We start from the raw sequence: 110866 nt of genomic DNA, 5'->3' as shown, positions 1-110866 counted from the left end.
CGCGCGCTCGAGAACTCGACCACGTAGCCGCGTCCGCGCATCGAGCGCACCTCGTCCATGGCGCAGGTCAGGGCCACCCGCCCCACGCGGATGAACGCCACGCGATCGCACGCACGCCCGACCTCCTCGAAGATGTGCGAGGAGAGCAGGACGGTGGCACCCCGCGCACGCTCCTCCGCCACGAGGTCGAGGAAGCGCTCCTGCATGAGCGGGTCGAGACCACTCGTCGGCTCGTCGAGCAGGAGCGCGTCAGGGCGCGCCATGAACGCCGCCACAATCGCGACCTTCTGCCGATTGCCCTTGGACATCCCGCCGATCCGCGCTCCGAGGTCAAGCCCAAAGGCGTCAGCGAGCTCCAGCATGCGTGAGCGGTCGCGCATGCCCCGCATTCCCGCCATGAGGTCGAGGAAGGACCGCGCGGACATCTCCTGCATACATGCGTTCTCCCCGGGCAGGTAGCCCAGGCGAGCCTGCACCCATGGGCGCTCCCGGAAGCAGTCGTGCCCGAGAATCTCCACCTTTCCTTTCTGAGGTTTGATAAACCCCATGAGATGGCGCATCGTCACCGTCTTCCCAGCCCCGTTAGGGCCGAGAAACCCGAGCACTTCTCCAGCGGCCACCTCAAGGCAGACGTCAAAGACGCCGCGGCCTCTCCCGTAGTCCTTCGTGAGCCCACGCACGCAGATCGCGGTCTCCACCCCGCTCGCAGTCATAGGTACTCCCCCCTGTACGTGGCCCTCTTGAGCCAGTCGAGCCAAACGAGAAACTCAGAGAGCATCTCCCCCATGTCGAATGTCTCCCCGCCGCGCAGCCGTTCGTGGAGATAGCCGTCCCCGCACCATACGAGCATGCGCACCACCCGCATGGGGTCGACGTCCTCCCGGAAGCGCTCCCAGCGCACATGGCCCAGGTACGTTCGCACCATGATTGGCACGGAATCCGTCATGAAGGCGTCGAGCACCCCGGAGACGTCTCTGTGGCCGGGATAGAACGCGCGAACGAAGAAGTCCAAGATGTGCGGGTTCAGCTTGACGAGGACGGCCTTCCGAGTCGCGGCGTAGCGCATGATCTCGAAGAAGTCGTCGATCTGGTACCAGCGCTCGTCGACCACCGCATCCGCCACGCACCTGGTGACCGCCGTAAGAACGTAGAGGTAGAGGTCCCTCTTGTTTCTGAAGTAGAAGAAGAGCTGACTTTTTGACACGCCCGCGCGCCTCGCTATGTCCGCCGTGGACGCACGGGCGTAGTCCTCGTCTCCGAACACCTCGACCGCTGCGTCAACGACGGCGCGCCTGCGATCCTCGGAAAGATTCTCGAAGCGCTCGAACCTGCCTGACATGGAGCCTCGCTTTCCCTTGGCTTTCGAGAACAAGGCTACCCCGTTGACCCAGATATGGAAGGGTGCCTGAGCAGGTGAAAGCACGTGCGGTCTCATGAGCAACAATGGCCGCTCGATCGATACGATGCGCTGCGCGATTATGGATGGCACGATACTTCCAGTTTGTTGGATAGATTTACCAATTTGCAGATATTCGTCTAGATAAATGGATACAATTAGGATGTTTCCTTAGCTTATCCATTTGGTTGGACAGATTGGACTCGCTCATGACAAACCAGCCAATCATCGTCCCACGCCCCCAGGCAACCGAATGGCTTCTCCGCTGGAAGGACCGTGACGTCATCAAAGTGGTGACCGGCCTGAGGCGCTGCGGTAAGTCAACCGCGCTCAAGCTGGCCCAGCGAGCCCTTGTCGAATCCGGCGTGAACGAGGAGTCAATCGTCTCGGTTGATCTTGAGCGCCTGGGCTTTGCCGCCCCCACCACGCCGCAGGAGCTCTACGATTACGTCGTCGCCCGCATCAGCTCCCCGAGTTGCTACGTGTTTATCGACGAGCCCCAGCGCGTCAAGGGCTTTGAGCGAGCAGTCGACGCGCTGTACGCACGCGAAGACTGCGACGTCTACGTCACCGGATCGAACTCCGATCTGCTCTCGAGCGAGCTTGCCACGCTGCTTACCGGACGTTATGTTGAGTTCCGACTCCTGCCGCTCTCGTTCGCGGAGTATCGTGGCGCCCGCGCCGCCTTTGCGGACGGCGCGGACGATGCCGAGCTGCTCAACCGCTATCTCTCGCTGGGGGGCATGCCGTACGCCTCCCTACTGCCCACCGAGGACGTGTCCGAGTACCTTGACGGCGTGCTCAACACCGTCCTCGTCAAAGACGTGGCGACGCGGCACCCCCGCATCAGCATGCCCGTCCTGCGCGCGCTTCTCGCCTTTCTCGCCGATAACGTGGGAAATCGCTTCTCGCTCAAAACGGTCGCGGACACGCTGACGGCCAACGGCTCAAAAGTCTCCCCAACCACCGTCAGCGAGTACCTCAACGCGCTCATGGAGTGCTACCTCATCTTCAAGGCCGACCCCTATGATGCCAAGGGTCGGCGCCTGCTGCAGCAGGGGGGCAAGTACTACCTCGGCGACCTTGGCTTCAGACATCTGCTGCTCGGACGCGACGGCAGCGACCTCGGACATCGTGTGGAAAACGTCGTGTACCTAGAGCTGCTGCGGCGCTACCACACGGTGCGCGTAGGGCGTGTGGGAGATTTGGAGATCGACTTCGTTGCCGAGCGCGAGGGCAAGCCGCACTACTATCAGGTCGCGCTGTCCGTACTGGACGAGGCAACGCTGCGGCGCGAGCTGCGCCCGCTCGAGCTGCTGGGAGACTCCTACCCCAAGACGTTGCTCACCCTGGACCGCATCGGCACGACGGACCATAACGGCATTGAGCAGCGCAACCTCGTTGATTGGCTGCTGAAATAGGTTGGGAGGGCGCTCCTCGGCAGCAGCGCCTCAGCGTTCGTACGAGACGTGTACCAGCGCAGACCCGTGAAACATGAGACGTGAGCGAGAGCCTCCCCTAGATTCCGGGATTACTTCCCAAACTTGCGTGTCCGCCATCCGATGCGACCAGCTCCGTTTGCGCCACCACCGCTGTCCGCGAATCCCCCTCGTGCGCAAGGGTATACGAAGAGAAACGACCACCGGGAGGGCACATGTCAAGCCAGCTCACCAAGCGCGCGCTCGAGGAGTCGCTCAAGCGCCTCCTGCTCGTAAAGCCCCTGGGCAAGATCACCATCGCAGACATCACCGACGACTGCGGCATCAGCCGCATGACGTTCTACTATCACTTCCAGGACATCTACGACCTGGTCGAGTGGTCGTGCGAGGAGGACGCCGCACGGGCCATAGCCGGCAACAAGACCGCCGGCACCTGGCAGACCGGCCTCCTCGATACGTTTCTCTCCCTGCGCGAGAACAAGCCCTTCATCACGAGCATCTACCACGACATGAGCCGCGAGCAGGTGGAGCGGTTTCTCGTCCCCGTGGTAAGCGACCTGGTGAAGGACGTGGTTGACGAGCACGCGGCGCGCAGGCACGTGCACGACCAGGACAGGGACTTCATCGCACGCTTCTTCGCGCACGCCCTCATCGGGACGGTCCTGGACTGGATCGCCCGAGACATGCGCGACGACCCGCAGCAGCTGGTGCAGAGGGTCGCCACCATCTCGGATGGCGCCATCGAGACCGCGCTCGACCGGCTCGAGGTTCCCGGCGGCTACGTCGCCGGGAGCGAGGGCAGCGTGCCGGAGGGGCCCGCCGCGTCGTAGGGGACGCGGCGCGGGCATCGCCCGTCCCTCTCGCCCGTTCTTCTCGCCCGTCTGTACAATCCGGTCACATTGATAAGAATCCTTACAGAAGCGCCGCCCTGCTCATGGTATGCCCCCCTCCGAGGCCCCACCATGGAACCAGACGCATCGGACACGCCCGGTGCGCACGTAGGAAAGGTGCGGCCATGTACTACTCAAGCGGCAACTACGAAGCGTTCGCTCGCCCGAGGAAGCCCGCGGGCATCGAGCACAAGAGCGCCTACATCGTGGGCACGGGCCTGGCGGCGCTCTCCGCCGCGTGCTATCTCGTACGCGACGCCCAGATGCCAGGCAAGAACATTCACATCTTCGAGAAGGACGACGTACCCGGCGGCGCGTGCGACGGCCTCGAGATCCCCGGCCTTGGCTACGTCATGCGCGGCGGCCGCGAGATGGACAACCACTTCGAGGTGATGTGGGACCTGTTCCGCTCCATCCCCTCCATCGAGACGCCTGGGGTCTCCGTCCTGGACGAGTACTACTGGCTCAACAAGGAGGACCCCAACTACTCGCTCTGCCGTGCGACGAAGAACCGCGGGCAGGACGCAGGGTGCGCCGGGAAGTTCGGCCTCTCGGACAAGGCGGCCATGGAGATCATGGAGCTCTTCTTCACGCCCGACGAGAAGCTCTATGACCGTCCCATCACCGACTTCTTTGACGACGAGGTGCTCTCCTCCAACTTCTGGATGTACTGGCGCACCATGTTCGCGTTCGAGAACTGGCACTCCGCGCTCGAGATGAAGCTCTACATCAAGCGCTACATCCACCACATCGCCGGGCTGCCGGACTTCTCGGCCCTGCGCTTCACCAGGTACAACCAGTACGAGTCGATGATTTTGCCCCTCGTCGAGTACCTCAAGGCCGCGGGCGTTCAGTTCCACTTCAACACGAAGGTCGAGGACATCAGGTTCTCCATCGGAGGCGGCGCGGGCCCGGTGCGTCCGCGCACCGGCACCGGCCAGGACACCATCCAGCGCATCCAGCAGGCGGCCCTTCCGCGCAACCCCCACAGCTCTCCCGCGAAGAAGGTCGCGACGCGCATCGTGCTGAGCCGGACGGCGGCAGGAGACGGAGCCGAGGCCGGCGCGACCACGGTCATCGACCTCACCGAGGACGACCTCGTCTTCATCACCAACGGCGGCTGCGTCGAGAACTCCACCATGGGGGCGCAGGACAGGCCCGCCGCATGGAGGCCCGAACTCGCCCCCGGCGGGGGCTGGGACATGTGGCGCCGCATCGCCGCGCAGGACCCCAGCTTCGGCCATCCCGACACCTTCTGCGGCGACCCCGAGAAGACCAAGTGGATGAGCGCCACGGTCACGACCTTCGACGGGGAGATACCACCCTACATCCAGGCAATCTGCAAGCGCGACCCCTTCACCGGCCACGTGGTCACCGGCGGCATCGTGACCTGCACCGACTCCAACTGGCTCATGAGCTGGACGCTCAACCGCCAGCAGCAGTTCCGCGACCAGCCCAAGAACGAGCTCTGCGTCTGGGTGTACGGCCTCTTCCCTGACGAGCCCGGCAACTACGTGAAAAAGCCCATGCGCGACTGCACCGGCGAGGAGATCTGCCAGGAGTGGCTCTACCATATGGGCGTTCCCGAGGACCGCATCGCCGAGCTCGCCGCGAACCACGCCAACACGGTACCCGTCATGATGCCTTACATCACGGCGTTCTTCATGCCGCGGGCGGCGGGCGACCGCCCCGACGTGGTGCCCGACGGCGCGGTCAACTTTGCCTTCATCGGCCAGTTTGCCGAGACGCCGCGCGACACCATCTTCACCACGGAGTACTCCATGCGCACGGGCATGGAGGCTGTCTACACGCTCTGCGACGTTGACCGCGGCGTGCCCGAGGTGTGGGGCAGCGTCTTTGACGTGCGCGACCTGCTCATGGCAAGCGTGAAGCTGCGTGACGGCAAGCCGATCACCGACATGAAGCTCGGGCTGGTCGAGCGCTTTGCGCTCAAGGAGGCGCTCAAGAAGATCAAGGGGACGGACATCGAAAAGATCCTCAGGGAGTTCAAGGCAATCTAGCGTGCAAAGGGGACAGGCACTTTTGCACGCTCCCAGACACGGCCTTGTTTTCGCATCAATTGGCGAAAACAAGGCCGTTGTTTAGCCATTTTTGGAGAAAAACAGGCGGAACTCCACCCCTGCCTCGCAAGCGGAAAATGGACCCCACGCGCCCTCGTCTACGTGGCACGAGACCGCAAGCACGGCTTCCTTTTTATCGCTCTCACTACGAACGCGTCATGCCCATGGCGCGATAGAGATCCTCGAAGCCAAGCCCCTTGCGATCACGGCGGCGATACCACGTCGCATAGGTATCCCAGTCAGGTGCGAGAACATGGTTGCAGAGCAGAATCCACAGGGGAATGAACGGAATGAAGAGCAGCCCGGCAAACGAGAGCCAAACGATAACCCTAAGCTCCGCATCCATGGAAAGCGGAAGCGCCAGAACAACAGCTAGGGCCAGCGCGGCAACCACCGCATAGGCGATCATTCCGCGAATCTGCAGCCTCTTCGCCTTTTCATAACCAGAGAGAATGCGTCCGAGCAGCTGGGCGTGGCCACGTCCGAAGGTCTGAAGCGCATAGGCCAGTATCTCGTTTCGCTCCGCGACCGAGGCAGCAACCCCTGCCGCAGTCGCAGCCTCCGAAAAGCCGTCGGGCGCACGGAGCGGGGCATCGGACGCCCACTCGTAGAAATCGTGGTCCATGCGCGCCCTCCAAACTCGAGGCGTTGACGCTTGCCGGCGGCGATCAGACGAATCCATTTTATCATCTGCCCAGCTCTGCCTTCTGCCGCAGGAACGGGGCCGAAGGAGCGCCCGAGGAAGCGCCTCGCCCCGCGGCGCCCCCAGCATCGAGCCCCATGATTGCCTGCATGAGGCACGACGTGCCGCACCGGCAAATACCGGCGGACGCATCGATCGCGACGCCATAGTGGCCGAGGGAGCAAACCCGCTCAAGCTAGTCCCGCCGCCCAAACAAACGCATGCCGGCCCCAGCCTCTCGACTGGGACCGGCAAAGCAAATATCGCGTTTATCGGGGCATTTTTGTCAAAAATGGCGGTTTATACCCCCATAGCTTCCTGAAAATTAACTCCCACTCGACAATGCCATCATGCCGAGAGCTGGAACTCATACCTCGTTCCATGCGATAACAGCACACCATCCGTCAGCTCCACGCATAGGATTATCGTGTTCTCATCATCAAAGTCATTGTGGCCGTTGTCGATCCACTCGGAAAACGCTCTCCGCAGCCTCTCGGCAATTCGACGATTGCCCTCCTTCCCGAAATAGCCCAGATTGACGCCTCTTCCATGCGCCGTAAACCACTCGCCGGCTATTCCGACGACAGGGCTACGCTCCGCCTGCCTCACCTTATTTGAGAGCGCATGCGTGATGATGTAAAACGCGCCGTCTTCGTAATAGGCGTTTACCCAGCGCACGTAAGGCACCCCATCCTCCACTGTTGCCAACGCGATGATGGAGTCTTTTCCAAATCGCTCCGCCATAATCTTTTCGGCGTCCTCGCCCATTCTCTCCATCGGTCCGTTCCCTTCTCGAACGACGAGATTGTTATGGCTCCTTCTTCATTTTATATAGTGAGTACAATACTTATCTCGTTGCTATCGACAGACGAGCGAGTTGTCCACTCTCGTGCACTCTCAGCCGCGCGCCATGCGGTCGCCCCCATCGTCGGAGTGACCCAGATTATGGATGCCTGCGTTGAACTCAAAACGAACCCAACGCCACCGCTCGCTTCCTCTATCCCAGAGAGGCAGTCCTTGTCGAGCAGGAAGTCGAACACGCTCGCCGTAACCACGCCGTACTCTCCGCGGAGAGCTGCGTTCTCCTCGACATCAAGCGCGGCCTCAATGATGTGGTCGTCGTCGACGCCCTCCGAGCGCAGGTAGTCGCCAAAGAGGCTGAAAGGCGGGCATGTCTTCCCGCAGCGCCAGATGCCTGAGACCATCTTAACCATGCCATTGTGCATGCGGCCGATGGGCCCGTTGAGGTATCGGTCCCGCCTGATTTCCCTTTGTACGTCACCTTGGTTCCCGAGCGATTTCTATTGAGCATTTTTGCCGTATGCGGCATTTTTTTCAATTAGTTTTTCTAATCATAACGACTTATTCCATAGCCCGACTCGCCAACCGTGCCGCGGGCTCTGGCAGCCACTCGATCTTATCGCCAAAGTTCGCCATATCCTCATCGTATACGTGCATGAAGTCGAGAATTGTCCCCAGGCGCTTGGGAAACATACTCTCGCAGTACGCGGGGATGACGTCGTGGGGAACCACGCCGATAAGGTCCTCTCCCTTGAACCGCGCAAGAACCGCACGAGCATCGCAAAGAACTGCGGGCAGCCCAGCACACTTGAGGGCAACATAGAAGCCCACCGCCTCAACCGATCTGCTCCACGCTTTGCCCGCGACGGCGTAGTAGTACCCCCAGAGTTTCTTCGATTCTTGGAACTCGGCGTCGCTGAGCTCTCCGAGGCGATGCCGGAATTCCGTCTCCGGCCCGTCGTGACAGACGAACAGGCTCACGTGGGTAGAATTCCCGCCACGGCATACCTCCCACGGGTGCCCGCCGATTCGGTTCCGATTGAAATACCATTCTTCCCATGCATCAGAACTCGAAAGGTCAACGCCCGGTCCGGAATGGAGGCCCATCCCCTTACCGGTAAGCCCTTCGTCGCGTCCGTCTGCATAGCACAGATACAGATCGTCAAGCGGTAGGCGTTTACCGCCTTTTCCACACAAGTTATATCCGCACGCCTCGTAGCCAAGCGCGCATGCGGCCAAGAAATCGTTGCCCGTCATGGAGGGCAGGCGATTGATCTTGCTCGCATCCTCAGCATCCGATGACGCATATGAGCAGAACGCTTCGAACGTATCGCTATCCATCCCGTCGAAGTGGGCCGCCCTGGATTCCGGCTCGCATGCCCAGACGTCGCCTCGCGAAACAACGCCGATGCGATGGAAGTACGGGAGCTCGTTGGCAACGGTCTCGTTATACGTACCACTCCTCAAGGCATCCATGCTTTCGCTCGCAGCTCGTACAAGCATCTCGAGAAGCGCAAGCAGATGCTCCTCATGCCAGTCGCCCTCAGCGGGCTCCCGGCCGAGATCGGCGCAGACAACGGACACCCTGCCGACCGATACCGCCCGGCAGCGCTCGCTCTTCATGATGACGAGCTCGTACCACTTATAGGAATCCGGATATTCGCTCTCCCACAGCGCAATGAATTCCTCGCGTGAGCCCACCTCCCCCTCGCCCAGTGGGTCCTCGTAGCTGTCGAAATCGTCCAAGCTCCCACGCGGAACCTTGAGCCAAATGGACTTCGCCTCGTTGCTGGTCGCGAGCGGCGCGAGATCAGCCAGCTCCTCGATGAGGTGGTCGAGCGCGCCGAGCACCTTGCGCGTCTGGGCGGCGGGATTTTTGTATCCCCCGTTAAAGCATCCGAGAAGCCTGTCGATATCCGGTGCAACGAGCTTCCACTCCATGTGGCCCCCTTCTTGGTTATTTGACCTTTCCTCAATTTCGAGCAATCATCCCAGCGAGATAGCGCGCCGGGCCAAGCTTGTGCGCCTCGATATCCGGGCAAAAACGCGGTCCGCGTCGTTCACGGCGGCACCACCCCTTCTTTGTCCTGCCGTCACGTAGAGATAGTTCCATCGCACACAACATAGGCGTTCGCGCGGACATAAATGAGCAGTCAGCAGAGGGCGCGTGTACCGCGAGCTCAGGCGCATCCGTTCCGCCAACGAGGTCGACGAGGAGCTCGCCTGGACGGTCGACTTCCTCGCGCGGGAGTTCTCCGCCATGCGCGGCGAGGCGGAGCCCTCGGACGTCGAGCGCGAGGACGCCCTCATCTTCGGGATGTCGCGGAGGTGAGAGGCGAGCCTACCCCCGCCCCGTCGGCGCCAGCGCGATCGTCGTGCGCGCAGACCCCTCTATGTCGAGGGTATGGAACTCCTCTGATGGATGGCCCGCACTTCCCGAGCGCTTCCCCCGTTCGCCTCAATCGGGTATACTTCAGTCATTGTGAAAAGCCCTAGGGCTTTTAGCGGCTGCGGGTACCTGTACCTTCAGCCGCATTTTTCTTACCTTTTGGAGCCGATATGGGAGATCCCGGCACCGCGACAACGAGGGAACGGCCGCTCATCGACGCCGCCCAGCAGGTCCGCCACCTCAAGGACCGAGGGGTCCGCTTCGAGCTGACGGACGAGCGGGAGGCCGAGCGATTCCTGCGGGAGAGCAACTTCTTCTTCAAGGTGAAGGTGTTCGCGAAGTGCTTCTCCCGCTACACCAACCCCGGCTCGGAGCACTTCGGCTCCTACATCAACCTCGACTTCGCCTACCTCGCCGAGCTCACGAAGCTCGACCACCACCTCCGCGAGTCAGTCCTCTCGCTCACCCTCGACATCGAGCACTACATGAAGGTCGAGCTCAATAGGATGATCATGGACGCGGGGGACGACCCCTACGAACTCATGGCCTCCTTCTTCGAATCCGAGCACGAAAGGAAGATAAAGGTACTCGAGAAGAGGGCCGACCTTGACTCCGCCCGGTCGAAGGCCCCTGTAGTCAGAGCCCTATCCGAAGACCTGACTTCCTCGGACGTCAGGACCGTCATCTACGCCCTCGCGGGCCTGCTGCACCTATCGTCGGACTCGCTCGGCGGGATAGACCCCGACCATACCGAGAGGAGCCTTGCCGGGCTGGGCGGGTCCTCCTACACCCGTGGGCTCGTCGAGAAGTACGGGGACCCCGGGCACATGGCGGTCTGGAGCTACCTCGAGCTCGCGTCCTTCGGGGGCGTCATCTCGCTCTACAAGTACTACGTCTTCGAGCGGCGAGCGATGAAGGACGAGGAGGCTGTGAAGGGCCTACTCTTCCCGACGAAGGCACTGAGGAACGCGGCGGCCCACAACGGGAACATGCTCAGCACGCTCGGCTCGAAGCTGAGGAAGCCCGTCGGCTCCATCTCGAGGATGGCGGTCGAGGAGCTGGGAATCGACCGCGAGCTCGTGTCGCTCACCAAGAGGGCGCCCATCGTCCACGACTTCACCGCCCTCGCCCTCTGCTACATGCACCTGGTCAAGAGCGAGGACGCGAGAGGGGACGCCGCAGAGAGGCTCCAAGCCCTGCGCAGGCGATTCATGGCGCACAGGGGCTACTTCTCCTAGCAGGGCGAGCTGAAGAACGGCCTGGCGATGCTCAGCGAGGTCATGGACAGAGCGGCCGGCCGCCTCTCACGGCCATAGTCAACGCCATCGTCGCCTTTCGACTTCCTCCGGGGAGGGCTTGTTGACGCCTAAGTTCCGAATCAGGCAGAATAACGACAGATGTAAAAACCCATCAAGGTTTTGTAAGAGCGGGGCCGCCTGGCGGAACCGCTCTAGTTTTTTAGATCGACTCTTGAAAGCCCACTGGTGACTGCGACCATCCGCTGAAATCCGTAATCCTCGCTCGGACAGAGCGGGTTCGAGTAAGTCCGAGTAGGTCCGAGCAGCCCAGTAGCAACCCTCCTGCCCACAGCATAAATCCGCAGCTCAGGCGCATGACATGCCGTCACATGAAGCGGCCAGTTCGGGTAAGAGTAAGTCCGAGTGGTCAGAGTAGGGCCCGTCTTTCCCCCTCTCGGCCGGGTGCAGAGCCGATAAGACGAACTCCAGAGACAACCCAATAGCGACGAGCCAAGGCCGGCGGATGCCGGTTATTCCTTGTGCGCGCAGCCTGTCACGGAACCCGCTTTTCCCGCAAGGACCGCGATGCATTCCCGGCTTCTTTCGGAATCGGCGGTCCCGCCCAGAGCGTTGCCGGCGAAACTCACCCGTGATTTCTATTGAGCAATTTCGCCGTATGCGGCATTTTTTCTCAGCAAGAAGAAGGTGAGCCCCGGCCTATTCAGGACATTTTTCTGGTCATGTCCGCATCGTTGTCCAGATTAATGTCCAGAATCAATCCACCTGTCCCGCAGCGGCTCGGCCTGAGAGGAAATCTCCGCCCGGACGGCGGTTGCAAGCTCCTCGCAGCGCTTCATCTCCTCGATCAGATTCCGGTGCGCATCCCAATACGCCCTCCACAGACCCCCGTCGACCACCGCCTCGAAGTCGATTCTCACCGGAGGAAACCTCCGCTCGTAGTCGGCGATTCTTTCGGCCCTCTCCTCGATGTCCCCCACTCCTCGCGATGCGGGCGACAGCGGTGATGGCCCGAACATCCAACTCCTCCAGGGCTTGTTGCCCTTCGACTGATTGCACTTCCCACATGCGGGGACGAGGTTGTGGATCTCCGAGATGTAGCCAGTCGGGCGCTTATCCCGCACGATGGCGTTGAGATGGTCCCACTCCGTCGCAAGGTTGCCGCAGTATGCACAGCGCATATCAGAGGCGTTCATGCCGAGAACTTCGAGCGTGAGGGCGATTATCTCGTCACTCGACATGATTGCGGGAATGGCCTCGCTCACGAACGAGCTCGTAATACTCGACGTTCAGCCGATTATCTTTACCGAAGCCGGCACCCCAAACGCGTTTGACAGCGCGCTCATCGACATCAACTCCCTCAAAATGCGGGAGCCCAGAAATACTGCAGTCCTACCTTCGCGCCATGCTGGCGCAAATTAGAATAATAATTCGCTGTTCCCACTCTGTAGAAGCCTTCCTTTATCTGATGGCTTCTGGTGTCATTTGGTGATGCGTGCGTAGCCGATTTTGACACCAAGCTTTGGAGTTTTGAAGCCATTTAGGAGCCGGCTATTTCCTTTCAGAGAGGCAATACCTGTCTTTGACTGACTTGAATACGGATGCTCTTATCAGGTATACGTCTCCACGGCTTCTCGTCAGAGCAACATACAGCTTATTAATCGTCTGCCTCGATATGCCTTGCGGCGAGAAGTCTTCTTCCGCCAACCTCTCAAATCCATCCGTAAGCACAACGCACGTTGAGTCCATGGTATCGCCTTTTGAATACGACCAGTTCACAGAGCGGAAGGCATAGCCATCGGAATTGTTGTAAACGAGCTTGATTACTTCGTCATTCAAAAGGATTGCGTCAGGGTCCTCTTCGACCCAAATTACTTTGCCTTCGCCGTCTCCCGAAGAGATTATTTGAATGCCCAGTTTTTCTCTAATAAACGAACAGACAGCAGGAGCACATCTTCGAGATTCGCGTAACGATGTTTCATCTATCTCGAATCCTTCCTTTTTAAGTTTTCCCAGAAACTCCTGGTATCCAATCTCAACCTTACCTTTAGCAAAGGGCTTACCGCTGTTATTTTGCGCAGAAACCGAATGCTGATAATAATCCCCAACCAGGGTCACATTATCAAGCGCCTTTGAAACCTTTACGATTAGGTCGTAATTATGCTCTCGAAAATCCTGAAATTCATCGATATAGACATCATCGTAGAAGAGGCTTAGGCGCTTTGCAGCCCTGCCAACAAGCGTGCCGTCACCGTATTTGACCTGTAGAGCAAGCTCGGATAATGTCGCGCAGTAATACCTTAAGCTGCCATCAATGTAATGAAGTAGCCTATCTTTAGCGACATATCTTCTGTTCGGAATCATTTTTCCGCCACTTGACTTAACGCGCCGAGGCGGTGGATCAATCATGGTAATCCCTTTGCTGGCAAATTGCGCACAACCGAAATGGGCACCGATGCTCGGCTCATAAGGAAGAATGAAGTTGTGATAGACGAACGAATCGAATGTTGAAATAGCTGTCAGCTCGGGTATTGTGCCGAACGCATCAATCAGCTCTCTCTGAATGTTGGCCACGTTCTCACGCGTAAAAGCAAGTATAAGATTTCTCTTTTCAGGATCGATGGCATGGCAAATATGGTAGGTTTTGCCAGCACCGGCAACTGCAAGGATTATTCGTTTAGCCATGCGATCGCATCTTTCACGTATTTTGGCGCAGTAAACTTGATTCCCGAGATCAACATCTGGTACGCAACATCTGCTTTGTTGTTTAGCATCTTGCCGAGAACAGGACCGTAGTCCTTCTTGTTAAACAGATATTTTGCCTTTGGAGCGACCTTAATAAGCCCATCGAGGGTTTCTTTATTCTCCTTGTAAAAACATACCTCCCATGTCCACCCTTCGATTGTCTGATCCATGAAAACGTGTTGACAATCATGCAGGCTGTTGTATTTGTTAGCTTCAGAGATTCCGTCAGAATCCCCGTCATTGTCCGTGATAACGGCTACCTTCTTATTAGCGCACTCCGCTATTGCAAGGTATCTCTTATACGAAACGCCTCCACAAGGAATGACCGTAACCTCATCATCCTCAACGGTTCTTCCGGTAAGTTGCTCATAGAGCTTGGGCAGCAAGATATATTCGGTAGCCCCTTCAACCAGAATGGCTCTCTTGGATAAGAGCAGCTGCAGGAATGCGTTGTTGTCTGCTTTTGTGAAGAATTCTGCAACATCGCCAGGAACATCTCTCAAGGATTGCGTGCAGCCCTCGGTAACCCAAAGAACATTGCTTAAGTTGAGGGTACAGGCAATCATATTGCTATGGGTCGTAATGATTATCTGAGAGCCTTTCCCGTTGGCAGAAATCTCGTTTAGCATTTTCCTCATCGTTGTGAAGCACAGGTGATTTTCAGGCTCCTCCATCAATACCACATCAAGTGCGCTCGCCTTGCTGAAAGCAATCTGAGTTTTAATTAGGCTCTCCATTCCGCTGCCGCGATTCTCGAGCGGGATAGAGTCCTCGAACACCGAAATGATATTTTCTAGTTGCACCTTCTTGCCGTCGATTCCAAACCTCCTTTTCTTGTCGATGGGGTCAAGGCCAACAGAATCAAAGGCGCTATCAAGCTTAGCTCGGAATTCGTTCTTCGCCCTTGCTTGAGTCTCGTTGTCGTATTTACTGTTAAACAATGATTTGTTGTAGTAGTTAAACGAAGGCCCCGCTGCACTTGTCGCCGCGTTGATAAACAAGAAGTTGAGGGGGCGTTTAATTGTCCTATATGGGTTCTTTGCGAAAGTCGTCCATGTTAGCGAGTAATACTCAAGCGGCAAGTTACCCTCGCTGATAAAGCCTTCTAGACCAGAGCCGAGCTCGGCATCAAATATACACTCAAATCGGATTCCATATTTCTCGTCTTTCCGGCCTCTACCGCCATAGACTTCTCCATAATAATAGGGAGCATCCTTTTTATGGGTGTCCAGTTCAAGAAATAGCTCGATCACGATTTTTGGGAGCGTTTTGACGCTCGGATTGGCCTTGAAGGCTGCAACGTTTTCAGCGTTAAATAAATCAGACAAAACTGATTTATCAGCATTACGATACTGTTGGTTGAGGACAATCCTTATTGCTTCAAGAATAGTGCTCTTTCCTGCCTCGTTTTCCCCAACGATAATGTTCATGTGTGGGTTAAGCGAAACATCAACGAATTTGAATTTCTTGAAGCCCTCAATATGAATTGACTTAATATAGCTCATTGGTTCCTTCGTTTTTCCCAATGGTATCGCCTTCCCCGTTTTTGTGTGCAATAGTACCGCCAGCACTTTTCCGCCCCATCCAGAATAGCCTTCTCAACTAACCATTTGACCTTTTAGAAAGCTCTTCTTTCCTGCATAAACTCGGGGATGTTGGCGTGGGCAATGCCGTCTCTTCGCTGAATGGGATCGTTCCGCGTCAGTAAATGCTTGGGGTAGTTATCTTTGATTTGGACGAGCGGGCGGTACTCGCGGTCCTCGGTCTTCCGGTCGCTCATGATGGTCATCGCCACCTGCACGTAGGCGTACTCCATCTCGGGCGAGCGCATGACGAAGTCGCATTCGAGCTTGCCGATGCGCCCCACGCTCACCTCGTAGCCCAGGCTCCTCGCGTAGCAGTAGACGATGTTCTCCAGCACCGGCCCGTAGTTGATGCGGTTGTCCGTGTTGAGCGCGAAGTAGAAGCCCAGGTCGGCGAGGTAGTACTTCTGCTCGCCCTTGAGCGACTTGCGCGACTTCATGTCGAAGCGCGTGCACTTGCTAATGATCTTGGCGTCCTCGAGTATCTGGAGGTAGCGGTTGAGCGTCTCGCGCTTGATGCGAACGCCCTGCCGCTCGAGATCGGATTGGATGTTCGTGAGCGAGGTCGTCGCGCCGAAGTTGTTGATGACGTAGTCGCGCACCTGGTTGAAGACCGAGACGTTCTTCACCTTCACGCGGCGGCGGATGTCCTTCTCGAAGATCTCCTTGATGACGGAGCACACGTAGGCGCGCTTGTCCGCCATCTTGGGGTAGTCGAGCGCCTTGGGGAAGCCGCCCTCGAGGATATAGCGGTCAAGCTCGGCCACAGGGTTGGGGTCGACCGCCTGCCCGAGGAAGCGCTTCATCTCGCGGTACTCCTTGAAGCTGAGCGTCTGCACCTCGAACTCGACGTAGCGCCCCGTCAGCTTGGTGGCGAGCTCACCGGAGAGCAGATAGGAGTTCGACCCGGTGATGAAGATGGAGAATCCGCCCTCGGAGCGGAACTCGTTCACCACCTCCTCGAACCCCTCGACGTTCTGGATCTCATCGATGAAGAGGTACTTCATGCCGCGGGTCTTGAGCGCGGGCTCGATCAGCGCCTCGAGCTGTTCCGGCGTCTTCACCGAGCGGAAGCCGTACCGGTCGAGGTCGAGGTAGATGATCTGGTCCTCCCGCACCCCCGCGGCCCTGAGCTCCTCGGCGATGGTCTGCATGAGACACGACTTGCCACACCGGCGGACCCCGGTGAGGACCTTGATCACGCCGTCGTCGTGGTAGAACCCGCGGATCTTCCCAAGGTAGTCCTCGCGCTCGAACAAACGCATACTGGCCCCAATCTCTCGACTGGAGCCAGTATAGCAAATATCTCTTTTATCGGGGTATTTCTAGCATGATTGACGATTTATACCCCCATAACTGCCGAATTTCCTACTCCCACTCAGTAATCAAATCGTGCACTTCCATAGCCTCTCGTCTACGTGGTGTATCGGTGTCCCCCTATTCGCCAGAATCTGGCAATTTTCGAGCACTTGAGTTGAACTCAATATGAACTCAACGCCGATGTTCGCTCGACAGCTTCCGAGCGGCTTGCATTCCCGCCGAGGAGGACGGACGCCTCTGGCAAGACCAAATCCTGCTAGATGCGCACAACATAGCCGTCCTTGCGCGGGGCGGCCGCGCCCTCGGGCCCCGCGGCGTATCCCAAGGCGATGGCGCCCACGCCGCGCAGCGTCTCGGGCAGGCCCCACTCCCTGAGGAGCGCCTTGCCCTCCGCGCTGTCGAAGACCTCACGCTCGCGGTGGATCCAGCAGCTGGCGAGCCCCAGGGCATGCGCCGCGAGCATGAGGTTCTCCAGCACGCAGGAACCGTCCTCAACGAAGGTGCCGCGTCCGCCGTCGGCGAGCACGACCACGATGACCGGGGCGCCATAGTACGGGTCGGTGTCCCTGCCCATGACGGCGGCGTTGAGCCGACGCAGGCGCTCGCGGGTCTCGGGGTTGGTCACCGCCACGATTACCGGAGACTGATGGCCGCCGCCGGTGGGCGCGAAGGTGCCCGCCTCGAGCACCTGATCGAGCAGCTCCTCCGGCACGGGCTCCGCCGTGTATGATCGCACGCTGCGACGCGTCCTGATGAGGTCGATAAGGTCGTTCGCCATGATGTCATGTCCTTTCTCCCGCTGGTGCTGTCTATATAGAAAGGCCGCCCGTCTGCCAGAGGCAGGCGAGCGGCGAAAAGATGACGGTATCCGGAAAAATCCGCTGCGATTTTCGAGACCCATTATGGCCTCAACGTCAGCGCTGTCAAGAGCCGAGGGCGATCCGACCATTCCTGCTTGACATTTTCGAAGAACCCTCGACAATTTAGTCCGTCTAAAAACGTGTGGACTTTTCTGGGCGCAAGCCACCTTTTTGCCACGCAACCGAGCTTCGGTCGCGTGGCCTTTTCTTTGTCGGCGGTCGCCAACCGCATGGTCTCTCTTCCGACAGCTCGAAACGTACGAAGCCATGCCCCGCGCGAGGCGGGGCGCGGGAGGGAGAGAACATGGGAAGCGCAATCAATTCGCAAACGCCATCTACGGACGCCTCGTCTTCGCAGCATCGCCAGGTTACGGCCGCCCTGCAGGTATTTGCCGGCGGGGCCTGTTATGGCGCGATGGCAACCACGTACAAGCTTGCTTACGCAGCAGGCTTTACCTCCGCGCAGGTGGTGGCGAGCCAGGCGTGGTTCGGCTGCCTGTTCTTCGTACTTGCAACGGCTGTGAAACTGGCGCGCGGCGGGCGCTTGGTTCGCCTTACGGGCACGCAGGCGCTCAAACTCATGGGGCTTGGCGCCCTAACCTGCACCACTTCGATCCTGTACTGCTACGCCATGAGCGTGCTCCCCGCACCCGTAGCGCTCACGCTGCTGTTCCAGTTCACCTGGATGGGACTCATCTGGCAGACCATCATAACGCGGCGGGCGCCCAAGCCCCTCGAAATCGCCTCGGCCGCGGTCATCGTGTTCGGCACCGTGTTCGCAAGCGGCGTCTACAAAACAGGGCTCGCCGGCTACGACCCCGTCGCCCTCGTCTGTGCCCTCGGAGCGGCTGTGACCTGCTCTCTGTTCGTCACGTTTTCTGGCAAGGTCAAGGCTAGCTGCTCCAACGAGCAGCGAGGCGTCATCGTGTGCCTCGGCGCGGGCATCATGTCGCTCACTGTGTGTCCCAACTACCTCGTCTCCGACGTCGTCTTCCAGGGCATCCTGCCCTTTGCCGCCGTAGCGGGATTCTTCGGCCTCATGTGCCCGGTGCTGCTCTTCGGCCTGGGCTCCCCGCACCTGCCCGCCGGCCTCTCCACCGTCATGGCGGCCGCCGAGCTCCCCGCCGGCCTTCTCATCGCCATGATCGTGCTTGGCGAGCCCCTCGGTGTCATCGAATGGCTGGGCGTGGTCGTTATCCTCGCCGGCGTGTGCCTCGCGCAAGTGCCCGCGCTGAGAGGGGCTCGTGCGCAGAGGCCGACGGCATAGCCGCGCCAATGAGGCAGCTGCGGCCTCCGAACGTTCGGTCGGATGCCGCAGCCGGCGGGGACAATGCGATTATCTAAGGGGAAAGGGCGGAATCGGAATGCAGGAGGGGCAGGCGCCATGAAGCCGAAGGAGCTCGATCGGGAGTTCTCCGTATGCAAGGTGGAGGACTACTCGCTGGTAGATCTGAGCGCAGAGTACAGCTTCATCGGCAAGACGGATGAAGAGAACTCCCTGGTATGCGCCACCGGCGATGTCCCGTCGAACGTTGTTGAGCGAGACGACAGGTGGAGGGGCTTCCGCATCCAAGGGATGCTGAACTTCCCTCTCATCGGGATACTGGCCGGCATCGCGGAGACACTGGCGGGGAACGGCATCTCGATCTTTGCCATCTCGACCTACAACACCGACTACGTTCTGGTGAAGAAGGAGAGCTACCAGAGGGCGCTGGACATTCTCGAGCGCGCGGGATACGAAATCGTCGAGTGACGGCACCGCCTTCTCCTGGGCAGCGTCTTTGTGGTGCGCCTGCCCCTCACGTAGGAGGACACGGGGGTGTCTCTATATCGTGATGCCCTTTTGATACGGGGCCACGCGAGCGAGCGGCATGCCTCCGCGCACCGCGTACTCGGCCCAGCCCTGGTAGCGGTCGCCGCCGGAGCCTTGCATGAACTCGGAGAAGGACAACGGCCGTATTCGAACCTCGTCCCCGCGGCCCCGGAACTCCGTCATGACGTCATGCGAGAGGAGCTTCGAGTTGCCCCCCCCGTCACGCACACGTCGACGTTTCTCATGCGCAGAAGCCCGTTGAGTCTGTTGAGGTATTGGTCATGCCCGATTTCCACGCGTACCTCATCTTGGTTTCCAAGTCGGTTCTATTGAGCAGTTTTGCCGTATGCGGCATTTCTTCTCAATAGAAGTGTCTTGTGCCACAGAGACGCCCGGCTCAAAATGCTGTCACGCTAAACACGTCCCGCTCAAATCACTGCATGTCCCATCTCCGGCCCTACGACCATTGCCGCCTCCCCGTAAACAGTCACGCAGACCATCACATTGCTCGGCCTATCCCCACAACCCCATGTTTGACATCGCGTGCAGCGGGACGTTCCTCATCCAGTCCTGCTCGCGGTAGCCCGACAGGCTGAAGCGGACGGACTTGATCTCCGGGTGGGCGCCCTTGAACGCCCGGAGGCTCTTGGCGCGCAGGTTCTCCTCCGCCTTCACCTCGATGGCGTAGACGCTATTCGGCCCCTGCGCCAGGAAGTCGATCTCTCCTGAAGAGTTCTCGGCCGACCAGTAGTACGGCGTGAGCCCGCAGTCGGAAACGAGCTGCTGGCAGACGTACTGCTCGGTGAGGGAGCCCTTGAACTCCTCGAAGATCTCGCTGCCCCCGACGACCGTCTCCTTGTCGAGCTCCGCCATCGCGCCCAACAGGCCGACGTCCACAAGGAAGAGCTTGAAGGCCGTATCGTCAGCATAGGGGGCCAAAGGGATGCCAGGCTTCGAGATCCTGCGGACGAGAGTCGTGATGCCGGCCTGCGTGAGCCACGTGATGCCCGCCTGGTAGTTCCGTGCCCGCGCACCCGAAGCAATGTGGCTGAACACGAACTTCTTGTTCTCCCTCCCGAGATGGGACGGGATCGACCGCCACGCGGCGAGCGCGTACTCGGTCTCGGTCCTGCTCAGGTGCTTCGAGATGTCGCGCTCGTAGCCGCGCAGGACCTCAAGCTGCACCTCACGCGCATCCTCCAAGAGACCTCGCTCAAGAAAGACGCTCACCGCCTCCGGCATCCCCCCGACGTAGTAATACTGGCGGAGGAGCGGAACGAACTTGCTTGAGAAGCCGTTGATGAGGCTCGTGTCTCCCGTGTCGATGAGGTCGCAGAGCGTCCGGTTCCCCGTTGCGACAAGAAACTCCCGAAAGCTAAGGGGATAAAGGTCAAGCGTATTCACCTTCCCGACGGGGTACCCGCTTCCCTCGTGCACGGTGATGCCCAGAAGCGAGCCGGCCGCAGCCACCACGTACCCGGGCGCGTCCTCGCAGAAGTACTTGAGGGAGGTGAGCGCCTTCGGGCACGCCTGGATCTCGTCAAGGACGATGAGGGTGCCGCCCTCGGACACGACCTCCCCCGTCTCGAACTGGATGGCCGAGACGATGCGCGGGATGTCGTAGCCCAGCTCGAACTGCTCGCGCATCCTTGGGTTGTCGTCGAGGTTCACGTACGCGACGTTCTCGAACTGCGTCCTGCCGAACTCCCGGAGAAGCCACGTCTTGCCCACCTGGCGCGCGCCGTTGAGGATGAGCGGCTTGCGACGGAGCCCGTCCTTCCAGGCAACGAGCCCATCCATGAGGAATCGTTCCATACAAGCTCCTCTCCTAAAATAGATACGGCCTTATTTTCGCACAGAATGGCGAAAATAAGGCCGTAATAAAGCAAGTTTTGGAGAAAATCAGGCGGAATTTATTCCCATTCGATCGTCGCGGGAGGCTTGGGCGTGACGTCATAGACCACGCGGTTCACGCCGGGCACCTCGGCCACGATGCGGCTCGAGATGCGGCCCAGCACGTCGTAGGGCAGCTTCGCCCAGTCCGCGGTCATCGCGTCGCTCGACTCCACCGCGCGCACGATCACCGGGCGCGCGTAGGTGCGCTCGTCGCCCATGACGCCCACGGAGCGGATGTCGGGCAGCACGGCAAAGTACTGCCAGCAGCTGTGCTCGGAGTTGCGCTCGCCCGTCTCCTCAAAGAGGCGCTCGTTGTAGGCGTCCAGCTCCTCGCGCACGATGGCGTCGGCGTTCTTGAGGATCTCGAGCTTCTCGGAGGTCACCTCGCCGATGATGCGGATGGCAAGGCCCGGTCCCGGGAACGGCTGACGGTAGACCATGCGGTCGGGCAGACCGAGCGCCACGCCCAGCTCGCGCACCTCGTCCTTGAAGAAGTGGTCGAGCGGCTCGATGAGGTCAAAGTGCACGCCCTCGGGGAAGGGGATCAGGTTGTGGTGGCTCTTGATCGTGGAGGCCTTGCCGCCCGTCTTGCGCGCGCCGGACTCGATGATGTCCGGATAGATGGTGCCCTGCGCGAGCATCTCCACGCCGCCGATGCGCTGGGCCTCGTCGAAGAAGACCTTCCAGAACTCGGAGCCAATGCGGCGGCGCTTCTCCTCCGGCTCGGTCACGCCGGCGAGCAGACGCTCGTAGCGGCGCTCTGCGTGGACGTGCACGAGCGGCACCTGGAACTGATCGCGGAAGACCTCCTCGACCATCTCCGGCTCGCCCTTGCGGAGCATGCCGTGGTTCACGAAGACGCAGGTCAGCTGGTCACCGATGGCGCGGTGCACGAGCGCGGCCACCACGGAGGAGTCCACGCCGCCAGAGAGGCCCAGGATGACCTTGCGGTCGCCCACCTGCGCGCGGATCTCCGCGACCTTCTCCTCAATGATGTTGTCCATGGTCCAGGTGGCGTCGAGTCCGCAGATGCCAAAGAGGAAGTTCTCCAGCAGCGCACGGCCGTGCTCGGTGTGGCGCACCTCCGGGTGGAACTGGGTCGAGAAGAGCCTGCGCTCGGGGCACTCCATGGAGGCCACCGGGCACACGTCCGTGGAGGACGTGACGACGAAGCCCTCGGGCACGCGGCTCACGGCGTCGCGGTGGCTCATCCACACGGTCTGCTCGTCGGGCGTGTCCGCGAACAGAGCGGACTCGCCGTCGCGCACGATCGTGGCCGGGCCATACTCGCCCACCTCAGAGTGCGCGACCTCGCCGCCCAGCGTCACCGCCATGATCTGGTGCCCGTAGCAGAAGCCGAGCACCGGCACGCCAAGCTCGAGGACACCCGGGTCGATCCTGGGCGCGTCCTCCGCGTAGACGGAGGCCGGGCCGCCGGAGAGGATGATGGCGGAGGGCCCCATGGCGGCGAGCTCGTCTGCGGGGATGTCGCACGGCACGATCTCCGAGTACACGTGCAGATCGCGCACGCGACGCGCGATCAGCTGGCCGTACTGGGCGCCAAAGTCCAGAACCGCGACGAACTGCTTGGGGGTGGCCTCGCTCATACATCCTCCGGTCTTCTCGACGCGCACGGAGAGCCGTGCGCCGGAACGTGATTCAGGAAATGCAACCTCAACATTATTGCCGGTTTTCTGGAAAACGCGCCCATTTTTGGGCCCTTCATGCGTCATTCACCCAACTTCTCTATCATTTATGCGTCTGAATCGAGCCGCCAGCGGGGCCACAGGCCTCCACAACAGAAGGGGCCGTTGTGGCCGACAAGAGAAAACACCGGCAGATGACCAGCGCCGAGCAGGCGCGCTACTCGGAGAGCCGCTACGGGCGCGGGGCCGCTGAGGCACAGCCCGCAGCCGCGGCGCGGCAGGCGGCCGAGCCGCGCCCCATGACCGAGCCGCGCACGAGCCGCCGCTCCTCCTCGGGGCGCCCTGCCGGCGCCCACATGGCGCCCTCCCGCGCCGAGGGCGTTGAGGCCTATCGCCAGCGCCGCAGGAAGAAGGGTGCGGGCCGCGTGCTCAAGGTCCTTCTCGTCACCGTCCTGGTGGTGCTCGCCGGGGCGGGCACGGCGGTGGGCCTGTGGCTCGCGGACCTCAACGGCCGCCTTGCGGACAAGGACGTGGTGAGCGACGACCTCCGCCAGCAGCTCGTGGCAGTGGAGCCCCAGGAGCCCTTCTACATGCTGCTCCTGGGCGTCGACAAGAGCGAGGGCCGAGCGGAGGAGTGGGGCGCCGACACCTCCAACTTCCGTGCCGACACCATCATCCTCACGCGCGTGGACGCGCCCGCACAAAAGGTGACCCTCGTCTCCATCCCGCGCGACACCCTCGTGGACATGGGCGAGAACGGCGAGCGAAAGATCAACGACGCCTACGCCATCGGCGGCGCGGCGTACATGACCGAGATCGTCTCCGATTTTGCAGACGTGGACATCTCGCACTACGCCGAGGTGGACTTCGAGCAGCTCACCTCCATCGTTGACACCATCGGCGGCATCGAGGTCACGCTGCCGGTGGCAATCCACGACGACTACGCCGTCATCGACCTGCCCGCCGGCACGCAGACCATCGACGGCGCCACCGCCCTTGGCCTGTGCCGCGCGCGCCACGCCTACGACGACTACGGCGGAGGCGACTTCTACCGCGCCGCCAACCAGCGCATGGTGATCGGCGCCATCGTGAAGAAGGTCCTCCAGCTCGGTGACATCGCCACCATGGCGACCACGGTCTCCGAGCTCGCGGACAGCGTGAGCACGGACTTCAGCGCGACGGACATCCTCAGCCTCGTGGCGCAGTTCCGCAGCTTTGACGTGGACAACAACATGTACTCCGGCCAGACCCCCACGGTCTCCGAGTACATCAACAGCGTGTGGTACGAGATTCCCAACCAGGCAGCCTGGGAGGAGATGATGGCGCGCGTGGAGGCCGGCGAGTCCCCCTACTCCGACGCCAGCCAGGACTTCACGGCAGGCGTTGCCGGTTCCATCGGCTCTGGCTCCAACATCACGGAGGGCGAGGTCGACACCACGTCCGAGGATTCGGAGGAGGACGAGGAAGCGGTCACCGAGCCCGAGGTCACGCCGGTCTACTCTGGCTCCGTCTTCGTGCTCAACGGCGCGGGCATCAGCGGCCTGGGCGCGAGCACGGCCGACACCCTCAACTACACCGGCTTCTACGCCAGCTCCGACAACGCGTCCTCGTTTGGCAACACCACGACCACGATCTACTACAACGGCAGCGCCGAGGGCGTGGCCGCGGGCGTGGCCGAGACGCTGGGGCTCAGCAGCTCCCACATCCGCGAGAACGACGGCACCTACAGCACCGAGTACGACGTCATCGTGCTCCTGGGCGAGGACATGGGCTAACCAGCCGTCGCATCAGACGCACGGCGAGAAGAACGCGGGCCCGCAACCCAAACAGGTTGCGGGCCCGCTCGTCCTTCTCGCCCTTTCCAGCTGCCCTTCTCGACCGCCCTTCAATCGCTGACGGCAGGCCGCCCGCCGACCTTCTAAGCAGTAGTTTTTGAGCGCGAAGCGCGAACACTCCTGCGTGAAGGTCGGCGGGCGGCCCCTCCTGACGTCACACGTTGAACCTGAAGTGCATCACGTCGCCGTCCTGGACGACGTAGTCCTTGCCCTCGATACGGAGCTTGCCGGCGTTCTTGCAGCCCGCCTCGCCGCCGAGGGTGACGTAGTCCTCGTAGCTGGCAACCTCGGCCTTGATGAAGCCGCGCTCGAAGTCCGAGTGGATGACTCCGGCAGCCTCGGGGGCCTTGGCGCCCACGCGCACGGTCCAGGCCTTGACCTCCATCTCGCCGGCGGTGAAGTAGCTCTGGAGGCCCAGCAGGCGATAGGCCGCCTGTGCCAGCGTCTCCAGGCCACTCTTCTCGAGGCCCAGGTCCGCGAGGTACTCGGCGGCCTCCTCGGGCTCGAGCTCGGAGAGCTCGGCCTCGACCTTGGCGCAGATGGGGATGGGGGTCACGCCGTCGATGGGCTCGAGCTCGGCGCCCAGCTCGTCCTCGTCCACGTTTGCCACGTAGAGGATGGGCTTCATGGTAAGCAGGAAGAGGCCGCGCGTCTCGGCGCGCTCCTCGTCGGTCATCTCCATCGTGGCGGCGCGGTTGCCCTCGTTCAGCCACGCGAGCAGGCGGCGCGCCACCTCGTACTTGGGCGCAAGCTCCTTGTCGCGCTTGGCGTCCTTCTCAAGGCGCGGGAGCTGCTTCTCGAGGGACTGGATGTCCGCGAGGATGAGCTCGGTCATGATGGTGTCGGCGTCCCCCGCCGGATCCACGAACTCGCCCACGCGCCCTACCTCGCGCATGACGTTGGGGTCCTTGAAGTAGCGGACGACCTCGCAGATGGCGTCGGTCTCGCGGATGTTGGCGAGGAACTGGTTGCCGAGGCCCTCGCCCTCGTTGGCGCCCTTCACAAGGCCGGCGATGTCCACGAACTCCACCGTCGCGGGCACGATGCGCCCGGGGTGCACGATCTCCGCGAGCTTGGCCAGGCGCTCGTCGGGCACGTCCACGATGCCCACGTTGGGGTCGATCGTGGCAAAGGGGTAGTTGGCCGCGAGGCCGCCCTTCTTGGTGAGGGCCGTGAACAGGGTCGACTTGCCCACGTTGGGCAGGCCCACGATGCCAATGGAAAGCGACACGTTCTTCTCCTTACCTACTTCTCGGACCCGGACTCGCCGGACCCGTCGTCGAGCTTCTCGAGGACGTCCGCCACGCGCCCCAGCTGCTGCTTGCCCTTCTCCATGTACTCGGACGCCTTGGCCTTGGCCTCAGCCTTCTTGCGCGCGAGCTCCTCGGCCGCCTTGTCGGGAATCACGAGCTCGTGCACGTCCATGGGCTCCATGGAGAGCGCGCCGTCCTCGCAGACCGTGACGCACGCGCCGCAGCCCACGCAGTACGCGTTCTTGACCGTGACGTTGCCCTGCCGGTCCAGGTCGAGCGCGTGCGTGGTGCAGACCTGCGCGCAGTCCCCGCACATGGTGCAGAGCGAGGAGTCGCAGACGGGCGCCTCGAGGCGGATGAAGTCCGCGAGGCCCTCGTCGTGCTGGAGGGCGCCCATCATGAGCTTGCGCCCCTGCGTGAGCACGCGCTGACGGTTGTTGGAGGCCTTGGCGCCCACCGCGGACTCGAGGTCGCGCTGGAGCTGGTCGAGGCGCTTGGCGTGGTCGGAGACCTTCTTTGCCACCGCCTTGGCGCCGGCGAGCGCCGGGTTGGTGCGAGAGACCAGGCGCTCCGCGGAGTGGATGGCCCCGCTCACGAACTGGCTGCGCTTGTAGGCGCGCGTGAACTCGTGGTTCATGGCGGATTCCTCCGCCTCGAGGCCCATGGCCGCGTCCGCCCACTCCTCGGCGGTGGCGATGGCGTCGGTGTAGACCTCCTCGCCCGTGGTGGTGCGACAGCGGTCGCAGATGCCCACCGGCAGGTAGACGTTGATGTTGTCGTAGTCCGCGAGCAGGGAGAACCAGAGGTCGCGCGGGACGGAGCCCACGCAGGCGAGCACGACCTCGTTGCCCTTGGGAACGCGCTTGAGGGCACGGGTGCAGGTGACGTAGCACTGCTCGTAGGCGGACGCCACGCGCGCAATCTGGTCGTAGACCTGGCGCGGGGCGTGCCTGCGGGTGGAGATGGTCTCCGTGGGGCACACCGCGGCGCACAGGCCGCACTTGCGACAGTCCTCGCCAATGAGGACGGACTTGTTGTGTATCCTCAGCGCGCCCTTCACCGGGCAGACGTCCAGGCAGCGAGAGCACACGTCCTCGCGCCCGGAGGCGACCCGCAGGCACTTGTTGGAGTTGGCGAAGGGCTTCTCCTTGTAGTCCGCGGGATTGAAGACCTGGCGGTCACCCTCCCCCACGAGGGAGTCGACCATGTTGCCCGGCAGGTCGGAAAGGGCCCGCCAGTCGCTCTGCAGGTCAATGAGCTCATCTAGGAAGTCGCGCTTCTCGGCCACAGGCCTTCCCCTCTCAAGGTCGTATCGGCAGCTCTTTATTGTACGCCTTGCGGCCCGCCGGGTCCCGGTGCGAGCGAGAAGGACAGGGGGTCCGGCCTAGCCCAGGGGCGGCATGGGCTCCCAGCCAGGGTCATGGAGAATCTTGCGCGCGTCACGGTGGCCGGCGACGAGGCGCGCCATGCCGCTTCTGAGGTGGCTGCGGTCCACGATCAGCAGGCGCACGAGCTCCTTGGCAAACGTGAGGAAGGTGCCCAGCGCAAAGCCGGGCGCGCTGTAGTCGCCGTGGAGCATGAAGTAGCGCGCCATGTAGCCGCGGTTGCGCGTGATGTAGTAGCGCGTCATGTCAGAGGTGGAGTTGAGCTGGCGGACCGAGCCGATCTCCTTGTTGGCAACCTCGCGGCGCCGCGAGAGCACGTAGTCCGGCACGTAGTAGACGTCGCAGACCTTGCTCGCAAGGTAGCCGTAGAGGGCGTCGTCGAGGTAGATGAAGAAGCGGGCGTCCGGCAGGCCGATCCGCTGGACCACGCGGCGCGAGAAGAACCCGCCCTCGAAGCACAGGGCGTTTGCGAGCTTGTAGCGCTCACCCGGTCGCCAGCCGTCGCGCGAGAGGGGGTTGTAGATGGCCAGCCGCGGCCAGAAGCGGTGCTGCCAGAAGAAGTGGCCGCCGTCGAAGTCCCTCCGCTGGCCCATGATGGCGTCGGCCTCCTCGGACCAGCGGGCGAGCACCTCGAGTCCCTCCGGCAGGACGGCGACGTCGTCGTCCATGACCCAGAACCACTCGGCGCCCAGCTCAAAGGCGCGGCGCACGCCCTCGGAGAAGCCCCCGGACCCGCCGGTGTTCTCCTCCATGGGCACGTAGACCGTGCGGTCAGTGCCGCCGAGCGCGTCCGGGTCGTCCGCCGTGGGACCCCAGAGCCCCTCTGCGCGCACGGCAAAGTCGCGGGCCACGCACTCGGTCTCCGGAGAGTTCTCGTTGTCCACGACCACCACGCGCCACGGCGCGATCGTGAGCCCCAGGATGGAGTCGAGCAGCTCCGCCAGCAGCCCCTGACGCTTGTAGGTCACTATGACGATGGCCGGACGCCTCATCCCACCCCTCCCGGGCTCGTTGCCAATCCGCGTATAGTATAGGGTACGTCCCCGAAAACGTCCCACACCCGAAGTCAGGGGGTCCCATGAGCAACTCCTCTGTGCCAACCGAGAAGAGCCTCGTCTCGATAGTCGTTCCCATCTACAACGTGGAGGGAACGCTCGACGAATGCCTCTCGAGCATCGAGGCCCAGACGCACCGCGAGCTCGAGATCATCTGCGTGAACGATGGGCCCACGGACGGATCGGCGGCCATCACCCGCGCCCACGCGAAAGACGACTCCCGCACCGTCATCATCGACAAGCGCAACGAGGGCTACGGCGCCTCCTGCAACCGCGGCATCTCCATCGCGCGCGGAACCTGGGTCGCCATCGTGGAGCCGGACGACGCGGTCGAGCCCACCTGGGTGGAAGACCTCCTCTCCTGCGCGTCGGAGCATGGCGGTGCGCAGGCCGTGGACGTGGTCAAGGCCCCCTACTGGCGCGAGCTGCCGGGGCGCGACGGGGGCACCGTCCGCGTTGCCTGCCCGTACCGCGGCCGCGTGAGGCCGCGCACGCAGCCCTTCTCCGTGGGGGACGGCATCGAGCTCATGCTGCACCACCCTGCCATCTGGTCCGCCCTCTATCGCAGGGGCTACCTTGCCGAGAAGAGCATCCGCTTCCTGGAGATTCCGGGCGCAGGCTGGGCGGACAACCCGTTTTTGGTGGAGACGCTCTGCCGCACGGACCGCATCGTCTACACCGAGGCCTGTGGCTACCGCTACCGTGAGCGCGACCTCAACGAGGCGGAGAGCTTCGCCGCGCGCTCCCCGCTCGTGCCGCTGGAGCGCTGGAACGACATGATGGACGCCGCCGCGCGCGCAAACGTGAGCGACCCGCGCGTGGTCGAGGCGCTCGCCGCGCGCGGCGTCAACTACGCCCTCATAACCGTGAACGCCGCGGGCGAGGACGCGCCGGACGCGCGGGGGCTTCTCGAGGCCTCGATGGAGCGCCTCGACGAGGGCGTCGTGCTGAGGAGCGGCCTCATCAGCCCCGCCGGCAAGCGGCTCTTCGCGCGCGTGCGCGGCATCCGCGCCGGCCGCGCGAGCTCGCTGCCCTACTACGCCCACCTCGGGCGCGAGGCGCTCTATCGCGTGCGCGAGAACGGCCTGGGCTTCGCCCTCGAGACGGCTCGCAAGAGGCTCGGGGGCGGGCGCGTCTAGCCAGCTGTGCAAAGCTGTGCAAAAGTGACAGGCACCTTTGCACGGTTTCGGGCTACTCGCCGTGGACGACGACCTCGAGACCCGCGGCCTCGCAGCGCGCCACCACGGCCTCCACGTCCTTCTCGGAGAGCTGGGGCACGTCGCGCATGGCGTACTCGCGACCGGTGGAGTCGTACTTGCCCTGGCCGAGCTGATGGAAGGGAAGGACGTCCGCCCGCGAGATTCCCAGCCCAACGATGCGCGTCACGTTTGCCGCCACGCAGGCCTCGTCATCCGTGAAGCCCGGGATGATGGGCATACGCGCCACCACGTGCCCGCCGGCGGCCACGACCGCGCGCACGTTGGCGTCGCGGAGGTCCGGGTCTATCCCCGTGACCTCAAGGCTGCGCGCGCGGTCTGCGATCTTGAAGTCAACGAGGAAGGTGTCGCAGGCGCTCACCAGGCCTGCCACGTCCTCGAGCGGCAGCGCCAGGGTGGTCTCCACCGCGGTGCCGAGCCCCTCGGCGTGACACGCCTCGAGAAACGCGCGCAGGAAGCCCTGGTGGAGCAGGCACTCCCCTCCCGAGACCGTGACCCCTCCCCCGCTCTCCTCAAAGAACGCGCGGTCGCGAGCGGCCTCTGCCATGAGGTCGGCGACGGTGCGCCGCCGGCCGAGCAGCTCCTTGGCGCCGGTGGGGCACTCCTCGGGGGGCGTCGCGCAGAGGCCCCCGTCCGGGCGCGGCGAGCAGTGGATGCACAGGCGCTCCTTGAAGGAGACCTCGGGCTCGCTCGAGAGGTTCTCCGGGTTGCAGCACCACGGACAGCGGAAGGGGCAGCCCTTGAGAAAGACGACCGTGCGGATGCCGCCGCCGTCGTGCAGCGAGAAGCGCTGGACGTTGGTGACCGTGGCGGACATGACAGTTTGACCTGAGCTAATTGTCAAGTTGACAGTTTGACCTGAGCTAATTGTCATGGCTACCCCAGCTCGTGCTCGGTGCGGTTGATGATGTCGTCCTGGATGGGGCGCGCGAGCTCCACGAACATGGCGGAGTAGCCCGCCACGCGCACCACGAGGTCGCGATGGCGCTCGGGATGGGCCTGCGCATCGAGCAGCGTGGCACGGTCCACCACGTTGAACTGGATGTGCTGGATGCCCAGGCGGCAGAAGCTGCGCAGGTAGGCCACGAGGCGCGCCAGGCCCGCCTCGCCCTCCAGGGTTGACGGGGAGAACTTCACGTTGAGGAGCGAGCCGTTGGTGTCGAGCACGTTCCTCAGCTTGGAGACGGAGAGCAGGCTCGCCGTGGGGCCGTTCTTGTCGCGCCCCACCATGGGCGAGAGGCCGCCGTCGGCGAGCTGCTCGCCCGCGCGGCGCCCGTCCGGCGTGGCGCCCACGGCGGCGCCGAGCGGGATGTGCGCCGAGACCGTGTAGCTGCCGGGCTGGAAGTGCCCGCCGCGCACGTTCTCGTACCCGGCGACCTCCTCGCCGTAGTGCTCGAGAAAGCGCCTGCCGATCTGGTCCACCTCGTTGACGTCGTTTCCGTACTTGGCGTAGCGGTTGATGAAGCGCTGGCGCCAGGCCTCGTCCCCCTCGCCCTGCCAGTCGCGCCCCAGCATCTCGAGCAGCTGCGCCCAGGTGAGCGCCCCCTCCTCGAAGACGGCCTTCTTCACCACGTAGAGCGAGTCCGCCAGGTTGGCCGTGCCCACGCCCTGCACGCCCGAGGGGTTGTAGCGAGCGCCGCCCGCCGTGATGTCCGCGCCGCGCTCCAGCGAGTCGTGCACGAGCACGGAGAGGAGGGGCGTGGGCGAGGTCTCGCGATGGGCCTCGTCGCAGACGTTGCAGCCGCGCACCATGAGGGCCACGTAGCGGTCTATCGTGCGCTCCACCTCCTGCTCCAGCGCCTCGAAGGTCTCGAAGCCCTCCGGGTGCGCGAGCATCGCGAGCTCGAGGCAGCGCATCATGTTGAACATGCAGATGTCGTGCAGGCCGTACATCCTGCCGGGGATGGAGAGCTCCACGCAGCCCACCACAGCGTAGTCGCGTGCGTCCGCCAGGCTCACGCCGCGCCGGACGAAGGACTCGACGTTGACCTCGTCGTTGAAGCACTGCGGCAGGCCGTCCCCCAGGCGGACGATCTCCGCCGCCTTGCGCAGAAGCGCCTCCGGGGAGCCGGCGTGCACGCGAACGCTCAGGTTGGGCTGGGGCAGGCGCGTGTCTCGCTGGAGGTCCAGGAGCAGCTCGGAGAGCTCGTTCGAGGCGTCGTTGCCCTCGGCGTCCACGCCGCCCACCACCAGGTTGTAGCCCGTGGGAAAGCCGGCGAAGAAGCGTGCGCTCTCCGTGGAGCGCACGAAGACAATGGTGTTGGTCTTGAGGTAGAAGCACTGCAGGAGCTCGCGGACCTCGGCCTCGGTCGCGCCCGCGGCCACGCTCGCGCGATAGTACGGCAGCAGGTACTGGTCCATGCGCCCCAGCGAGATGGAGCTGGCGTTGGACTCGTGCTGCAGCGCCACGCACAGAAGCCACGTCATCTGGAGCGCGTCGTAGAGGTCGCGACAGGGCTCCGTGGCAACGTGGGCGAGCACCCCCGCCATCCGGCGCAGCTCGGCCGCCCGCTCGGGACTCCATGCGGGCTCCACGCGCGCATGGGGGTCGGAGGGCTCGCGCCCGGCGGCCGCGTCCTCCACCGCGCGCTGGTAGCGGCGCACGTAGGCCACGAGCGCCCGCACGCAGAGCGCGCCCGCACGAAGGAAGTCGTTCTCCGGCGCCTCGGCGCTCAGGGCCTCGACCTCCGCGAGCACGTCGCCGAGGCCGCGCGAGAGCACCTCGGGGATGTCGGCGATGATGTGGCCCTGGCCCTTGTCCGTCTGCGCCACCGCGAACACGCGGTCCTTCTCGGCAGCCGCCACGTCCGCAGGGCGATGGGCGGTGTACCAGTCGTTGAGCGAGCGCCCCGCCCAGAAGGGGTAGAGCACCTCGCGATAGGTGCGCTTGTCCTCCTCGGAGACCTCGAAGGTGTCCTGGGGGCGCACGGGAAACTCGTCGAGCTCGTCCAGGATCCAGTAGGGGGACATCTCCGGGGAGACCACGCCGGCGCGCGGCGTGGGGGTGCGGTTGCCCGCGAGCAGGTCGTCCCCATCGAGCACGATCTCGTGCTTCTCGAGCACGCGCGCAAAGGCCTTGGCCCTCCTCATGACGGGAGGCTCGCCCTCGGTCTCCAGATAGCTCTCGCGATAGAGCAGCGCGCGCTCGAGCGAAATCTGCCTCGCGTTGGCAAACAGGGAGTCCTTGATGCGACGGGTGCGCGGGGTGAGCATGGTCCCTCCTGGCTCGAATTCTTGTTTTATCCGATATTATCCTATTTTGTATTGATTGCAAGCTAGAAACCGACAAAGGAGGCGACTGGCGAGAAGAACGCGGGGGCCGAAGGGCCGTCTAGACAAAGAAGTCGGGAGCCACGTCCGCGATGCCGGGACGGAGGAGCGACATGAGGCGCGTCTGCACGCAGACGAGAGAGGCGTTGTGCGAGCGGATGGGGGCGAGCATGGCGCGGGCCGCGTTTCCCCTGGGATGGGCCACGCTCGCCGCGAGCTGGGCACGGTCCGTGTCTATCATCTGGGAGACGATGCGCCGCTGGTCCGCGGAGGAAACGCGACTCCCGCGGCCGCACACCCGCTCTATGCAGTCCACGAGCTGCTCGATGTAGCGGTCCTGCAGCGCGGCCATGCTCGCGGCGTCGCCCTCGAGCCCCCAGTGGCGGAAGAGCTCCAGGATGGCGCCGTGCTCGCCCTCGACGTGGCGATGTGCCTCGAGGGCGCCGTCGGCACCCTGCCGGACGGCGCGGCGAACCATGTGGCAGCAGGTGCCGGGACAGACGACCACGCGCTCCACGTCCGCGAGAAAGCCGGTCACGAAGGAGTGGTCGGAGCCGCTGGAGGGCAGGAACCGCACGCCGCACCGCTTCGCAAACGCGCGCGAGAAGAGCTTGCCGCCCGCGGGGAGCAGCTGTCCGGAGGAGAGCAGCTTCCAGGCGGCCGCCCTGAACTCGTGCTGCGTGGGATAGGCAACGCCCTCGGACGAGACCTCGGCACGGGCCTCGCGGCCGCCCGACAGGCCGATCGAGAGCACGAACCCGCCGATGACGAGCTCGGCCCTCCCCCGCTCAGCGGCATCCACGAGGTCGGCGAACATGGTCTGGTCCGCCCAGCCGTCCGCGTCGGTCACGGTCAGGTACGTGCCCCGCGCGCGGTCGAGCGCCAGGTTGAGGGCGGTCTGACGGTCGCAGGCGTCCGCCTGGACCACGCGGATGCGCATGTCGCGCTCCGCGGCGGACTCGAGCAGGCGCAGCGTCGAGTCCTGGGACCCCGCGTCAACGACGACGAGCTCGAAGTTTTTGAGCGTCTGGTTCTGGAGGCTCTCGACGGCGCGCCGCACGGTCTTCTCGGCGTCATGGGTGACCATGAGGGCCGAGACCACCGGTGATGTAGGCGTGTAGTGCGACATGCCGCCGCGTCCTTCCACCCTGCCCAAGCGGGCGCGAGTCAAATCACGTCCTTTAGGGTATCAGTCGCGGCGTCCGCCCCGATTGGGCGCGGGCGACCTTGCAAAATGAGCACAGTGAGCGTGCCGGGGACCTATGCGCCCGGGACGAGAAGACCGAGCGTGATCGCAAGCTGCACCGCGTCGACGGCCTGAAGGCCCGTCTCCACGAGGTTGCCGTCCGCGTCCGTGGCGACGTCGGTCACCAGCGGCGCGTCGAAGGCGGTGATGTTCTCCACCCCAACCGAGGCGATGGAGCCCGCGAGCGAGAGCAGCTCGGTGGCGTCCATGTCCGTCCTGATCTTCTTGAGGAAGTCGGAGGCGGAGCGCAGGAGCGCGGAGCTGTCGAACCCTGCGAGGGAGGCCGCCTCGGCCACCACGTCCCCGCTGGAGACCACCACATGGTCGAAGGCTATCCCCGTTGCCGTCGCGAGCGGCTGCACGCAGGCCGCGTACCCGTCCGTGGCAAAGAGGCTCGAGAGCGAGACGCGGGTCTCGCCAAAGGTGACGGCAACGTCCGCGGGCAGGTTGATGTAGCCCGCGGCGCCGCGCGTGTGGTTGACGGAGAGCACGCGCACGGAGGAGAGGGCAGACCCCGCCGCGTCGACGTCGTCCGTGACGAGCAGCAGCGTGAGCTCGCGGTCATCCGTGGAGGCGGCGTAGCCCGAGGCCGCGACCGCCACGGAGCCCTGGGAGTCGACGGCCTCAGAGAGGCCCACGTCCCCCAGGCGGCTCTCCAGGCTCACCCGGTTCCAGACGGCGGAGACCACCACGGCCAGCGCCGCGAACACGACCACGCACACGACGACGCCGATCACGTTGCGGTACGGGTTCTCCCGCGGAACGTCCGTGCGCTCGAACCGCTCTCTGCGTCTGAACATCGTCGCCTCCCCTGTCGCGCGCCGCCCGTGCGCGGCACGTTTAGAACAGGATACCTAACATTCCCGCCACAAGGCCAACGGCAACCGAGACCGCGTAGACGAAGGCCGTGATGACGGCGTTCTGACCCGCGCTCGCGTTGGTGCGCCAGAGCACGAGAAGGCCCACACCGCCGGAGGAGAGCAGGCCGGCGAGCATGGGACCCGTGGTGAGGACGCCCTCGAGGTAGAGCTCGGTTATGGCCACGCTCGCGCCGCAGTTGGGCACGAGCCCCACGAGCGCGGAGACGAAGGTGGCCCTCACCGGATGGTTGACGAGAAGCGCGGCGAGGGCGTCCGTCCCCACGAGCTCTATGACGAGGCCAAAGGCAAAGGTTATCACGAGGATCCAGACGCCCACCTGCACCGTGTGCACGGCGGCGGAGCGCACGATCGCCCAGCGACCGTGCCCGTGCTCGTGACCGTGATCGTGGTCGTGGTCTGCCTCCTCGCAGTGGCAGTGGGCCCGCTCGCAGAGCTCGCTGATGTGCGGCCTCCCGTCGCCGGCGCGGTGCCACGCGCGCAGCGCCACGTCAACGAGAAGCCCCACCACGACGCCCATGAGGACCTTGACGGCCACGATCGCAAGAAGCCTCCCCAGCGGCTCCTGGTGCGCCAGGAACACGGGCACCATCTCGTCCGAGGTCGAGAGGATCACGGCCACGAGCGTGCCAGCTGTGACCACGCGACCCGCGTAGAGCGTGGCCGCCATGGCGGAGAAGCCGCACTGCGGGACGGCGCCCAGGAGCGCGCCCGCCACCGGGCCCGCCTTGCCGGAGCGCTCGACGACGGCCTGGACGCGCTCCGCGCTTGCGTGCTCGAGCGCCTCCATCGCGAGGTACGTGACAAACAGGAACGGCACGAGCCGCAGCGTGTCGAGGGCGCTGTGCTCGAGAACGTGAAGAAACAGGTCCAAGGTGCTTCCTTCTTTGCTGGGCGCCCGTCACTCCCAGGGCGCCAGAGAGTTTTCGGGATATTCTACCCCCACGAACGTGAGGCCTTTCGCGGGCGCGCAGGGCCCGGCGGCGGTGCGGTCGCGCGCCTCGAGCACGCGAGCGACCCATGCGGCGTCCCGGTGCCCGCGCCCCACCTCGACGAGCGTCCCTGCGATGGTGCGCACCATGTTGTGCAGGAAGGCGTTGCCCGTGACGTCTATGGCAACGAGCCCCTCCCCCGCCTCCTCCACGCGGCTGACGGCGAGGCGTCCCACGTAGCGGCACGTTGGCTTGCCCTCGGCCGAGCTCGCCTTGCAGAAGCTCTTGAAGTCGTGCTCCCCCACCAGAACCTGGGCCGCCTCGTTCATGGCATCGACGTCGAGCCTCCCTCGGTACCACCAGGCGTGGTCCCAGGAAAGGACGGGCCGCGCGTCGGACGCGGCGATCCGGTAGCGGTAGCTGCGGGCGAGGGCGTCAAAGCGCGCGGAGAAGTCCGCGGGGGCCCGGTAGAGCGCCTGGACGGAGAGGTCGTCGGGGGTGAGCGCCACGAGGCTGCGCATGAGGCGCGTCCCGGGCAGGGCCGCCTCCTCGTCCGTCACGGGAAGGCTCACGTACTGGGCGATGGCGTGCACCCCGGCGTCCGTGCGCCCGGCGCAGGTGAGCTCGCAGGGTCGTCGCAGCGCCGTCTCGAGCGCCCGTCGCAGCTCGCCCGCAACGGTGCGCGCGGCGGGCTGCTCGGCAAACCCGGCAAACTCCGCCCCGCGGTAGCCCAGCCGTATGACGAGCGTCGCGCCCTCTGACATCAGCTCTCCCTTCTCCGTGCCCCACAAAGGGGGCGTGCCCATTGTATGCGAGACGAGCCCGGAAGCCATGGCCCCGCACGGCGCGCACGCTTGGGTCTGACACCATGCGCCAGCTCGCGCTGACTCCGCCTAGAGCAGGACGGCAAGGGCCGCCCACGCGGCGGTCAGGATAAGCGCCAGCCAGTCTCGAGCAGCGAGCGGCCCCGCCAGCGAGGTCTGCTCCCCCGTGTAGCAGCGGTCCTCCATGGCGCGCCCAAGCTCGTCCGCCCGCCTGAAAAGCGAGACCACCAGGGGCACGAGCACCTGGCCCCAGGAGGTCACCCGACGCAGCACGCCGCCCTCGTCCGGCCGTGCGCCGCGCGCCCTCTGGGCGCTGCGAATCCGCAGCACCTCCTCGGCGGTGAGGGGGATGAACCTGAGGGCGATGGACGCCATCGTGGAGATGTCCCCCACCGGAACCCCCAGGCGCGCGAGGGGCCGCATGAGAGAGGCGAGGGCGTCGGCGATCGCGGGCGGCATGGTGGTGGCGGAGAACACGAGCACAAAGCCCACCACCAGCACGATGCGCACGATGGCCTGGGCGGTGCGCAGGAAGCCGTCGACGGAGACCCCCGGCTGGCCCACCAGCACCACGGTGTTTGCCAGCAGGGAGAAGCCCAGGACAAGAAGGGCGGGGCGCAGGGCGAGAAGAACGCGGAGCGGCGAGGTCCTGCTCGCCGCAAGCGCCGCCACGAGACCCGCCGCCGCGACGGCGAGCCCCGCCGGCGGGGCGGCGGCGAACGAGGCGATCGACGCGACGAGCAGGCACAGGACCTTGGTGCGGGCGTCAAGGCGGTGGGCGAGCGTGTCGCCCGGCACGAACGACCCGATGGCGCGGCGCTTACGCATCTCCCAACCCCCTCAGCGCGGCGTGCAGGCGCACGGAGAGCGGGGCCTCGAGCCCGGCCGCCTCGAAGAGCGCGGGGTCGCCCGCAGCTCGAGCCGGTTCCGCCACCGCGATGAGGCGTCCCTCGCTCAGGAACGCCACGGAGGTCGCGTCCTCGAGCCACTCCCCCGCGTCGTGCGTGATCACCACGACGGCGGCTCCGCCCTCGACGAGCCTCCTCACGACCTCCCGCAGCTCCTGCCGCGACTCGACGTCCAGGCCTGCCGTGGGCTCGTCCAGGACGAGGGCGCCCCGTCCGCAGGCGACTACGCCGGCAAGCGCCACGCGGCGCATCTGGCCGCCGGAGAGCTCGAAGGGGGAGCGTCCGAGCAGCTCCCCCCCAACGCCCAGAAGAGCGGCGGCGTCGCGGGCCGCAGCCAGGGCCGCCCCCTCCCCCAGGCCGCGCTGCCGCGGCCCGTAGGCGATGTCGTCGAGCACCGTGTCGCAGAAGAGCTGGTCCTCGGGGCGTTGGAAGGCAAGTCCCACGTCCCCGGCGCCCACCGGACGGCCGTCGAGCGCGGCGTGCCCCGAGTCGGGCGTCAGCACGCCGGCGAGCACGCCTCCCAGCGTGGTCTTGCCGGAGCCCGAGCGCCCCAGCACGAGGGTGAGGCCGCGCGCGGAGAGAGAGACGCCGTCAAGGGCCCTGAGGTCGTCATAGGACAGGCTCACGGAAGCACAGGAGAGCTCGTAGCCGCCCAGGGCGGGGGCATCCGCGACACGGACACTGGGAAGCCCGCCCATGTAGGGAGCGAGGCCCTTGGGGTCCGGCCAATCGGGAAGCCCATACCCAGCCGCCACCGCCCTCGAGAGAATGCGGGTCAGCGAGTCTGAGGCGAGCCCGGAGAGGTCGAGCGCGTCATCGTGCAGAAGGAAGTCCTCCGGCCGCCCCTGCCACACAAGGTGCCCCGAGGAAAGGACCGCAACGCGGTCGGCGCCGAAGAGCGCCTCGACGGAGTGGGCCACGTCCACGACTCCCACGCCCTCGCGCACGAGGTCGTTGACGAGGCGCGAAACCCTGCTCCGGGAGGCCTCGTCGAGCTGGGAGCCCACCTCGTCGAGCACGAGGTAGCGCGGACGCATGGCCACCACGCCCGCAATGGCAAGGAGCTGCTGCTGTCCGCCAGAGAGCTCACCTGTCATGCGGTCCCTGAGATGGGCGATGCCGCAGGTCGAGAGCGCCTCGCCTACACGAGCGAGCACCTCCTCACGAGGCAGGCCGAGGTTGCGCGGACCAAACGCGACCTCGTCGGAAACGAGCGAGCTCACGATCTGGTTGCGCGGGTCCTGACGAACGTAGCCAACCAAGCGGGCGAGGTCGCGCGTCTCCCCGTCGACGGACACCGAGCCCCCGCGGGGAACGAGCGAGCCGTTCATCAGACGGCCCAGCGTGGACTTGCCGGACCCGTTTCTGCCCAGGACGACGAGGCGCTCCCCAGGCCGCACGGCAAGCGAGACGCCGTCAACGGCCGTGCTATTGGCGGCATAGCCAAAGGAAACATGCTCAAGCTCGATCAACGACGTCTCACCTCCACACGGGCCTCCTCACAACAAAGGCCCCGGCGCATGGCCGGGGCCCTGACAGTCAGACTCTGTCCGCAGCGGACGCTACTCGGCGTCCTTCTCGGCCTCAGCGGTCTCCTCGGCCTTGGGCTCCTCCACGGGAGCGGCCTCGACCTTGGTGACCTTGGCCTTGGGGGCAGCCTTGGTCTTGACGGGCTCGGTCACGAGCTCCATGATCACGACCTCGGCGGCGTCGCCCTTGCGGGGACCGAGCTTCATGATGCGGGTGTAGCCGCCGTTGCGGTCGGCCCACATGCCCTGCGCGGCCTTCTCGAAGACCTCGCGGACGATCTCCTTGTCGCCGACCTTGGCGATGGCGAGACGACGGCTCGCGATGTCGCCCTTCTTGGCCCAGGTGATGACCTTGTCGACGTCAGGGCGGATGGCCTTGGCGCGCTGGTCGAGGGTCTTGATGCGGTCGTTCTCAAACAGGGCGCGGACAAGGCTCTTCTTCATGGCCTTGGTGTGGCTGGCGTCGGTGCCGAGCTTCATGCCCCTCTTCTTGTTGTGTCGCATTTCTTGCTTCTCCTAAATCCGGCGCGCCTAGGCCTTAAGAGACAGGCCCATGGTCTCGAGCTTGTCCTTGACTTCCTCGATGGACTTGACGCCAAAGTTTCTGATGTTGAGAAGGTCGTTCTCGGAGAACTCGACGAGCTGGCGCACGGAGTGGATGCCGGCGCGCTTGAGGCAGTTGTAGGAGCGGACGGAGAGGTCCAGGTCCTCGATCTGCTTGTCAAGCTCAACGTTGTCCTCGACGGTGCCCGTGGCGAAGATGGAGGCATCCTCGACGGGCTCGTCCTCGTCGGCCAGGCTCATGAACGCGGTCATGTGCTGGTTGATGATGTTGGCAGCCTCGACGATGGCGTCACGCGGGGTGATCGAGCCGTTGGTCTCGATCTCGAGCACAAGACGGTCGTAGTCGGTGTGGCGGCCAACGCGGCAGGCCTCGACGGCCTTGGCGCAGCGGCGCACGGGCGAGTAGAGCGAGTCGACGTGAATGATCCCGATGGGGTCACTCTCGCGCTCGTTGTCCTCGCCGGAGACGTAGCCACGGCCAACGCCGACGCGCATCCTCATGGTGAGGTGGGCGCCAGCGCCCAGGGTGCAGATGACGTGGTCGGGGTTCACGAGCTCGAACTCGGCGGGAACGTCGAAGTCGCCACCGGTGACGGTCATGGGGCCGTCAACCGAGATGGAGGCCTCCGCCTCGTCGCCCGTTCCCATGGAACGGAAGACGAGACCCTTCACGTTGAGAACGATGTCGGTGACGTCCTCGTAGACGCCCTCGACGGTCGTGAACTCGTGCTGAACGCCATCGATCTGGATGGCCTCGACGGCTGCCCCCGAAAGGGAGGACAGCAGCACGCGACGAAGGGAGTTGCCCAGCGTGTCGCCATAGCCGCGCTCGAGCGGCTCGGCGCTCACGCGCGCGAGGTTCTCGCTGATCTCCTCTACCGACACCTGCGGTCGGATGAACTCGGACATTCCTACCTCCAAATCGTGTCGGGCTTACTTACTTGGAGTAGAGCTCGACGATCAGCTGCGCGTCGATGTCAAGGTCGATCTGGTCGCGCGTGGGGAGCTGGAGGACGGTGCCCTTGAGCTTCTCGATGTCAACCTCGAGCCAGGCGGGAACGGCCATGTGCTCGGAGGAGATGAGGGCCTCCTTGATGGGCAGGAGGTCGCGGGCCTTCTCGGCAACGGCGACGACGTCGCCGGCCTTGACCTGGAAGGAGGGGATGTCCACGCGACGGCCGTTCACGGTGATGTGGCCGTGACGGACGGTCTGGCGGGCCTCCTTGCGGGTGCGGGCGAAGCCAAGACGGAAGACGACGTTGTCAAGGCGACGCTCGAGAAGGGCCATCAGGTTGTCACCGGTGATGCCCTCGAGCTTCAGTGCCTTCTCGTAGTAGCCGTGGAACTGCTTCTCGAGAACGCCGTAGATAAACTTGGCCTTCTGCTTCTCGCGGAGCTGGATGCCGTACTCGCTCTCCTGGCGACGACGACGCTTGGGCTCACGGTTGGAAGTCTTGTTGATCCCCATCACAACGGGGTCGATGCCGAGCTGGCGGCACCTCTTGAGGACCGGGGTCCTATCGATAGCCATTGATGCTCCTCCTAGCTACACGCGACGACGCTTGCTCAGACGGCAGCCGTTGTGCGCGATGGGGGTCTTGTCCTGAATGCCCGAAACCTCGAGGCCGGCGGCCTGGAGGGAACGGATGGCGGTCTCGCGGCCGGAGCCGGGACCCTTCACGAAGACGGCCACCTTGTGCAGGCCGTGCTCCATGGCCGCCTTGGCAGCCGCCTCGGCGGCGAGCTGAGCGGCGAAGGGCGTGGACTTACGGGAGCCCTTGAAGCCCACGGTGCCACCGGACTGCCAGGAGATGACGTTGCCCTGGGGGTCGGTGATGGAGACGATCGTGTTGTTGAACGTGCTCTTGATGTGGGCCTGGCCCACGGCGATGTTCTTGCGCTCGGAACGGCGGACGCGCGTGGTGCGAGCGTTCTTCTTCTGCGGCATTGTCTACTCCCTAGCCCCTCTTCTTGGCACCGATCTGACGCTTCTTGCCCTTGCGGGTGCGAGCGTTGGTGTGGGTGCGCTGACCGTGGACAGGAAGGCCCTTGCGGTGACGGAGGCCGCGGTAGCAGCCAATCTCCATCAGGCGGGCGGTGTTCTGCCTCACCTCGCGGCGAAGGTCGCCCTCGGTGGTGTAGTTGGCGTCAACGAAGTCACGAATCTTGGTGACCTCGTCCTCGGTGAGGTCCTTGACGCGGGTGTCCGGGTTAACACCGGTCTCAGCGCAGATCTTGGTCGCGCGGGTCTGACCGATGCCGTAGATGTAGGTGAGTCCAACCTCGACGCGCTTCTCGCGCGGCAGGTCGACGCCGTTAATACGGGCCAACTTGAAGCTCCTTCCCTAGCCCTGACGCTGCTTGTGGCGCGGGTTCTCGCAGATCACGTAGACCTTGCCGTGGCGACGAATGATCTTGCACTTGTCGCACATCTTCTTGACCGAAGGACGTACCTTCATGAGCCTTACCTTTCTGGTAGTGCTGACACGAACTTATCTACTCGCCCAGCCGCTGGCGTGAATATCCACAGCTGAAGGGCGCGCCTCCCCTACTTGTAGCGGTAGGTGATGCGCCCCCTGGTGAGGTCGTACGGGGAAATTTCCACCACGACCTTGTCGCCGGGCAGGATGCGGATGTAGTTCATCCTGATCTTGCCCGAGATGGTGCAGAGAATGGTCTTACCGTTCTCAAGCTCAACGTTGAACATGGCGTTGGGCAGCGGCTCGATGACCTTGCCCTCAAGCTCGATTGCGTCCTGCTTGCTCAAAATCTGCACCCTCTCCACTCTGACAGCGACCAAATATCATACCTAAAACTCACACTTCAGTCCACGCTGCATCATACGAACACAACGTGGACTGAATCGGGAGATGCGGGGCACCCTAGGCCTCCACACCGCCCTGCATCGGGCACCACGGACCCTGCTCGTCCTCCGTGAGGATGACGGGGCCGTCCTCGGTGACCGCTACCGTGTTCTCGTAGTGCGCGGCGGGAAGGCCGTCGCGCGTGACGACGGTCCAGCCGTTGGCGAGCGTCTGGCACTCGTACGTGCCCATGGTGATCATGGGCTCGATGGCGATGACCATGCCCGCCTGGAGCTTGACCCCGCGGCCGCGCTTGCCGTAGTTGCGCACCTCGGGATCCTCGTGCATGACGCGACCCACGCCGTGGCCCACGTAGTCGCGGACCACGCCGTAGCCGTTGCCCTCGGCGAGCTCCTGCACGGCGGCGCCGATGTCGCCGAGGTGGTTGCCCGGCACGGCCTGCTCGATGGCAGCCTTGAGACAGTCGCGCGTGCACTCGCACAGGGCCCGGTACTCCTCCGACGGGGTGCCCACGTAGAAGGTCCAGGCGTTGTCGCCCACCCAGCCCTGGTACGTGGCACCCGTGTCGATGGAGATGATGTCCCCGTCCTGGAGGATGGTCGCAGGAGAGGGGATGCCGTGAACGATCTGCTCGTTCACGGACGAGCAGATGCTCGCCGGGAAGCCGCCGTACCCCTTGAAGGTGGGGACGGCGCCGTGCAGGCGGATGAAGCCCTCGACCACCTGGTCGATCTCCTTGGTGGAGACGCCGGGGCGAACAAGGGCGCCGGCACGACGAAGGGCCGCCTTGGACAGAGCCCCGGCGGCCTTCATCTGCTCAATATCAATTGGTGACTTGATGTTGATCATAGGTTGAGGAGCGTCTTGACGTCAGCGTAGACCTCGTCGACGGGACGGTCTCCGTCTGCCTCCCTGAGAATAGAGTGGCCCTTGTAGTACTCGACGAGCGGAGCCGTCTGGCTCTGGTAGACGTCGAGGCGGTGCTGGATCGTCTCGGGCTTGTCGTCGTCACGCTGGTACATCTCGCCACCGCAGCGCGGGCAGGTGTCCACGCCGGCAGGGGCGGTGTAGCCGCAGTCGCGGCAGGTCCTGCGGGAGCTGAGGCGCTCCACGATGACCGCCGGCTCAACAGAGACGAGAAGAGCGGCGTCGAGCGTGCGACCCATGGCGGCGAGCTCAGAGTCGAGCGCCACGGCCTGGGCGGTGTTGCGGGGGAAGCCGTCGAGGATGAAGCCCTTCTGGGCGTCGTCGGCCTCGAGGCGCTCCTTCACCAGGTCGATGACCAGGTCATCGGGAACGAGCTTGCCCTCGTCCATGTAGCCCTTGGCCTTCTTACCGAGCCTCGAGCCCTCCTTGATGGCCGCGCGAAGCAGGTCACCGGTGGAGATGTGCGCGAAGCCAAACTCAGCAACGAGCTTCTGAGCCTGGGTTCCCTTGCCCGCGCCAGGGGCGCCAAGAAGAACGATGTTCATGATGCCGACCGCCTTTCCCTAGTCCAACTCGCTTGCCTACCGTCGACGGGCCTACTTGAAGAACCCGTCGTAATTGTGCATCTTGAGCTGGCTCTCGATGGAGGAGAGCGTATCCATGGCAACACTCACCATGATGAGGATGGAGGTTCCGCCAAACGCCTGGATGAGCGTGTTGCCGGTGAACCAGAAGATGATCGAGGGCACCACGGCGAGGACGGCCATGAAGAGCGCGCCCGGGAGCGTGATGTGGTCGATCGTGCTCTTGATGTAGGCGGCGGTGGCGGCGCCGGGACGAACTCCGGGGATGAAGCCGCCCTGCTTGCGAAGCTGGTCCGCCGTCTCGGTGGGGTTGAACACCATCGACGAGTAGAAGTACGCGAAGGCAACGATCAGGGCGACGGAGAGGATCCAGTTGATCCACCCCGTGGAGAGAGCGTTGGCAACGGCCTGGACCCAGTCGACGTTGGGGAAGAACACGGCGAGCTGGGCGGGCAGGTACAGAATCGCCGAGGCGAAGATGATCGGCACGACGCCGGCGGTGTTCACCTTGATGGGAAGATAGGTGGACTGGCCGCCCATCATCCTGCGCCCCACGACGCGCTTGGCGTACTGGATGGGGATGCGCCTCTGACCGCGCTCGACGTAGACGATCACCGGTATGATGGCGACCACGATGAGCAGAGTCACGACGGTGAGGATGATGTTGCCGGCGGAGGCAACCGAGGAGATGAGCGAGGAGGGCAGGCCGGACATGATGTTCGCGAAGATGATGAGCGACATGCCGTTGCCCACGCCGCGCTGCGTGATGATCTCGCCGAGCCACATGATCACCATGGCGCCGACGACCATCGTGAAGACCACGACGACATCAAGCAGAATCTCGGGCGCACCGGCGTTGGCGAAGGTCACGCCGTAGCTCCTGAAGAGGAACAGGTAGCCCACCGCGTTGAGGAGGGCGAGGCCGATCGTGAGGTAGCGCGTGTACTGAGTGATCTTGCGCTGACCGGCCTCGCCCTCCTTGGCAAGCTCGCCAAGGGAGGGAATCACGGCCTGCATGAGCTGCAGGATGATCTGAGCCGTGATGTAGGGCATGATTCCCAGGCTGAACACAGACATACGGGAAAGCGCGCCACCCGAGAACAGGTTGAGCACGGCCATAGCACCGCTCGTGGACAGGCCAGACTGATAGGCGCTGAGCATGTCCTGGAACGGCGCACCCGGAACAGGCAGGTACGCACCGATGCGGTACAGCAGGAGGATGCCCGCCGTCAGCAGGAGCTTCTGCCTGAGCTCCGGAATGCGAAACGCATTGGCGATTCCCTTTAGCACGCCTGCTCGACCTTTCCTCCGGCCGCCTCGATCTTAGCCTGAGCGGAGGCGGAGACCTTGTCCACCTTGACGGTGAGCTTCTTGGTGAGCTCGCCGTCGCCGAGGACCTTCACGGGAATATAGTTGTGCTTGATGACGCCCTTGGCAACCAGGCTGTCGGCGTCGACGGTCTCTCCGTCGGCGAACAGCGTCTCGAGGCGGGAGACGTTCACCGGAGCGTACTCCACGCGGTTGTGGTTGATGAAGCCGGGGAGCTTGGGGAGACGCATCGCGAGCGGCTGCTGGCCGCCCTCGAAGCCCTTGCCCTTGCCGCCGCCAGCGCGGGAGAGCTGGCCCTTGGTGCCGCGGCCGGCGGTGGTGCCGTGACCGGACGAGTTACCGCGGCCGATGCGCTTGCGGTTCTTGCGCGAGCCCTCCGCGGGACGCAGATCGTTGAGCTGCATGAGTGACTCCTAGTTCTCTTCCACAGTGACAAGGTGCTTGACCTTGAAGATCATTCCACGGATGCTCGGGTTGTCCGGCTGCTCGACGACGTCGCCGATCTTGCGGAGGCCGAGGGCGCGGCAGGTGGCCGTCTGGTCCTTCTTGACGGAGGCCACGGCGCTGCGCACGAGCTTGATCTTGAGGGACTGAGCCATCGTTAGTTCTCCTTCCCGCAGAACATCTCGCCGACGGTCATGCCGCGACGCTCGGCGGCCTGCTCGGGGCTGGAGAGCTCCTTGAGGCCCTCGGCGGCGGCCTTGATGATGTTCATCGCGTTGTTGGTGCCGAGAGACTTGGAGAGCACGTTGGTGATGCCGGCGAGCTCGAAGAGCGGGCGCACGGGGCCGCCGGCGATGACGCCGGTACCCTCGATGGCCGGCTTGATGAGAACGCGGCCGGCGCCGTAGTGGCCCTCGACGGTGTGCGGAATCGTGCCGTGCTCGGTCACGGGCACCTTGAACATGTTCTTCTTGGCGTCCTCGATGCCCTTCTGGATGGCCAGGGGCACCTCGGCGGACTTGCCCATGCCAAGGCCCACGTTGCCCTTGCCGTCACCCACGGCCACGAGGGCCACGAGGGACATGCGACGGCCGCCCTTGACGGTCTTGGAGACGCGGTGGATGTAGACGACGCGCTCCTGAAGATCCGTGTCCTGCTGGCGCTTACGATCTCGTGCCATTGAATCCTCCTAGAACTTCAGGCCCGCGTTGCGGGCACCGTCTGCCAGAGCCTTGACACGGCCGTGATAGATGCGACCACCGCGGTCGAAGGTGACCGTGGTGACGCCCTTCTCGACGGCACGCTTGCCCACGAGCTCGCCAACGAACTCGGCGGCCTCCTTGTTGGAGCCGATCTTGCCCGTGGCGCGGAACTCGGGGTCGAGGGTCGAGGCAGAGCAGATGGTCTTGCCGTCGGCGTCGTCGATGACCTGAGCGTAGATGTTTGCGTTGGTGCGGTGCACGCTGAGGCGCGGGCGCTCAGCGGTGCCGAAGATCTTGGCGCGGACGCGGCGCTCGCGGCGCTTGAGACCGGCCTTCTTCGCCTGCTGCTTGTTCATTCCTTCTCCTTAGACGTGCCACCACCTGACGGGGTGATGGTCTTGTACCAGCCCTATGGCTACTTGGCGGCCTTGCCGAGCTTCCTGCGGATGTGCTCGCCAACGTAGTGGATGCCCTTGCCCTTGTAAGGCTCGGGAGGACGCTTCATGCGAATCTCAGCGGCGACCTGGCCGACCTGCTCCTTGGAGATGCCCTTCACGTTGATGTGCGTGTTGTCGGGCACCTCGAACGTGATGTTCTCGGGAGCGACGTAGATCACGGGGTGAGAGTAGCCCAGGGAGAGGTCGAGGTCCTTGCCCTTGAGCGTGGCACGGTAGCCGACGCCGGTGAGCTCGAGCTTCTTCTCGAAGCCCTCGGAGACGCCGATGACCATGTTGTGAAGAAGGGTGCGGGTGAGGCCCTGCTGGGCGTTGGAGGCGGTGGACTCGTCAACGCGCACGACGTGGAGCTCCTCGCCCTCCTCCTCGATCTTGACGAGGTCGGAGAAGGTGCGGGTGAGCTCGCCCTTGCCGCCCTTGACGGTAACGGTGGTGCCATCAACTGTCACAGTGACTCCGGCGGGAACCTGGACAGGCTGCTTACCAATACGAGACACGTCAGTCTCCTTTCATTCCTGCCGAGAGTTACCAGATGTAGGCGATGACCTCGCCGCCGATGCCCTGCTTGCGGGCGTCGCGGTCGCACATCATGCCCTTGGAAGTGGAGATAACGGCGGTGCCGAGGCCACCGAGGACGCGCGGGAGCTTCTCAGCGGTGGTGTAGATGCGAAGGCCCGGCTTGGAGATGCGGCGGATGCCGCGGATGACCTTGGCGTGACGGGCGCCGTACTTGAGGGTCACGTGCAGGGTCTTCTGCGGGGTCGTGTCCTCGACCTCGTAGCCCGCGATGTAGCCCTCCTCGCAGATGACGCGCGCGATCTCAACGAGCACCTTGGTCGAAGGCATGGAGACCTCCGGCTTGTTGGCAGCGTTCGCGTTGCGGATGCGCGTCAGCATGTCAGAAATGGGATCAGTGATCTTCATGGATCATTCTCCTTCGGTAATGATGAACCTGAGTGCCCGGTTCGCACGCACCCGTGGAGCGTGCGCCTGGGCGTCAGAGCCCTTTGCGTCCTACCAGCTCGCCTTGCGGACGCCAGGAAGCTCGCCCTTGCTCGCCAGCTCGCGGAAGCAGACGCGGCAGAGGCCGAACTTGCGATAGACGGAGTGGGGACGCCCACAACGCTGGCAGCGGTTCTGCTTGCGCGTCGAGAACTTCGGCTCGCGCTGAGCCTTGACGATCATCGATGTCTTAGCCACAAATCCTCCTTCAGTGCAATCCTGGCGCCCCGGGTGTCCGAGGCGCCGTGTTGATATTTGACCTACTCAGCCTTGAACGGGAAGTGGAAGGCCTTGAGCAGCGCCTTGCCCTCCTCGTCGGTCTGAGCGGTGGTCACGATGGTGATGTCCATGCCGCGGGTGTGGTCGATCTTGTCGAAGTCGATCTCCGGGAAGATGAGCTGCTCGGTGACGCCCATGGAGAAGTTGCCACGGCCGTCGAAGCTCTTCGGGGAGATGCCGCGGAAGTCGCGGATGCGCGGGATGGCGATGGAGATCAGGCGATCGAAGAACTCCCACATGCGGTCGCCGCGGAGGGTGACCTTGGCGCCGATGGGCATGCCGGCGCGCAGGTGGAAGGTGGCGATGGACTTGCGGGCGTGGGTCACGAGCGGCTGCTGGCCGGTGATGGCGCGCAGGTCGGCAACGGCGCCGTCGATGGCCTTGGCGTCCGTGGCGGCCTCGCCGACGCCCATGTTCACGACGATCTTCTCGATCTTGGGGATCTGGTGAACGTTGGTGTAGTTGAACTGCTTCTGGAGCTCGTCACGCACGGTGGCGAAATACTGCTCCTTGAGACGGGGGACGTACTTGTCTGCCATGTCCTTCTCCTTAACTCCTGGGGTTCTCAGCACGGGGTTTCCAACCTCGTACCTCCCGGGTTGGCGATCCGGGAGCCTTGTCATGCGACCGAGGCAGAACTCTCCCTACCTACAGACGCAAGGAAACAGTTTATGCCTTCGCACACAGAAATTCCAGCCCGTCGCTCACATGCGCGGGACGTTCACATTCGCGGCCTCGAGGCCGCCCCCACTCCTCCGCTCCCCGCTGACATAACAAGCTATGCCGCTTAACAACTACTTGCGGCCGCTCGCCCCATAGGTCGCGCCAAAAAAGTCACCCCATGTTAAAAAGCCTTGGCTCTATTCCCAACACGAGGAGAAAGGCACTCTCATGGCACGAATTGCGGTGCTCGGCGGGGGCAACGGCGCCCACGCCGCGGCGGCAGACCTCACGCTGCGCGGCTACGAGGTCAATCTCTATGAGGACGAGCGCTTTGCGCCCAACATGCAGACGGTCTTTGACACCGGGACCATCGAGCTCTCCGGCGCGGCGGGTCAGGGCACGGCCAAGCTCGCCATGGTGACGAGCGATCTCGAGGCCGCCATCTCCGACGTCAGGCTCATCCTGGTTGCCGTCCCCGCCTTCGCGCACGGCGCCTATGCCGAGAAGCTCGCCGGGGTCGTCCGTCCGGGACAGATCGTGGTCGTGCTCCCCGGCACCTTTGGCTCCCTCATGTTCTGGCGCGCCTTCCGCGAGCACGGCGTCGAGGGTGTGACCGTTGCCGAGACCAACACCCTCCCCTACGCAACGCGCCTGCTCGGCCCCGGTAAGTCGCTCGTCATGAGCCGCTTTGACCCGCTCAAAGTGGGCGTCATGCCCGCCTCCAGGACGGACGAGGTCATGGCCGAGCTCGACGGCGTCTTCCCGGGCATCGAGGCGGTGGAGAGCGTGGTGGCCTGCGGGCTCTCCAGCCTGAACCCCATCATCCACGTTCCCGGCTGCATCCTCAACGCCGGCCGCATCGAGTACGCCAAGGGCGACTTCCACTTCTACACCGAGGGCTTCACGAGCTGCGTCGCGCGCCTCACGGACGCGGTCGACGCCGAGCGCATCGCCCTTCTCGACGCCTTTGGCTACGCCTCTGACATCGCGGCGCATGGCGTGGGCGGCGCCGTGGAGACCGACTCCATCGAGGTGGCCATCGCAAGCGACCCCAACTTCGCCAAGATCGTGGGGCCGGACAGCCTCAAGAACCGCTACTACTCCGAGGACATCCCCTACGGCATCGCGTCCTGGGCAAAGCTCGCGCACCTCGTGGGCGTGGCAACGCCGGTCATGGACTCCCTCGTGAGCCTGGGCGGCGTCCTTCTGGAGGAGGACTGCTGGGAGACCGGACGCTCGCTCGAGGACCTTGGCATCGCCGGCATGTCCCTCGACGAGCTCAAGAGCTACCTCGCGGAGGGCTAGCTTCTCCGACGGCCCCGCCGCGTTACTCCACCCTGCAGAGTGTAACAACCGGCTCGAACTCGACCATTTCTAAGATTTCGCCCCCGTTCTTACACGCATCAGAGTGTAGGAACGGGGGCGAAAACCGACTCAGGACCCGCAACAGCAGCCAGAGTCCTGCGCCCGCAACGAAAAGCCCCCGGCATTCCGGAGAGAGGTTTCGCTTAGCGCACCTCTCGAAGGAATACCGGGGGCTCCCCTACTGCGATGTGGTCAAGCTCCTAGAACTTGGCGCCGCACTTCTTGCAGACGCGGACCTTCTTGCCCTCGTCGTCAACGTCGTGGCCAACGCGGGTGGGCTTGCCGCAGGTGGGGCAGACGAGCATGACGTTGGAGGCGTCGATGAAGGCCTCCTGCTCGATGATGCCGCCCTGCTGGTTCTGGGCGTTGGGGCGCACGGCCTTCTTGGCAACGGCGACGCCCTCGACGATGACCTTGCCCTCAGCGGGCTTGGCGCGGAGGATGGTGCCCTCCTTGCCCTTGTCCTTACCGGAGAGAACGACGACCTTGTCGCCGGTCTTCACATGCATCTTAGCCATTCGTCCTCACTCCCTAGAGCGTCTCAGGCGCGAGCGAGACGATCTTCATGTAACGGTGGTCGCGGAGCTCGCGGGCGACGGGCCCGAAGATACGGGTGCCCTTGGGCTCGCCATCCTTGTTGACCAGGACGCAGGCGTTCTGGTCGAAGCGGATGTAGCTGCCGTCCTTGCGGCGGGTCTCCTTGACGGTGCGCACGATGACGCAGCGCACGATGTCGCCCTTCTTCACCTGTCCGCCAGGCGTGGCCTCCTGAACGGCGCCGATGATGACGTCGGCCAGGCCGGCGTAGCGACGCTTGGAGCCACCGAGGACCTTGACGCACTTCACGCGTCGGGCGCCGCTGTTGTCAGCGACGTTGAGCATGGTCTCCATCTGAATCATTGGTGTTCCTCCGAACGTGTGCCCACCCAGAGGTGCGTCCACGCGAGCGACGCACGTGGGTTGGGCTCGTCACTGATACTTACTTGGCGCGCTCGACGATCTCCACGAGACGCCAACGCTTGGTCTTGGACAGCGGGCGGGTCTCCATGACGGTAACGAGGTCGCCGATGCCGCACTCGTTCTTCTCGTCGTGAGCGTGGAGCTTCTTCGAGATGGTCATCATCTTGCCGTACTTGGGGTGACGCTTGCGGTAGTCGATCTTCACCGTGATGGACTTGTCGCCAGAAATGGAGACGACCGTCCCGGTGACGACCTTGCGCGAGTTCCTCTTCTCGGTCTCAGCCATAAGTCATTCTCCTGCGATCTAGTTCTGCGCGGCGGACTTCTCCGCAGCGATCTGACGGGCGCGCTGCTCGGTGAGGACGCGCGCGATGTCCTTCTTCACGGTCTTGACGCGGGCCGTGTTGTCAAGCTGGCTCGTGGCCATCTGGAAGCGGAGGTTGAAGAGCTCAGCGCGGCCCTCCTCCAGCTTCTTGGCGAGCTCGTCGTCGCTCATGGCCTTGATCTCGGTGTACTTCATTGTGGCTATGCCTCCTCGCCGGACTCGGTGCGGGCGACGATCTTGGTCTTGATGGGCAGCTTGTGCTGAGCAAGACGGAGAGCCTCACGAGCGACCTCGTCGGCGACGCCGTCGATCTCGAACATGATGCGGCCCGGCTTGACCACGGCCACCCACTCCTCGGGGTTGCCCTTGCCGGAGCCCATGCGGGTCTCAGCCGGCTTCTTGGTGATGGGCTTGTCCGGGAAGATGGTGATCCAGACCTTGCCGCCACGCTTCATGTAACGGGTCATGGCGACACGGCAGGCCTCGATCTGGCGGTTGGTGATCCAGTGGGCCTCGAGGGCCTGGATGCCATAGCTGCCAAAGTGCAGCTCAGTATTGCCCTTGGCGTGGCCCTTCATGGAGCCGCGCTGGACCTTGCGGTGAAGAACGCGCTTAGGAGCGAGCATTAGCGGTTCCTCCTCTCGTTGCGACCACGACGGGGACGGCTGGAGCCCTCAAGCGCCGGACGGGGCGTGGGCTGGCCGGGGAGCTTCTCGCCGAGGTAGATCCAAACCTTGATGCCGCAGGCGCCCATGGTGGTGCGAGCGGTGGACTGGCCGTAGTCGATCACGGCACGCAGGGTGTGCAGGGGCACGCGACCCTCGCGGTACCACTCGCGACGGCCCATCTCGGCGCCATTGAGGCGGCCGGAGCACTGGATACGAATGCCCTTGGCGCCGGCCTTGCGGGCGGACTGGACGGCCTTGCGCATGGCGCGACGGAAGGCAACGCGCTGCTCGAGCTGCTCGGCGATGGACTGGGCGACGAGGTTGGCGTCGAGCTCGGGGCGCTTGACCTCGACGACGTCAACGGCGACCTGGCCCTTGCTCACGCCGGCGACCTTCTCGAGGTCGGCGCGCAGGACGTCGATGTCGGCGCCCTTCTTGCCAATGACGATGCCCGGGCGGGCGGTGTAGATGGTCACCTTGACCTTGTCGCCGGCGCGCTCGATGTCAACGCGGGAAAGGGCGGCCTTGGCAAGGCGCTTCTCGAGATACTTGCGGATGGCAAGATCGTTGCCGAGGTTCTCGGCGTAGTTCTTATCGGCGTACCAGCGGGAACGCCACTCCTCGGTGATGCCGAGACGGAAGCCAGTAGGCTGAACCTTGTGACCCATGCTTTCCCTACGCCTCCTTTCGAGGAGCGACGACGACGGTGATGTGGCTCATGCGCTTGTTGATGCGGGAAGCGGAGCCCTTGGCGCGCGGACGGATGCGCTTGAGCGTGGGGCCCTCGTCAACGTAGGCGAGCTTGACGACGAGGTTGTCCTCGCGCAGGCCGTTGTTGTTGACGGCGTTGGCGATCGCGGAGCGCAGAACCTTGGCCACGTCCACGGAGGCGGCGCGGGTGGAGAACTGCAGGACCTCGAGGGCCTTGGCAACCGGGAGGTTGCGGATCAGCGAGACGACGGCACGGGCCTTGCGAGGGGCAACGCGGACGTACTTGGCCGTCGCGCGGACCTCGTTGGTGTTGGTGTTCTGAGGCATGTTAACTCCCTACCCCCTACTTTTCCTTGTGACCACGGAAGGTGCGGGTGGGGGCGAACTCGCCCAGCTTGTGCCCGACCATGGACTCGGTGACGTACACGGGCACGTGCTTGCGGCCGTCGTGAACGGCGATCGTGTGGCCCACCATCTCCGGGAAGATGGTCGAGGAGCGCGACCAGGTCTTGATGACCTCCTTGGTGCCGGCCTCGTTCTGAGCGGCGACACGCGCGAGGAGGCGAGTCTCCACGAACGGGCCCTTCTTGAGACTTCTGCTCATGCTTTCTATCTCCTACTACTCGTGTTGCTACTACTTGGACTTGCGGCGACGGATGATCAGACGGTTGGAGCCCTTCTTCGGGTCGCGCGTCTTGTAGCCCTTCGTCGGCTTGCCCCACGGGGTGACGGAGGGACGACCGGAGGTGTGGTTCTTGCCCTCGCCGCCGCCGTGCGGGTGGTCGACCGGGTTCATGACGGTACCACGGACGGTCGGGCGGACGCCGGCCCAGCGGCTGCGGCCGGCCTTGCCGACGACGATGTTGGAGTGGTCGGCGTTGCCCACCTCGCCGATGGTGGCGCGGCAGGTGAGAAGGACGCGGCGAAGCTCGGAGGAGGGCATGCGGAGGACGGCGTAGCCGTTGTCCTTGCCCATGAGCTGGACGGACGTGCCGGCGGCGCGGGCCATAGCGGCGCCCTTGCCGGGCTGGAACTCGACGGCGTGAACCAGGGTGCCGACGGGGATCTCGGAGAGCGGCATGCAGTTGCCGGGCTTGATGTCGACGTCCTTGGTGCCGGACAGGACGGTGTCGCCCACGTGCAGGCCCTCGGGGCACAGGATGTAGGCCTTGGCGCCGTCAACGTAGTGGAGCAGCGCGATGCGGGCGGAGCGGTTGGGGTCGTACTCGATCGTGGCGACCTTGGCCGGGACGTCGTCCTTGCGGCGCTTGAAGTCGATCTTGCGGTACTGACGCTTGTGGCCACCGCCCTGGTGACGGGTGGTGATGCGGCCGTTGTTGTTGCGGCCGGCCTTCTTGGGCAGGGGCTCGAGGAGCGACTTCTCGGGCGTGGTGCAGGTGATCTCGGCGAAGTCCGAGACCGTCTGGAAACGCCGACCGGCGCTCGTGGGCTTGAGGTGCTTGACTGCCATTTCTTTCCCTTCTTCTTCCGTTGGCCGACCCGCTCAGGGATTGGCGGGCGACACCGGATTACCACGGTACCGCGCGTATCCATCGTGCGCGGCATAAGAGCCCAGCCTCCCGTGGGAGGCGCGGGCGGGGTGCCTTGCTACTCGGCGGCCTGGTTGCCGAAGATCTCGATCGTCTCGCCGGCGGCGAGGGTCACGACGGCCTTCTTCCAGGAGCGCGTGGTGCCGGGCGTCTGATAGCGGACGCGCTTCTTCTTGCCGGACACGTTCATGGTGTTGACCTTGACCACGTGCACGTTGAAGAGCTTCTCCACGGCGTCGGCGATCTCCTCCTTCGGGGCGTTCTTGGCAACCTCGAAGGTGTACTTGCCCTGCTCCATGAGGTCGAAGGAACGCTCGGAGACGATCGGGCGAATGATCACGTTGTAGACGGAGTTCATTATGCGAGCACCTCCTCGAACTGCTTCGCGACGTCGGCGGTCATGACGAGGGCGCCGTTGTCGATGAGGGAGCGGGTGGTGGCCTCGGAGACGCCGATCACGTTGACCTTCTCCAGGTTGCGGAAGGAGAGGTAGGTGTTGATGTCGTCATCGGGAACCACGACGGTCACGCGCTTCTCGGCGATGCCGAGGGCGGCGAGAAGGGCCTTGGCCTGCTTGGTGGAGGGCGTCTCGAAGGAGAGGGCGTCGACGAGCACGAGCTCCTGGTCGGCGACCTTGCCGGAGAGGACGGACCTCATGGCGAGCTTGACCATCTTGTTGTTGATGCGCTTGGCGTGGCTGCGCGGGGTGGGCCCGAAGATCACGCCGCCGCCGGTCCACTGACCAGCGCGGATGGAGCCCTGACGAGCGCGGCCGGTGCCCTTCTGGCGATAGGGCTTGACGCCGCCGCCGGAGACCTCGTGGCGGTTCTTGACGGAGTGGGTGCCCTGGCGCAGGCAGGCGTCCTGGCAGGTCACGACCTGGTGGATGCAGGGGATGTTCGGCTCGATGCCGAAGACGCCGTCAGCGAGCTCGGTCTCGGTGACCTGGGCCCCCTCAGCGTTCTTGATAGCGTACTTGGACATTCTGTCCTCCTTGTTAGCCTAAGAGATTTCCTGGCACTTAGGCCATGCGGACCTGGACGAGAGCGTTCTTGCCGCCGGGGACAGCGCCCTTGATGAGCATGAGGTTCTGCTCGGCGTCAACGCGAACGAGCTTGAGGTTCTTCACCGTGACGCGCTCGTCGCCCATGTGGCCGTACATGTGCAGGCCCTTGCGGACGCGAGCGGGATAGGCGCACTGGCCGATGGAACCCGGACGGCGCTGGTTGCGGGAGCCGTGGGTCATGGGGCCACGGGAGAAGTTCCAGCGCTTGACGGTGCCCTGGAAGCCCTTGCCCTTGGAGGTGCCGATGACGTCGACGGCCTTGACCTCGGCGAAGTCAGCGACGGTCACGACGTCGCCGGTGTGGTGCTCCTCGCCGTTCTCAACGCGAACCTCGCGCAGGTAGCGCATGGGCTCGACGCCGGCCTTGGCAAAGTGCCCGGCCATGGGCTTGTTGACGTGCTTGGCGGAGATGTCTCCGAAGCCGATCTGAACGGCGTCGTAGCCGTCGGTCGCCTTCGTCTTGACCTGCGAGACGGTGCAGGGGCCAGCCTGGATGACGGTGACGGGCACGACGTTGTCGTTCTCGTCCCAGATCTGCGTCATCCCAAGCTTGCGGCCAAGGATCGTGCTGACCATGCTCTTTCCTAACCCTCGGTGGTCATGGGACCTTTGGGGCACCCTTTGCCCCTCCCCAGCGGACCACGTCCTGTATCTGCCGCCCACCAGGTCAAGACACAGCTCTCCCCAATAGCGCAGCCTGTCTAGTCTACACGCCCTCAGGTGAATTCACAATGTCTACGCAAAAGTTTTGTGTGCTCTGAGCTGCGGCTCGAGTTTCCGCGCTCCCGGGCGTATCCATCCTCTTGCACAAAAGGGGACGTGCCTGAAATATGCAAATCCTTGCATGTTTCAGGCACGTCCCCTTTTGTGCAATCAAAGGTTCTGGTTCACGATCTTCTCGGTGGCAGTTTCACTTCTTGGACTTTGCATTGAGTGCGGTCCCAGCCGCACTCGTTCGCCGCACTTGAGGGTATCACGCGAGAGGGCGGACGCACCTGAGGAGCAGATCGCCCAAAAACGGCCGCACTTCTCGACCGCACTTATGAGTGCGGCCTGGGCCGCACTCGTTCAGCCGCAGGAGCGAGAATGTCTCCCCTACACCGTCTGGTTCACGATCTTCTCGCAGACAAACTGGCGAGAAGAACGGTCGAAGCCGTAGACGAGCACGCAGCAGTTGCCGAGGTGAACGTCCTGTTCGCAACGGGCAAGGTGCTCCCACGCCAGCTTGAACTGCAGGGTGGCGGAGCCGTGGCTCACCGCGAGCACGTTCTTGGCATCAGACGACAGCATGAGTTTGGTGAGCGTATCCACGATGCGCTCGCGCAGGGCGGCGCTCCCCTCTCCGCCGTAGGGCACGAGCGTCTCTCCGGGGTCCCAGAGCTCGGCGGGAACGTCCGCGGCAGGACCGCCCTCGAAGGGGCCGTAGCTCCGCTCGATGAGACCGTCCACCGGCTCGACCCGAGGCGCAGGAAGCCCGGCGGCAAGCAGCTCCTCTCGCGCCACCTCGGCCGTCGCGAGCGCCCGACCGAGCGGCGACGAGAAGACCCTCTCGAAGCTCGCGCCCTGGGCGGCTAGCCAGGCGCCGGCCGCACGTGCCTGCGCGATGCCAAGCTCCGTGAGCGGCGAGTCACAGTGCCCCTGCACGCGGTGCTCGAGGTTGTACTGGGTCTGCCCGTGCCTCAGCAGATAGAGCGCGGGCATCCTAGAGCGCCCCCGTGATGGCCGCGAGAAGCTCGTCGTAGCCGTCATAGGCGGGGACGTCCGAGTTTGCCTCGCAGATGGCGGCCGTGCTCCTAAAGAGGAAGCCCGCCTTGCCGGCGCGGATCATGGCGAGGTCGTTGAAGGAGTCCCCGGCGGCTATGGTCTCGTACCCGCAGGACTGGAGGGCGCGCACGGTAGTGAGCTTGGAGTTCTCGCAGCGCATGAGATGACGGAGAATCTCGCCGTCGGGTGCCACCTCAAGGGAGTTGCAGAGCAGCGTGGGCCATCCGAGCTTGGCCATGAGGGGACGCGCGAACTCCTCGAAGGTGTCGCTCAAGATGACGACCTGCGTGCGCTCGCGCAGCGCATCGAGAAACTCGCGCGCGCCGGGCAGCGGGTCTATGCGGGAGATGGTCTCCTGGATCTGCGGCAGCCCCAGCCCGCGCTCGCGCAGGATCTCAAGGCGATAGGCCATGAGCCTGTCGTAGTCCGGCTCGTCTCGCGTGGTGCGACGCAGCTCGGGGATGCCGGACTCCTCCGCAAACGCGATCCAGATCTCCGGCACCAGCACGCCCTCAAGGTCCAGGCAGACGATATTCATGGGGATGTCACCTCCGACAACGCCGTTCTTCTCGCCATACTAGCGTGCGGTCAGTGCGCATTCAACGCAAGTCGGAGCATAGGACCAGCCGCGAAACATTCATCGCGCTCAAACGGTTGGACCCGTTGCTTCAATAGCAGAGGCCCCGACCCTGCTAAGCGGAAGTTTCACGATGTGCACTTCCGCATACAGGGTCGGGGGCCTCCCCACTGCTGAGAACTTACGGCCTAGAGCTTGATCTCGATGTCAACGCCGGCCGGGAGGTCAAGACGCATGAGCGAGTCGACCGTGGAGGGCGAGGGGTCGAGGATGTCGATGAGGCGCTTGTGGGTGCGCATCTCGAACTGCTCGCGGGAGTCCTTGTCCTTGTGCGGCGAGCGGATGACCGTGTAGAGGTTGCGCTCGGTGGGCAGGGGGATGGGGCCGGACACGCGGGCACCGGTCTTCTGGGCGGTGTCGACGATGAGCTTCGCGGACTGATCAACGACCTCGTGATCGTAGCCCTTGAGGCGAATCCTGATCTTCTGGCTTGACACTTTGTACCTCCAAATGAGCTAGGGCTCGTGGTCGTTAACTAGGAAGCGTTGCCGCCGTTCTTGGCGACGATCTCGTCACGGATGGCCTTCGGCACGGCCTCGTAGGAGTCGAACTGCATGGTGTAGCTCGCGCGGCCCTGCGTCTGGGAGCGAAGGTCGGTGGCGTAGCCGAACATCTCGCCCAGGGGCACCTTGGCCTTGATGACCTTGGTGTCGCGACGGTCCTCCATGCCCTCGATCTTGCCGCGGCGGGAGGAGAGGTTGCCCATGACGTCGCCCATGTACTGCTCGGGCGTCTCGACCTCGACCTGCTCGATCGGCTCGAGAAGAACGGGGTCGGACTTCTTGAGGGCGTCCTTGATGGCCATGGAGCCGGCGATCTTGAAGGCGGCCTCGGAGGAGTCGACCTCGTGGTAGGAGCCATCAATCAGCTTGACCTTGATGTCGACGACCGGGTAACCGGCGACGACGCCGCTCTCGAGCGCCTCCTGGATGCCCTTGTCGATGGAGGGGATGTACTCCTTCGGGATGACGCCACCGACGATGGCGTTCTCGAACTCGTAGCCCTTGCCCGGCTCGTTGGGCTCCATGTCGATGACGGCGTGGCCGTACTGGCCGCGGCCGCCGGACTGGCGGACGAACTTGCCCTCCGCGTGCGCGACGGCCTTGCCGGCGGTCTCGCGGTAGGCGACCTGCGGCTTGCCGACGTTGCAGTCGACCTTGAACTCGCGACGCAGACGGTCGACGATGATCTCGAGGTGAAGCTCGCCCATGCCGGAGATGATGGTCTGACCGGTCTCGTGGTCGGTGTGGACCTGGAAGGTCGGGTCCTCCTCGGCGAGCTTGGCCAGGCCCACGGACATCTTGTCCTGCTCGGCCTTGGTCTTGGGCTCAACGGCGACGGAGATGACCGGCGTGGCGAACTCGATGGACTCGAGGATCACGGGGTGCTTCTCGTCGCAGAGGGTCTCACCGGTGGTGGTGTTCTTGAGGCCGACGCAGGCGACGATGTCGCCGGCGGAGCAGTTCTCGCGGTCGACGCGCTCGTTGGCGTTCATCTCGAGGATGCGGCCCAGACGCTCGCGGTTGTCCTTAACCGAGTTGTAGACGTAGGAGCCCGCCTCGGCCTGGCCGGAGTAGACGCGGATGTAGGTGAGCTTGCCGACGTAGGGGTCGGTCATGATCTTGAAGGCGAGGGCCGCGAAGGGCTCCTTCGGGTCGGCGTGACGGACCTCGGGCTCACCCTTGAGGTTGGTGCCGTCGATCTCGGCGACGTCGAGCGGGCTGGGGAGGTAGTCCACGACGGCGTCGAGGAGCTCCTGGATGCCCTTGTTCTTGTAGGCGGAGCCAACGAAGACGAGGTTGAGCTCGCCGTCGATGACGCCCTTGCGCAGAGCGGCCTTGAGGTCGTCGACGGAGATCTCGGCCTCCTCGAGCACAGCCTCCATGATCTCGTCGGAGAAGTTAGAGGCGGCGTCGAGCAGCTCCTCGCGCTTCTCCTGGGCGAGGTCCATGAACTCATCGGGGATGGCGTCCATGGGCTCGGGGTAGATCATGCCCTTGGAGTCCTCCTTGAAGTCCCACGCGGTCATGGTGACCAGGTCGATGAGGCCCCAGAAGTTGGACTCGGCGCCCATGGGGATCTGCGCGGCAACGGCGTTGGCGTGCAGACGGTCCTTCATGGTGTCGATGGCGTGGAAGAAGTCAGCGCCCACGCGGTCGAACTTGTTGATGAAGGCGATGCGGGGGACGCCGTAGGTCGTGGCCTGACGCCAGACGGTCTCGGACTGCGGCTGGACGCCGGCGACGGCGTCGAAGACCGCGACCGCGCCGTCGAGGACGCGCAGGCAGCGCTCGACCTCGGAGGTGAAGTCGACGTGACCCGGGGTGTCGATGATCTGGATGACGTGGTCCTTCCAGAAGCACGTGGTGGCGGCGGAGGTGATGGTAACGCCGCGCTCCTGCTCCTGAACCATCCAGTCCATGGTGGCGGCGCCATCGTGGACCTCACCGATCTTGTGGGTCTTGCCGGTGTAGTAGAGGATGCGCTCCGTCGTGGTGGTCTTACCGGCGTCGATGTGAGCCATGATGCCGATGTTGCGGAGGTCCTCGAGCTTGTACTTAACCTTTGCCATGTGGCTTCTCCTCGGTCTCGCGGACTAGAAGCGGTAGTGAGAGAAGGCGCGGTTGGCCTCGGCCATCTTGAAGAGGTCCTCGCGACGCTTCACGGAAGCGCCCACGCCGTTGGAGGCGTCGAGGATCTCGTTGGCAAGACGCTCGGCCATGGTCTTCTCCTTGCGGGCACGGGAGAAGTTGACCATCCAGCGGATGGCGAGCTGGGTGGCACGACGGGAGTTGACCTCCATGGGCACCTGGTAGGTGGCGCCACCGACGCGCTTGGGCTTGACCTCGAGGGTCGGGCGAATGTTGTCCATGGCCTTCTTGAAGACGGTCAGGGCGTCCTCGCCGGACTTCTCGGCAACGATGTCGAAGGCACCGTAGACGATGCGCTCCGCGGTGGCCTTCTTGCCATCAAGAAGGACCTTGTTGATGAGCTGCGAGACGAGACGGTTGTTGTAGACGGCGTCCGGCTGAATCTCGCGGCGATGAGTCTTGGATGCACGACGCGGCATGTTCTATCTCCTCAGATCTTGGAAGCTGTTACGTGGTTCTACTTCGGGCGCTTGGTGCCGTAGCGAGAACGGGCCTTCTGGCGGTTCTGGACGGCGGCGCAGTCGTAGGCGCCACGGATGATCTTGTAGCGGACACCGGGGAGGTCACGCACGCGGCCGCCGCGGATGAGCACGATGGAGTGCTCCTGGAGGTTGTGGCCCTCGCCGGGGATGTAGGCGGTGACCTCGATGCCGTTCACGAGGCGCACACGGGCGACCTTGCGAAGGGCGGAGTTCGGCTTCTTGGGGGTGGTGGTGAAGACGCGGGTGCACACGCCGCGCTTCTGGGGGTTGTGCTGCAGGGCTGCGTTCTTGGACTTGGACTTGACGCTCATGCGCCCGTTGCGAACCAGCTGGTTAATAGTAGGCAAAGCTCTCTCCTTCTATACCTATCAACGTGCCTGTTTGTTGTATTCAAGGGCCGAGCAGCACCTCTGCCCCGGATTGACGCGACGATGAACTTTACGCCGGAGGGTGGCTGTTGTCAAAACGCCACGGACCCGGGCGTATCCATCCTTCACGGTATGTTCACGCAGAAGGGGCGACCTGGCAGCGGGGCGCACTTCTCGCCATCTTGCGGGGGGCCGCCCGCACTTCTCGGCCTCTCCCGAGAGCCCGCTCGCACCCCTCAGCCGCACTCAAGAAGTGCGGCCTTCATGACGCGTTATTCTCACTGAGTGCGGGCTGCCACCCCAGCGATACGCTCAAGTGCCCGCCAGGAGTGCGGGCCGGGCCGCACCTGATGCCGCAAACCGAGAAGTGCGGGCAGGCTCTCGGGCGATAGCGAGAAGTGCGGGCCGGGTCCCCGCGGGCCGGGCGCCGCGACTGGGGCCCTACGCCCAGGAGAGGCCCACGGCTCCGAGGCCGAGGTGCTCGGCCAGGACCGGGCCCCCGTCCTTCACGCGGATGTGCGCCTCGGGGAAGCGGGAGCGCGCGGCGAGGAAGACCTCGCGCGCCTCGGGCCCGCGGGGGCCGAAGTGGGAGACGATGAGGTCCGTGGTGTCGTCGGGCACCTGCTCGGCCATCGCGGCGGCCATGCCGCGCGCGCCGCGCCCGTCCGCGAGCTGCACGATGCCGCCCTCGGAGAGCGCCATCACCGGGTAGCGGTTGAGCTTGGTGGCAACCGCGCGGCGGATGGCGCCGAGCCTGCCGCTCCGGGAGAGGGCGGCCATGTCCGGCACGCTGAAGACGATGCGGGTGTCCATGCGGATCTTGGTGAGGTCCTCGACCACCTCGTCGAGCGGGCAGCCGCCGTTGGCGAGCGCCCGGGCGCGACGAACGAGAAACTCGAGCGCACCGGCGGTGACCCAGGAGTCGAGCACGGCCACGTTACCGCTCGAGACGTGGGTGGCGGCGTCCTCGGCGCTGCGGAACGCGCCGGACAGGCGCGAGGAGATGGTGACGCACAGAACCTCGTCGCCCTTGTCCAGGTGCGCGCGAATCGCCTTCTCGAAGGAGGCGGTGCGGACCGCGTGCGTGGCAACGTGGCGGCTTGCCGAGAAGAGCTCGGCGTAGTCGCCGTTCTCTCCGACGAAGCCCTCCTCGTACCAGGTGGCGTCGACGGTGTAGCTCATGGGGATGACATCAACGCCGAGCTCTGCCGCCTCGACCCTCGTGAGGCCACAGGTGGAGTCGGTAACTATCGCGAGCATATGCGATTTCCTCCCATCGCACGGAACTTGTCGTAGCGCCGGGAGACGAGCTCCTCGGCAGTGAGCCCGGTGAGCTCGTCGAGCGCGAGCTCGACCTCGCGCATGAGGTCGTGGGCGATCTCTGCGTGCGTGAGCCCGAGGTCGGGCACCACGGCGTCCGCGAGGCCCAGCTCGGCGAGGTCGGACGCGGTGATGCGCAGCGCCTCCGCCGCCTCGTCCGCACGCTTGGTGTCCTTCCAGAGAATCGAGGCGCAGCCTTCGGGGCTCACCACGGAGTACGCGGCGCTCCCGAGCATGAGGATGCGGTCGGCCACGGCGAGCGCGAGCGCGCCGCCCGAGCCGCCCTCCCCCACGATGACGCTCACGATGGGGGTGGCAAGGCCGCTCATCTCCACGAGGCTCGAGGCAATGGCCTCGCCCTGGCCGCGCTCCTCGGCGCCAATGCCGCAGTACGCGCCCGAGGTGTCCACGAGGCAGAGCACGGGGCGGCCGAACTTCTCGGCCTGGCGCATGAGGCGCTGGGCCTTGCGGTAGCCCTCGGGGTGCGCCATGCCAAAGTTGCGGCGCACGCGCTCCTTGGTGGAGTTGCCGCGCTCGATGGCCACGACCGTGAGCACGCGGTCGCCCTTCCAGCCGATGCCGGCCACGATGGCGGGGTCGTCCGCGTAGAGGCGGTCTCCGTGGAGCTCCACGAAGCCGTCGAGCGAGCGCTCGATGAGCTCGAGCGCGGTGGCGCGGTCCGCGGAGCGCGTGAGCTTGACGATGTCGTAGGCGCCCGCGGGCTCCTGGACGCGCTTGGGCCTGTTGCCGCGACGGCCGCGGGGCTCCTCGTGGGTGAGCCTGTGGGGCGCGAGGGGGCCGGGGACCTTGCCCTCGTGCAGGGCGAGAAGCTCGGAGATGGTGGCGACCATGTCCTTGCGCTCCACGATGAGGTCGCAGAAGCCGTGCTCCACGAGGAACTCCGAGCGCTGGAAGCCGGCGGGCAGGCGCTTGTGGGTGGTCTGCTCGATGACGCGCGGGCCGGCAAAGGCCACGAGCGCGCCGGGCTCGGCCAGGATGACGTCGCCCTCCATGGCAAAGCTCGCCGTGACGCCACCGGTGGTGGGGTCGGTGAGGACGGTGAGGTAGAGCAGGCCGGCCTCGGAGTGGCGGCGGACCGCCGCGGAGACCTTGGCCATCTGCATGAGGGAGGTCGTGCCCTCCTGCATGCGGGCGCCGCCGGAGACGGTGAAGCCCACGACGGGCAGGCCGAGCTCCGTGGCGCGCTCGAAGGTGCGGCAGATCTTCTCGCCCACGACCGAGCCCATGGAGCCCATCATGAAGTCCGCGTTCATGAAGAAGAGCGCGGCCTCGTGGCCCCCTATCGTGCCGCGGCCGCAGACCACGGCGTCGTTCTCATGGCTCTTCTCGCGAGCGTCCGCGAGCTTCTCCGCGTAGCCGGGGAACTCGAGGAAGTCCGTGGCGGCAAGAGCGGCGTCCCACTCCTCGAAGCTCCCCGCGTCAACGGTGATGCGCATGCGCTTGCGCCCGGAGACGCGCAGGTGGCGTCCGCAGCGCGGGCAGACGTCGAGGTTCTCGGCAAACTTCGCCTGCTCGATGACGCGCTTGCAGCCGGGGCACTTGACGAGGATGTGGCGCTCGGGGAACTCGGCGGATATCTCCGTGACCGGACCCTCGAGCGCGTTGACGCTCTTCTCCCGCTTACTCATAGAGGTGCTCCATCAGGTTGGTGTGGTAGTTGCCCGAGACGAACTCGGGGTTGGAGAGGATGTCGAGGTGAAGCTCGCTGTTCTCCGCCACGCCGTCGATCACGAGCTCGCCGAGGGCGGAGCGCATCTTGCGGATGGTCTCCTCGCGCGTGGAGGAGCACACGATGAGCTTGCCCAGCAGCGAGTCGTAGTAGGGCGGCACGACCGCCCCCACGTAGAGCGCGGAGTCAAAGCGCACCTGCGGGCCTCCCGGGACGTGCAGCATGGTGATGTCCCCGCAGGACGGGAGGAAGTCGGGGGTCTCCGCGTTGATGCGGCACTCGATGGCGTGGTTGGCGATGGCGATGTCGTCCTGCGTGAAGGGAAGCTCGGAGCCGGAGGCCACGCGCAGCTGCCACTTCACGAGGTCGATGCCGCTCACGAACTCGGTGACGGGGTGCTCCACCTGCAGGCGCGTGTTCATCTCCATGAAGTAGAAGCTGCCGTCGTCCGCAAAGAGGAACTCGATCGTGCCCACGCCCACGTAGCCCACCGCGCGCGTGAGGTCGCGGGCGGCCTTGTGCATGCTCTCGCGCACGCCGGGGTGCGCGTCCAGGCAGGGCGCGGGGCTCTCCTCGATGAGCTTCTGGTTGCGGCGCTGCACGGAGCACTCGCGCTCGCCGAGGGAGACCACGTTGCCGTGCGCGTCCGCCAGGACCTGCACCTCAACGTGGTGCGCCGGCGAGACGAACTTCTCCATGTAGCACTCGCCGTCGCCAAAGGCGGCCTCGGCCTCGGCGTGGGCCTCGGTGAAGGCCTTGCCGGCGTCCTCGGGGCTCTCGACCTTGCGGATGCCGCGACCGCCGCCGCCGGAGCGGGCCTTGATGAGCACGGGGCAGCCGATGCGCCCGGCCTCGGCCACGGCCTCCTCCGGGGTCTTGAGCAGGTCGCAGCCCGGGACGATGGGCACGCCGGCGTCGCGGGCGGTGCGGCGGGCGTTGTCCTTGTCGCCCATGCGGTCGATGACGTCGGGGTCCGGTCCTATGAAGACGAGGCCGCACTCCTTGCACTCGCGGGCGAAGTGCGAGTTCTCCGAGAAGAACCCGTAGCCCGGGTGGATGGCCTTGGCGCCGGACTGAAGGGCCACCGTGAGGATGGCGTCCTCGTTGAGGTAGGAGTCCGCGGGGCGCGGCCCGCCGATGCAGTAGGCCTCGTCGGCGAGGGCCACGTGGAGGGCCTCGGCGTCCGCCGTGGAGTACACCGCCACGGTCTTGACGCCCATCTCCTTGCACGCGCGAATCACGCGGACAGCGATCTCCCCGCGGTTCGCAATGAGAATCTTGTCGAACATCTATGCCTCCTGGGCGACGAGAAGGGACCGTCCCTTTTCATCAAACGCGGGTGATGAGAGGGAAGCGTCCCCTCCCATCACCCTGCAGCCACTACATCAGGGCGAAGGACATCTCCGCCTGGCAGCAGAGCTCCCCGTTGACGCGGGCCTCGCCCGTGGCAAAGCGGAAGGGCCCGCGACTCTTGGTGATGCGACAGGTGAGCTCGATGGTGTCGCCGGGGCGCACGGGGTGCTTGAAGCGCACCTTGTCGAGGCTCGTGTAGAGGGGCGTGGCGCCCTTGGCGGCAAGGTCATTGGCAAGCAGGACGCAGCAGTTCTGCGCGAGCATCTCGCACTGGATGACCCCGGGGACGATGGGGTTGCCGGGGAAGTGGCCCTGGACGAAGAACTCGTCCCCCGTGATGGTGATCTTGCCGTGCGCCTCGCCGTCGACGACCTCAGCCTCGTCGAGGAGAAGCATCGGCTCGCGGTGCGGCAGCAGGTCCTTGAGCTCTTCCTTGTTCATGCGACGCCCTCCCCTAGTAGATCTTCATGAGGCAGCAGCCGTACTCGACGAGGTCGCCGTCGTGCACGCAGATGTCCACGACCTCGCCGTCCTCCTCGGCCGTCACCTCGTTCATGACCTTCATGGCCTCGATGACGCAGAGGGTGTCGCCCTTCTTGACCTTGGAGCCCACCTGCACGAAGGGCTCCGCACCAGGGGCGGGAGCGGCGTAGAAGACGCCGACCATGGGGGCGCGCACCGCGGTGGTGTGGGACATGTCGAGGGGCTCGTCGCCGGCGGGCACAGGGGCCGGGGCAGGCGCGGGAGCGGATGCGGGCGCCGGGGCGGCGGGAGCCGCGGGCGCGGGGAACGGCACGGGGGCCGGGGCCGCCGCGGGGGCGCCGCCGCACTCGAGCTCGACGGCGGAGCCGTCCGGGTCCTCCACGCGGACGCGCGTGAGGCCGTGGCTCCTCATGATGTCGGCAATCTCGGAAATCTTGGCCGAATCCATGGTTAGCTCCTCTCCACGGCGCGCAGGGCGAGCGCCGCGTTGTGTCCGCCAAAGCCGAGGTTGGTGGAGAGAGCCCAGGTGAGCTCGCACTCGACGGCCTCGTTGGGCGTGTAGTCGAGATCGCACGCCGGGTCGGGCGTGTGGTAGTTGATCGTGGGCGGCACGACGCCGTTCTCGAGGGCGAGGGCACAGGCCATGGCCTCCACGGCACCGGTGGCGCCGATCATGTGGCCGGTCATGGACTTGGTGGAGGAGACGTGCGCCGCGCGGGCGGCCTCCTCGCCAAGCGCCTGCTTGAAGCCGAGCGTCTCGGAGGCGTCGTTGAGCTTGGTGGAGGTGCCGTGCGCGTTGATGTAGAGGCCCTCCTCGGGCTTCACGCCGCCCTCCTCCACGGCCAGCCTGATGGCGCGGGTGATGCCGGCGGCCTCGGGGTCGGGGCTCGTGATGTGATAGGCGTCGTCGGTGTTGCCGTAGCCCACGAGCTCGGCGTAGATGTGGGCGCCGCGCGCGACCGCGCGCTCCCACTCCTCGAGGACGAGCATGCAGGCGCCCTCGCCCATGACGAAGCCGTTGCGCTCCGCGTCGAACGGGCGGCACGCGGTAGCGGGATCGGGGTTGGTGGTGAGGGCGCGGCAGCTGGTGAAGCCGGCGATGGACTCCGGCATGATGGCGGCCTCGGCGCCGCCGGCGAGGATGGCGTCGGCGTAGCCGTGCTTGATCGCGCGGAACGCCTCGCCCACGGCGTGGGCGGAGGTGGCGCACGCGGTCACGACGGGAAGCGTGGGGCCCAGTGCCTTGTGGCGGATGGCGATGTTGCCGGTCGCCATGTTGGCGATCATCATCGTGATCATGAACGGGGACGCGCGACGCGGGCCGCGGTCGGCGATGACGTGGACGTTGTCGGCAAAGGCGTTGATGCCGCCCACGCCGGAGCCCACGTAGACGCCCAGGCGCTCGCGGTCGATGGCGCCCTCGGCGTCGAGGCCGGAGTCGGCCATCGCCTCGTCGGAGGCGACGAGCGCGTACTGGGAAAAGAGGTCCAGGTGCGCGGCCTCCTGCTTGCCGAGAAGGGCGGCGCCGTCGAAGTCCTTGACCTCAGCCGCGACCTTGACCTTGAAGTTCTCGGTGTCGAAGTGGGTAATGGGACCGATGCCGCACGTGCCGGCGACCATGGCCTCCCAGGTCTCCTTGGCGGTGTTGCCGAGCGGCGTGACGGCGCCGATGCCGGTGATTGCTACTCTGTGCTCCATCTCAACTCCCAACGCGTGCAAAAGGGACAGTCACTTTTGCACGTCTGTCGTGCGGGCGTGCAAAAGTGACTGTCCCTTTTGCACGCGTGCCAGTTACATCGCCATGCCGCCGTCGACGCGAATGACCTCTCCGGTAACGTAGGACGCGGCGTCGCTCACGAGGAAGCGGGCCACCGCGGAGATCTCCTCCGCGCTCGCGAGGCGGCCGAGGGGAATCTGCTTCTCGTAGCCCTCGACCACGCTCTCGGAGAGCACGGCCGTCATGTCGGTCTCGACGAAGCCCGGCGCGATGGCGTTGACGGTGACCCCGCGCGGGGCGAGCTCGCGCGCGACGGACTTGGTGAGGCCGATGAGGCCGGCCTTGGAGGCCGCGTAGTTGGCCTGGCCCGCGTTGCCCATGAGGCCCACGACGGAGGCCATGTTCACGATGCGGCCTCCGCGCTGGCGCATGAAGGCGCGCGAGAGGGCGCGGATGGTGTGGAAGGCGCCCTTGAGGTTGACGTCGATGACGCGGGCGAAGTCCTCGTCGGACATGCGCACGAGCAGGCCGTCACGCGTGACGCCCGCGTTGTTGACGAGGGCCCAGACGCCGCCAAAGTCCGCCAGCACCGCGTCGACGGTGGCCTTGACGGCCTCCGGGTCGGAGACGTCGCAGCGGTAGGCGCGCGCGGTGGCGCCGGCGGCCTCGCAGGCGGCCACGGCCTCGGCGGCCGCGGCCTCGTTGCCGGCGTAGACGAGGGCGAGGTCAAAGCCGTCGGCGGCAAGCCCCTCCGCGACGGCGCGGCCGATGCCGCGCGAGGCGCCCGTGACGAGGGCCACGCGGCGGGAGGCGTCGCGCTCGATGGCCCCGATCTTCTCGGCCATTGCTACTCCCCCTTCTCGGAGAGGGCGGCGAGAACCGCCTCGAGCTGCTCAACCGTCTCGCACGGCAGCGCGGTCACGCCCTCGAGGGTGCGCGACACGAGGCCCGTGAGGGTCTTGCCCGGGCCCACCTCGATGAAGGTGTCCACGCCGTCGGCCGCCATGTTCTGCAGGGTGCGCACCCACTGGACGGGGTTGGCCACCTGACTGGCGAGAAGGGCGGCGCGCTCGGGGGCGTCCGCCGGGTACGGCTCGCCCGTGCGGTTGGCGAGCACGGGGACGCGGGTCTCGCCGGGCTCGTGCCCGTCGGCGAGGTAGGCCGCGAGGCCGCGCTCTGCGTCTGCCATGAACGGGCTGTGGAAGGCACCGGAGACGGCGACCTTCATCGCGCGGCCCTTGGCCTCCTTCACGAGGACGTCGAGGCGCTCGCATGCCTCGGCGGTCCCGGCCACGACGGTCTGGAGCGGGCTGTTGTAGTTGACGGGCCAGGCCTCGCCCGCCTCGGCGGCGAGACGCTCGACGGTGGCGGCGTCGAGCTTCACCACGGCGCGCATGGCGCCGGGATTGGCGGCAGCGGCGTCGGCCATGAGCTCGGCGCGGCGGCACACGAGCTCGAAGCCCTGCTCGTCGGTGTAGGCGCCGGCAAACGTGAGCGCGGCCACCTCGCCAAGGGAGAAGCCCGCGACCACGTCCGGCGTCACGCCGCGCGCCTCGAGGGCGCGGGCGCACGCGAGGTCCGCCGCAAACACGCAGGGCTGCGTGTTGATGGTCTGAGAGAGCTCCTCCTTGGTGCCGGAGAGGCACTGCTCGGTGGTGCCGGGGCGCACGGCGTCGGCGGCGTCAAAGACGGCCTTCGCCGCGGCCTCGGACTCGATGAGGTCTGCGCACATGCCGGGGTGCTGGGCGCCCTGGCCGGCAAAGAGGAAGGCTACCTTACCCATTGCATCGCTCCAGACAGGACCTTCTCAGCCCCGTTGACGAGGTCGTCCACGATCTCGAGCGCGCTCTGGCGCTCGCGCACCATGCCGGCGATCTGGCCGCAGAGGAACGAGCCGTTCTCGTAGTCGCCCTCCTTGGCCGCCTTGCGCAGCGCGCCGGTGCCCAGCGCGTTGAGCTCCTCCTCGGATGCGCCCGCGGACTCCATCTGGGCGTACTTGTTGGAGAAGGGGTTCTTGAGGGCGCGGACCGGGTGCCCGGTGGAGCGGCCGGTCGCGCGCGTGGAGATGTCGTTGGCCTTGATGACCATGTCCTTGTACTGGTCGGACACGGTGCACTCGTTGGCCACGAGGAAGCGCGTCCCCACCTGGACCCCCACGGCGCCGAGCATGAGGGCGGCGGCGAAGCCGCGCCCGTCGGCGATGCCGCCCGCGGCGATGACGGGGATCTTCACGGCGTCGACGACCTGCGGAACAAGAGCCATCGTGGTGGTCTCGCCGATGTGGCCGCCGGACTCGGTGCCCTCGGCCACCACGGCCACGGCACCGGCCCGCTGAACGAGCCTTGCCATGGCAACGGAGGCGACCACGGGGATGACCTTGATGCCCGCGGCGTTCCACGCCTTCATGTACTTGGTGGGGTTGCCCGCGCCCGTGATGACCACGGGGACGTGCTCGTCGATGACGACCTGGGCAACCTCGTCGGCAAACGGGCTCATGAGCATGACGTTCACGCCAAAGGGCTTGTCGGTCTTCTCGCGAAGCTCGTGGATCTGCTCGCGCAGCCAGTCGGCGTTGGCGTTCATGGCGGCGATGACGCCCAGGCCGCCGGCCTCGGACACGGCCGAGGCGAGGGAGGCGTCGGCGATCCATGCCATCCCGCCCTGGAAGACGGGCTTCTCGATGCCGAGAAGGTCGCAGATGGGGGTGCGCAGCATGACTAGTTCTCCAGCAGGGAGTCGACCATCTCGACGAACTCGCCGATGGTGGTGGGGTTGGACTCGGCGTCGATCTCGATGCCGAACTCGTCCTCGCAGGCCATGACGGCCTCGACGGTGGCCAGGCTGTCCAGGCCCACCTCGGCGAGCGTGGTCTCGGCGGTCAGCTCGACGTCGTCGAGGCCGCCCTGCTCGCGGACGATAGCGCACACGCGGTCGAAGGTGCTCTGATCTGCCATGGTTCTTCTCCTTATCTCCGTGCGCCCGGTCGGGCGCGCCGATGGACGTTGCTTGGCCTACTCCCAGCGGAGCAGGCAGGCCCCCGTGTCGAGCCCGGCGCCAAAGCCCACGAGAACGACGAGCTGGCCGGACGAGAGCTCGCCCGAGCGGACGAGCCTGTCGAGGGCAAGGGGGATGCAGGCGCTCGAGATGTTGCCCGTCTCCTCGAGGACGCGCGCCACCTTGGCGGGGTCGATGCCAAGGCGGGTCACGGCCGAGGAGAGGATGCGCTCGTTGGCCTGGTGGAAGACAAAGTGGTCGATGTCCTCGACAGAGACGCCCGCCTCCTCGCAGAGGGCGCTCACCGAGGAGCAGATGGCGTTCACGCCAAACTTGAAGACGCGGCGCCCCTCCATGGTTAGGACGTTCGCGGGGTGCTCGGTCCTGTCGTAGGGCGAGCTGCCACCGATGCCCGGCACGTGGAGGATCTCCACCGAGGGCTCGGTCTCGAGGCGCATGGCGAGCGGGCTCTCCCCGCCCGCGCCCAGCACCGCCGCGGCGGCACCGTCGCCAAAGAGGACGCACGTGGCGCGGTCCTCCCAGTCGACGAGGCGGCTCATCTTCTCGGCCGCCACCACGAGCACGCGCTCCGCGCGGCCGCGCGCGAAGTAGCCGTCAGCCACGTCGAGCGCGAAGACGAAGCCCGCGCAGGCGGCGGAGACGTCGAAGGCGGGGCAGCTCGCACCCAGGCGCTCCGCGATGGCGCAGGCCTCCGCGGGGATGAGGTGGTCACCGCTCGTGGTGGAGCAGATGATGAGGTCGAGCTGGTCGGGCGTGACACCGGCGGCCTCGAGGGCCAGGCGGCTCGCCTCGACGGAGAGGTCGTCGAGGGTCTCCTCCGCGCAGATGCGACGGCTCTTGATGCCGGTGCGCGGGAAGATCCACTCGTCGGAGGTATCAAGGAACTCGGACAGGTCGTCGTTGGTCACCGAGCGCGCCGGAAGCGCGGAGCCCGTGCCCAGAATGCGGAGTCCCATCTTCTCGCCCCCTGTCGTCATGTTGTTAACGAGTCAACATCTCATTGGTAGGCTAGTCAATCGGCGGATGCCGTGCAGCGTTATTCTTTTGCCGGGACCATTTTGCCATGATACCTCCACACGGTCCCGGCCCACCCGCCATCAAATCCGCCAGCGTGAGGAGGAGAAGAACGTGCTCCCGCCACTCCAGACCCTCGAGGAGGTCGGATCGACCAACGACGAGGCCCGGGCGCTCGGCCGGTCCGGCGCGCCGAGCGGCGCGGCCGTCGCCGCGCGCCGCCAGACCGCCGGGCGCGGGAGGCGCGGCCACACGTGGGCGTCGCCGGAGGGCAACCTCTACTTGTCCGTCCTGCTGCGGCCCGCCGTGCCGCCCTCAAAGCTGCCCGGGCTTGCGGCGGCCTGCGGCCTCGGCATGCTGGACGCCCTCGATGGCTTTGGGCTTTCAAATGTGCCACAGCTCAAGTGGCCCAACGACGTCCTTGCGCGCGAGCGAAAGCTCGCCGGGATACTCGTTGAGGCGGGGCGCGACGAGGCCGGAGAGACCTTTGCCGTCTGCGGCGTGGGCGTCAACATCGAGCGAGCGCCCGCGAACCTGGGGGCAATCTGTCTGGCGGACCTTGGAGCCGCACCGTCCTTCTCGGCGCTCGCCGAGGCGCTGCGAGATGGCATCGTCGCCCGGACGGACGCCTGGGCAGCGGCCGGGGGCATCGAGCCCCTTGCCGGAATCCGGGACGACTACCTTGCGCGCCTCACCTGGCTGGGGCAGCAGGTCGTGGCGCTCTCGCCTGAGGGATACGTACTCTGTCGCGGAAATCTTCTCGCCGTGGATCTCTGGGGCCGCGCCGTAGTCGAGGCCCCCGACGGCCCGAGGTCCTTCTCGACCGAGCAGGTCTCCCTGCGATCGGCGTGCCCGCCCACCGGCGCCGCGCCCACCCGCGTGCCCGCCGGCGAACTCTGACTTTTCTGTACATTACGCGCGGACGCCCGAAGGGCCTTCCAAGTTTTTGCAGGTAGGCGAGCTGATCGTTCTTCTCGCCTCTTCAGGCGCCCCCGTAATGTACAGAAATCTCAGAGTTCGCCCTGTGACGCCGGGCTTCAGACAAAAGGAAGGCTCTCCCAGTCAACGAGGACCTCGTCTCTTAGGCGCCGACCTGCCGCACGCTGCCGCTCCGTCGGCGGTGCCCAGGAAACGCCCCTCTTCTCCGCCACCATCTTGGAGAGCGCCTGGGTGCGGGCCTCATTCTTGAGCTGCCGATAGGTAACGGGCAAGACCTCCACCCCCATCAGCTTTAGAGCGGCCGTTCTGTCGGAGTCCGAGAGAAAGCTCGAGCCGACGTCGTGTGCGAGCCTGCTCTGACACTCGAGGTCCAGCCCCTCCCTCCAGTAGAGATCGCAATAGCAGCTGAACCGCCCGGCGAGCGCCCGAGCCTCGGGCGTGAGCGCGATACGCTGATTGTGGGCAAACCCATCCTGCCCCTCCCCGCCCCGTCTGCGCGAGAAGCCCAAGATGATTCCCGCCCTCGCTTCGAACGGAGACGCCGCGCCCGGAGTCACCAGCCGCGCTGCCTCGAGCAGCCGCTCGCGCCCGCCCGGCGAAGGCGACTGCTCCGCGATGCGTCGCAGGTCGGCGGGAGTGACCAGGGGCTTTCTCGACCAGAGGTCCGTGAGCTTGCCCTCGCGGTCGAGGCAGGGCTCCCAGCCGCCCATCCGCGGGAGAAGGTTGGCGTCCACAAGGCGCTGGAGCACCTCCCGCAGGCACTCCGGAGCCGAATAGACCGCAAAGGAGCCGCAGAGCTCGGCAGCAAGGAGCACCGTCCTCGCCAGGCTCGCCCTCCGGGCAAGCTGCAAGAGCGCAAACCCGGGCGATACCACGCGAAGATCATCTGATATCCGGCTCAGCTCACCTTGCGGAACGCCGGCCGACCACAGGCGCGGCCTCACGATGGTTGCTCGCCGAGTCTGCTCGCGCCTTGTCACCAGCACGTCCACGGGTCCTTCCATGCACACAGAGAGAAGCGCCGACGACGTGCGAATCGCGCGCGAGGCCTCCCCGGCAGCCCGCCAGTGAGTGCCGGAGGATGCGCATGCGCGAGCCAGGGGAAGCTCGGCGCAGCCCGCGCACAGATTGGAAAGCTCCTCGGGGCTCACCAGATTGGCGAGCAGGGGGTCGTCGTCCGCCGCGCTGGCGAGCAGGCGGACGATCGGCGGAACGCGCCAGTACAGAAACGCGGATATGTCACAGATGATGGTCTCCATGCGCGGAGGCTATCACCTCGCCCCCAGGCGCGCCGAAGCCAAGACGGGCAGAATTGGCCTATACGTTTGAGCGTTTATGTCTTGCGGCAACGAAGCACAAGGCCAGGGGCGCCCGCGCACAAAAAAGTGCAGAAAGTGACTCACGTCGATAGGTTCGTGTAACCTTCGCGGGCGGCGCCTTTCTGCCGGTGGACGGGGTGGCCACCGTCGCGGTCTGCCGCGTACCCGCCGGCGAACTCTGACTTTTCTGTACATTGCGCGGGCGCTCGACGGGGCGAGAAGAACGAGCACCTCGTCGAGCTGCGCAAACGCCGGACGGCCTGGAAGGGTCCGCTCCCAATGTACAGAAATCTCAGAGTTTGATGGGCCCCGGTTTGGCCGGCCGCCAGGCGCGCGACGCAAAAGGCGCCGGCCCCGCAGCTGCGGAACCGGCGCCTGAGTCGCCTTGCGGCGTCATTGGTGCTAGGGGCTACTCCTCGTCCCCGGCCTCCTGGCGGACAACCTGGGAAAGCAGGTCGTCGAGGGAGCCAAGGTCCTCGTTGATGACGTCGGAGTCATTGGAGGAGGTGTCGGAGCCGCCGATGAGCTCGTCATCGAAGTGGTGCGTGGACGGCGCGGCGGTGCCGAGCATGATGTCGGCGTCGGCGTCGGGCGAGAAGACCATGTTCAGGAGCTGGGAGAGGTCCTCGCTGTCGGCCTCGACGTCGTCGGGCTCCAGGATGTAGAGCAGGCCGCGGGCCTCGAGGCCGTCGCGGAGCTCCTCGATCGCCTTGGCGCCGATGCCGTCGATGCGCAGCAGGTCGTCCTCGGTCTTGCCGATGAGGTCGCCCACCGTCTCGATGCCCACCTCGCTGAACTTGTTGGTCCAGCGCTGCGAGACGCCCAGGTCGTCGAAGAGGTAGAGCTTGGCGTCCTCGCTGGAGAGCGTGCGGCCGTTCTTGGAGTACACGCCGCCGAAGCCGTAGTCGTCGCCCACCCAGTCGAGCTGCTTGGGCAGCTGCTCCTCGATGGTCTTGAGCTCGTCGGGGGCCCACTCGGGCAGGCTCTTGGCCAGAGGCGACGTGGGGCCGTCGATCTTGGTGCCGTGGTAGGTGAGCTCCACGTTGTTGTAGGCCCCGAGGCCGGTGCCCGCGGGGATCTGCTTGCCCACGATGACGTTGGACTTGAGGTCGAGCAGGTGGTCGACGTCGCCCTCGATGGCGGCCTCGGTGAGGACGCCGGCGGTGCGGATGAACGACGCGCTGGAGAGCCAGGAGTCGATGGAGCTCGCGACCTTGAGAGTACCGAGGATGACGGGCTCGGCCTCGGGCGGGGTGCCGCCGGCCAGGGTCACGTTGCGCACGGTGTCCGCGAAGACGTAGCGGTCGACGTACTGGCCCAGCAGGTACTGGGAGTCTCCGGGGTTGGTCACCTGGACGCGGCGCAGCATCTGGCGCGCGATGACCTCGATGTGCTTGTCGTTGAGGTCGACGCCCTGGGAGGTGTAGACGTCCTTGACGGACTCGACGAAGGTGTGCATCGTCGACTCGATGTCCGTGAGCTTGCGCAGCTTGCGGAAGTTGACGAAGCCGCGGGTGATCTGGTCGCCGGCACGGACCTCCACGCCGTCCTCCACGTCGGGCATAAAGCGGACGGAGGCCGGGACGCGCCACTCCTCGATGATGCGGGACGGGTCGTCGGTGTCCAGAATGCGCAGCAGGTACTCGGTCTGCTCGGGCATGATGCGGAGCAGGCCGGACACGGGCGCGAGGTCGGCCTCGCGGCCGAGGATCTTCTCGTTGACGTTGCCGACGACGTCGAACATGCGGGCGACCGTGGGGAGGCCCTGCGTGATGTCGTCAGCGCCCGCGACGCCGCCGGAGTGAATGGTGCGCATCGTGAGCTGGGTGCCCGGCTCGCCGATGGACTGGGCGGCGATGACGCCCACGGCCGTGCCGATGTTGACCGGACGACGCGTGGAGAGGTCCCAGCCGTAGCACTTCTGGCAGACGCCGTACTTGGACTTGCAGGTGAGCAGCGCGCGGAGCTCGACCCTCTTGAGGCCGTGCGCGACGAGCATCTCGAGGTCGTCCTTGGACTCGATGTAGCCGTCCTTGGCCACGAGCACCTCGCCCGTCTCGGGGTCGACGATGTCGTTGAGGGCGCAGCGGCCGATGAGGTCGGTGTCCACGCTCGTCTGGCCCGGCTTGATCAGGGGGTAGGTGACGCCCTCGTCGGTGCCGCAGTCCTCCTCGCGAACGATGACGTCCTGGGCCACGTCGACGAGACGACGGGTCAGGTAGCCGGAGTCGGAGGTGTGCGATGCGGTGTCGACGAGGCCCTTGCGCGCGCCGTACGTGGAGATGAAGTACTCCAGCGGCTCGAGGCCCTCGCGGAAGTTGGCCTTAATGGGCAGGTCGATCGTATCGCCGGACATGTCGGCCATGAGGCCTCGCATACCGGCGAGCTGACGCAGCTGCGTCTTGGAGCCACGGGCGCCGGAGTCGGCCATCATGTAGATGGGGTTGTCCTCGGCAAAGCCCGCGAGCATCTCGGTGGCCAGAAGGTCGGTGCACTCGGTCCAGGCGTTGACGACCTCGGTGTGACGCTCCAGCTCGGACAGGAAGCCGTCCTCGTAGTACTCGTTGATCTCGTCGACGCGGTCCTGCGCCTCCTCGAGCAGCTGGGGCTTGTCCTCGGGGATCGTGGCGTCCCAGACGGAGACCGTGAGGCCCGCCAGTGTGGCGTAGTGGAAGCCCGTCTCCTTGATGGCGTCCAGGATGGGCTCGACCTCGGCCGTGGTGTAGCGGTCGCAGCAGTCGTTGACCAGGGTGCCGATGTCGCTCTTCACCATCTTGTAGTTGATGAAGGGGTAGTCGGCCGGCAGGCACTGGCGGTTGAAGATGATGCGGCCCGGCGTGGTCTCGAAGCGCGCGGTGCGCTCGGTGACGTCGTAGTCCACGCTCTCGCCCTTGGCGGTGAGCACGCGGAAGATCTTGCGGTCGCCCTCGACGACGTTGGCGTCGGCGGCGGAGACGCGCACGATGACCGGCTGCTGGATGCCAAGGTCACGGCCCATGTCAATGGCGAGAAGAGCGTCGTCGAAGTCGGCGAAGACCGGGGTGTCCTCGGTCTTCTCGCCCTTCTCGGTGGTGAGGTAGTACGCACCGAAGACCATGTCCTGGGACGGGACGGTCAGCACCTTGCCGGAGGCCGGCGAGCGCAGGTTGTTGGACGAGAGCATGAGCACGCGGGCCTCGGTCTGGGCCTGCGTGGACAGCGGCACGTGCACGGACATCTGGTCGCCGTCGAAGTCCGCGTTGAAGGGGGCGCACACCAGCGGGTGCAGGTGGATGGCCTTGCCCTCAACGAGAACCGGCTCGAAGGCCTGGATGGAGAGGCGGTGCAGGGTGGGTGCGCGGTTGAGAAGGACCAGGCGATCCTGGACCACCTCGGAGAGCACGTCCCACACGGCCGGCATCTGGCGGTCGATGGCACGCTTGGCGCCCTTGATGTTCTCGACCTTGCCGAGCTCCACGAGGCGGCGCATCACGAACGGCTTGAAGAGCTCGAGGGCCATCTGCGTGGGCAGGCCGCACTGGTGCAGCTTGAGCTTGGGGTCGACGACGATGACCGAGCGGCCGGAGTAGTCGACGCGCTTGCCCAGGAGGTTCTGGCGGAAGCGGCCCTGCTTGCCCTTGAGGGCCTCGGCGAGGGACTTGAGCGGGCGACCGCCACGACCGGTGACGGGACGGCCGCGACGACCGTTGTCGAAGAGCGCGTCCACGGACTCCTGGAGCATGCGCTTCTCGTTGTTGACGATGATCGCCGGGGCGTCGAGGTCGAGCAGGCGCTTGAGGCGGTTGTTGCGGTTGATGACGCGACGGTAGAGGTCGTTCATGTCCGACGCGGCGAAGCGGCCGCCGTCGAGCTGCACCATCGGGCGCAGGTCGGGCGGGATGACGGGGATGACGTCGAGGATCATGTTGGCCGGGTCGTTGCCGCCCTTGAGGAAGGCGTCGACGATCTCCAGGCGCTTGATGGCCTTCTCGCGCTTCTGCTTCTGGGCGTCATCGGAGGCGATGATGGCGCGGAGCTCCTGAGCGGAGGCCTCGAGGTCGATGCTGCGAAGCAGCTCGCGCACGGCCTCGGCGCCCATGCCTCCCTTGAAGTAGATGCCATAGTAGCGCTTGAGCTCGGAGAAGAGGCCCTCGTCGGAGATGAGCTCGCGCTCCTCGAGCTGCATGAACTTCTCGTAGGCCTCGCGGCGGAGCGCCTTCTCCTCCTCGTACTCCTCCTCGAGGTCGGCGATGCCGGCGCGGATCTCGTCGGCGGAGAGGGGCTCCACCTCGCCGAACTCGTCCTCGGTGGCCTCGCCCTGCTCTTTGAGGCGCTCGATCTGGTCGTCGCGCTCGGCGTCGAGCTCCTCGAGGTCGGCGGCGAGCTCCTCCTTGAGGTCCTCCGCATCGGCCTCGCGGGCCTCGGTGTCCACGTGCGTGATGATGTAGCTCGCGAAGTAGAGGACCTTCTCGAGGTCCTTGCTCTTGATGTCGAGCAGGCGCGCGAGCGGGAAGCTCGTGGGGCTCTTGAAGTACCAGATGTGGCTCACGGGCGCCGCGAGCTCGATGTGGCCCATGCGCTCGCGGCGAACCTTGGCCGTGGTCACCTCGACGCCGCATCGCTCGCAGACGATGCCGCGGAAGCGGATGCCCTTGTACTTGCCGCAGGCGCACTCCCAGTCCTTCTGCGGTCCGAAGATCTTCTCGCAGAACAGGCCGTCCTTCTCGGGCTTGAGAGTGCGGTAGTTGATGGTCTCGGGCTTCTTCACCTCGCCGTGCGACCAGCTGCGGATGCGGTCAGCCGAGGCAAGGGAGATCTTGATTGCGTCGAAGTCGGTGGTGTCGAAATCTGCCACAGTCGCTACTCCTTATCGCTGTCCGCGCTGCCCACGAGGGCAACGTCGGCGTTCTCGAGGTCGTCGGCGGGCGCGGTCGCGAGCTCGTCGGCGTCGGTCATCTCGGCGAAGACGTCCACGGCGCTCTCGGCGGAGACGGCCTCCTCCTGCGCGGTGCGCTCGGTGCGCCTGCGGTAGGAGATCGGCTCGATGTCCAGGGCCAGGGAGCGAATCTCCTTGACCAGGACCTTGAAGGACTCCGGGATGCCGGCGGCGGGGATGTTCTCGCCCTTGACGATGGACTCGTAGGTCTTCACGCGGCCGTTGGTGTCGTCGGACTTGACCGTGAGGATCTCCTGGAGGACGTTCGCGGCACCGTAGGCGTAGAGGGCCCAGACCTCCATCTCGCCGAAGCGCTGGCCGCCAAACTGGGCCTTGCCGCCCAGGGGCTGCTGCGTGACGAGGCTGTAGGGGCCGGTCGAGCGGGCGTGGATCTTGTCGTCGACCATGTGGCCGAGCTTCAGGATGTAGCTCGTGCCCACGGTGATGGGGCTCTCGAAGGGCTCGCCCGTGCGACCGTCGTAGAGCGTGGTCTTGCCGAGCTCGTTGAGCTGCGGGACGAACTCCTCGCGCATGTGGTCGCCGTAGTCCAGGCGGGCCTTGTTCATGAGGTTGACGTTGCAGCGGCGCAGCAGCTCGGCGACCTCGTCGTCCGTGGCGCCGTCGAAGACGGGCGTGGCCACGCGGATGGGGCCGGGCACGTAGCGCTCGGAGGCGTCGGACTCGTCGTCCCAACCGTGGGAGGCGCCCCAGCCGAGGTGGCACTCGAGGAGCTGGCCGACGTTCATACGGGACGGGACGCCCAGCGGGTCGAGAAGGACGTCGACGGGCGTGCCGTCGGCCATGTAGGGCATGTCCTCCACGGGCAGGACGTTGCAGACGACGCCCTTGTTGCCGTGACGGCCGGCGATCTTGTCGCCCTGCTGGATCTTGCGGCGCTGCGCGACGAAGACGCGGACGAGCTCGTTGACTCCCGGCGGGAGGTCGTCGCCGGCCTCGCGGCTGAAGCGCACGACGTTGACCACGCGGCCGTAGGCGCCGTGCGGCATCTTGAGGGAGGTGTCGCGCACGTCGTGGGCCTTGGCGCCAAAGATGGCGCGCAGCAGGCGCTCCTCGGCGGTGAGGGCCGTCTCGCCCTTGGGCGTGACCTTGCCCACGAGGATGTCGCCGGGGCCGACCTCGGCGCCGATGCGGATGATGCCGTCATCGTCGAGGTTGGCGAGCATGTCCTCGGAGAGGTTGGGGATCTCGCGGGTGATCTCCTCGGGCCCGAGCTTGGTGTCGCGGGCGTCGATCTCGTGGCGGGAGATGCTGATGGAGGTCAGCAGGTCCTCCTGGACCACGCGCTCGGAGACGATGATGCCGTCCTCGTAGTTGAAGCCCTCCCACGGCATGTAGGCCACGGTGAGGTTGGCGCCGAGGGCGAGCTCGGAGTGGTCGATCGAGGTGCCGTCCGCAAGCGGCTGGCCGGCCTCGACGTGATCGCCGGCGTGGACGATCGGACGGTGGTTGATGCAGGTGGACTGGTTGGAGCGCTGGTACTTGGGCAGGTCGTAGCGCTCAGAGCCGTACTCGTCCGAGTAGACCACCACGTGGGCGGCGTCGACCTCGGAGACGGTGCCGGCGTGGGCGGCGCAGACGAGCTCACCGGAGTCGAGCGCGGCGCGCTCCTCCATGCCCGTGCCCACGAAGGGGGCGCTCGTGCGGATCAGCGGCACGGCCTGGCGCTGCATGTTGGCGCCCATGAGGGTACGCTTGGCGTCGTCGTGCTCGAGGAACGGGATGAGGTTGGCGGCCACGGAGAGCAGCTGGCGCGGGGAGACGTCCATGTAGTCGACGTCCTCGACGCTCACCTGCGCCGGCGCGCCGAACGAGCCGTCGAAGTCGCGCGTGCGGGCGATGATGCGCTCGGGGTGGGAGATGTTGCCCTTGGAGTCGACCTCCACGAACTCGCCGGTCTTGGGGTCGAACGGCGTGTTGGCGGGGGCGATGTTGTGCGTCTCCTCCTCGTCGGCCGTCATCCAGTCGATCTTGTCGGTGACCTTGCCGTCCTCGACGCGACGGTACGGGGCCTCGATGAAGCCGTACTCGTTGACGTGCGCGTAGAGGGCGAGCGAGCCGATGAGGCCGATGTTGGGACCCTCGGGGGTCTCGATCGGGCACATGCGGGAGTAGTGCGAGTTGTGGACGTCGCGCACCGCGGTAGGAACATTGGTGCGGCGGCTGGATCCGGACTTGTGGCCGGCGAGACCGCCCGGGCCCAGGGCCGACAGACGACGCTTGTGCGTGAGGCCGGCGAGCGGGTTGGCCTGGTCCATGAACTGGGAGAGCTGCGAGGAGCCGAAGAACTCCTTGATCGCGGCCACGATGGGGCGAATGTTGATGAGCGACTGCGGCGTGATGTCGTCAACGTCCTGGGACGCCATGCGCTCGCGCACCACGCGCTCCATGCGGCTCATGCCAATGCGGAACTGGTTCTGCACGAGCTCGCCCACGGTGCGGACGCGGCGGTTGCCAAAGTGGTCGATGTCGTCGAGGCGCTTGGAGGGGTCGCCCGCGTGAAGGGCAAGCAGGTAGCGCAGGGACTCGACGATGTCCTCCTGCGTGAGGACGCGCGCGGAGGACTCGACGTCGATGCCGAGCTTCTTGTTGACCTTGTAGCGGCCCACGCGCGCGAGGTCGTAGCGCTGCTCGTTGAAGTAGAGGCCGTCGATGAGCGAGCGGGCGGAGTCCACGGTGGGGGGCTCGCCGGGGCGCTGGCGACGGTAGATCTCCAGGAGGGCGTCCTCGCGGGTGGTGGCGGTGTCACGCTCGACGGTGTTGCGCACGACGTCGGAGTCGCCCAGGAGGGACAGGATCTCGTCGTCGGACTCGGCAATGCCGAGGGCGCGCAGGAACATCGTGGCGGACTGGCGACGCTTGCGGTCGATGGAGACCACGAGGTGGCCGCGCTTGTCGACCTCGAACTCGAGCCACGCGCCGCGGGCGGGGATGAACTGTGCCTTGTGCACGCGCACGCCGTTGTCCATCTCGGACGAGAAGTACACGCCGGGCGAGCGGACGAGCTGAGAGACCACCACGCGCTCGGTGCCGTTGATGACGAAGGTGCCGCGCTCGGTCATGAGCGGGAAGTCGCCCATGAAGACGAGCTGCTCCTTCATCTCGCCGGTCTCCTTGTTGACAAAGCGCACGTCAACGAAGAGAGGTGCCTGGTAGGAGATGTCCTTGGCGCGGCACTCCGCGATGGTGTGCGCGGGGTCGCCAAACTGGTGGTCGCCAAAGGTGACCTGCAGGGTGTGGGCAGAGTTCTCGATGGGAGAGAACTCCGCAAAGGACTCGGCAAGGCCCTCGCCCATGAAGCGCTCGAAGGACTCCTTCTGAACCGAGATCAGGTTGGGGAGCTCCATCGCAGGGGCAATCTTGCTAAAGGTCTTGCGTCCCGTCGTGCCTTGTGGTTTGGTAAGTGCAATCTTTGCAGTAGACACCAGGCTATCCTCCTTCAAAAAGGGTGGAAGGCGGCAATTGTCGCAACGTAATAAGCTACCGAAATCCCGCCCCTGGGTCAATGAAAAGTCTTGACTTGCGCCTCGTTTTCGAGTATGTTTTCGCGCTTACTCAATCTACCTGCGGAAATGCTTTGCCGAGAAGAACCTGACATGTGTAGGTTCGGTGGGGCCATGCGGTCTGATCGCCGCTGGCCACGCACTTCTCGGTAAACGTTTGCCACGTGCCCGCACTTCTCGGTCGCACTCATGAGTGCGGGCCGGAGGGCACTCCCCGCCCGCACCTGGCTACGGATGCCGAGAGCAACCCCGCACTCGGCGCCTCGCCACGGCAAAACTGCCCGCACTTCTCGGCCGCACCCGTGAGTGCGGGGCGGAGGGCACTCCCTGCCCGCACCTGGCAACGGACGCCAAGAGGCCAACCGCACCTGACGCTCCGGCCCGCCAAAACTGACCGCACTCCTTGTTCGAATCAGGGAGTGCGGTCCGCCTCTCGGCGCACAGCGAGACGTGCGCCCGCACTTCTCGGCCCCGCTGGCCCCATGCACACGAAAAGGGGCCGGACCCGTTGGGCCCGACCCCTTGAAGGTGCGCTTGCGCGATACCCGGTGAAGTAAGCGAACTTACTTGAGGGTGACGGTGGCGCCGGCCTCCTCGAGCTGCTTCTTGGCGGCCTCGGCGTCCTCCTTCTTGGCGCCCTCGAGGACGGCCTTGGGGGCACCCTCGACGACCTCCTTGGCCTCCTTGAGGCCGAGGCTGGTCAGAGCGCGGACGACCTTGATGACGGCAATCTTGTTGTCGCCGAAGGACTCGAGCACGACGTCGAAGTTGGTCTTCTCCTCCTCCTCGGCGGCAGCGGCGGCCGGAGCGGCGGCCACGGCGGCGACGGGGGCGGCGGCGGAGACGCCGAAGGTGTCCTCGATAGCCTTAACGAGCTCGGAGGCCTCAAGAAGGGTCATCTCCTTGAGGGCGTCAATGATCTCCTCGGTGGTAAGCTTAGCCATTTTTGGTTTCCTTTCGATCCCGCACGGGGCGTGCGGATGGTCTTTGCGTGTCTGAGGCTCTCGCCTCTCTTGGTGCGGCCAGGCCTCGGGGTGCCGCTAGGCGGCCTGCTTCTGCTCGGAGACAGCGTTGACGGAGCGCGCGAGGCCAGCGGGGACCTCCTTGACGCACACGGCGATGTCGCGGGCGAAGCCGTTGATGAGGCCGGCGAGCATACCCATGAGCTGATCGCGGTTGGGCAGGTCAGCGTAGGCCTTCGCCTCCTCGGCCGTGAGGGCCTTGCCATCGGCGATGGCGCCGACGAACGCCATCTTCTTGAGCTTCTCGGACTGCTCCTTGATGACCTTGGCGGCATCAACGGGGTCCTTCTCATAGAAGACGTAGGCGCAGGTACCGGCGAGCATATCGTCGACGTTGGGCATCCCGGCGTTCTCGAGGGCGATCTTGACGATGTTGTTCTTGTAGACCTTCATCTCGGCGCCCGCCTCGCGCAGAGCGCGGCGAACCTCCTGAGTCTCCTTGACGGAGAGGCCACGATAGTCAACGACGAAGACGCCGTTCGAGGACTCCAGGGAGCTGGCGACCTTCTCGAGCATGGCAACATTGGACTTGGACGGCATGTATCAGTACACCTCCTCTTCGATGCGGTCGGGCACGAGCCGCCGACGCGGGCGGGCCTTCCGCATGAGAAGACCCCGCATGGCGCAGCCAAAGCGGGGTCCTCGAAGATGCTATCTCTGAGACCACCTCGGCAGGCGGGTTACCCCTTTGAGCCTTGCGGCACCGGCTGTCTTTGGCAGCGGACGTGCTGATGAGCAAAAACACAAGACGGGCGTCTTGCGCTGAGACATTGTGCCATTGCACAGGACGCCCGTCAAGCGTTCAGAGTATCTTCAAGCGAGAAGAACTACTCCTCCATAAAGTTGCGGGTCTTGGTGGGGTCGACCTTGATGCCAGGGCCCATGGTGGTGGAGATGACCACGGACTTGACGTACTTGCCCTTGGCGCTGGACGGCTTCACGCGGAGGAGCTCGGTGAGAAGCGCGCCGTAGTTCTCGACGAGCTTCTGGGTGTCAAAGGAGACCTTGCCCATGGGGACGTGGCAGATGCCGTAGCGGTCGGCGCGGTACTCCACGCGACCGGCCTTGAGCTCGCCGACCATCTTGGCGACGTCCATGGTGACGGTGCCGAGCTTGGGGTTGGGCATGAGGCCACGGGGGCCGAGGATCTTGCCCAGGCGGCCGACCTTGCCCATCATGTTGGGCGTGGCGATGGCGGCGTCGAAGTTCAGCTCGCCGGCCTGAATCTGGGCGACGAGATCGTCGGAGCCGATGACGTCGGCGCCAGCGGCCTCGGCCTCGCGGGCCTTCTCGCCCTCGGCGAAGACGGCGACGCGGACGGACTTGCCGGTGCCGTGGGGCAGGGAGATGGAGCCGCGGACGTTCTGGTCGGCCTTGCGGGTGTCGACGCCCAGGCGGACGGCGACCTCGACGGTCTCGTCAAACTTGGCGGGAGCGAGCTCCTTGGCGAGCTCCATGGCCTCCTTCGGAGAGTAGAGCTTGGAGCTCTCGACCTTGGCGGCGGCGGCCTTGTAGTTCTTTCCGTGCTTAGGCATATTACTTCCTCCTGTGGTCAGCGGGCTTCACGCCCTCCCACATCGTTGTTGACAAGGGGACAGTCCCTTTGTCAACCCTACTCGGCGATGGTGACGCCCATGGAGCGGGCGGTGCCGGCGACGATCTTCTTGGCGGCCTCGATGTCGTTGGCGTTGAGGTCCGGCATCTTGATCTCGGCGATCTTGGTGAGCTGCTCCTGGGTGAGCTGGCCGACCTTGTCGCGCTGGGGCACGCCGGAGCCGCTCTTGAGGCCGAGCTCCTTCTTGATGAGCTGGGCCGCGGGCGGGGTCTTGCAGATGAAGTCGAAGGTGCGGTCCTCGTAGACCGTGATCTCGACGGGGATGATGTCACCCTGCTTGTCCGCCGTGGCGGCGTTGAACGCCTGGCAGAACTGCATGATGTTGACCTGGGCGGCACCGAGGGCGGGGCCGACGGGAGGCGCCGGGTTGGCGGCACCGGCCGGAATCTGGAGCTTGATGAAGTGCGTGACCTGCTTCTTGGCCATGGTTCTTCTCCTTGGGGAAACGTGTCGTGAAGATACTGCTATGTAAGCGCCGAGCCCGAGAAGCTATCCTCACCGATGCCGGGCTGGCGGGAACTCCTAGCTGATGACGGAGATCTGGTCGAGGGTGAGCTCCACGGGGGTCTCGCGGCCGAAAATCATGAGCATGACCTTCACCTTGCCGGACTCGGCCATGACCTCGGAGATCTGGCCGTCGAAGTCCGCGAGCGGGCCCGAGAGGACGCGCACGGTCTGGCCGACCTCGAGGTTGGTGGAGGTGCGCTTGGGCACGGAGGCGGTGGTGCCGCGGCCGCCGGAGCGACGCATGATCTTGTCGAACTCGTCGCGACGAAGCGGGGTGGGCTTGCCGTCGAGGCCGACGAAGCCGGTGACGCCGGGCGTGTTGCGCACGACGGCCCAGGTGTTGTCGTCGATCTCCATGCGAACGAGGACGTAGCTCGGGAAGACCTTGGACTCCTTGGTCTCGCGCTTGCCGCCGTCCTTGATCTCGGTGACCTCCTCGGTCGGGATCTGGATGTCCACAACCTTGTCCTCGAGGCCGTAGGTCTCGATGCGGTGCTCGAGGTCAGCCTTGACCTTGTTCTCGTAGCCGGAGTAGGTGTGAATCACATACCAACGCTTAGCCATGCCTACCCCCTCAGGCCGGTGAAGCCCACCAGCGCAGCCACGATGCCGGAGTCAACGAGCCAGATGACGATGCCAAAGACGATGAGCATGGCGATGATCGCGACGGAGTAGCTCTTGAGCTCCTCGCGAGAGGGCCACACGACGCGGCGCATCTCGGAGCGAACGTCGCCGAGGTACGAGCGAAGGCGACCGAAGAAGCCAGGGTTCTTCTCGGCCTTCTTGTCCGCCTTCTTCTCGGGCTTCTTCTCGTCCTTGGCCTTGGTCAGGCCCTTGGCCGCCTTCTTGGAGTCGTCGGCGGGCGCAGACGCGGCCTGGGCGGCCTCGACGCGGGCGCGCTCCTCGGCGCGAGCCTTGCGGGCGCTCCTCTTGTTACGGTCCTTGTTCGCCATCCGTCGACTCCTAGAAAACGTCCCTTACATGGAAACCGGCTAACCCCGAAGGGAAAGCCGGTGGTGAAATCTGGCAGGCCAGGAAGGACTCGAACCCTCAACAAACGGTTTTGGAGACCGCCGCTCTACCATTGGAGCTACTGGCCTGTGATGAAAACCCACCTAGGTTAGCGGGTCTCCCTGTGAAGCGTGTGCTTGCGGCACCACGGGCAGTACTTCTTCAACTCCATGCGATCGGGGTTGTTGGCCTTGTTCTTGTCCGTGGTGTAGTTGCGGCGCTTGCACTCGGTGCACGCGAGGGTAACTAGAGTACGCATTGATCCTCCTGAAGAACTTCTCGTTGGAGGGGGTTTCCCTCGAACGTGACGCGATGGAGAACGATACCATCGGCACGCCCATGTTGTCAACTCTTCCAGGTGTGCGTTGGCTACATCACAAAATCCGCAAATGTGAGCGCCGCAGCAGAAAACGCCCGTGCAAAAGTGCCTGTCACTCTTGCACGGCATTCGCAGCTGAAAAAGGACCCGGCGCCTTAAGGGACGCCGGGTCCAGAACTAGCTTCGGTAGAAGTTAGTCGAGAATCGAGGAGACACGGCCGTCGCCGACGGTGTGGCCACCCTCGCGGATAGCGAACTTGAGGCCCTGCTCCATAGCGATCGGGTGGATGAGCTCGCAGGTGACGGTGATGTGGTCGCCAGGCATAGCCATCTCAACCTTGGTGCCGTTGGCATCGGTGAGCTCGGAGATGTCACCGGTGACGTCGGTGGTGCGGAAGTAGAACTGCGGACGGTAGCCGGCGAAGAACGGGGTGTGACGGCCACCCTCCTCCTTGGTGAGGACGTAGATCTCACCGGTGAACTTCTGGTGCGGCTGGACGGAGCCGGGCTTGCAGATGACCTGGCCGCGCTCGATGTCCTCGCGCTTGATGCCGCGGAGCAGGATGCCGACGTTGTCGCCAGCCTCGCAGAAGTCCATGGTCTTGCGGAACATCTCGATGCCGGTGGCGACGGAGGTCTGCTTCTCGCGGATGCCGACGATCTCGACGGGGTCGTTGAGCTTGAGCTCGCCGCGCTCGACACGGCCGGTAGCGACGGTGCCGCGGCCGGAGATGGTCATGACGTCCTCGATGGCCATCAGGAACGGCTTGTCGTTGTCACGCGGCGGGGTCGGGATGTAGGAGTCGACAGCGTGCATGAGCTCGACGATGGAGTCGACCCACTTCTGCTCGCCGTTGAGGGCGCCGAGGGCGGAGCCACGGATAATCGGCAGGTCGTCGCCGGGGAAGTCGTACTCGGTCAGGAGGTCGCGGGTCTCCATCTCGACGAGGTCGATGAGCTCCTCGTCGTCAACCATGTCGCACTTGTTGAGGAAGACGATGATGTAGGGAACGCCGACCTGACGGGCGAGAAGGATGTGCTCGCGGGTCTGGGCCATGGGGCCGTCGGTGGCGGCGATGACGAGGATGGCGCCGTCCATCTGAGCCGCACCGGAGATCATGTTCTTGATGTAGTCAGCGTGGCCCGGGCAGTCGACGTGAGCGTAGTGGCGCTCCCAGGTCTCGTACTCGATGTGGGCAACGTTGATGGTGATGCCGCGCTGACGCTCCTCGGGAGCCTTGTCGATGTTCTCGAAGGCGGTGTAGTCAGCCTTGCAGCCGTCGGTCTCGGAGAGGACCTTGGTGATGGCCGCGGTCGTGGTGGTCTTGCCGTGGTCGACGTGACCAATGGTACCGATGTTTACGTGGGGCTTGGAACGATCGAACTTCTCCTTGGCCATTGCCATCCTCCTTCTGGAACCGACCTTTTGGCCTTCCCAATGTACTTGCTTCGTTCTTATGCCAAGCGGCGCCGAAGCGCCGCCAAGAACTCTGGTACCGGTGACTGGACTCGAACCAGTGACATCGCGGGTATGAGCCGCGTGCTCTAACCAACTGAGCTACACCGGCATGGTGCCTTGCGACCGAAAAGGGAAAATGGAGCCCGCGACCGGATTTGAACCGGTGACCTCTTCGTTACCAACGAAGTGCTCTACCGACTGAGCTACACGGGCGAATGGTGGGGATGCTTGGACTCGAACCAAGGAACCCAGAGGGAGCGGATTTACAGTCCGCCGCAGTTGCCGCTGTGCCACATCCCCATTCCGTTTTCAGCCACCCGCGAGGCGCTTTCTCCCTCGCAAGCGGGGAATAATTTACGACGATGCAAATCTCTTGTCAATCTATACCCCGCTGCCGGGCGTATCTATACACACGAGTTGCACACATGCGCAGGTCAGACAAGGTGTTCGCTGTTCGAAAGAAGCGAGGCCGCGGCGCGGGCGCGCTACGGCCTCGAAAAAAATCTGGAGCCGGTAGAGGGAGTCGAACCCCCAACCCACGGTTTACAAAACCGTTGCTCTGCCATTGAGCCATACCGGCGCGCACATACATGATAGCGGATACCGGACGGGACGGGGGGACGGGGGGTTGTCACCGCTCCGTCCCCCCGTCCCATGCGTCAGCCGCGAAGGATCTTCCAGAGCTTCTCGCGCGCAGCGGGGTCGATCCTGTCCTCGAGGCGCATGTGCTGCGTCTGACGCGCCTCGTTCTCGCGGCTGTACTCCGTGGCGAGGGCGTTCACGTCTGCCACGAGCACGTCGCTCGAGACGCGCGTGACGGGCACGCCGCCCACCGTGGCGCGGATCGTCCTGTCGGACGTCACCACGGTCACTGCCTGCGGCGCGAGGCGCGCCTCCGTCACCAGGCGCTCAATCACCGTGTCCGCGGACTCGCCGGCCGGCGAGAAGACCATCCGGACGCCGGCCTTGGAGAGGTTCGGCCGCTCGGGCGACAGGTTGCCGGCGGCGTCGAAGACGATCACGGGCTCGTAGCGCCCCTTCGCGTAGGCGGCCACGTCCGCCACGAGCAAGTCGCGCGCCTGCTCGAAGGGGTCCCCGTCCGAGGTCTCGTCCATGCGGGCGAGGTAGCGGGCGGACTTGTAGATCACGTTGTAGCCGTCCACGACGAGAAGCTCGCGCGGCGCGGGGCTAGGCATCGGCATCCGCCCCGCACTCCACGCGCCTCAGCCACTCGTAGCAGAGCACGGTCGTGGCCTGCGCGACGTTGAGGGACTCCACGCGCCCGCGCTGGGGCAGGCGGCACGCGAAGTCGCACTTCTCTGCCACGAGGCGCGAGATGCCCTCGCCCTCGGAGCCCATGACGAGCGCCAGACGGCCGCCCATGGGGGCGTGCCAGACGTCCTGCTCGGCGTGCTCCGTGGCGGCGCAGGCCCAGAAGCCGGCCGCCTTGAGCTCCTCGATCGCGCGCGCGAGGTTGGGGACCTGCGCGATGGGCAGGTGCATGACGGCGCCAGCGGAGGTCTTGTACGCGCCCACGCCCACGGAGGCTGCGCGCGCCTTGGCCACCACCACGCCCGCGGCGCCCACGACCTCGGCCGTGCGCACGATGGCGCCGAAGTTGCCCTGGTCGGTCACGTGGTCGAGCACCACCACGAGGGCGTCGCCCTCCCCCGCCGCCGCAATCACGTCGGAGAGCTCGGCGTACTGGAAGGGGCGCGTGCGCACGACGACTCCCTGATGGGCGCCGTGGCTCGAAAGGGAGTCGAGGCGGGAGCGCGGCACGCGCTCCACCGGCACGCCCGCCTCCTCCAGACGGGCGGCGATGCGCTCCAGCGCCTGGTCGCGCTCGCCCGAGCGCTCCTGAACGAGCGCGCTTCTCAGCGGCATTCCGCAGGCGAGCGCCTCCTCGACGGCCCTGCGGCCCTCAATGAGGTCCGTTCGGTCCCTCGGCTCGCGGCGCGCAGCGCCCTGACGAGGCGCGGGCGGACGGTTCTTCTCGCCCCGCGCTCGATTGCCCGCGGACGGACGGACGGGCCGCGCCCCCTTGCCCTTGCCGCCGCGGACGTCGCGGCCCGGCGTGCGTGACTGATTCTTTGCCATGAGACTCCCTCTGTTGACTCGCTCGGCCAGTATACCGAGCTCGCGTTACGAAACGCGACGATACTTCAGGCCCCTGCCCGTGCCGCTTGTCTCCACAAGCCCAAGAGAGATCAGCTGCTTAAGGATTCCCGTAAGCTTTGACCTGCTAAAGCTCACATGCCGGTCCAGCTCCCCGGCAGGCATGAGGCGCGCGGGACCAAGCAGGTCGTACACCAGCTGCTGGTCCTCGGTCAGGCCTCTGTCCTCCTTTAGGAGGGGGAGAACGACCACTATCGAATTCTCCGAAATGACGAACTCGGGTTTTGTCACGCTATGCTCAAACGCCTCTCTGATCCGGATGACTCCCGTGCCAAACGCCTCGATGATGTTGAGGCGATAGAACACGTTGGCCAGGATGGGGTTGCGCATGGCAGAGACCCTGCCGGAGAGATATTCCTCTTCGGACATGCCCGCTGGAAGACCCCCCGGGGACGAGACCTCGACGCGATCGGGATACATTGATACCCGCACCCGCGCCGCAACGTCCCAGGTTCTGTGGACAACGGCGTTTGCAAGAGCCTCGCGAAAGGCGCTGACCGGTATGGTCTCCACCGTGGTTCGGTGGACGTCCTTCACCAGCTCATAGCAATACGCGTCCCTAAAGAGCCGGACCGCGTCGTCAAACTCAGCGAGCACCGATGCCCCTTCATACGTGGCGCGCTTGAGTATCATGCTGATGCTCTCGCCAAAGCGCGCGACATCGATTCCAGGAAACGAGCTGTTGTCGGCCAGGATTGCCGCAGCATTGTTATAGCTGCCCGTAGGCGAGAGCAAGTCCAGCGTCTTGAGGGTGTCGGAGTCGAACTTCTCGAGCCCCAGCTCGTCTCGCAAGGCCGCCCCGAGACACGTGAACGTAAGGTCCTGATTATCCGCCGGAAGCTGCTCGAAGCGTAGGTTGCTGCCGGCGAGTGCAAGGCGCATGAGCTCGACACGATCGACCTCGACCGTCGCGCTGTCCGCACGCTTGAAAGCCTTTGCGCGATAGAGGTAGGGGGTCGCCATGCCCGGCATGACCTTGAGCTCGACGGTCGAGGTGGACTCACGCACGCTGAGCGTAAACTCCGGAACGGGCGAGATCGAGTCGTTGATGCGATTCTCGATATCGAGGCATGCTCCCACGGGGTCTCGCAGACCCACCGTCGCCCCGTCGTCAGCGACGCCGAAATAGACCGTACCGCCACCATAGTTTGCAAATGCAGAGACAGTCTTAAGAAACGAGTTGCTTACGGACTCCTTGAACTCAACCGTCTTGGACTCGCGCATGCGGCTCCCCTTGGTTTCATCGCGGTTTTTCTCCTAGTATACGCAAAAAAGTACGAGCAAAAATTTGCTCGTACTTTTTTGCGCGAATTAAAGAGAAGGTGGCATGCGCGTACGTCGGCACCCTACTCCTTGCGGTGCAGGCGCGCGCCGGAGGCGGTGTCCTCGACCACGAGGCCGAGCGCGGTGATGCCGTCGCGGATGGCGTCCGCCGTGGCCCACATCTTCTGGGCGCGAGCCTCCTGCCGGGCGGCGAGAAGCGCCCCGGCGGCCTCGGCGGCGGAGTCGCCCTCGTAGCCGGCGTGCTCGCGCGCGAGGTCAACAAGCTCCGCGGGGAGGTCGTCTGCCTGCGAGGTGCGCGGGAGCTCTATGCCCATGACGCCGGCGAGCTCGCAGAGCATGTCCGCCGCGCGCAGGCACACCGCGGTGGAGGTGTCGTCCGCGGCGCCCGCGAGGTAGGTGTTGGCCTCCGTCACGAGCGAGAAGATCGCGGCGAGGCCGCCGGCGGTGTTGAAGTCGTCGTCCATCTGGCGGCAGAACTCGGCGCGCGCCTCGTCGATCTTGCGCCCGAGCGCGCGATCGAGCTCGTTGAGCTCGCCGTCCTGCGGGGCGCGGTCGGCGGACCAGCGCAGGTTGCGGACGCAGGTCTGCAGGCGCTCGAGCGTGCCCGCCACGCCCTCCAGGCGCTCGAAGGAGAAGTCGAGCGGGGCGCGGTAGTGGGTCTGCAGCATGAGCAGGCGCACCGCATCCGCCGGGTACTTGTCGAGCACCTCCTTGAGCGTGTAGAAGTTGCCCAGGCTCTTGGACATCTTCTCGCCGTCCACGCGGAGCATGCCGGTGTGCATCCAGGTCTTTGCGAGGGCGCTGTCCCAGGCGCACATGGCCTGGGCGGTCTCGTTCTCGTGGTGCGGGAAGATGAGGTCGGCGCCGCCGCCGTGGATGTCGATGGGGGTGCCCAGGTAGCGGTGGATCATGGCGCAGCACTCGGTGTGCCAGCCGGGACGGCCGTCGCCCCAGGGGCTGGGCCAGCTGGGCTCGCCGGGCTTCGCGGCCTTCCAGAGGGCAAAGTCAAAGGGGTCGCGCTTCTCGTCGTTGACCTCCACGCGCTCGCCGGCGCGCATCTGGTCGAGGTCGCGGCCAGAGAGGACGCCGTAGCTGTGGTCGGAGCGCACGGAGAAGTAGACGTCGCCCGAGGGCACGGGGTAGGCGTGCCCGCGCTCGATGAGTAGGGAGATCATCTCCTGCATGGCCTCGATCTCGCGTGTGGCGCGCGGGCGGATGTCCGGGTCCATCACGCCAAAGCGGTGCATCTGCTCGATGAAGGCGGCGGAGCACTCCTCGGCAACCTCGGCGGCCGTCTTGCCCTCCTCGTTGGCGCGGTTGATGATCTTGTCGTCCACGTCCGTGAGGTTTTGGGCAAACGTGACCTGGTAGCCCTTGTACATGAGGTAGCGGCGAATCACGTCAAACGCGAGGAACGTCCGCGCGTTGCCAATGTGGATCTGGTCGTAGACGGTGGGGCCGCAGACGTACATGCGGATCTTGCCCTCCTCCAGGGGGACGAGCTCCTCCTTCTTGTGCGTCTGGCTGTTGTAGACGAGCATGGGTGCTCCTTGATGGTTGGCTGTCTTGCGTTGGACCAGTATAGCGCCGGAGGGCGACAAGAACCTCCCGCCGCGGCTCCTCCGCTACTCGATGCGCTCGAGAAGGGCCACGGCCCAGGCGGCGATGCCCTCCTCGCGGCCCACGAAGCCCAGACGCTCCGTGGTGGTGGCCTTCACGCCCACCGCGTCTGTCGGAACGCCCAGCGCCGCGGCCATGTTGGCGCGCATCTGATCGCGGTAGGGCGCGAGCTTGGGCGCCTGGGCGGCGACGGTGCAGTCCGCGTCCGCGACGCGCCAGCCCCGCTCGCGCGCGAGCTCGGCCACGCGGCGCATGAGCACGAGCGAGTCTGCCCCCTCGTAGGCGGGGTCGTCGTCGGGGAAGAGCCTGCCGATGTCGCCCTCGCGCAGGGCGCCCAGAACGGCGTCCATGAGGGCATGCGCGAGCACGTCCGCGTCCGAGTGGCCGGCCAGGCCGCGCTCACACGGCACGGTAACGCCGCCCAGTATCAGCCTGCGCCCCTCCGCGAACGCGTGCACGTCAAACCCATGTCCGATCCGAAGCATGTGCGGGACCTCCCGTGACGAGTCGTAGCGGCAGGCCGGGGCGCGCAAGGCCCGCCGCGAGTTCTTGCCGAGCGTCCTTCTCGGCAAGCTGTCCGAGCGCCGGGCCTTGCGCGCCCCGGCCGGTCAGCTCAGCAGACGCCGCTCGAGGGCCGCCTCGGCGATGGCCAGGTCCTCTGGCAGCGTCACCTTGATGTTGTCGCGCGTACCCTCGACCACCACCACGCGCCCCCCCATGCGCTCGACGAGCGAGGCGTCGTCGGTTCCCTCGTACTCGTCGCGGGCGGCCGCCTTGTGCGCCGCCAGCAGGACGCGCCGGCGAAACGCCTGCGGGGTCTGCGCGGACCAGTAGAACGAGCGGTCCGGCGTGGCGATGATCGTGTTGCCCTCCACGAGCTTGAGCGTGTCCACCGTGCGGGCCGCGAGGATGGCACCGGCCACCTGCTCGTCCACGCGGACGGCGGCAAGGACGCGCTCTATCTGCTCGGGCTCGACCAGGGGGCGGGCGGCGTCGTGGATCGCCACGAGCGCGAGGTCGCGCGGCGCGGCGGAGAGCCCCGAGAGGACCGAGGCCTGCCGCGTGGCGCCGGAGGGCGCCAGGGAGACGGGTTTGCTCAGGGCGATTCTGGAGAGCACGTCCTTCTCGACCTCCGCCACGCGGTCCTGTGCGCACACCACGACGATGCGCGCCACCGAGGGCGCCCGGTCAAAGGCCGCAAGGGACCAGCACATGAGCGGGAGGCCGCAGAGCTCGACGAACTGCTTGCCGCGTGGGTCCCCAAAGCGCTCGCCCGTGCCGCCGGCAACGATGACGGCGCAGGTGTCCGGCTCCTCCCCGGCAAAGCCGAGGCGCTCGGCACACGCGCAGGGGCAGGGGGCCGGGGCGCCCATCACTCGCCCTTGCCCCACATGCGGTGCAGGCTGTTGGCGAGCACGCCGGGGTTCTTGACGCCGATCTCGCCCAGGCGCGACGGGTCGTCGTCCACCGCCTCGAGCACCTCCTGGAGCGAGCCGTACTCGTCCACGATCTTGTCGGCCATACCCTCGCGGACGACGGACACGCGGGAGAGCGTGCGCAGGCCGAGCGGGGTCATGATGGCGTCCTCGCCGCGCCCGTCCGTGAAGCCAAGGAGCTTGGCCACGAGGCGGGCGGAGCGGAGCTGGGAGTTCACGGTGTCGTGCAGGCGCTTGCGAATGGCGCGGGCGGCGTCCTCGGAGGAGTCCACCGCGTAGTCGCGAATCATGAGGGTATAGGCCTCGTCCATGCCCGCGAGGTACTCCTCGCGCTGCATGCGGGTAACCTTGCCCTCGCTGCCCAGCTGCACGACGCAGCCGTCCAGCTCCTCGCCGGCGCTGAGAAGAACCTCGAAGAGGTAGAAGATGTCGGTGACGTCGCCGAGCGTGACCACGTTGTCCAGCTCGAGACTCGTGAGGCGCAGGAGGCTGCGGTCGAGCTGGTTGCGCGTGTTCTGCATGGCAACGGTGAGCTGGTTGACCGTGGAGAGCAGGCTGCTCACGCTCTTGAGCTCGTAGCCCTTGCCGTCGACGTAGACGTGGACCACCGAGCGCCTCGAGGAGACGGCGATGACCGTGGCCTTGGTGAGCAGGCTCATGCGTGCCGCGGTGCGGTGGCGCGTGCCCGTCTCGGAGGTGGGAAGCGACGGGTCGGGATTGAGGTGGTAGTTGGCGCGCAGGATCTTGGTGAGGTCGCGGTCCACCACCACGGCGCCGTCCATCTTGCAGAGCTCGAAGAGGCGGTTGGCAGTGAACGAGACGTCCAGGCGGAAGCCGTCGTCGCCCGCGGCGAGCACGTTCTCCGTGTCGCCCACGCAGATGAGCGCCCCGAGGTGCCCGGCGAGGATCATGTCGAGCGCAAGGCGCATGGGGGTGCCGGGAGCGGTGTTTCTGATGGCGGCCTCGAAGCGCTGCTCGCGCTCGGCGACGCCGTTTTCCAGCTGGGAAGCATCCATGTGCGGCCCTCCGTAGGCAGGCTGGCCCCAAGGGGCGGGCGACTCTTGTCAAAAGTATATCGTGCGTGACAGGGGGACGGAGCGGTGACAAGCCCCCGTCCCCCTGTCACGGTTACGCTCCGGAGGTGAGCATGCCGCCCGCGCCGGACGCGCCCGAGGAGGGCTCGGGGAGCGAGGCGAGGTCGGGGCTCATGAGGTGCTCGCGGCGCCGCGGAGCGGGAATCTCGCCCGTGGCGTGCTCGAACACGAGCGCACCGTCCTTCTCGTCCACGCGAATGATCTCGCCCCTGTGCCACATGCCCTGCAGCAGCTCCTCGGAGAGCGGGTCCTCGATGAGCGTCTGGATGGCGCGGCGCAGCGGGCGAGCACCGTAGACCGGGTCCGCCCCCTCCTTGGCCACGAGGTCGCGCGCCGCGTCCGTGAGCTCGATGGACATGCCCTGCGCGATGAGGCGCTCGCGAAGGTCCGCCACCATGAGCTCCACGATGCCGCGCAGCTGCTCGGGGGTGAGGGACTTGAAGACCACGACCTCGTCCACGCGGTTGAGGAACTCCGGGCGGAAGTGCTTCTTGAGCTCGGACATCACGCGGCTCGTGATCTCCTTGTCCGAGAGGCCGGAGGCGCCCTGGGCGGAGAAGCCCATCGTGGTGGTCTGGGCGATGTCGCGCGCACCGATGTTGGACGTCATGATGATCACGGTGTTGGAGAAGTCCACGTGACGGCCCTGGCCGTCCGTGAGGCGACCCTCCTCCAGAATCTGGAGAAGAACGTTGAAGACGTCGGGGTGGGCCTTCTCGACCTCGTCGAAGAGCACGACGGAGTACGGGCGACGCCGGACGGCCTTGGTGAGCTCGCCGCCCTCGTCATAGCCCACGTAGCCGGGAGGCGCGCCCACGAGCTTGGAGACCGTGTGCTTCTCCATGAACTCGGACATGTCAAAGGAGATGAGCGCCTCCTCGGACCCAAAGAGGAACTCGGCGAGCGCCTTGGCGAGCTCGGTCTTTCCCACGCCCGAGGGGCCGAGGAAGATGAACGAGCCGCCGGGGCGGCGCGGATCCTTGAGGGGCGAGCGGCTGCGGCGGATGGCCTTGGCCACCTTGGTCACGGCCTCGTCCTGGCCAACGACGCGCTGGTGAAGCACGTCCTCGCAGCGCAGGAGCTTGGAGGCCTCGGCCTCGGTGAGGCTGGAGACCGGCACGCCCGTCATGGAGGAGACCACGTCGGCGATGTCCTCCTCGTCAACCGTGACCACGTTGGCGGCGAGCTCCTCGCGCCACTTGGCCTCGAGCTCGTCGCGACGGGCCACGAGCGCCTTCTCCTCGTCGCGCAGGCGGGCCGCCTCCTCGAACTCCTGGGCCGCGGCGGCGGACGCCTTCTCCTCGCGCACGCGGGCGAGATCGGCGTCGGTCTGGGCGATCTCGGGCGGGAGCGCCATCTTGTGGACGCGCGTGCGGGCGCCGGCCTCGTCAAGGACGTCGATTGCCTTGTCCGGCAGGAAGCGGTCCTGGACGTAGCGGCTCGAGAGCGTGACGGCGGCCTGGATCGCCGCGTCGGTGTAGCTGACGTGGTGGTGCTTCTCGTAGCGGTCCTTCAGGCCCTCGATAATCTTGATGGTGTCCTCCGGGGAGGGCTCGCCGATGTTGACGGGCTGGAACCGGCGCTCGAAGGCGGAGTCCTTCTCCACGTGCTTGCGGAACTCCTCCGCCGTGGTGGCGCCGATGACCTGAATCTCGCCGCGCGAGAGGGGCGGCTTCAGGATGGAGGCTGCGTCGATGGAGCCCTCTGCCGAGCCCGCGCCGATGACGGTGTGGATCTCGTCGATGAAGAGGATGTCGTCCTTGGACTCCTCAAGCTCGCGGACGACCTTCTTCATGCGCTCCTCGAACTCGCCGCGGTACTTGGAGCCCGCGACGAGGCTCGCGAGGTCGAGCGTCCAGATCTGCTTGCCGCGCAGGATGTCGGGCACGTTGCCGGAGGCGATGAGCTGGGCGAGGCCCTCCACGATGGCAGTCTTGCCCACGCCCGGATCTCCCAGGATGAGCGGGTTGTTCTTCTGGCGGCGCGCCAGGACCTGCATGACGCGCTCGATCTCTCGGTCGCGGCCGATCACCGGGTCGAGCCTGCCGTCGGCAGCGAGCTTGGTGAGGTTGCGGCCGTACTGCTCGAGCACCGAGCCCTCCTCGCCGCCCTGCTGCGGACCGGGGCCGAAGCCCGCCATGCGGACGTCAGCCGTGGCGGGCTGCGCGCCCTCGGAGGGCTGCTTGGCCATGAGCTCGTTCACGGCGTTGCGGACGGCGTCGGCCGAGACGCCCATCTGGCGCAGGGCGTCCATCGCGCGGCCGTTGCCCTCGGAGACGATGCCCAGGAGCAGGTGCTCGGTGGAGATGTAGGTCTGCCCGTGCGTCATCGTCTCGCGATAGGCGCCCTCCAGCACGCGCTTGGCGCGCGGCGTGAAGGGGATGTGGCCGCCGGGGACGGGCTCGGTCTCGCTGGGCGTGAGGTCGCGCACGGTTGTCAGCGCCTCATCATAGGAGATGTCGAGCTTCTCGAGCGCCTGGGCGGCGATGCCCTCCCCCTCCCTGATGAGCGCGAGGAGCAGGTGCTCCGTGCCCACGTACATCTGGCCGAGGCTGCGGGCCTCGTCCTGGGCGAGGCTCATGACCTTGCGCGCCTTGTCGGTAAACTTCTCAAACATTGAGGTCGTCCTCTCGCGATAGTTTCACAGCTATAGTTTGTACCCACACGCCACCGCACGCAAACAGCCGCCCGCACTTCTCGTTAACGGGCGAGAAGAACCCCGCACTTCTCGGCGTCTCCCGACGCCTTGCCCGCACTTCTCGCCGCCCCCCGCAGGTGCGGCCCGCGCCGCACCCCTCGGCCGCACCCCCGCACGTCTGGCGGGTGACCGCCAGCACTCCCGGCCGAACGGCGGCGAAACCGCCCGCACCTGCGGCCCGCACTCATGAGTGCGGGCCGGAGCACTCCGAAGACGAGAGCGACCTGTGAAGATTTCGCACCCGAAGGCGCCCCGGCACAAAACCTCTCCCGGCCAGCACACTTCGTTCGCGTACCCGCTGCCCGCCTCGTTCCCCTCGCTCGCGCACTCGCAGCCAGCATCCGGCAGGCGTAGTGCGCGCTAGGGGCAAGTTTCCTGCAAGCGCCCACTGCTAGGCTCGGACAACACCACTGGGAAGGAGGCTCGCATGGACGTTTTTCTTGCAGGCAGCGACTCGCTCAAGCTTACGCGTATAGCGAGGCGTGATTCCGAGCTCGCGCTCATCCCCGCCGGGGACGCTCACAAGCATGCGCACTCCTCCCCCGTGGACCTAACGGCACTGAGAATCGCCCTTCCCCAAGAGATGAGCACCTTCTCCCCCACCGAGCCACTCGGCCTCACGTTCTTCTCCCGTGGAACGCGATGCACTGCCAGATGCATCTCGTCCCGAGCGCTCCTGACCAACCTTCCCACAAACGCGTTCTTCGAGGTGGTTCACGCAGACGGAAGCCCCTGGCTCTATGCCGGAGATCCCGGGCTTCGGCTCTTTGTCGAGTCTCCTGGCCTGAACCTCGTCCGAATGGAGCAGCTGCTCAAGACGCTTGTCCAGAGGGGCTCGCTCACCCCAAACGCTGCCTTCTTCAAGCTGCTCACCTTTCCCATGGAGGCATGCGGCTCCTACGTCAGAGACCCCGTCGACCCCGCGCACGGGCCGTGTGCCTTCGAGCTCCCTCCCATCGCCAAACCCGAGGAGATCACTGCGCTGCTCTCCAACATGGCTGGAATAAAAGGGCTCAAGCGAGCGCGCCTCGCCGCCTCGTACGCACAGAGCGGGGCGGGGTCGCCAGAGGAGACGCTCCTCTCATTTGCGTTCAAGCTGCCAGCGGACCTCGGAGGAATCGAGACGCCGCCCTTTCTGGAGAACGAGCCGATCGAGTGGCCGGAAGAGGCGCGCGACCTCGTGGAGCACAAGCAGATGCGACCGGACTTCAACTGGCCGGGATACCTGACGGCAAGCGAGTACAACGGCAAGGAGCACGTGAGCGAAAAGAACTTCGAGGAGGACCAGAGGCGCATCCGAGACTATCAGAGCTGCAACATCTCGGTCTTTCCCGCGAGCTACAAGAACGTGAGGACCGTACACGCGCTCAACGGCTACCTCGCCCGCGTGGCGCACTCCCTCGCCCGGACCGCTGGTCCCGAGTTCGAAGCTCGTGTGCGCGCCACCATCTTGGACGAAGGTTCGACGCACATGCGAAACGTTCTTCTCAGCCAGATGCTACCCGCAGTTCCCAGCGAGAAGCCCGGATAGTAGACGCTCCGCACGTCAGCACGCCTCTCCACCAAGTCGGCGCACTCCTCGGCCATATGGCGCACTTCTCGCCAATAGAGGGGAGATGGCCCGCACTCATGAGTGCGGGCCGCAGGTGCGGGCGGTTTCGCCGCCGTTCGGCCGGGAGTGCTGGCGGTCACCCGCCGGACGTGCGGGGGTGCGGCCGAGGGGTGCGGCGCGGGCCGCACCTGCGGAGGGCGGCGAGAAGTGCGGGCGGGCTCCGCGCGGACGCCGAGAAGTGCGGCCGCCCCGTCCGAAGGCGTCGAACGGGGCGGCGGAGGGGCTACTTGCCGAAGGTATCGCGGTCCGGCGCGATAGCCTTCATGGCGTCGATGGTACGCGAGAAGAGCTCGTCGAGCTCCATGCCGCAGAGCTCGGCGCCCTTGCGGATGACGTCGCGGTTGCAGCCCGCGGCGAAGCGCTTGTCCTTGAACTTCTTCTTGAGCGACTTCACCTCGAAGTCCATGACGGACTTGCTCGGGCGCATGATCACCGCCGCTCCGATGAGGCCCGTGAGCTCGTCGACGGCAAAGAGGACCTTCTCCATGGGCAGCTCGGGCGCGGGAAGCTCCGGGTTGTTCATGGAGTTGTGGGACTGGATCGCGCGCACCAGGGCCCCGGAGCCGCCCGCTGCGCGGATGAGCTCGCCGGCGTAGGTGGTGTGGCCCACGGGGTCGTCCAGGTGCTCCTCCCAGTCGAGGTCGTGCAGGATGCCCACGACTTCCCAGAAGTCGGCGTTCTCGGGGTCCTCCTGGAGCGCGAACTGGCGCATCACGCCACCCACGGTCTCGCCGTGCTCGAGGTGGAACTCCTCCTTGTTGTGCTCTGCGAGAAGCGCGAGTGCCTCGTCGCGGGAGATTCCGGCGGAAAGCGCCGCCGGGGCCTCGGCCGCCGCGACGCTGACCTTCTCGGAGTCCTCGGCGATGGCGTCCACGGAGGCTGCCGCGTTGTCGGTCACGACACCGGCGACCTGCGCCTCGATGTCCGCGCGCGTGATGGTCTCGGGCTTCATGGCCGGGAAGAGCAGGACGTCGCGGATGGCCGGCTGGTCGCAGAAGAGCATGACCATGCGGTCGATGCCGTAGCCGATGCCGCCCGCCGGCGGCATGCCGTACTCGAGGGCGCGCACGTAGTCGTAGTCGTAGCCCATGGCCTCGTCGTCGCCCATGCCCTTGGCGGCCACCTGCTCGGCAAAGCGGCCGGCCTGGTCCACGGGGTCGTTGAGCTCGGAGAAGGCGTTGGCGTACTCGTGGCCGGCGATGACCAGCTCAAAGCGGTCGGTGAGGCGCGGGTCCTCGGCCTTGCGCTTGGAGAGCGGCGAGACCTCCTCGGGATAGTCGCAGACGAAGGTGGGGTTCACGATGGTCTTCTCGCCCAGCTCGTCGTAGAGCTCAAAGAGGAGCTTGCCGGCGCCCCAGTTGGGCTGGGGCTCGATGCCGTTCTTCTCGCAGAGCTCGCGCAGGTGCTCGATGGGGGTGTCCATCGTGAGCTCCTCGCCCACGCACTCGGATGCGATCTCGGAGAGCGGGCGGGAGGCCCAGGTGCCCGACATGTCGATCTTCTGGCCCTGGAAGGTGATGGCCTCGTGCCCCTCCTCGCAGCCGCAGACCTCGCGCGCGATGGCCTTGAACAGGCCCTCGGAGAGCCGCTTCATGCCCTCGAGGTCGGAGTAGGCGCAGTAGGCCTCCATCGAGGTGAACTCAGGGTTGTGCGTGAGGTCCATGCCCTCGTTCCTGAACTGGCGACCGATCTCAAAGACGCGCTCCATGCCGCCCACGATGAGGCGCTTGAGCGGAAGCTCGGTAGCGATGCGAAGGTAGAAGTCGCGGTCGAGCGCGTTGAAGTGCGTCACGAAGGGCTTGGCGTTGGCGCCGCCGAGGATGGCGTGCATCATCGGCGTCTCGACCTCCATGTAGCCCTGGGCCTCCATGAAGCGGCGAATGAGGGAGATGATCTGGCTGCGCTTGCGGAAGACGTCGCGGACCTCGGGGTTCATGATGAGGTCAACGTAGCGCTGGCGATAGCGGACCTCGCGGTCCGTGAGGCCGTGGAACTTCTCCGGCAGCGGGCGCAGGGACTTGGAGAGCACGGTGAGGCTCGTGGGCGAGACGGAGAGCTGACCACGGCGCGTGCGCAGGACGGTGCCCGTGGCGCCCAGGATGTCGCCGAGGTCGAGGTTGGCAAGGAGCGCCCAGCCCTCGTCGCCCAGGACGTCGTGGCGGCAGAAGAGCTGGATGGAGCCGGAGACGTCCTCGAGCACGATGAAGCAGGCCTTGCCCTGCTTGCGAAGGGCGCGGATGCGCCCGGCGACGCTCACCACGTCCTGGGTGTCAGCGCCGTCCTCGAGCTCCGCGTACTGGGCCTCCAGCTCGGCGGCGTGCGCCGTGACCTCGGACGCGATGGGATACGGGTTCACGCCCGCGTCAATGAGCGCCTGACGGCGCGCGCGGCGCATCGTGCGCTCGTCGGTTGCGGCGGAGCCGGCGGCGCCGGCGATGGTCTCCTGGGCCATTCTCTTCTCCTCACGTATCACAATGCGCCCCGCACCTGCGACGCTGCAGACACGGGGCGCTACGATTCACTCTCGCAGGAAGCGCGTAGCTAGCGGCTGATGGCCGTGACGGTGTACTTCCTGGTCTTGCCGGACGGCGCGACGACCTCGATCTCGTCGCCCTCGCGGTGGCCGACAAGGGCGGCGCCCACGGGGGACTCGTTGGAGATCTTGTGCTCGAGCGAGTTGGTCTCGGTGGTGCCCACGATGGTGAACGTGGACTTCTTGCCGTGCTCGTCCTCGAGCTCCACGGTGGTGCCGATGGAGACGGTGAGGTCGTGGGAGGACCCGGCCTCGACGACGGTGGCGATCGAGAGAATCTGGCGAATCTCGTTCACGCGGGCGGCGTTGCGCGCCTCCTCCTCCTTGGCGGCGTCGTACTCCGAGTTCTCGGAGAGGTCGCCGAAGCCGCGCGCCTCCTTGATGCGCTCGACGATCTCGTCGTGCTTCTCGCCCTCGCGGTACGCGAGCTCCTCGACGAGCTTGGCGCGACCCTCGGCGGTGAGCTCGATCTTCTTGGAGTTGTCCATGTGCTGCTCCCTCTCTCTGCTATGCCCTGGCGTGCTCGTGCCTAGTTGAGCTTCGCGCCGCACTTGGAGCAGAAGCCGGCATCGGCGTCGTTCTTGGCGCCGCACTTGGAGCAGAAGACGGAGTCGTCGGAGGCGTTCTCGGGAAGGTCGGCGTCATCGTCGTCCTCGATGACCTCGACGGCGTCGTCGTGGGACTCGACGGGGCCCTCGGACTTCTCGTCCTCCTTGCCCTCCTCCATGCCCTCGCGGACGTTCTTCACGGTCTTGCCGAGGGCGGAGCCGATCTTGGGCAGGTTCTTGGGCCCAAAGATGACAAGAACAACGACGAGGATGATGACGAGCTCAAGCGGGCCCAGGCCAAGAATCATGATGAAGTGTCCTTCCGGTGCGATGTGTCTCGTGGGCGCACAGGCCCAATACAGCATCAGCTAGTATAGCCGACGTTGCGCGCTACTCACAATCTCTAAACGCGAGAAATGCCAACGCGGGCGGGCGGCCACCCGGACCCGCAACCAGGAGGAGGCACCTTGAGAGAGCTCGTCATCGCGCTGGTTGTCCTGACGGTGGTCTGCACCCTGGTGCTGGCCGCGCTCCCCTGGATCCTGCGCCGTCGCGGCGTGGACATGCTGCGCACCAAGTTTGGCCTCACCCTGGTCTTTGACTCCGCGGACGCGGACGGCACGCCCGTGCGCCTGCTCAACGTCAACGGGACGTTCCAGTCTGTGAGCTACGTGCCCGAGGGCCTGCGCTTCGAGCTCGCGTGCGTCTACCACCGCGAGATGGCCCAGGTGATCGAGAGTCTCGTACGCGCTCGCGGGGCGTCTCGCGGGGACCCGCTGCGCGTGATGGTGATGGGCGGGGGCGGCTACTCCCTGCCCAAGTACCTCGCGGCGTACGTTCCCGAGGTCCGCGCGGACGTGGTGGAGGTGGACCCCGCCATCACGCGCATCGCGCGCGAGCGCTTCTTCCTGGACGAGTGCCTCGAGAGGACAGGGGCCGAGAAGGACGGGCGGCTCCGTCTGGTAAACGACGATGCCTGGGCGTTCCTGCGCGCCGCCGCCGAGCCCTACGACGTAATCGTGAACGACGCCTTCTCCGGAAAGCGGCCGCTGGGACCGCTGGAGACGGGCGAGGGCGCGCGCGTGATCCGCGAGCACCTTGCCCCGGGAGGCGTCTACCTGGCCAACGTGCGCTGCGCGTGCGCCGGGCGCGGGGCGCGGCCGCTCCGCGAGGTGGAGGAGGCCTTTGGCGGCGAGTTCGCGCACGTGGCGTACGTCCCCGAGTGGGAGGGCGAGCCCGAGAAGGCGGGCAACAACACCGTGATTGCCACGGATGCCGAGGTCGCGCTCCCCGAGGGCGCTGTCGTGGTGAGGTAGCGTCGCGAATCCTCCCGGGCGCTCTGCGGACTATACTTCCTCCCGTGAGACCCCAACCGGGAGGCGACCCCTTGATCAAGCTCTTTGCCAGCGACCTCGACGGCACGCTCTACAACGCCCTGCACCAGACGGACCGCGGCATCCTGCACAGGGTGCGCCGCACGCTGGGTGCGGGCAGGCACGTTGCCCTGGCAACCGGGCGCTGGTCCGGCTCGGGCGCCGAGCTCGGCTTTGGCGACCTGCCCCTGGAGGTGGTGAGCGGCAACGGCGCCTTTGTCTACGGCGCGGACGGGCACCTCATGCGCAGCGTGGAGATCGACCCCCAGGTGGTCGAGGAGCTGCTCCGCGCGTTTCCCACGTGCTGCTTCGTCTGCGTCTCCGCCGAGGGAACGTTCGTGCGCGGCTCACGCGAGAGCCAGCTGGCGGGATACCTCCCTTCTCCCGGCCTCATGGGCCGCATCGTGGCGTGGCGCTTCCGCCGCAAGGGCCCGAGCGGGGACATGGCCTACGACCAGTCGGTCGCCGACGTCCTGTCCCACCCCATCTGCAAGGTCAACTGCCGCGAGCTGGACCCCGGCGTCAAGGCGGAGATCTCGGCCTTCGTGGCGGAGCGCTCGGACGCCATCGTGAACGCCTCGTTTGACGGTGACCTCTTCGAGCTCACGGAGGCGAGCGTCAACAAGGGCGAGGCCGTGGCGTGGCTGGCGGGAGAGCTGGGCATCTCCGAGAACGAGGTCGCGGTCTACGGGGACGGCGGCAACGACATAGCCATGCTCGAGCGCTTTGACCACGCCTATGCCCCGCAGGGCGCAAGCGACGCGGCCAAGCAGGCGGCGGGCAACGTCATCGGCAGCTGCGCCCTCGGCGCTGTGCCGCGCCACATGCTGGCGACGGTGCGCAGGGAGAGCGCGCTCTAGGCTTGCGACGCCCGACACAGGAGGCGCCGGAGGGAAGGCGCCGGAGGGCGTTGCCATTTTCGCGGCTGGGGCGCGGATTTAGGCAGGCGCGTCGCGAAAAGTCGGGCCAGGGCACGAAGCCGAGGCGCCGCGCGACGCCCGACGCATAAGCGGACGAGAAGAACCGCAGGTCGCGGCTTCGACGTAGCCGTTCTTCTCGCCAGAGGAGCCCGGCGGCGACCCGGCTCCGTGCCCTGGCCGGCAATTTCGCGACGCCGCTGCCAGAATCCGTGCCCCGGCCTCAAAATACGGAACCCCGACAGGTGACTCTTGGCACCCAAACGAAAAAAGGTCAGAGGACGTATCCTCTGACCTGCAAGTTCGTGGTCGGGTTGACTGGATTCGAACCAGCGACCTCTCGGTCCCGAACCGAGCGCTCTACCAAGCTGAGCCACAACCCGTAGCGAGGGAGTATTCTAGCAGACTTTTCTCTCCGAGCCAACAGTTTTTGTGGACCATGCGCGCCAGCCAAACTCCTGCGCGCGGCGGGCAAGCTCGTCTGCCGTCGCCACGCTCTCGCAGATGGCAAAGGAGCACGTGCCCGAGCCCGTGACCTGCGCCGCAAGCACCCCCGGCTGCGCGCGCAGCCAGGTCTCCACGATCTCGATCTCCGGGCAGAGGGCGCGGGCGGCGGGGCCGAGGTTGTTGTGCAGGCGCGCCGCAACGGCGGCAACGTCGCGGGCGGCAAGGGCCGCGCAGATGGGCTCGTAGCTCACGGGCTCAGTGCCCGTGCGGTCGAACTCCGCGTAGGCCTCCACGGTGGAGCCGCCGTCCGCGCGCGGCATCACCAGGGCAAGCGGCACCTCGAGCGCGGGAAAGGTCCGAACGCGCACGTCACCGGCACCAGCAAAGAGCGACGGCCTGGGATCGAGGAAGAAGGCGACGTCCGCGCCCACGCGGCGGGCAACCGCCAGCACGCGCGGGTCGAGCGGGCTCACGCCCCAGAGGTCGGCGAGCGCCCGAAGCGTCGCGCCGGCATCCGCCGAGGAGCCGCCCAGCCCCGCGCGCTCGGGAATCCGTGCGGTCACCTCAACGCGCACGCGCGGCTCTACGCCCAGGGCCTCCGCCAGGAGGGTGGCCGCGCGCCACGCGCCGGTCTTCTCGGCAGGGACCTCGAGCTCGGGGGCAAAGCTCACAGAGAGCTCGGGCGCCTCGGAGACGCTCACGGTGTCAAAGAGCGCCACGGGCACCATCACGGAGTCGACGAGGTGGTAGCCCCGCGCGTCCTTCTGGGCATGGACTCCGAGGTGGAGGTTTACCTTGCAGGGGGTCTCGACGACCCTGGCGCCGAGCATCGCGGGGCGCTACTCGGAAACGGGCTCGACAAAGTCGAAGAGCCGCTCGCCGGACTCGGCGTCGTAGAGCTCCACGGTACCCGTGAGGACGTCCACGTACTGGTACGACTGACGAGAGGTGCGGCCGCGGCGCTCCTCGACCTCCACGACAAAGAGCGAGGGGTGGGCGTGCACCAGCGTGCCGGCGCGCTCCACGATGCGGGAGCGGCCCATGTTGGCCTTGACCCTGAGGCGCTTGCCCTCGAGACGGCCGAGCTCGTCGCGAATCTCATCAACCCGGTTGACGGGCGGAATCTCGTTCTCCATGATGCCTCCGTACGCCACATAGGCGGAATGTGCATAAGTCGGGAATTTCCATCATAGTCCGTCCCAACTCCAACAACAATCGCAATCAACTCTCCCTCACGCCAAGAACACGCCGCACGGTTGCGCAAAAGGGGACGTGCCTGTTTCGTGCAACTTTCTGCACGTTTCAGGCACGTCCCGTTTTGTGCAGGCGGGTGCTACACTGCCCGTGAACATCGCGAGCGAAGGGAGTCCCATGGACGAGAGGCGTCTGGAACGCGTTCGGGAGAACATGGCAAGAAGGGGCATCGAGCAGGCGCTCATCGTGGACCCGCTCTCCATCTGGTGGCTCTGCGGCTACTATACCGAGCCCTACGAGCGCTTCCTCGCGCTCTACGTGCCCGCCGAGGGCGAGCCCACGCTCTTTGCCAACCGCCTCTTCCCCGACGCCTCGGGCTGCGGAGCGCAGGTGGCGAGCTTCTCGGACACGGACGACCCCGTGCCCCTGGTGGCCGGCGTGACGGCGGCAGACCGCCCGCTCGGCGTGGACAAGGAGCTCGCCGCGCGCTGGCTCGTGCCGCTCATGGAGGCGCGCGCCGCCGCGGGCTTCGTGCTCGCGTCAGACGTGGTCGATGACGCGCGCTCCGTCAAGGACGCTCGCGAGCAGGAGCTCATGCGCCGGGCCTCCGCCACGAACGACGCCGCCATGGCCTGGCTCGTGGAGCAGGTGCGCCCCGGCGCGACGGAGCGCGAGATCGCCGACGGGCTTCTTGGCGAGTACCGCCGGCTGGGGGCGGAGGGCCACTCGTTCTCCCCCATCGTGAGCTTTGGCGCCAACGCCGCGGACCCGCACCACGAGCCCGACGACACCGCGTTTGCCCAGGGCGACATGGTCCTCTTTGACGTGGGCTGCAAGCGGGACTGGTACTGCTCCGACATGACGCGCACCTTCTTCACGGCGGAGCCCACCGAGCACCAGCGCAGGGTCTACGAAGCCGTGAGGCGCGCGAACGAGGCTGCCGAGAAGATCGTGCGCCCCGGCGTGACCTTTGCGGAAATCGACCGCGCCGCCCGCAGCGTCATCGAGGAGGCGGGCTGGGGCCCGGCCTTCAACCACCGCCTGGGCCACCAGATCGGCCTCGTGGACCACGAGCCGGGCGACGTCTCCGCCACGCACGACGAGCCGGTGCGCCCCGGCCAGTGCTTCTCCATCGAGCCCGGCATCTACCTGCCCGGCGACATGGGCGTGCGCATCGAGGACCTGGTCATCGTGACCGAGGACGGCTGCGAGGTGCTCAACAGCTACCCCAAGGGACTCACGGTCCTGTAGCGTACGGGCGCGGGCGTCGGAGCCCGCTAGCATGCATTCTGCCCGACGCGCGAGCTGCCAACTGGGCCTATGCGCCCAGGCTCAGGCAGAATGCATGCTACCGGCCAGCACCGCAGGACAAGACGAGGGGCGAGAAGAACGTTCTTCTCGCCCCTCGTGCGTTCGGACAATGTGTGCCGGGCTACTCGGCCGGGCAGAGCGAGAGCGCGGCCTCGTCGGCGACGACCACCACGTTGGGGTGGAGCTGCAGGATGGAGGCCTGGCAGGACGGGGTGATCGGGCCGTAGATCATGTCGTGGACGGCCTGGGCCTTGACCTCGCCGTTGGCCATCACGAGGACCATCTTGGCGGCCATGATGGTGCCGATGCCCATGGTGTAGGCCTGGCGCGGCACGTCGTCGATGCTGTCGAAGAGACGGCTGTTGGCCTGGATGGTGGACTCGGTCAGGTCGACGCAGTGGGTGCCCTTGACGAAGGCGTCGCCGGGCTCGTTGAAGCCGATGTGGCCGTTGTTGCCGATGCCCAGGAGCTGGAGGTCCTGGTAGCCGGCGTCGGCGACGGCCTCGTCGTAGGCGGCGCAGGCGGCCTCGTAGTCGTCGGCCAGGCCGTCGGGCACGTGGGTGTTGGCCTTGTCGATGTTCACGTGATCGAAGAGGTTCACGTTCATGAAGTAGCGATAGCTCTGGTCGTGATCGCCGGGAAGGCCGCGATACTCGTCGAGGTTGTAGGTCTTGACCTGGGAGAAGTCGATGTCGCCGGCCTCATAACCCTCGATGAGGCGCTTGTAGGCGCCGATGGGCGTGGAGCCCGTGGCAAGGCCGAGCACGCAGTCGGGCTTGGCAACGACCTGAGCGGCCATGATGTTGCCAGCCTTGCGGCTCATGTCGTCGTAATCCTTGGCGCGAACGATTCTCATGATGCATCCTTTCCATAGAACGACGAGCTCCCCCGCCCGCCGTGCGGCCCCATCGGCCGCGGCCAATGTGACTGCGACCACCAGGGCGAGGCCGCCAGAAGCTATGAGAAGGACTCGCCGTGTCGAGGCCCCTGCCCGTCCGCGGCGACCCGAGACAAACCGTCCCGGACACCTCTGAATCTTGCCTCATTTCAGCCGTGTTTCGCCGCCCATTCGGGCGAGCGGCGCGAAATCGCCGCGGGCGGGGACGCAGCGGCAGATAGGTATCTGAATTGAGTGACATGTTGACGGGGCAGTCAGCGGCGTCCCAAAAGGGGACAGGGGCAGATTGGGACATCGACCGCATGTCCCAATCTGCCCCTGTCCCCTTTTGGGACGCCCGTCAACCTACAGCTTGGCAGCAAGGTCCTCGAGGGCGTGGAAGCGGTGCGAGATGAGGTTCTTCTCGTCCAGCGTGAGCTCCGCCATGGTCTTGCCCGGGGTCTCGTCCGGCAGGAAGAGCGGGTCGTAGCCAAAGCCGTGCTCGCCGCGGGGAACGCGGCCCACCACGCCCTCGCAGTCGCCGTCGCCGCGCAGGACCTCTTCCCCGCGCACGAGGACCACGCTCGAGTGGAAGCGCGCCGTGCGGGCTCCGTCGGGGACGTCCGCCATCTGCTCCACGAGCTTCTCGTTGTTGGCGGCGTCGTTGCCGTGCTCGCCGGCCCAGCGCGCCGAGAAGATCCCGGGCGCGCCGTCGAGGGCGTCCACGCAGAGGCCGGAGTCATCGGCGACCGCCATGAGAAGGCCCGTCTCTGCCTGCGCGGCACGTGCCTTGATGAGGGCGTTGTCGAAGAACGTCTCCCCGTCCTCCACCGGGTCGGGGAAGTCGCCCAGCTCGCCGAGGGCCACAAAGCGAACGCCCGGCATGACCGGAGAGAGAATCGCCTCGATCTCCACCACCTTGTGGGCGTTGCCCGTTGCCACGACCACCGTGGCCGCGGGGTCCAGCGTCTTGATGTCAACCTGTGCCATGCTTCTCCCCTCGTGGAAGTTGCATAAAGCGGGACGTGCCTGAAACGTGCAACTTTCTGCATGTTTCAGGCACGTCCCGCTTTATG

General features: G+C 65.5%; 113 protein-coding genes and 6 tRNA genes (1 of these 119 cut by a window edge). 15 read left to right on the top strand and 104 right to left on the bottom strand.

Annotated features, from left to right (window positions below; all coding sequences use genetic code 11):
* Nucleotides 1-713 carry the 5' portion of an ABC transporter ATP-binding protein gene (locus B5F79_RS05760; RefSeq protein ID WP_087218671.1) on the bottom strand. It extends 208 nt beyond the left edge of the window, so 713 of the gene's 921 nt are visible here — the first part of the coding sequence; its start codon is at nt 711-713; its stop codon lies beyond the left edge, outside the window.
* Nucleotides 710-1339 (bottom strand): TetR/AcrR family transcriptional regulator, encoded by a 630-nt coding sequence (locus tag B5F79_RS05755; RefSeq protein ID WP_158094848.1) that lies wholly within the window; start codon nt 1337-1339, stop codon nt 710-712. The genes B5F79_RS05760 and B5F79_RS05755 overlap by 4 nt, the downstream gene beginning before the upstream one ends.
* Nucleotides 1340-1605: 266 nt before the next feature.
* Between B5F79_RS05755 and B5F79_RS05750 the strand changes: the two genes are divergently transcribed.
* The 3 genes from B5F79_RS05750 to B5F79_RS05740 all read left to right on the top strand — a co-directional run bounded on the left by B5F79_RS05750 (nt 1606) and on the right by B5F79_RS05740 (nt 5746).
* Entirely contained in the window at nt 1606-2817 is a 1212-nt protein-coding gene (locus tag B5F79_RS05750) for an ATP-binding protein (RefSeq protein WP_087218799.1), read from the top strand.
* Between the two features lie 233 nt (nt 2818-3050).
* On the top strand, nt 3051-3665 hold the full coding sequence (locus tag B5F79_RS05745; RefSeq protein ID WP_087218665.1) for a TetR-like C-terminal domain-containing protein: 615 nt from the start codon (nt 3051-3053) through the stop codon (nt 3663-3665).
* 185 nt (nt 3666-3850) lie between these two features.
* A complete protein-coding gene (locus B5F79_RS05740) occupies nt 3851-5746 on the top strand; it encodes an oleate hydratase (protein ID WP_087218662.1) in 1896 nt (631 codons plus the stop codon).
* A gap of 205 nt (nt 5747-5951) precedes the next feature.
* Here B5F79_RS05740 and B5F79_RS05735 read toward each other — a convergent pair whose 3' ends face one another.
* The 4 genes from B5F79_RS05735 to B5F79_RS05720 all read right to left on the bottom strand — a co-directional run bounded on the left by B5F79_RS05735 (nt 5952) and on the right by B5F79_RS05720 (nt 9230).
* Nucleotides 5952-6431, bottom strand: a complete 480-nt coding sequence (locus B5F79_RS05735; RefSeq protein ID WP_087218659.1) for a hypothetical protein — start codon at nt 6429-6431, stop codon at nt 5952-5954.
* Nucleotides 6432-6836: 405 nt separating this feature from the next.
* Complete coding sequence (locus tag B5F79_RS05730) at nt 6837-7265, bottom strand: pyridoxamine 5'-phosphate oxidase family protein (protein WP_087218656.1); 429 nt, start codon at nt 7263-7265, stop codon at nt 6837-6839.
* Between the two features lie 50 nt (nt 7266-7315).
* Nucleotides 7316-7702: a hypothetical protein gene (locus B5F79_RS05725; RefSeq protein WP_143786250.1), complete on the bottom strand. Its 387-nt coding sequence runs from the start codon at nt 7700-7702 to the stop codon at nt 7316-7318.
* Nucleotides 7703-7850: 148 nt separating this feature from the next.
* A complete protein-coding gene (locus B5F79_RS05720; protein WP_087218650.1) occupies nt 7851-9230 on the bottom strand; it encodes a hypothetical protein in 1380 nt (459 codons plus the stop codon).
* A 226-nt stretch (nt 9231-9456) separates the two neighbouring features.
* Between B5F79_RS05720 and B5F79_RS10990 the strand changes: the two genes are divergently transcribed.
* Nucleotides 9457-9621 carry a hypothetical protein gene (locus B5F79_RS10990; protein WP_158094847.1) on the top strand — a complete coding sequence of 55 codons (165 nt, stop codon included), beginning with the start codon at nt 9457-9459 and terminating at the stop codon, nt 9619-9621.
* Nucleotides 9622-9848: 227 nt separating this feature from the next.
* Entirely contained in the window at nt 9849-10916 is a 1068-nt protein-coding gene (locus B5F79_RS05715) for an Abi family protein (protein ID WP_087218647.1), read from the top strand.
* 761 nt (nt 10917-11677) lie between these two features.
* Here the strand turns inward: B5F79_RS05715 and B5F79_RS05710 are convergent.
* The 5 genes from B5F79_RS05710 to B5F79_RS05690 form a co-directional block, all read right to left on the bottom strand.
* Entirely contained in the window at nt 11678-12199 is a 522-nt protein-coding gene (locus B5F79_RS05710; RefSeq protein ID WP_087218644.1) for an HNH endonuclease signature motif containing protein, read from the bottom strand.
* A 286-nt stretch (nt 12200-12485) separates the two neighbouring features.
* Nucleotides 12486-13619 carry an AAA family ATPase gene (locus B5F79_RS05705; protein WP_087218641.1) on the bottom strand — a complete coding sequence of 378 codons (1134 nt, stop codon included), beginning with the start codon at nt 13617-13619 and terminating at the stop codon, nt 12486-12488.
* Nucleotides 13604-15184 (bottom strand): ATP-dependent nuclease, encoded by a 1581-nt coding sequence (locus B5F79_RS05700; RefSeq protein WP_087218638.1) that lies wholly within the window; start codon nt 15182-15184, stop codon nt 13604-13606. The genes B5F79_RS05705 and B5F79_RS05700 overlap by 16 nt, the downstream gene beginning before the upstream one ends.
* A 113-nt stretch (nt 15185-15297) precedes the next feature.
* Nucleotides 15298-16527, bottom strand: a complete 1230-nt coding sequence (locus B5F79_RS05695; protein WP_087218635.1) for an ATP-binding protein — start codon at nt 16525-16527, stop codon at nt 15298-15300.
* A gap of 311 nt (nt 16528-16838) precedes the next feature.
* Nucleotides 16839-17360 (bottom strand): nitroreductase, encoded by a 522-nt coding sequence (locus B5F79_RS05690; protein WP_087218632.1) that lies wholly within the window; start codon nt 17358-17360, stop codon nt 16839-16841.
* A gap of 497 nt (nt 17361-17857) precedes the next feature.
* Between B5F79_RS05690 and B5F79_RS05685 the strand changes: the two genes are divergently transcribed.
* Nucleotides 17858-18709: an EamA family transporter gene (locus B5F79_RS05685; RefSeq protein WP_206391046.1), complete on the top strand. Its 852-nt coding sequence runs from the start codon at nt 17858-17860 to the stop codon at nt 18707-18709.
* A 117-nt stretch (nt 18710-18826) separates the two neighbouring features.
* Complete coding sequence (locus tag B5F79_RS05680; protein ID WP_075575905.1) at nt 18827-19195, top strand: ACT domain-containing protein; 369 nt, start codon at nt 18827-18829, stop codon at nt 19193-19195.
* Between the two features lie 72 nt (nt 19196-19267).
* Here the strand turns inward: B5F79_RS05680 and B5F79_RS05675 are convergent, their stop codons facing one another.
* The 3 genes from B5F79_RS05675 to guaA form a co-directional block, all read right to left on the bottom strand.
* On the bottom strand, nt 19268-19483 hold the full coding sequence (locus tag B5F79_RS05675; RefSeq protein WP_241147260.1) for an AAA family ATPase: 216 nt from the start codon (nt 19481-19483) through the stop codon (nt 19268-19270).
* A 285-nt stretch (nt 19484-19768) separates the two neighbouring features.
* Nucleotides 19769-21070 carry an ATP-binding protein gene (locus B5F79_RS05670; RefSeq protein ID WP_087218629.1) on the bottom strand — a complete coding sequence of 434 codons (1302 nt, stop codon included), beginning with the start codon at nt 21068-21070 and terminating at the stop codon, nt 19769-19771.
* Nucleotides 21071-21168: 98 nt separating this feature from the next.
* Entirely contained in the window at nt 21169-22758 is a 1590-nt protein-coding gene (gene guaA / locus B5F79_RS05665; RefSeq protein WP_087218626.1) for a glutamine-hydrolyzing GMP synthase, read from the bottom strand.
* 206 nt (nt 22759-22964) lie between these two features.
* Between guaA and B5F79_RS05660 the strand changes: the two genes are divergently transcribed.
* Nucleotides 22965-24572 (top strand): LCP family protein, encoded by a 1608-nt coding sequence (locus B5F79_RS05660; RefSeq protein WP_143786248.1) that lies wholly within the window; start codon nt 22965-22967, stop codon nt 24570-24572.
* Nucleotides 24573-24786: 214 nt separating this feature from the next.
* Here the strand turns inward: B5F79_RS05660 and ychF are convergent, their stop codons facing one another.
* The 3 genes from ychF to B5F79_RS05645 all read right to left on the bottom strand — a co-directional run bounded on the left by ychF (nt 24787) and on the right by B5F79_RS05645 (nt 28262).
* On the bottom strand, nt 24787-25863 hold the full coding sequence (gene ychF, locus B5F79_RS05655; RefSeq protein ID WP_087218619.1) for a redox-regulated ATPase YchF: 1077 nt from the start codon (nt 25861-25863) through the stop codon (nt 24787-24789).
* A gap of 14 nt (nt 25864-25877) precedes the next feature.
* Entirely contained in the window at nt 25878-27173 is a 1296-nt protein-coding gene (locus tag B5F79_RS05650) for a 4Fe-4S binding protein (RefSeq protein ID WP_087218616.1), read from the bottom strand.
* A gap of 96 nt (nt 27174-27269) precedes the next feature.
* Nucleotides 27270-28262 (bottom strand): glycosyltransferase, encoded by a 993-nt coding sequence (locus B5F79_RS05645; protein ID WP_087218613.1) that lies wholly within the window; start codon nt 28260-28262, stop codon nt 27270-27272.
* Nucleotides 28263-28348: 86 nt separating this feature from the next.
* On the opposite strand from B5F79_RS05645, the gene B5F79_RS05640 reads away from it, so the two are divergent.
* Complete coding sequence (locus tag B5F79_RS05640) at nt 28349-29464, top strand: glycosyltransferase family 2 protein (protein WP_087218609.1); 1116 nt, start codon at nt 28349-28351, stop codon at nt 29462-29464.
* A gap of 52 nt (nt 29465-29516) precedes the next feature.
* Here the strand turns inward: B5F79_RS05640 and B5F79_RS05635 are convergent, their stop codons facing one another.
* The 26 genes from B5F79_RS05635 to rplE form a co-directional block, all read right to left on the bottom strand.
* Nucleotides 29517-30359: a radical SAM protein gene (locus B5F79_RS05635; RefSeq protein WP_241147259.1), complete on the bottom strand. Its 843-nt coding sequence runs from the start codon at nt 30357-30359 to the stop codon at nt 29517-29519.
* Nucleotides 30360-30418: 59 nt separating this feature from the next.
* Entirely contained in the window at nt 30419-32755 is a 2337-nt protein-coding gene (locus B5F79_RS05630; protein ID WP_087218603.1) for a formate C-acetyltransferase/glycerol dehydratase family glycyl radical enzyme, read from the bottom strand.
* Nucleotides 32756-32873: 118 nt separating this feature from the next.
* Complete coding sequence (locus tag B5F79_RS05625; protein WP_087218600.1) at nt 32874-33941, bottom strand: glycosyltransferase family 2 protein; 1068 nt, start codon at nt 33939-33941, stop codon at nt 32874-32876.
* Nucleotides 33942-34072: 131 nt separating this feature from the next.
* Nucleotides 34073-34858: a hypothetical protein gene (locus tag B5F79_RS05620; RefSeq protein ID WP_087218597.1), complete on the bottom strand. Its 786-nt coding sequence runs from the start codon at nt 34856-34858 to the stop codon at nt 34073-34075.
* Nucleotides 34859-34898: 40 nt separating this feature from the next.
* Complete coding sequence (locus B5F79_RS05615) at nt 34899-35810, bottom strand: putative manganese transporter (protein ID WP_087218594.1); 912 nt, start codon at nt 35808-35810, stop codon at nt 34899-34901.
* A 27-nt stretch (nt 35811-35837) separates the two neighbouring features.
* Nucleotides 35838-36632, bottom strand: a complete 795-nt coding sequence (truA, locus tag B5F79_RS05610; RefSeq protein WP_087218591.1) for a tRNA pseudouridine(38-40) synthase TruA — start codon at nt 36630-36632, stop codon at nt 35838-35840.
* A gap of 129 nt (nt 36633-36761) precedes the next feature.
* Complete coding sequence (locus B5F79_RS05605; protein ID WP_087218587.1) at nt 36762-37520, bottom strand: energy-coupling factor transporter transmembrane component T family protein; 759 nt, start codon at nt 37518-37520, stop codon at nt 36762-36764.
* A complete protein-coding gene (locus B5F79_RS05600; RefSeq protein ID WP_087218584.1) occupies nt 37513-39072 on the bottom strand; it encodes an ABC transporter ATP-binding protein in 1560 nt (519 codons plus the stop codon). The genes B5F79_RS05605 and B5F79_RS05600 overlap by 8 nt, the downstream gene beginning before the upstream one ends.
* Nucleotides 39073-39162: 90 nt before the next feature.
* On the bottom strand, nt 39163-39633 hold the full coding sequence (gene rplQ / locus B5F79_RS05595) for a 50S ribosomal protein L17 (RefSeq protein WP_087218581.1): 471 nt from the start codon (nt 39631-39633) through the stop codon (nt 39163-39165).
* A gap of 27 nt (nt 39634-39660) precedes the next feature.
* Nucleotides 39661-40602 (bottom strand): DNA-directed RNA polymerase subunit alpha, encoded by a 942-nt coding sequence (locus B5F79_RS05590; RefSeq protein ID WP_087218578.1) that lies wholly within the window; start codon nt 40600-40602, stop codon nt 39661-39663.
* Between the two features lie 28 nt (nt 40603-40630).
* The gene (rpsD, locus tag B5F79_RS05585) at nt 40631-41224 is read right to left on the bottom strand and encodes a 30S ribosomal protein S4 (RefSeq protein ID WP_087218575.1); all 594 of its coding nucleotides are present in this window, start codon (nt 41222-41224) and stop codon (nt 40631-40633) included.
* A gap of 15 nt (nt 41225-41239) precedes the next feature.
* Nucleotides 41240-41641 (bottom strand): 30S ribosomal protein S11, encoded by a 402-nt coding sequence (rpsK, locus tag B5F79_RS05580; protein ID WP_087218572.1) that lies wholly within the window; start codon nt 41639-41641, stop codon nt 41240-41242.
* A gap of 10 nt (nt 41642-41651) precedes the next feature.
* The gene (gene rpsM / locus B5F79_RS05575) at nt 41652-42023 is read right to left on the bottom strand and encodes a 30S ribosomal protein S13 (protein WP_087218569.1); all 372 of its coding nucleotides are present in this window, start codon (nt 42021-42023) and stop codon (nt 41652-41654) included.
* 15 nt (nt 42024-42038) lie between these two features.
* Nucleotides 42039-42152: a 50S ribosomal protein L36 gene (gene rpmJ, locus B5F79_RS05570; protein ID WP_013252436.1), complete on the bottom strand. Its 114-nt coding sequence runs from the start codon at nt 42150-42152 to the stop codon at nt 42039-42041.
* 89 nt (nt 42153-42241) lie between these two features.
* Complete coding sequence (infA, locus tag B5F79_RS05565) at nt 42242-42460, bottom strand: translation initiation factor IF-1 (RefSeq protein WP_059052948.1); 219 nt, start codon at nt 42458-42460, stop codon at nt 42242-42244.
* 115 nt (nt 42461-42575) lie between these two features.
* The gene (map, locus tag B5F79_RS05560) at nt 42576-43367 is read right to left on the bottom strand and encodes a type I methionyl aminopeptidase (RefSeq protein ID WP_087218566.1); all 792 of its coding nucleotides are present in this window, start codon (nt 43365-43367) and stop codon (nt 42576-42578) included.
* Nucleotides 43364-43990 carry an adenylate kinase gene (locus B5F79_RS05555; RefSeq protein WP_087218563.1) on the bottom strand — a complete coding sequence of 209 codons (627 nt, stop codon included), beginning with the start codon at nt 43988-43990 and terminating at the stop codon, nt 43364-43366. The genes map and B5F79_RS05555 overlap by 4 nt, the downstream gene beginning before the upstream one ends.
* A gap of 51 nt (nt 43991-44041) precedes the next feature.
* Nucleotides 44042-45319, bottom strand: a complete 1278-nt coding sequence (gene secY / locus B5F79_RS05550) for a preprotein translocase subunit SecY (RefSeq protein ID WP_087218560.1) — start codon at nt 45317-45319, stop codon at nt 44042-44044.
* Nucleotides 45313-45762: a 50S ribosomal protein L15 gene (gene rplO, locus B5F79_RS05545; RefSeq protein WP_087218557.1), complete on the bottom strand. Its 450-nt coding sequence runs from the start codon at nt 45760-45762 to the stop codon at nt 45313-45315. The genes secY and rplO overlap by 7 nt, the downstream gene beginning before the upstream one ends.
* 9 nt (nt 45763-45771) lie before the next feature.
* Nucleotides 45772-45957, bottom strand: a complete 186-nt coding sequence (gene rpmD / locus B5F79_RS05540) for a 50S ribosomal protein L30 (protein WP_075279269.1) — start codon at nt 45955-45957, stop codon at nt 45772-45774.
* 2 nt (nt 45958-45959) lie between these two features.
* Nucleotides 45960-46481, bottom strand: coding sequence for a 30S ribosomal protein S5 (gene rpsE, locus B5F79_RS05535; RefSeq protein ID WP_087218554.1), 522 nt, complete (start codon nt 46479-46481; stop codon nt 45960-45962).
* A gap of 9 nt (nt 46482-46490) precedes the next feature.
* Nucleotides 46491-46859: a 50S ribosomal protein L18 gene (rplR, locus tag B5F79_RS05530; protein WP_075279267.1), complete on the bottom strand. Its 369-nt coding sequence runs from the start codon at nt 46857-46859 to the stop codon at nt 46491-46493.
* Between the two features lie 59 nt (nt 46860-46918).
* Nucleotides 46919-47455 carry a 50S ribosomal protein L6 gene (rplF, locus tag B5F79_RS05525; RefSeq protein WP_087218551.1) on the bottom strand — a complete coding sequence of 179 codons (537 nt, stop codon included), beginning with the start codon at nt 47453-47455 and terminating at the stop codon, nt 46919-46921.
* Nucleotides 47456-47483: 28 nt separating this feature from the next.
* Nucleotides 47484-47882: a 30S ribosomal protein S8 gene (gene rpsH, locus B5F79_RS05520; protein ID WP_087218548.1), complete on the bottom strand. Its 399-nt coding sequence runs from the start codon at nt 47880-47882 to the stop codon at nt 47484-47486.
* A 90-nt stretch (nt 47883-47972) separates the two neighbouring features.
* Nucleotides 47973-48158, bottom strand: a complete 186-nt coding sequence (locus B5F79_RS05515) for a type Z 30S ribosomal protein S14 (protein ID WP_075279264.1) — start codon at nt 48156-48158, stop codon at nt 47973-47975.
* 62 nt (nt 48159-48220) lie between these two features.
* Nucleotides 48221-48778 (bottom strand): 50S ribosomal protein L5, encoded by a 558-nt coding sequence (gene rplE, locus B5F79_RS05510; protein WP_072375478.1) that lies wholly within the window; start codon nt 48776-48778, stop codon nt 48221-48223.
* A gap of 352 nt (nt 48779-49130) precedes the next feature.
* Between rplE and B5F79_RS05505 the strand changes: the two genes are divergently transcribed.
* Nucleotides 49131-50207, top strand: coding sequence for an NAD/NADP octopine/nopaline dehydrogenase family protein (locus B5F79_RS05505; protein ID WP_087218545.1), 1077 nt, complete (start codon nt 49131-49133; stop codon nt 50205-50207).
* Nucleotides 50208-50467: 260 nt separating this feature from the next.
* Here B5F79_RS05505 and rplX read toward each other — a convergent pair whose 3' ends face one another.
* The 29 genes from rplX to B5F79_RS05360 form a co-directional block, all read right to left on the bottom strand.
* On the bottom strand, nt 50468-50785 hold the full coding sequence (rplX, locus tag B5F79_RS05500; RefSeq protein ID WP_087218543.1) for a 50S ribosomal protein L24: 318 nt from the start codon (nt 50783-50785) through the stop codon (nt 50468-50470).
* 13 nt (nt 50786-50798) lie between these two features.
* Nucleotides 50799-51167 carry a 50S ribosomal protein L14 gene (gene rplN, locus B5F79_RS05495; RefSeq protein ID WP_087218540.1) on the bottom strand — a complete coding sequence of 123 codons (369 nt, stop codon included), beginning with the start codon at nt 51165-51167 and terminating at the stop codon, nt 50799-50801.
* Between the two features lie 79 nt (nt 51168-51246).
* A complete protein-coding gene (rpsQ, locus tag B5F79_RS05490; RefSeq protein ID WP_087218536.1) occupies nt 51247-51513 on the bottom strand; it encodes a 30S ribosomal protein S17 in 267 nt (88 codons plus the stop codon).
* An 18-nt stretch (nt 51514-51531) separates the two neighbouring features.
* On the bottom strand, nt 51532-51747 hold the full coding sequence (rpmC, locus tag B5F79_RS05485) for a 50S ribosomal protein L29 (RefSeq protein ID WP_087218533.1): 216 nt from the start codon (nt 51745-51747) through the stop codon (nt 51532-51534).
* A gap of 5 nt (nt 51748-51752) precedes the next feature.
* Nucleotides 51753-52178, bottom strand: a complete 426-nt coding sequence (gene rplP / locus B5F79_RS05480) for a 50S ribosomal protein L16 (protein ID WP_087218530.1) — start codon at nt 52176-52178, stop codon at nt 51753-51755.
* Complete coding sequence (gene rpsC / locus B5F79_RS05475; protein WP_087218527.1) at nt 52178-52888, bottom strand: 30S ribosomal protein S3; 711 nt, start codon at nt 52886-52888, stop codon at nt 52178-52180. The genes rplP and rpsC overlap by 1 nt, the downstream gene beginning before the upstream one ends.
* A 7-nt stretch (nt 52889-52895) precedes the next feature.
* Nucleotides 52896-53258 (bottom strand): 50S ribosomal protein L22, encoded by a 363-nt coding sequence (gene rplV, locus B5F79_RS05470; protein ID WP_087218524.1) that lies wholly within the window; start codon nt 53256-53258, stop codon nt 52896-52898.
* Nucleotides 53259-53274: 16 nt separating this feature from the next.
* Nucleotides 53275-53535 carry a 30S ribosomal protein S19 gene (gene rpsS / locus B5F79_RS05465; RefSeq protein WP_072374173.1) on the bottom strand — a complete coding sequence of 87 codons (261 nt, stop codon included), beginning with the start codon at nt 53533-53535 and terminating at the stop codon, nt 53275-53277.
* Nucleotides 53536-53565: 30 nt separating this feature from the next.
* Nucleotides 53566-54402, bottom strand: coding sequence for a 50S ribosomal protein L2 (rplB, locus tag B5F79_RS05460; RefSeq protein WP_087218521.1), 837 nt, complete (start codon nt 54400-54402; stop codon nt 53566-53568).
* Nucleotides 54403-54539: 137 nt separating this feature from the next.
* Nucleotides 54540-54839: a 50S ribosomal protein L23 gene (rplW, locus tag B5F79_RS05455; RefSeq protein ID WP_087218518.1), complete on the bottom strand. Its 300-nt coding sequence runs from the start codon at nt 54837-54839 to the stop codon at nt 54540-54542.
* Complete coding sequence (gene rplD / locus B5F79_RS05450; protein ID WP_087218515.1) at nt 54839-55465, bottom strand: 50S ribosomal protein L4; 627 nt, start codon at nt 55463-55465, stop codon at nt 54839-54841. The genes rplW and rplD overlap by 1 nt, the downstream gene beginning before the upstream one ends.
* A gap of 37 nt (nt 55466-55502) precedes the next feature.
* The gene (gene rplC / locus B5F79_RS05445) at nt 55503-56123 is read right to left on the bottom strand and encodes a 50S ribosomal protein L3 (protein WP_087218512.1); all 621 of its coding nucleotides are present in this window, start codon (nt 56121-56123) and stop codon (nt 55503-55505) included.
* Nucleotides 56124-56642: 519 nt separating this feature from the next.
* A complete protein-coding gene (locus B5F79_RS05440) occupies nt 56643-57248 on the bottom strand; it encodes a histidine phosphatase family protein (RefSeq protein WP_087218509.1) in 606 nt (201 codons plus the stop codon).
* A 1-nt stretch (nt 57249) separates the two neighbouring features.
* Complete coding sequence (gene thrH / locus B5F79_RS05435) at nt 57250-57849, bottom strand: bifunctional phosphoserine phosphatase/homoserine phosphotransferase ThrH (protein WP_087218506.1); 600 nt, start codon at nt 57847-57849, stop codon at nt 57250-57252.
* A 227-nt stretch (nt 57850-58076) separates the two neighbouring features.
* The gene (rpsJ, locus tag B5F79_RS05430; protein WP_072374151.1) at nt 58077-58385 is read right to left on the bottom strand and encodes a 30S ribosomal protein S10; all 309 of its coding nucleotides are present in this window, start codon (nt 58383-58385) and stop codon (nt 58077-58079) included.
* A gap of 38 nt (nt 58386-58423) precedes the next feature.
* On the bottom strand, nt 58424-60520 hold the full coding sequence (fusA, locus tag B5F79_RS05425) for an elongation factor G (protein WP_087218503.1): 2097 nt from the start codon (nt 60518-60520) through the stop codon (nt 58424-58426).
* 24 nt (nt 60521-60544) lie between these two features.
* Entirely contained in the window at nt 60545-61018 is a 474-nt protein-coding gene (gene rpsG / locus B5F79_RS05420) for a 30S ribosomal protein S7 (RefSeq protein WP_087218500.1), read from the bottom strand.
* Between the two features lie 38 nt (nt 61019-61056).
* Complete coding sequence (gene rpsL / locus B5F79_RS05415) at nt 61057-61428, bottom strand: 30S ribosomal protein S12 (RefSeq protein ID WP_087218496.1); 372 nt, start codon at nt 61426-61428, stop codon at nt 61057-61059.
* A 462-nt stretch (nt 61429-61890) separates the two neighbouring features.
* On the bottom strand, nt 61891-62709 hold the full coding sequence (locus B5F79_RS05410; protein ID WP_087218491.1) for a DegV family protein: 819 nt from the start codon (nt 62707-62709) through the stop codon (nt 61891-61893).
* The gene (gene accD / locus B5F79_RS05405) at nt 62697-64418 is read right to left on the bottom strand and encodes an acetyl-CoA carboxylase, carboxyltransferase subunit beta (protein WP_087218488.1); all 1722 of its coding nucleotides are present in this window, start codon (nt 64416-64418) and stop codon (nt 62697-62699) included. The genes B5F79_RS05410 and accD overlap by 13 nt, the downstream gene beginning before the upstream one ends.
* Nucleotides 64411-65748 carry an acetyl-CoA carboxylase biotin carboxylase subunit gene (gene accC / locus B5F79_RS05400; RefSeq protein WP_087218485.1) on the bottom strand — a complete coding sequence of 446 codons (1338 nt, stop codon included), beginning with the start codon at nt 65746-65748 and terminating at the stop codon, nt 64411-64413. Before accC ends, accD begins: the two co-directional genes overlap by 8 nt.
* A 91-nt stretch (nt 65749-65839) precedes the next feature.
* Nucleotides 65840-66253, bottom strand: a complete 414-nt coding sequence (gene fabZ / locus B5F79_RS05395) for a 3-hydroxyacyl-ACP dehydratase FabZ (protein ID WP_087218482.1) — start codon at nt 66251-66253, stop codon at nt 65840-65842.
* Nucleotides 66254-66266: 13 nt separating this feature from the next.
* On the bottom strand, nt 66267-66743 hold the full coding sequence (accB, locus tag B5F79_RS05390) for an acetyl-CoA carboxylase biotin carboxyl carrier protein (protein WP_087218479.1): 477 nt from the start codon (nt 66741-66743) through the stop codon (nt 66267-66269).
* Between the two features lie 2 nt (nt 66744-66745).
* A complete protein-coding gene (fabF, locus tag B5F79_RS05385) occupies nt 66746-67993 on the bottom strand; it encodes a beta-ketoacyl-ACP synthase II (RefSeq protein ID WP_087218476.1) in 1248 nt (415 codons plus the stop codon).
* A 93-nt stretch (nt 67994-68086) separates the two neighbouring features.
* A complete protein-coding gene (fabG, locus tag B5F79_RS05380; RefSeq protein ID WP_087218473.1) occupies nt 68087-68857 on the bottom strand; it encodes a 3-oxoacyl-[acyl-carrier-protein] reductase in 771 nt (256 codons plus the stop codon).
* A gap of 2 nt (nt 68858-68859) precedes the next feature.
* Nucleotides 68860-69795: an ACP S-malonyltransferase gene (locus B5F79_RS05375; RefSeq protein ID WP_087218470.1), complete on the bottom strand. Its 936-nt coding sequence runs from the start codon at nt 69793-69795 to the stop codon at nt 68860-68862.
* A complete protein-coding gene (gene fabK, locus B5F79_RS05370) occupies nt 69783-70727 on the bottom strand; it encodes an enoyl-[acyl-carrier-protein] reductase FabK (protein WP_087218467.1) in 945 nt (314 codons plus the stop codon). The genes B5F79_RS05375 and fabK overlap by 13 nt, the downstream gene beginning before the upstream one ends.
* A gap of 2 nt (nt 70728-70729) precedes the next feature.
* Nucleotides 70730-70966: a phosphopantetheine-binding protein gene (locus tag B5F79_RS05365; protein ID WP_087218464.1), complete on the bottom strand. Its 237-nt coding sequence runs from the start codon at nt 70964-70966 to the stop codon at nt 70730-70732.
* Nucleotides 70967-71023: 57 nt separating this feature from the next.
* Nucleotides 71024-71983: a beta-ketoacyl-ACP synthase III gene (locus B5F79_RS05360; protein WP_087218461.1), complete on the bottom strand. Its 960-nt coding sequence runs from the start codon at nt 71981-71983 to the stop codon at nt 71024-71026.
* Between the two features lie 172 nt (nt 71984-72155).
* Here B5F79_RS05360 and B5F79_RS05355 point away from each other — a divergent pair, with 172 nt between their 5' ends.
* Nucleotides 72156-72941 carry a biotin--[acetyl-CoA-carboxylase] ligase gene (locus B5F79_RS05355; protein ID WP_241147258.1) on the top strand — a complete coding sequence of 262 codons (786 nt, stop codon included), beginning with the start codon at nt 72156-72158 and terminating at the stop codon, nt 72939-72941.
* A 137-nt stretch (nt 72942-73078) separates the two neighbouring features.
* Here B5F79_RS05355 and B5F79_RS05350 read toward each other — a convergent pair whose 3' ends face one another.
* The 24 genes from B5F79_RS05350 to B5F79_RS05235 all read right to left on the bottom strand — a co-directional run bounded on the left by B5F79_RS05350 (nt 73079) and on the right by B5F79_RS05235 (nt 98897).
* Complete coding sequence (locus tag B5F79_RS05350; RefSeq protein WP_087218457.1) at nt 73079-74239, bottom strand: hypothetical protein; 1161 nt, start codon at nt 74237-74239, stop codon at nt 73079-73081.
* Nucleotides 74240-74708: 469 nt separating this feature from the next.
* Complete coding sequence (locus B5F79_RS05345) at nt 74709-79133, bottom strand: DNA-directed RNA polymerase subunit beta' (protein ID WP_087218454.1); 4425 nt, start codon at nt 79131-79133, stop codon at nt 74709-74711.
* Between the two features lie 5 nt (nt 79134-79138).
* The gene (gene rpoB / locus B5F79_RS05340; RefSeq protein ID WP_241147257.1) at nt 79139-82579 is read right to left on the bottom strand and encodes a DNA-directed RNA polymerase subunit beta; all 3441 of its coding nucleotides are present in this window, start codon (nt 82577-82579) and stop codon (nt 79139-79141) included.
* A gap of 719 nt (nt 82580-83298) precedes the next feature.
* Entirely contained in the window at nt 83299-83679 is a 381-nt protein-coding gene (gene rplL, locus B5F79_RS05335) for a 50S ribosomal protein L7/L12 (protein WP_087218448.1), read from the bottom strand.
* A gap of 96 nt (nt 83680-83775) precedes the next feature.
* The gene (gene rplJ, locus B5F79_RS05330) at nt 83776-84297 is read right to left on the bottom strand and encodes a 50S ribosomal protein L10 (protein ID WP_087218445.1); all 522 of its coding nucleotides are present in this window, start codon (nt 84295-84297) and stop codon (nt 83776-83778) included.
* Between the two features lie 287 nt (nt 84298-84584).
* Nucleotides 84585-85292, bottom strand: coding sequence for a 50S ribosomal protein L1 (gene rplA / locus B5F79_RS05325; RefSeq protein ID WP_087218443.1), 708 nt, complete (start codon nt 85290-85292; stop codon nt 84585-84587).
* Between the two features lie 77 nt (nt 85293-85369).
* Nucleotides 85370-85798 carry a 50S ribosomal protein L11 gene (gene rplK, locus B5F79_RS05320; protein WP_087218441.1) on the bottom strand — a complete coding sequence of 143 codons (429 nt, stop codon included), beginning with the start codon at nt 85796-85798 and terminating at the stop codon, nt 85370-85372.
* Nucleotides 85799-85894: 96 nt separating this feature from the next.
* Nucleotides 85895-86443, bottom strand: a complete 549-nt coding sequence (nusG, locus tag B5F79_RS05315; RefSeq protein WP_087218438.1) for a transcription termination/antitermination protein NusG — start codon at nt 86441-86443, stop codon at nt 85895-85897.
* A gap of 2 nt (nt 86444-86445) precedes the next feature.
* Nucleotides 86446-86832 (bottom strand): preprotein translocase subunit SecE, encoded by a 387-nt coding sequence (gene secE / locus B5F79_RS05310; protein ID WP_087218435.1) that lies wholly within the window; start codon nt 86830-86832, stop codon nt 86446-86448.
* Between the two features lie 71 nt (nt 86833-86903).
* Nucleotides 86904-86979, bottom strand: a tRNA-Trp gene (locus B5F79_RS05305).
* 20 nt (nt 86980-86999) lie between these two features.
* A complete protein-coding gene (gene rpmG, locus B5F79_RS05300; protein WP_087218432.1) occupies nt 87000-87149 on the bottom strand; it encodes a 50S ribosomal protein L33 in 150 nt (49 codons plus the stop codon).
* Nucleotides 87150-87402: 253 nt separating this feature from the next.
* Nucleotides 87403-88608 (bottom strand): elongation factor Tu, encoded by a 1206-nt coding sequence (gene tuf, locus B5F79_RS05295; RefSeq protein ID WP_087218429.1) that lies wholly within the window; start codon nt 88606-88608, stop codon nt 87403-87405.
* Nucleotides 88609-88700: 92 nt separating this feature from the next.
* Nucleotides 88701-88777: transfer RNA gene (locus tag B5F79_RS05290), tRNA-Met, on the bottom strand.
* A 28-nt stretch (nt 88778-88805) separates the two neighbouring features.
* A tRNA-Thr gene (locus B5F79_RS05285) sits at nt 88806-88881 on the bottom strand.
* Between the two features lie 3 nt (nt 88882-88884).
* Nucleotides 88885-88968: transfer RNA gene (locus B5F79_RS05280), tRNA-Tyr, on the bottom strand.
* Between the two features lie 205 nt (nt 88969-89173).
* Nucleotides 89174-89248, bottom strand: a tRNA-Thr gene (locus B5F79_RS05275).
* Nucleotides 89249-89327: 79 nt separating this feature from the next.
* Nucleotides 89328-89864, bottom strand: a complete 537-nt coding sequence (locus B5F79_RS05270) for an NYN domain-containing protein (protein ID WP_087218790.1) — start codon at nt 89862-89864, stop codon at nt 89328-89330.
* Complete coding sequence (rlmB, locus tag B5F79_RS05265) at nt 89857-90768, bottom strand: 23S rRNA (guanosine(2251)-2'-O)-methyltransferase RlmB (protein ID WP_087218426.1); 912 nt, start codon at nt 90766-90768, stop codon at nt 89857-89859. The genes B5F79_RS05270 and rlmB overlap by 8 nt, the downstream gene beginning before the upstream one ends.
* Before the next feature lie 45 nt (nt 90769-90813).
* Nucleotides 90814-92070, bottom strand: a complete 1257-nt coding sequence (locus tag B5F79_RS05260) for an ATP-binding protein (protein WP_087218423.1) — start codon at nt 92068-92070, stop codon at nt 90814-90816.
* Between the two features lie 122 nt (nt 92071-92192).
* A complete protein-coding gene (gene cysS, locus B5F79_RS05255; protein WP_087218420.1) occupies nt 92193-93671 on the bottom strand; it encodes a cysteine--tRNA ligase in 1479 nt (492 codons plus the stop codon).
* 84 nt (nt 93672-93755) lie between these two features.
* Nucleotides 93756-94235: a 2-C-methyl-D-erythritol 2,4-cyclodiphosphate synthase gene (ispF, locus tag B5F79_RS05250; RefSeq protein WP_087218417.1), complete on the bottom strand. Its 480-nt coding sequence runs from the start codon at nt 94233-94235 to the stop codon at nt 93756-93758.
* A gap of 123 nt (nt 94236-94358) precedes the next feature.
* Nucleotides 94359-95123, bottom strand: coding sequence for a 2-C-methyl-D-erythritol 4-phosphate cytidylyltransferase (gene ispD, locus B5F79_RS05245; protein WP_087218414.1), 765 nt, complete (start codon nt 95121-95123; stop codon nt 94359-94361).
* Nucleotides 95123-96202, bottom strand: a complete 1080-nt coding sequence (gene disA, locus B5F79_RS05240; protein ID WP_087218411.1) for a DNA integrity scanning diadenylate cyclase DisA — start codon at nt 96200-96202, stop codon at nt 95123-95125. The genes ispD and disA overlap by 1 nt, the downstream gene beginning before the upstream one ends.
* Before the next feature lie 112 nt (nt 96203-96314).
* Nucleotides 96315-98897 carry an ATP-dependent Clp protease ATP-binding subunit gene (locus B5F79_RS05235; RefSeq protein WP_087218408.1) on the bottom strand — a complete coding sequence of 861 codons (2583 nt, stop codon included), beginning with the start codon at nt 98895-98897 and terminating at the stop codon, nt 96315-96317.
* Nucleotides 98898-99405: 508 nt separating this feature from the next.
* Between B5F79_RS05235 and B5F79_RS05230 the strand changes: the two genes are divergently transcribed.
* Nucleotides 99406-100509, top strand: a complete 1104-nt coding sequence (locus B5F79_RS05230) for a hypothetical protein (protein ID WP_087218405.1) — start codon at nt 99406-99408, stop codon at nt 100507-100509.
* 304 nt (nt 100510-100813) lie between these two features.
* Here B5F79_RS05230 and lysS read toward each other — a convergent pair whose 3' ends face one another.
* From lysS to tatA, 3 genes are all read right to left on the bottom strand, one after another.
* Nucleotides 100814-103042, bottom strand: a complete 2229-nt coding sequence (gene lysS / locus B5F79_RS05225; protein ID WP_087218402.1) for a lysine--tRNA ligase — start codon at nt 103040-103042, stop codon at nt 100814-100816.
* Between the two features lie 89 nt (nt 103043-103131).
* Entirely contained in the window at nt 103132-103611 is a 480-nt protein-coding gene (greA, locus tag B5F79_RS05220; protein ID WP_087218399.1) for a transcription elongation factor GreA, read from the bottom strand.
* A gap of 41 nt (nt 103612-103652) precedes the next feature.
* A complete protein-coding gene (gene tatA, locus B5F79_RS05215; protein WP_087218396.1) occupies nt 103653-103979 on the bottom strand; it encodes a twin-arginine translocase TatA/TatE family subunit in 327 nt (108 codons plus the stop codon).
* Nucleotides 103980-104138: 159 nt separating this feature from the next.
* Between tatA and B5F79_RS05210 the strand changes: the two genes are divergently transcribed.
* Together B5F79_RS05210 and B5F79_RS05205 are read left to right on the top strand one after the other, a co-directional pair.
* On the top strand, nt 104139-104987 hold the full coding sequence (locus tag B5F79_RS05210; RefSeq protein ID WP_087218393.1) for a spermidine synthase: 849 nt from the start codon (nt 104139-104141) through the stop codon (nt 104985-104987).
* Between the two features lie 71 nt (nt 104988-105058).
* Nucleotides 105059-105904, top strand: a complete 846-nt coding sequence (locus tag B5F79_RS05205; RefSeq protein WP_087218390.1) for an HAD family hydrolase — start codon at nt 105059-105061, stop codon at nt 105902-105904.
* Nucleotides 105905-106267: 363 nt separating this feature from the next.
* On the opposite strand, the gene B5F79_RS05200 is transcribed toward B5F79_RS05205, so the two are convergent.
* The 3 genes from B5F79_RS05200 to B5F79_RS05190 all read right to left on the bottom strand — a co-directional run bounded on the left by B5F79_RS05200 (nt 106268) and on the right by B5F79_RS05190 (nt 107544).
* Nucleotides 106268-106344, bottom strand: a tRNA-Pro gene (locus B5F79_RS05200).
* A 15-nt stretch (nt 106345-106359) separates the two neighbouring features.
* Nucleotides 106360-107238 carry a 4-(cytidine 5'-diphospho)-2-C-methyl-D-erythritol kinase gene (locus B5F79_RS05195; RefSeq protein ID WP_087218387.1) on the bottom strand — a complete coding sequence of 293 codons (879 nt, stop codon included), beginning with the start codon at nt 107236-107238 and terminating at the stop codon, nt 106360-106362.
* 9 nt (nt 107239-107247) lie between these two features.
* A complete protein-coding gene (locus tag B5F79_RS05190) occupies nt 107248-107544 on the bottom strand; it encodes a Veg family protein (protein WP_087218384.1) in 297 nt (98 codons plus the stop codon).
* A 235-nt stretch (nt 107545-107779) separates the two neighbouring features.
* On the opposite strand from B5F79_RS05190, the gene B5F79_RS05185 reads away from it, so the two are divergent.
* Nucleotides 107780-108853 (top strand): M24 family metallopeptidase, encoded by a 1074-nt coding sequence (locus B5F79_RS05185; RefSeq protein ID WP_087218381.1) that lies wholly within the window; start codon nt 107780-107782, stop codon nt 108851-108853.
* A 181-nt stretch (nt 108854-109034) separates the two neighbouring features.
* On the opposite strand, the gene nagB is transcribed toward B5F79_RS05185, so the two are convergent.
* Entirely contained in the window at nt 109035-109769 is a 735-nt protein-coding gene (nagB, locus tag B5F79_RS05180; RefSeq protein WP_087218378.1) for a glucosamine-6-phosphate deaminase, read from the bottom strand.
* A 387-nt stretch (nt 109770-110156) separates the two neighbouring features.
* A complete protein-coding gene (gene rdgB / locus B5F79_RS05175) occupies nt 110157-110780 on the bottom strand; it encodes an RdgB/HAM1 family non-canonical purine NTP pyrophosphatase (protein WP_087218375.1) in 624 nt (207 codons plus the stop codon).
* Nucleotides 110781-110866: the final 86 nt, after the last annotated feature.

Origin of the sequence: Olsenella sp. An285, assembly GCF_002159625.1 — a bacterium.
GTDB classification, from domain to species: domain Bacteria; phylum Actinomycetota; class Coriobacteriia; order Coriobacteriales; family Atopobiaceae; genus Thermophilibacter; species Thermophilibacter avicola.
Note: the sequence above shows the minus strand (reverse complement) of the source record. Positions and strands in the feature narration are given on the sequence as shown.

Coding starts and splice junctions, on each gene's coding strand:
- B5F79_RS05755 (WP_158094848.1), bottom strand. CDS start 1,339: ATGTCAGGCAGGTTCGAGCGCTTCGAGAATCTTTCCGAGGATCGCAGG.
- B5F79_RS05750 (WP_087218799.1), top strand. CDS start 1,606: ATGACAAACCAGCCAATCATCGTCCCACGCCCCCAGGCAACCGAATGG.
- B5F79_RS05745 (WP_087218665.1), top strand. CDS start 3,051: ATGTCAAGCCAGCTCACCAAGCGCGCGCTCGAGGAGTCGCTCAAGCGC.
- B5F79_RS05740 (WP_087218662.1), top strand. CDS start 3,851: ATGTACTACTCAAGCGGCAACTACGAAGCGTTCGCTCGCCCGAGGAAG.
- B5F79_RS05735 (WP_087218659.1), bottom strand. CDS start 6,431: ATGGACCACGATTTCTACGAGTGGGCGTCCGATGCCCCGCTCCGTGCG.
- B5F79_RS05730 (WP_087218656.1), bottom strand. CDS start 7,265: ATGGAGAGAATGGGCGAGGACGCCGAAAAGATTATGGCGGAGCGATTT.
- B5F79_RS05725 (WP_143786250.1), bottom strand. CDS start 7,702: ATGGTTAAGATGGTCTCAGGCATCTGGCGCTGCGGGAAGACATGCCCG.
- B5F79_RS05720 (WP_087218650.1), bottom strand. CDS start 9,230: ATGGAGTGGAAGCTCGTTGCACCGGATATCGACAGGCTTCTCGGATGC.
- B5F79_RS05715 (WP_087218647.1), top strand. CDS start 9,849: ATGGGAGATCCCGGCACCGCGACAACGAGGGAACGGCCGCTCATCGAC.
- B5F79_RS05705 (WP_087218641.1), bottom strand. CDS start 13,619: ATGGCTAAACGAATAATCCTTGCAGTTGCCGGTGCTGGCAAAACCTAC.
- B5F79_RS05700 (WP_087218638.1), bottom strand. CDS start 15,184: ATGAGCTATATTAAGTCAATTCATATTGAGGGCTTCAAGAAATTCAAA.
- B5F79_RS05695 (WP_087218635.1), bottom strand. CDS start 16,527: ATGCGTTTGTTCGAGCGCGAGGACTACCTTGGGAAGATCCGCGGGTTC.
- B5F79_RS05690 (WP_087218632.1), bottom strand. CDS start 17,360: ATGGCGAACGACCTTATCGACCTCATCAGGACGCGTCGCAGCGTGCGA.
- B5F79_RS05685 (WP_206391046.1), top strand. CDS start 17,858: ATGGCAACCACGTACAAGCTTGCTTACGCAGCAGGCTTTACCTCCGCG.
- B5F79_RS05680 (WP_075575905.1), top strand. CDS start 18,827: ATGAAGCCGAAGGAGCTCGATCGGGAGTTCTCCGTATGCAAGGTGGAG.
- B5F79_RS05670 (WP_087218629.1), bottom strand. CDS start 21,070: ATGGAACGATTCCTCATGGATGGGCTCGTTGCCTGGAAGGACGGGCTC.
- guaA (WP_087218626.1), bottom strand. CDS start 22,758: ATGAGCGAGGCCACCCCCAAGCAGTTCGTCGCGGTTCTGGACTTTGGC.
- B5F79_RS05645 (WP_087218613.1), bottom strand. CDS start 28,262: ATGAGGCGTCCGGCCATCGTCATAGTGACCTACAAGCGTCAGGGGCTG.
- B5F79_RS05640 (WP_087218609.1), top strand. CDS start 28,349: ATGAGCAACTCCTCTGTGCCAACCGAGAAGAGCCTCGTCTCGATAGTC.
- B5F79_RS05635 (WP_241147259.1), bottom strand. CDS start 30,359: ATGTCCGCCACGGTCACCAACGTCCAGCGCTTCTCGCTGCACGACGGC.
- B5F79_RS05630 (WP_087218603.1), bottom strand. CDS start 32,755: ATGCTCACCCCGCGCACCCGTCGCATCAAGGACTCCCTGTTTGCCAAC.
- B5F79_RS05625 (WP_087218600.1), bottom strand. CDS start 33,941: ATGTCGCACTACACGCCTACATCACCGGTGGTCTCGGCCCTCATGGTC.
- B5F79_RS05620 (WP_087218597.1), bottom strand. CDS start 34,858: ATGTTCAGACGCAGAGAGCGGTTCGAGCGCACGGACGTTCCGCGGGAG.
- truA (WP_087218591.1), bottom strand. CDS start 36,632: ATGTCAGAGGGCGCGACGCTCGTCATACGGCTGGGCTACCGCGGGGCG.
- B5F79_RS05605 (WP_087218587.1), bottom strand. CDS start 37,520: ATGCGTAAGCGCCGCGCCATCGGGTCGTTCGTGCCGGGCGACACGCTC.
- rplQ (WP_087218581.1), bottom strand. CDS start 39,633: ATGCGACACAACAAGAAGAGGGGCATGAAGCTCGGCACCGACGCCAGC.
- B5F79_RS05590 (WP_087218578.1), bottom strand. CDS start 40,602: ATGTCCGAGTTCATCCGACCGCAGGTGTCGGTAGAGGAGATCAGCGAG.
- rpsD (WP_087218575.1), bottom strand. CDS start 41,224: ATGGCTATCGATAGGACCCCGGTCCTCAAGAGGTGCCGCCAGCTCGGC.
- rpsK (WP_087218572.1), bottom strand. CDS start 41,641: ATGCCGCAGAAGAAGAACGCTCGCACCACGCGCGTCCGCCGTTCCGAG.
- rpmJ (WP_013252436.1), bottom strand. CDS start 42,152: ATGAAGGTACGTCCTTCGGTCAAGAAGATGTGCGACAAGTGCAAGATC.
- map (WP_087218566.1), bottom strand. CDS start 43,367: ATGATCAACATCAAGTCACCAATTGATATTGAGCAGATGAAGGCCGCC.
- B5F79_RS05555 (WP_087218563.1), bottom strand. CDS start 43,990: ATGAACATCGTTCTTCTTGGCGCCCCTGGCGCGGGCAAGGGAACCCAG.
- rplO (WP_087218557.1), bottom strand. CDS start 45,762: ATGCAGCTCAACGATCTGCGTCCCGCGGAGGGCTCGCGCAAGAACCGC.
- rpmD (WP_075279269.1), bottom strand. CDS start 45,957: ATGGCTCAGTCCCTCAAGATCAAGCTCGTGCGCAGCGCCGTGGCCTCC.
- rpsE (WP_087218554.1), bottom strand. CDS start 46,481: ATGGCACGAGATCGTAAGCGCCAGCAGGACACGGATCTTCAGGAGCGC.
- rplR (WP_075279267.1), bottom strand. CDS start 46,859: ATGAACAAGCAGCAGGCGAAGAAGGCCGGTCTCAAGCGCCGCGAGCGC.
- rpsH (WP_087218548.1), bottom strand. CDS start 47,882: ATGAAGATCACTGATCCCATTTCTGACATGCTGACGCGCATCCGCAAC.
- rplE (WP_072375478.1), bottom strand. CDS start 48,778: ATGGCAGACAAGTACGTCCCCCGTCTCAAGGAGCAGTATTTCGCCACC.
- B5F79_RS05505 (WP_087218545.1), top strand. CDS start 49,131: ATGGCACGAATTGCGGTGCTCGGCGGGGGCAACGGCGCCCACGCCGCG.
- rplX (WP_087218543.1), bottom strand. CDS start 50,785: ATGGCTAAGATGCATGTGAAGACCGGCGACAAGGTCGTCGTTCTCTCC.
- rplN (WP_087218540.1), bottom strand. CDS start 51,167: ATGATTCAGATGGAGACCATGCTCAACGTCGCTGACAACAGCGGCGCC.
- rpsQ (WP_087218536.1), bottom strand. CDS start 51,513: ATGGCTGAGACCGAGAAGAGGAACTCGCGCAAGGTCGTCACCGGGACG.
- rpmC (WP_087218533.1), bottom strand. CDS start 51,747: ATGAAGTACACCGAGATCAAGGCCATGAGCGACGACGAGCTCGCCAAG.
- rplP (WP_087218530.1), bottom strand. CDS start 52,178: ATGCTCGCTCCTAAGCGCGTTCTTCACCGCAAGGTCCAGCGCGGCTCC.
- rpsC (WP_087218527.1), bottom strand. CDS start 52,888: ATGGGTCACAAGGTTCAGCCTACTGGCTTCCGTCTCGGCATCACCGAG.
- rplV (WP_087218524.1), bottom strand. CDS start 53,258: ATGCCTCAGAACACCAACACCAACGAGGTCCGCGCGACGGCCAAGTAC.
- rpsS (WP_072374173.1), bottom strand. CDS start 53,535: ATGAGCAGAAGTCTCAAGAAGGGCCCGTTCGTGGAGACTCGCCTCCTC.
- rplB (WP_087218521.1), bottom strand. CDS start 54,402: ATGGCAGTCAAGCACCTCAAGCCCACGAGCGCCGGTCGGCGTTTCCAG.
- rplW (WP_087218518.1), bottom strand. CDS start 54,839: ATGAACTCCGTCTACAACGTGATCATTCGCCCGATCGTCTCCGAGCGT.
- rplD (WP_087218515.1), bottom strand. CDS start 55,465: ATGTCCAAGTACGCTATCAAGAACGCTGAGGGGGCCCAGGTCACCGAG.
- rplC (WP_087218512.1), bottom strand. CDS start 56,123: ATGGTCAGCACGATCCTTGGCCGCAAGCTTGGGATGACGCAGATCTGG.
- B5F79_RS05440 (WP_087218509.1), bottom strand. CDS start 57,248: ATGCCCGCGCTCTATCTGCTGAGGCACGGGCAGACCCAGTACAACCTC.
- thrH (WP_087218506.1), bottom strand. CDS start 57,849: ATGAATATCGTCTGCCTGGACCTTGAGGGCGTGCTGGTGCCGGAGATC.
- fusA (WP_087218503.1), bottom strand. CDS start 60,520: ATGGCAAAGGTTAAGTACAAGCTCGAGGACCTCCGCAACATCGGCATC.
- rpsG (WP_087218500.1), bottom strand. CDS start 61,018: ATGCCGCGTCGTGCATCCAAGACTCATCGCCGCGAGATTCAGCCGGAC.
- B5F79_RS05410 (WP_087218491.1), bottom strand. CDS start 62,709: ATGCTCGCGATAGTTACCGACTCCACCTGTGGCCTCACGAGGGTCGAG.
- accD (WP_087218488.1), bottom strand. CDS start 64,418: ATGAGTAAGCGGGAGAAGAGCGTCAACGCGCTCGAGGGTCCGGTCACG.
- accC (WP_087218485.1), bottom strand. CDS start 65,748: ATGTTCGACAAGATTCTCATTGCGAACCGCGGGGAGATCGCTGTCCGC.
- fabZ (WP_087218482.1), bottom strand. CDS start 66,253: ATGAACAAGGAAGAGCTCAAGGACCTGCTGCCGCACCGCGAGCCGATG.
- accB (WP_087218479.1), bottom strand. CDS start 66,743: ATGGATTCGGCCAAGATTTCCGAGATTGCCGACATCATGAGGAGCCAC.
- fabF (WP_087218476.1), bottom strand. CDS start 67,993: ATGGAGCACAGAGTAGCAATCACCGGCATCGGCGCCGTCACGCCGCTC.
- fabG (WP_087218473.1), bottom strand. CDS start 68,857: ATGGCCGAGAAGATCGGGGCCATCGAGCGCGACGCCTCCCGCCGCGTG.
- B5F79_RS05375 (WP_087218470.1), bottom strand. CDS start 69,795: ATGGGTAAGGTAGCCTTCCTCTTTGCCGGCCAGGGCGCCCAGCACCCC.
- fabK (WP_087218467.1), bottom strand. CDS start 70,727: ATGCTGCGCACCCCCATCTGCGACCTTCTCGGCATCGAGAAGCCCGTC.
- B5F79_RS05365 (WP_087218464.1), bottom strand. CDS start 70,966: ATGGCAGATCAGAGCACCTTCGACCGCGTGTGCGCTATCGTCCGCGAG.
- B5F79_RS05360 (WP_087218461.1), bottom strand. CDS start 71,983: ATGGGACTCCGCATTCTGGGCACGGGCTCCGCGCTTCCGGCGCGCTCG.
- B5F79_RS05350 (WP_087218457.1), bottom strand. CDS start 74,239: ATGGAGACCATCATCTGTGACATATCCGCGTTTCTGTACTGGCGCGTT.
- rpoB (WP_241147257.1), bottom strand. CDS start 82,579: ATGGAGCTCCCCAACCTGATCTCGGTTCAGAAGGAGTCCTTCGAGCGC.
- rplL (WP_087218448.1), bottom strand. CDS start 83,679: ATGGCTAAGCTTACCACCGAGGAGATCATTGACGCCCTCAAGGAGATG.
- rplJ (WP_087218445.1), bottom strand. CDS start 84,297: ATGCCGTCCAAGTCCAATGTTGCCATGCTCGAGAAGGTCGCCAGCTCC.
- rplA (WP_087218443.1), bottom strand. CDS start 85,292: ATGCCTAAGCACGGAAAGAACTACAAGGCCGCCGCCGCCAAGGTCGAG.
- rplK (WP_087218441.1), bottom strand. CDS start 85,798: ATGGCCAAGAAGCAGGTCACGCACTTCATCAAGCTCCAGATTCCGGCC.
- nusG (WP_087218438.1), bottom strand. CDS start 86,443: ATGGCTAAGCGTTGGTATGTGATTCACACCTACTCCGGCTACGAGAAC.
- secE (WP_087218435.1), bottom strand. CDS start 86,832: ATGGCGAACAAGGACCGTAACAAGAGGAGCGCCCGCAAGGCTCGCGCC.
- rpmG (WP_087218432.1), bottom strand. CDS start 87,149: ATGCGTACTCTAGTTACCCTCGCGTGCACCGAGTGCAAGCGCCGCAAC.
- tuf (WP_087218429.1), bottom strand. CDS start 88,608: ATGGCCAAGGAGAAGTTCGATCGTTCCAAGCCCCACGTAAACATCGGT.
- B5F79_RS05270 (WP_087218790.1), bottom strand. CDS start 89,864: ATGCCTAGCCCCGCGCCGCGCGAGCTTCTCGTCGTGGACGGCTACAAC.
- rlmB (WP_087218426.1), bottom strand. CDS start 90,768: ATGGCAAAGAATCAGTCACGCACGCCGGGCCGCGACGTCCGCGGCGGC.
- B5F79_RS05260 (WP_087218423.1), bottom strand. CDS start 92,070: ATGCGCGAGTCCAAGACGGTTGAGTTCAAGGAGTCCGTAAGCAACTCG.
- cysS (WP_087218420.1), bottom strand. CDS start 93,671: ATGCTCGTCTACAACAGCCAGACGCACAAGAAGGAGGAGCTCGTCCCC.
- ispF (WP_087218417.1), bottom strand. CDS start 94,235: ATGCTTCGGATCGGACATGGGTTTGACGTGCACGCGTTCGCGGAGGGG.
- ispD (WP_087218414.1), bottom strand. CDS start 95,123: ATGGGCGCCCCGGCCCCCTGCCCCTGCGCGTGTGCCGAGCGCCTCGGC.
- disA (WP_087218411.1), bottom strand. CDS start 96,202: ATGGATGCTTCCCAGCTGGAAAACGGCGTCGCCGAGCGCGAGCAGCGC.
- B5F79_RS05235 (WP_087218408.1), bottom strand. CDS start 98,897: ATGTTTGAGAAGTTTACCGACAAGGCGCGCAAGGTCATGAGCCTCGCC.
- B5F79_RS05230 (WP_087218405.1), top strand. CDS start 99,406: ATGGACGTTTTTCTTGCAGGCAGCGACTCGCTCAAGCTTACGCGTATA.
- lysS (WP_087218402.1), bottom strand. CDS start 103,042: ATGGCCCAGGAGACCATCGCCGGCGCCGCCGGCTCCGCCGCAACCGAC.
- greA (WP_087218399.1), bottom strand. CDS start 103,611: ATGGACAACTCCAAGAAGATCGAGCTCACCGCCGAGGGTCGCGCCAAG.
- tatA (WP_087218396.1), bottom strand. CDS start 103,979: ATGATTCTTGGCCTGGGCCCGCTTGAGCTCGTCATCATCCTCGTCGTT.
- B5F79_RS05195 (WP_087218387.1), bottom strand. CDS start 107,238: ATGCTCGGCGCCAGGGTCGTCGAGACCCCCTGCAAGGTAAACCTCCAC.
- B5F79_RS05190 (WP_087218384.1), bottom strand. CDS start 107,544: ATGGAGAACGAGATTCCGCCCGTCAACCGGGTTGATGAGATTCGCGAC.
- B5F79_RS05185 (WP_087218381.1), top strand. CDS start 107,780: ATGGACGAGAGGCGTCTGGAACGCGTTCGGGAGAACATGGCAAGAAGG.
- nagB (WP_087218378.1), bottom strand. CDS start 109,769: ATGAGAATCGTTCGCGCCAAGGATTACGACGACATGAGCCGCAAGGCT.
- rdgB (WP_087218375.1), bottom strand. CDS start 110,780: ATGGCACAGGTTGACATCAAGACGCTGGACCCCGCGGCCACGGTGGTC.